This is a genomic window from Lysinibacillus sp. FJAT-14222 (genome assembly GCF_001278875.1).
GTDB lineage: Bacteria > Bacillota > Bacilli > Bacillales_A > Planococcaceae > Lysinibacillus > Lysinibacillus agricola.
In genome coordinates this window covers 1-115,343 of sequence record NZ_LIYL01000003.1, presented here as the reverse complement: position 1 = coordinate 115,343, position 115,343 = coordinate 1, and the positions used below count along the sequence as shown (strand labels likewise).

The following is a 115,343-nucleotide window of genomic DNA, read 5'->3' as shown; positions in this document are numbered from 1 at the left end:
AGTACGGGAAACGATTATCTTTGGCGTGACTGTACCTGAACAAAATGTAAAACATCCAATATTACGTAATATGAAAAAGCATTATGCTCAAATCGTAGGGATTTCTGGTGTAATGTTTTTAATCATTATGATTGTCAGCTACTATGTATTTGCGCAGTCAGGGTTCATGCAAGGTAATTTACTGCTTGGTTGCTTATTTGCAATGCTTGCAGTCAGTATGACACTATATTGGGTGAATCATCAAAAAGTTTTAAAACTTAAAAAGCAAGAGCAATGGGGTTTGAATATAAAACAGGTTCGTGCAATTGACTTAACGGCACGTAGTCGTGATGAAATGCTTCCGTGGCCATTTTATGTAGTCCCTTTCGGTGTTACGGCGTTTTTAATTATCTTTACATTCCTCCATTATGACCAAATACCGAACAATATTGCTGTACACTGGGGTCCTAGCGGTGAAGCGGATTCTTGGAGAAGAAAAACATATTTTACTGTGATTTCATTGCCGCTTATTATGCTAATGTTCCAATGTATGATGTGGGGGATTGTAGATTCCATTAAGCGGTCGGCTATCAAATTGGCTGTTAATCGTAAGGAAGAATCATTGGAAGATCAGCTAAAAAGTCGAAAATATATGAGCTGGAACATAATGTTATTAAGCTATGCCTTCACTATATTATTTACAGTATTACAGCTAAGCAATATCTATCCTTCGATGACTGCAGGAAATAAGCTATTACCAATATTTATTTTATTTTTATTACTCGTTCTTGGCTCAGTACTTGTTTACGCATGGAAAAAACGCAAGCTGAGGGTGAAATATGGAGATCATGTCGCTTCAGAAGTAATGGATGTTGATGAGGATCGCTATTGGAAGGGCGGATTAATTTATATGAACCGTCAAGATCCTTCTGTTTTTGTCGAGAAACGCTTTGGGGTCGGTTGGACAATGAATTTTGCAAATCCACGAGGCTATATCGTAATTGGTTTGCCACTACTAATATTGCTGTTGATTTCTTTCTTTTCGTTATAACTCCTGCGGATAACGACAAACGCAAGGCTTGCAGACCGTCCAGAGAATGGGAGCGGATTTTTTTGTTAAAACAGTGTACTGGAAACAGGTTGGATGGAGGTAGGTTTGAATGAAAATTCTCGTTGTAGATGATGATGTACATATTTTACAGCTAGTGAATATTTATCTGACACGAGAGGGCTATCAGGTGTTACAGGCGGAAAATGGACAACAGGCCCTTAAACTACTTGAGGGGAACTTGCCTGATTTGGCTGTTGTGGATGTCATGATGCCGGGAATGGATGGTTTTACATTAACGGAAACATTGAGCAAAGATTACGATATCCCTGTACTGCTATTAACGGCAAAGGGCGAGCTTGAGGACAAGGAACGAGGGTTTTTGGCAGGCTCAGATGACTATGTTGTCAAACCATTCGAGCCTAAAGAATTGCTGTTTCGCATTGCCGCCATATTGCGTAGGCTAGATAAGAAAAATCAAGTAACAATCCAGGTGGGCAGGCTAGTCATCGATCGTCGAAGCTTTGAAGTTGTCATTGGGGAAGATACACTTGTTCTGCCTTTAAAGGAATTTGAGCTACTGGCATTACTAGCATCGCGTCCGAATCAGGTGTTTACACGTAGTTTCATTATGGAGCAAGTATGGGGCTATGACTATGATGGAGATGAGCAGACTTTAAATACACATATGAAGCGGATTCGTGAGCGTCTGCATCGTTATGAATCAGGTGTTGAGATTACAACGGTGCGTGGTGTTGGCTATAAGCTTGAGGTTATTGCATGATGAAAACGTTATATAGTAAATTTGTTGTCACGACGATGCTTGTTATGATCGGCAGCTTGTGTATCGGCTTTTTAGCGACAAATACTTATTATCATCAAGTTGTGAAGGAAAAAAACGATGCTAAAAATGTGAAAATTGCGCAGGATATGGCAAAATACATTGAGTCTTCAAAGCCTGACGATTTAGATAATTATTTAACGACTCTTGGTGAAATAGGTTATCAAATTTATGCAACAACTGGTAGCGAAGGAGATTTCTTCGGCGGTGAGTATCGTGATAAAACACTACCGTCCAATACAGTCAAGCATGTTTTAAACGGGGAAATTTATCATGGTATGCGTGATTTTCCAAAAGAGACATTTGTAACAGGCTTTTTTGCGAATGAGTTAATTAATACGATAGGTGTGCCATTCACTTATGAAAATAAGCAGTATGCACTGTTCATTAGACCTGATATTCGCTTGTTGTTTTCTGAGGTGCATACGATACTTGGCGGACTAATTCTTGTGATGACAGTACTTAGTCTATTGGCGATGCTACTTTTTGCTAAGGCACTAATTCGTCCTATTACACAGCTAACAGAGGCAACGCATCAGCTTGCACATGAAAAATTCGATACGCTACTGGATATAAACCGAGCAGATGAGATTGGACAATTAGCGGTTAGCTTTAATGTCATGACAGAAAAATTACAGGAAAATGATCGAATGCGTAAAGAGTTTATCAGTAATGTATCCCATGATTTTCAGTCGCCATTGTTGAATATTCAAGGCTATGTAGATTTACTAAAGAATCCCTTGCTGGCCGACAAGGAAAGGCAGGAATATACAACGATTATTGAGCTAGAAACGAAGCGTATGTCGACATTAACTAAGCAATTACTTTTACTAACGTCACTCGACCAATCTACAAGGTTATTAAAGCGTGAACCTTATCGTCTAGATGAGCAATTAAAGGAAACAGTGAGAAAATATCGCTGGCAGCTTGAAGAGGCAAATGTACAATTATCATACCAGATTGAACCAGTAACATATGATGGTGATGCGGGGCTATTGCAAAATGTTTGGGATAATTTATTGACGAATGCCATTAAATATAATGTCGAAGGTGGAGAAATTCATGTTCACTTGCAAGAATCTCCAACTTCAGTTGAAGTACTCGTCAAGGATAGTGGTATAGGAATGACTACTAATCAATTACAAAAGGCATATGATCGCTTTTATCGCGTGGATGCCTCTAGAACAAAGCAAGGTACGGGGCTTGGACTGGCCATCGTAAAGCAAATTGCTGAGCTACATGGAGGAACGGTTCAAATGGAAAGTGTTATTGATTCGGGTACGAACGTTCGTATCAACTTACCCAAGTTGTAATGAGGAGTTCATGTAAAGTTCATGTTCACACGATAGACTGCTGAATAAGTTGAAAAAGCTTAGGAGGAGTAATCGTATGGAACAAAAATGGAGTTTACGCCTTATTCGTCTTGCTGCGATTTTTGCTTTATTTGGTACGTATCTAGGTTCACATATGTCTGGTTCAGGTAGTTATGAATATAGACCGATACATGCACATGTTTTATTAGTGGGCTGGTTAAGTATGTTTGCATGGGGTATCTTCTATCGTGCCTTCAAAGTGAAATCACAAAAATTGGTGACAGCACATGGTTGGACAGCTATTCTCGGTGTTTTTGGCTTAACAATAGGCATGTGGTTCTACAATTTAAATCCATTTAATTTTGGCAGAACATTTACAATGGTCTTTTTTATCGTAGGTGGAACAACACTATTAATTAGCTTTGCTTTATTCATCGTTGTAACATTTATGGTAAATCAAAAAGAAGAAATGAAAAACTAGAAAAAATACCGTGTCACTGTCTTTAATAAGAGGTGGCACGGTATTTCATGTTACTGAAAAACTAAAATGTCCTATTAAATAAAGTATGGCTTGGCAAAACGAGGGGGTGACTTCCGTTGTGACTGAGCACTTTGTTGCTGTCGCTACGCTTTCGCACAGAAAACATCCGCTTCGCTCGACGCTCACCCACAGGAAGTGAGTAGCCTAGAAGAAATCAACCTCACGCTATGGGGATGAGTCCTTTATTTTATATTTTCAAGTGACTTCTTAAGCCATTTTGTTGCCTCATTATAATCCTGTGCAACGCCTTGTCCTTTTTTGTAGAGCATACCAAGCTGGAATTGTGCTTTTTGATGCCCTTGATTGGCGGCCAGTCGATACAGTTGGGCAGCTTTCACAAAGTCCTTTGGTACCCCTTGTCCGTGACTGTGCATTTGAGCTAATTGGTATTGTGCTTTGGCATGGCCCTTAGCGGCAGCCTGCTCAATCCATTTTGCGGCTTCTGTATAATCCTGTTTGACACCTTTTCCCTTATCAAATAAATTACCAAGCTGATATTGAGCGCCTGAATGTCCTTGGATGGCTGCTAGTCGATAGCAGCGTCGTGCTTCTTCTAAGTCCTGCTCGAACCCCAATCCTTGCTCATATAATAATCCTAATTGATACTCAGCCTGAATATGGGACTGATCAGTTGCGGCTCTCCACCATTTTGCTGCTTCAACATAATTTAACGTGACCCCACTTCCAGCTGCATATAATAATCCGATCTCGTACTGAGCATCAGCATAGCCCTTTTCAGCAGCAGCTTTGAAGTATGGGAAAGCTTTCTCTGGTTGCTGAAGCTGATATACATAAAGACGTCCAAGCTCAAAGCCTGCACTTATATGTCCAGTGTTAGCGGCAAGCTGTAACCATTTTTCAGCTAGAGCTATATCATTTTCTTTGACGTAGAGCACACCGAGACAGTATTGAGCATTTAAGTGTCCTTTATGTGCAGCGAGCTTAAACCATTTTATAGCCTCTATGCGATCCTGAGGTATACCTTGACCAGTGTTATATAGCATCGCCAATTGAAATTCAGCATTTGTATGGTCTTGAAGTGCAGCTAAGTGAAGCCATTTCGCAGCTTCTTCAAAATTTTGCGAGATACCACGGCCTTTAAGATACATATAGCCAAGATTATACTGAGCACTTGCATCACCAGCTAATGCTGCCATTTCAAAATAAGCTATAGCCTCCTCATAGCTTTGCTCAACACCAGTCCCATTGTGATAAAGGAAGCCAAGGTTATTTTGGGCACTTGTATTCCCCTGATTGGCCGCTAACATGTACCATTTTGCTGCCTCGGCAAAGTTTAGTGGCATACCAAGTCCTTGATTGTATAAAACACCCAGGTTGTACTGAGCATCTGCGTTCTCTAAATCTGCAGCAGCTTTATAATATTGAGCGGCCTCTTCATAATTTTGTACAACACCATGACCCAAATGATAGAGTACGCCTAAGCTATAAAGTGCGTTTGCATCATTTTGCGCAGCGGCGCGTTCATACCACATTTTTGCAAGTGCATAATCTTTCTTGACACCACGGCCTTGATTATAAAGAGCACCTAAATTATATTGAGCACTTGCATTCCCTTGTTTTGCGGCAAGCTCAAACCAGTTTGCAGCACTTTTATAGGCCTCGGTTGATTGGTCATCTTGAAGTAGCGTATTTAAATCAAAAGCTGAAGTTATATCTTCAAAGTTGGAGCCTATGCGAATCAATTTTGCCTTCAAGCTACGGTCATAGCGTTCGATAAACCATTCTACAATATCACTTATATAATCAAGAACAATTTTTGCCGCCTTTGCCTCCGCGACTTCACTACTATTAATAGAAGTCATTTTGCTTACAAGATTCATTAATAAATAAATGCGACGTGGATGAATTTTTGCAACAAAGCTACGATTCTTGAGTAACGTTAGCTTATTTTTTAGTTTCGGTTCAGTATGCATTTCCAGCTTATAAAGCTCATATAAAATTTCCTCCAGTACAAGGAGGGATTTTTGTAGAGATATAGCAGGCTTTGCAATGGCGAGCGTGCTAGCATCGTGTAAATTTTTAGCCAATTTAATGAAGGATAAAGCTTTTAATTTCTTACATTGATCTTGGAGAATTTCATATTGTATGACGATAGCACTCACCTCTTTCATAAAAATGGCTCATCACCATAACGTGGGGTTGATTTCCGTTCCGGCTGAGCGCTTTGTTGTTGCTGTCGCTTCGCTTTCGCACAGATAAAACATTGCCGCTGACGTTTCGCTCCAGGGTCTCATCTGTGACGCTAATCCCCCAAGGAGTCGCCCAGTCGGAACGAAAATCAACTTATTTACATGGTATACGTCTTGACCAATACCATTCCTAACTTTTGGTGATGAGTCATAAAAACCCTCTTTTTTCATATATCGGGAAAATATCGATATTGTTGAATTGTCCTCGATACATGATACTATTTGTTATAAGGAGAATCGTTGAGATTCGAAGTAGCTACTTTAACTTCTTTCAGCAGGTGTCCAAACACCTGCTGAAAGAAGTTAAAGCCTACGGCGGATGTCAAGTACATCTGCCAAAGTTTCATTTGATAGTTATCCGGGGGATAGAAATGATGAAAAATATTGCAGCAATTATACCAGCCTATAATCCACAACATTCACTTATAACCTATGTCCATCAATTATTAGCCATCACCATTAGCCAAGTTATTATTGTCAATGATGGCAGCGATCAAAAATATGCAGGTGTTTTTGAGGAGTTGAAAAAGATTGACTGCTGTCGAGTGCTAGAGCATGACCACAATATTGGTAAGGGAGGCGCACTCAAAACAGCCTTTGCCTATGTAAGAGCGCAAAGGGGCATGTTTCAAGGTGTTATTACAGTAGGTGCTCATAACCAGCATACTTTACAAGATGTAAAGCTAGTTTTAACGATGACAAAGGTATTTTCTGAAGGAATTGTGTTAGGAGTGCGTAACTTCCATTCTTCGGACAGCACGTTTTTATCATATTGGGGTAATCGTGCTACAAGTTTGTTTTTTGAGGCCCTTTATCATAGAAGACTAATGGATACACAAACAGGTTTACGGTTTATTTCTATAAATGAGCTGCCATGGCTAATAAAAGTAAAAGGCGAACGATATGACTACGACACAAATATGTTAGTTGCTGCACTTAAAAGAAAGTGTCCAATTTTTGAGGTAGAGATAGGTCAGCTACGACTAAAGAAAAATACAGTGATACAATATGATGAAATAACAAATGCAGGGTCAATTATTGCTAAAATGCTTAAGAATTATCTAAAACCAAGGAAAACATAGCTACAGGCGTGGGAGTCTCAATCAAGAACGTAGCGAGTATGGAAAGAAGGAGTAATGATGATGGAATATTCAGATCAAGTGAAAAATCGTGTAAAACGGATGGAAGGTCAGCTACGTGGAATTTTGAAAATGATGGAGGAAGAGAAGGATTGCAAGGCAGTCATTACTCAATTATCGGCAGTACGTTCAGCAGTAGATCGTACAGTTGGTGTAATTGTCAGTACGAATCTTTTAGAATGTGTACAGAATGCTGAAGGTGACGGCGAGAAAATGAATGAAGTTATTCAAGAGGCAGTCAATTTAGTAGTAAAAAGTCGTTAAAATAAAGAGAAGCCTGTCCAATAGAAAAAGGCAATTGATATATTGAAAACTCACTATAATAAAGGTGAGTTTTTATTTTTTTGCAAAAAAATGGTTTATTTCGATACTTATATTTTATTTTTAGTAGTTTATACCTATCAATTGAATTTAATTTGATAGTTAAAAGTCTCGGTTAGTGAACTTGTACGATAGATTTATAGTTACATTCTCTGTTATTCTAATTATAAGAATATAATAAACGGGAAGGTGATTTATAATGAAAAAATGGTTGATAAGCGGAGCGGCATTACTGATGTTAAGTCCAACAGCAGCTTATGCTAAAAATGCAGATGCTCGTCCAGTACACACTTCCCCAGTGATTGCTTATAATGTAGTAGCGAATACCAAAGTAACAACTTGGGATCAATTCACAACAGAAATCGTAAAACAATTAAATAATTTCGCACCGGAAATTAAAATTACATATAGTGGACCAATGACTGATTTCAATAAAAAAATTATGGAAGCTTTTGAAAAAGCACAGGAGCAAGCAGTCTATGCGAGCGGTCATTTGGAAAGTACTACTATTTCTGCAGATTCAACAGGCAATGTGACATTTAAAGTGAAATATATTACAAACCAAAAACAGGAAGCTGCCGTACAAAAAAAGGTTGATCAAGTATTAAAAACGATTATTAAGCCTTCTATGACAGAATTCGAAAAAGTAAAAGCGATTAATGATTATATTGTGTCAAATACTGCATATGGTACTAAAACAAAGGCTAGTCCCCATAGTGCATATGCATTGTTAATGGAAGGACAAGCTGTATGTCAAGGCTACGCGTTAACGTCCTATAAAATGTTGGAGCAAGCAGGGTTCGACACAAAGTATGTTGTAGGCTATGTTAATGGTAACGAGGCACATGCATGGAATTTAGTGAAGGTAGATGGTAAATGGTATCATCTAGATACAACATGGAATGATCCGTTACCAAATCGCATTGGCGCCTCTTCGTACGATTATTTTTTAGTAACGGATGCGCAGCTTAAGAAAGACCATAAGTGGATAGCTTCAGATTATCCTGCTGCAACAAGTACAACATACAGCTATATGCAAAATGTTCACTTTGCCTATCAAGTTAATAACACACTATACTTCAGTAATACTGCGGATAACAATAAATTGTATAAGCTTGATTTAGCAAGCGGTAAGAAAACTAAAGTTATTGATAAACGTGCCTTGTATATTACAGGAGCGGATAACTATTTGTATTTCAGTGATTACAGTAACAGTGGTTACTTAACAAAATTAAATCTTAAAACATTAAAAGCTGAGGTGCTCGCGAAGCAAGTGGTTTCTGATTTAAGAATAAGTGATAATTATTTAATTTATAAAGTTAATGCAAAAGATCAAACGCTTAAAATTAAATAAGCTTCAAGGTACGCTATTATTTATTGCGTAAGTAGGGGAAATGGGTGACAAGGTCGTTCGCTTGCGAGATCCAATCACCATACACCTCAAATTACAAATATCTTTATCTATTGATAAAATGAAAGCACAAAAGGACTTCCGAGTGAGTTCTTTGTGCTTTTTTTGTATATAATGAAAACAGGAAAACGTTCGGAGGTGAGGATTTTGTGGAAAAAATTAGCCATTATCGTAATTATCGTTATTTTTATTGACCCTATCTATACAGCTGGTAAAGCAGTTGTACAACAAGTGATAACTTGGACAAATAATGATGAGATAGAAACGATGCTTCTCTCAACAAAGGAAAAAATCATAGATGTTACTGCTAAACTTTCAGAGAATGCCTCCATTGAAACGGCCACACCTATAGAAGAAGAACCAGAAGAGGGGGTAGCCGTTACAGCTCCTACTGCCCAAAAGCCTGAAGCCAAGTTAGTTGTAACGAATGCAAAGGAAATGGCTGATGCGATGTATGCGTACTACAGTAGTTTTTCACCTACGTTTGAGATTCAATATAAAGGCGATACACAACGAATTGAACAGCTAGTGGAAGAAGCCTATGAAAATGCTATAAAACGAGATGATTATGTATATGGACATATTAGTAAGCATTCAATTCGATTTGAATATGGAAGAAAAACGGCCACAATCTTTGGGGAGCAAAGTTATTTAATGACCCCAGAGCAGGCAGCATTTGTTGAAATGAATGTTCAAGAGATTGTAGCCTCTATCAATGAAAATTCATTAAGTGATGTAGAGAAGGTTAGGGCTGTCAATGATTATATCGTTGCCAACACCGCCTATACAGATCAAACGAATTCAAGTCCACATAGCGCATATACAGTGCTTGCAGAGCATGGTGGCGTTTGCCAAGGCTATGCATTGTTGGCTCATTCGATGTTACAACAGTTAGGTATAGAAACAAAATATATAGTAGGCTATGTCGGACAAGAAGGACATGCATGGAATTTAGTAAAGCTCGCTGGCAAATGGTATCACCTTGATACTACATGGAATGACCCAGTACCTAATCGTAAAGGGGTGGTACGCTATAAATACTTTTTAGTAGATGATCGTACGATGGCTAAAGATCATACGTGGATTGCTGAAGACTACCCGAAAGCAACGAGTACAACGTATAACTATTTTCATGATGTAGATTTCTCTGCACAGGTAGGACAGCAAATATTTTATAGCAATGTTTCTGATGATAATAAATTGTACGTGCTTGATTTAAAAACAGGTAAATCGAAACGCGTTTCCAATTCACGTGCACAATACATCGTTTATGCAGATGGCTGGCTATATTTTAGTAATTATTCTCACGGAGCGTATTTAACAAAGATTCGCCCGGATGGAAGCGGAGAACAAATATTAAATAGGGAAGATACGAAGGATTTATTTGTGAAGGACGGCTATTTATATTTCACGACAAATGAGCTTAAAAAAATGGCACTGTAACGTTATCAGCCAAAAATAAAGAGCCTATGATCAGATTGTCATAAGCTCTATATAGAGTTATGGCGAGATTGTAATCTGTGGTTATTTCAATTTTGTTTTATCACAACATATTAGTGTAACATGCCAGAAGATGCATGCTTTATGAAGTGGTTGATTGGAGTGGAGACTGAGCGACTCCTCGGGGATCAGCGTCACAGATGAGACCCTGGAGCGAGCAGAGCGAGTGAAGCGGCTCATCGGACGCCCCCAGGAAAGCGCTCAGTCGGAACGGAAATCAACTCCTCGTTTTGCAAAAGAGAAATGGATACCTTGAGTTCATTGAACATAATAATTTTCAACAACATGAAGAGCCTATGACATTACAAACTGTCATAGGCCTTTTTTGTTCGCTCCATAAGATAATAGATTGGTTGATGCTGACACAGAGAAACTTCAATTTTCGGATACGTCAATTCCATTTCCTGGGCAAAAGTTTTATAAATGATAGGATTATGCTTAATGGCACCACCATTACAATAAAGGCTAAATGCTTCGCCTTGATAGTCGACTTTTTTCAACACGGCGCATGCAAGGAGCGCTAATTCATGGGCAGCACGCATTGCTATTTGAAGAGCACATGAATCCTTTTTGGTCACGGCATCTGCTAAAAATGCACCCATTTTAGCAAGCTGCGCATTCGTGTAAGATGGACGGAACAGCCATGCAGCTAGCTCTGTAACATCTCGGATCCGTAAGTAATCATAGACAGCATTTTTTAAGATGGTCGGCTCACCACGCCCGTCTTCCATTCGGAAAATGGCGCGTATAACTTCTTGTCCTAACCAATAACCACTACCTTCATCTCCTGCACGATGTCCCCAACCACCTGCACGTACTATTTGCGTACCATCAAATGCGTACGCAATGGCTCCTGTTCCAGCAATGAGTAAAGCGCCTGCCTGTCCGGCAGTAACACCCAGTAAAGTGGCCTGTGCATCATTTTCTATAATAAGCATATCAATTTTAAATTGTAATGCCGATAAGGCGCTATGAACGATTGCTGATACGATTTCATGATCTTTGGGAGAATCAATTCCAGCCATTGCAAAGGTAGCTACTGCAATATTTGAGCAATCTTGCTTTTGTAAAAAGTCCTGCACATTTGCTAATAACGCTTGCAATATCTCTGTAGCCGATTCAGCGCCGATTGCTTGATAATTCGAGCCACTTGTTGATGTTGTATATTTTATTTCACCAGACTCGGCATGTACGACCGCACATGCCGTTTTTGTAGCACCACCGTCAATAATAAGTAGCCATTCCATCATTGATTCCATTCCTCTATAAATACTGTTAATTGCTTTTCTGCATCAACAATCATAGACTCCTTCAAACGAATCCACTCATAAAGGTTATGAGCATTTGCCTTGGAGCGTTCAAGAGATTCTTTCATCGTTACGGGCGCTGGACCGCCAGGTAATGTGCGGACAGCAACGAAAGTCTCTGGTTTTAATGCGTTATAAAAATCTTCCTCAGAAATTTTTAATGGTTTATCAGTAATTAATTTGGATTGTGTATTTGCTAGACCCCATGTAAGACTTGCTAGAGACTCTTCACCATGAGAGAGCAATACCTTTATACATTTACTAACAATACTGTGTGCTTGGCGGAATGAAATCCCTTCAGAGCGCACTAATGTATCAGCAAGCTCTGTGACATTGGCAAAGCTATTTTCTGCTCGATTTCTTAGTTTTTTCTTGTTTACATTCATCGTGACAACAAGCGAACCAAATAGCTTGTAAATACCTATTAAACGGTCGATCGCGCGCCATAAATATGGTTGCATATCATCTTCGGTGTCCACGATATCTCCAAACGGTGTATTATGTACCATTTGTAATACTGTACTAGCATCACCAACAACCGCTGATAGCAATGAACGTGTATGCTCTATCGAAACAGGGTTGCGCTTTTGTGGCATGATAGAACTAATTTGTACGTACGGGCTTGCCAGCGTAAATGCATTGAATTCCTGTGTAGCCCATAGTAAAAAATCCTGGGATGTGCGGCCAAGATTAAGTGCCGCAAGCTGAACAATACTCGCTGCCTCTGCAATATAATCCGCACCAGCAACAGCATCCCACGCATTTTCGATAATATCATCGAATGCCAATAACTCGCGCATACGCTCTCGACTAATTTTGAAGCCTGTTGTCGTTAATGCCGCTGCTCCCATACTGCTGCGATTCACCGTTTTGTAGACATGCTGCAAACGTTCAAAATCTCGTTCAAGTTGATCGATAACAGCTTTCAAATAATGAGCAAAGGTTGTTGGCTGTGCCTGCTGCGTATGTGTATAGCCAATCATAATCGTATCAACGTGCTCCATAGCAGCTGCGATTAAATCATCCCGTAAAGTCAGTAATTCTCGCATGAGCAATAACAATTTTTTTCTTAAAGTCATTCGATAGATGGCTATGCCCATATCATTACGACTTCTACCAATGTGAAGATTCCCAGCAACATCGCCAGCAAGCTCTATTAATTTATTTTCGATGCGGAAAAATAAGTCCTCATATCGCGGGCTGTAATCTTCTATACGATAATAGTTCAAGTCTAATTTTTTTAGTGCAATACCAATTTCTTTAGCTTCTTCTTTTTTTACAAGTCCCTGTTCTTCTAACATTTTTAAGTGTGCAATATTGATTTGTAGAATAATTGTTAAAAAGTTTTTCTTGGCTTCATCATAAGCTGGCTGTAAGACAATTTTACGATAAATATTGGAAGGGAAATTCATCCCATCTTCTTGCTGTGTTTTATTGCGGAAATCTTCAAACATATTAATTGCCTCCTAGTAGATTAGCAGTTATATGGCTGAACCAGCACTGCCTTTAGATAACTTCTCGGAAATAATAAGCACAATTAAAATTAAACAAATTTGTAAGACACCATATGCACAAGCAGTTCCAAATTTAAACGCATACAATTTTTGGAATATCGCCACTGATAATGGGATTGTTGATGAACTGTAAATAAGAATAGACGCTACGAATTCACCAAAGCTTTGAACAAGTGCTAGTAACGTACCTGCCAAAATGCCCGTAAATGTAAGTGGTAGTACAATACGTCTAAATGAATACCACCAATTTGCCCCTAAACTTCGTGATGCTTCTTCGATAGATTGATCTAATTGAACAAGAGATGCCGATGTAGATCGGAAAACAAGCGGTAAATGTCTAATAAAATAGGCTAACGGCAAAATCCAGAACGTTCCGATTAGTACTTGATTAAAGGCGAATATATTTTCTGTACTAAAGGCTGCGATTAAATTGACAGCTACAACCGTTCCCGGCAATGCCCAAGGAACCATGATTAAAATATCGAGTAATGTTTTACCTTTAAAGTTTAATCGCACCATAGCATAGGCTGCTGCAACACCGAAAATTATATTGCCAAATGTTGCGATGATCCCCATTTGAATGGAGTTCCAAATTGGTCGCCATGTCCGTTCATCTGTAAAAAGTGCTTGATAATGATCCAATGTATAGTCGGTTGGAAGAATTTGTGTTTTCCATGCACCGTCAACAGAAAATGAAATTAATATAAGCACTAAAATCGGCAAGATCAAAATTAATGTGCCTATGAAAGACGCAATAGTCGCTATAATTTTCATACGTTTTGAAGACACTTCAGATCGATGAACACTGATGCCCTTGCTTAGGTTTTGATAATTTCTGCGGTTCTGATACCAGCGCATAATAATTAAAAAAGTAATGGAAACAAAGGAGAGAATCATGGATTGTGTCGCTGCCATATCTAAATTCCCATTCGTACGTGATAAATAGATTTGCATTGTCATCGTGCGCTCAACACCGAACATTAAAGGTGCAGTGTAGGATGCCATAGATATCATAAATACGAGTAGGGATGAGGCAACAATCGAAGGTGTTAACATGGGCAAAATAACCTTTGTCCATACTCGAATACGCCCGGCACCTAAACTAGTTGCGGCTTCCTCTAAAGCTGGATCAAGACCTTTTATAGCTGCTGAGGCGGTTAAGTAGAAGTAAGTGTACATAGTGAATGTATGTACTACGATAACCCCCCATATGCCTTTTAATGAAAAAGGTACTTGCTCTAAACCGAATAGGTGCTGAAACGCACGTGGGAAAATACCACTGTCTCCATACAAAAATGAAAAGGAAAGTACACCAACTAATGGAGGAAGAGCCATAGGTACCAATACTAAAACAGAGAGTATCCGTCTTCCGGGGAAATCATAGCGTTCCAGTAGAAATGCCATGGTAACACCAACGATTGCACAGCAAATAACACTGATAACGGATATATATATACTAGTCCACAATGCCTCTATATTTGCTGGGCTAGCGATATTAAAAAATTTTTTATAAGTTGATAGCGCATCATCACCAGAGAAGCTTTCTATAAAAGTTTGATAGAACGGGTATACTACATAGGCGAACAACACTAAAAATAAAGGTGCAACTAAAATATAGACAAACCAATTTGAGCTAGTTAGTCGTGTCCATGCATTTCCTTCAGAAGGATTGAGGTGTGTTTTTTCCATGTTGTTACCCTCCTATTCCCCTAAAAAATACAGTGAATCTTGGGCTATATTTAAGGTGATTTCTTCACCAATTTTTTTTAACTCACCGTTCATATTAATAATCATTACTTTTAGTGAAAAATCTATACATTCCACAATGTAGTTCACACTAACCCCTGTAAATTCAACAAAAGTGATTTTACCTGTTAATGTGTTTTCACCAGTACCTTGATTGATAGATTCAGGACGAATAGAAATAAACGCTTTGTCTCCAATCATATGCGTTAAAGTGAGGGAGCTTTGTTGCTTTCGCCCAGTAAGAACAAGTCCATTTGCTGTTTTTACTTGTATATCGTCACCATTAACGGCATCGATTGTCGCTTCAATTAGGTTTGTCTCCCCAATAAAATCTGCTACGAAGCGGTTTGAAGGTCGATTATAAATCTCTTGCGGAGTACCGATTTGCTTAATGTTCCCATTTTCCATGACCATAATGCGATCTGACATGGACATAGCCTCCATTTGATCATGTGTAACATAAATGGTTGTGACACCGAGCTCAGATTGAATACGTTTTATCTCAATACGCGTTTCTTCGCGTAATTTAGCATCTAAATTTGATAATGGTTCATCGAGTAATAAAATATCAGGCTCAATCACGAGTGCTCGTGCCAATGCAACCCGTTGTTGCTGCCCACCAGATAATTCATTAATTTTCCGTTTACCATATTGCGATAAATGTACAAGCCCTCTAATACGGTCAACCTTTTGTTTGATCTCCGCCTTTGGCAATTTTCGTACTTGTAAGCCAAAGGCAATATTTTCGTCTACCGTCATATGTGGAAAGAGGGCATAATTTTGAAACACCATACCAATGTTCCGTTTATTGGGTTGAAGTTTTGTCACGTTTAGATCATCAAAAAGAATTTTTCCTTCCGTTGGGTAATAAAAGCCCGCTATCATCCGTAGTGTTGTCGTTTTCCCACAACCACTTGGACCAAGAAAAGTAAAAAATTCACCAGCTTTAATATGAAGATTTAAATCTTTTACGCCGTGAATTTGACCGAATTTCTTAGAGACATTTTCTATTTTGACACTTTTCAAATGAAATGCTCCTTTCTCGCAGAAAATTAGTTGCATGAAGCCTCGAGCAAAAATTTACCCGAGGCTTAAAAACATGAGCAATATTCATAGATGTTTTATGATATAAAAAGGCTCATCACCATAACGTGGGGTTGATTTCCGTTCCGACTGGGCGCTTTGTTGCTGACGCTACGCTTTCGCGCAGAGCAGAGCTTCCTGGGGGCGTCCGATGAGCCGCTTCGCTTCGCTGCAGGGTCTCGGGCCAACACGATGTTGGTCACGAAGGCGTTATCACAGGACGTGATGGTTTTAGCCTTCGTTCCTCTATTGCTGATCCCCATGGAGTCGCCCAGTCTCCACTCCAATCAACTTATTTACAAAGCAGACAATTTCACTAATGTCATTCCTAATTATTTTTGTGAAGAGCCTGTCAGCAACATAGGGCAAGTTCATAACTTTTTAGTCATCGGTCACTTTTTCCCTCGGCCTTTAATATTGTTATCCCAATGTTCCATCCATTCAGCTTCTTTTTCAGTCATGAGCTGCCAATCTATATCAAACGTTTTTAAATCTAATTCTTTATACCACTCAGGCATTGCCGCCTTATCGATATCTGAGCGAGTAGGAATTTGATAGTAATCGTTTGCTAGTTGAGTCACCATTCCTTTTTCAAATAAGAACTCTACGAAGAGCTTTGCATTTTCTAAGTTTTTAGCATTGTTCACAACAGCAACACCATCAACTAAAATCGGAGCACCACTCTTCGGATAAATGTAATCGAACGGATAATCAGTCGTATATTTCTTTAATAAAATATCTTGTAAATTCCATAAAGAAACGCTGCCTTCTTGTCGTGTCATCTTTAAATAAAGTGCATTTGGATCTTGTGTATATTCCTTCGTGTTGGCATCTAATTTTAATAACCAATCGTAGCCCTTCTCAGGTGAATCTGCGCCTTGACGTACAATCATGGATGAATAAATAGTACGCATCGTACCAGATGCTAACACACCACGAATTAATATTTGATCCTTCCATTTTGGATCTAATAACTCATCCCAATCCTGTGGGCCAGTTTCTTTCTTTAATACATCACTGTTAATCATAATAACTTCTGGTAGTAACATTTCGCCAAACCAACGACCATCTGCATCTTTATAAGCCGCATCAATGGAGTCGTTAAAGCTAGGCTTCCAAGCTTGAAGTAAATCTTCATTGGCGCCGACAGTTAGTGCAGACTGCGTACCGCCCCACCAAAAATCAGCCTGAGGATTAGCTTTTTCACCACGTAGGCGTTCTAAAATTTGCTGCGCACCCATCGTTAAAAATTCCACTTCAATGTCCGGGTACTTTTCATTAAACTGATCGATTACCTTTTGCACCATTTCTTCATCGCGCCCCGTATAGATCACAAGCTTTCCAGATGGTGTAGCCGCCACATCGGTCTTTTCAGAATCGGACGTTTTGCTAGTTGTTGCATCTTTTGTAGAAGTCTTATTATCACTACTACAAGCAGCTAATACAACAACCATCAGCACAAGTAAAAAACCGAGGATACGTGTTTTCTGCATAATCTTCCCCCTCTCTAATAGTGAAAAACTTACATATAGCAGTATAATCCGGAGACCTTGCATTAATGTTAGAATAATTAAAAAATTACAATTGGATTCATCATAGCTAAATAAATACTAGATAGCAATGGTATGTAACTAATGTCGAAAACTCTTTAAAGTAACCGAGAGCTGCAATTTTAGGAGTTTTTAAGAATAGATTATTAAAATATGTTCAAAAGTGAACAAATATTTATTTTGTGATTTTGAAATGTTGGCCACGATCTAAAAAAAGTTCGAATTGTTTATGTGCGTGCTGGGAGAGGTCTTGCAGGAAAACTGCTAGAGGTATCCTATACAAAAACTTTTAGATACCTATATTATTTCCTAATTAGGTATTCTACATTTGATTTCTGCTTTATATAAGGTTAAGGTAAATGTTGTTATTTTATTTAAACAATAACAATATTTGACTAAGTTCACTAACTTTAATATACGGATGAAAGAGGATAAAAATTATGAGTAACACTGTGACAGTTGATTTTTTTTATAGAAATGAACTGTGTGAAAAGCTAGAACTTTGGATGATTATGCCTCCTGCTATTCAACTAAACGAGAATAATGTAAAACCCGATCAAGTTACAAAGATTCCAACAGGAGAGAAACTAGCGTACTACATTTTAAACGAAGATCAGAGTTTTCATCTTAATTATGAAGTAGAATTATATAGTACAAAAAATGAAAAGAAGACATTGACGGATGCAGAAAGAAATTTTTATTTGAGAAATACTATTCTTTCACCAATAAATGCAGAAACTACAAGGTTAGCAAAAGAAATTACCAGTCAACAGGAAAGTAATTGTGAAAAAGCACGTGCTATTTTTCATTATATTGTAGATAATTATCGCTATATTTATCCCCCAAGTAGTAGGGGTGTTAACTCATTTCTCGAAATCAAAGAAGGCGATTGTGGGGAATTTTCATTTCTCTTTACTGCATTATGTAGAGTATTAAAAATACCAGCAAGGACAGTAGTTGGAAGCTGGGCATATGGGGAAATGAATGCCCATGTTTGGAACGAGTTTTTTATAGAAGATGAAGGTTGGATTTCAGTTGATACAAGTATGGCCTACATTCAAAAGAAACAACCATTTAGGTTTTTTGATAGCTCTTTAAAGACGTTATATTGGAAAAAATATTTTGGTAAAACCGAAGGACAACGAGTTGTTTTTTCTAAAGATACAGAAATAGAGTTACTACCAGAATATAAGAATAATGAAGAAGCCTTTACTTTAAATCCCATTCTCATTAATGGAGAGCCTTTTTGTTGGGGACAGCAATCCCTTAACGGAAGTGCTCCTTACTTACAACCTATATATGTGAAATATGAACAAAATGATGATTTATTTCCATTGATAGATACATCACATTTATTTGGAACTTGGAAAATACGAGAACATGGAATAAAGCATTTTTTAGAGCGCCCTAAAGTATATTTACTGTTTATCGGTATACTGATTATGGTATTAAATTTTATCTTTCAAAACTTCTATTTAGAGGTAACTTATAAAATGACGTTTATTCTATTCTTTTTATGTTTCATATTAAGAAGAGAGCGTATTATTATTTTTAGCGTTTTTTTATCGTTTATGATTTTATCTCTGTTATCAACTTTAAATTAAGGTGTACATAATATTATACTAGGCGATGAAAACGGTAATTTTAGACTGAATGAAAACTTAACACGCGCTCAATTTACGGCATTATGTATCGAGCGATTGGTTTATAAAAGTTAATAAAGAAATAAGGGAGATGTATCAAAAAAATGATACATCTCCCTTTTAAATTTAGATTAAAGTATTTACTTACTGATAGGCTCTAAAGATTTTTCCTTTTGTCGTCGCTGCGAAAGTATTGTCGGTAGCATCATACCTAAAATAACCAAAATAATACCCGCTATTTGTAAAGAAGTTAATGGTTCATGTAGAACAATAACTGAAACAGTTACGGCAACGGGTAACTCCATAGCACTTAAAATAGAGGCAAGAGCTCCTCCTACTTTCGGAACAGCTATAGAGAATAAGTAAATTGGCAAAATAATACCGAAGAGTCCTAATGCTAGTCCAAATTTCCATAAACCACCGGCAAATAATTTGCCGTTCCAAAGAACTTCAGGATTTAAGAAAATACTAATTATGATAAGGGCGACAAAGGAAACAATCAACACGCGTGATGTAGTTGTAATACCTTCCACGTGACGAGAGTTAAATTGAATAAAGCAAGCAAAGGTAAAGGCAGCAGCAAAACCAAACAGCCATCCTTGAATAGCAATACCGCTTAAATCTACATTTAGTACACCAGCAGCTAAAATCGTTCCAGCGAATAATACAATAATTGAAATCACTTCAGTTCGGCTTGGTAGGCGTTTATGAAGTGCGCAATCTATTAATAAGCCTATCCACGTGAATTGGAAGAGCATTACTACTGCAAGAGAGGCTGGTAGATACTTTAATGATTCGCCGTATATAATTCCTGTAGTCCCGGTAAATATCCCGGCGCACACCAAAATAAGCAGTCCCTTTTTAGAAAGCTTCGGTAATTGTCTTTGTGTCACTATAAAAATAGTTGCAACAAGCATAAAGCCAATAATATATTGACTCGATACTGCCTCTCCTGTTGTAAATCCATGCTGCATAGCTACTTTGACAATTGTCGATAGTACACCGTAGCTACTAGAAGCAATGACGATTAAAAGAGGATAAATTAAATTCTTTTTCATGTTTTTTATTTCACTTCCTAAAATTGCTTCACCATATGATGAAATGGTTCATCGATTATGGACCATGGCTCTGTAATGACAAAGCCCATACGTTCATAAAGACGACGAGCGCCCTCTTTTTGTGTTTCAACGTTTAATGATAATTTTGTATAGCCTCGTTTTTGTGTTTCCTCTATGGCAAATTGCAGTAATAATGTTCCTATTCCTTTACCACGAGCTTCAGGTGCTACACAAATAGTATCAATATAATATTCATCTTCATGAGCTTCTTTATCGATGATTACGGATGGCGCATTTTTTTCTTCAAGCCATTTTACGAGATTTTCATCCATGTGAATGGCTTCGACACCATTATAGTAAACAAGAATTCCTAATACATGCTCATTCTCAACGGCAACAAAAGTATTTAAATAGGAATGTCGATTATCCTCACGCTTGAATAGTACAGTAAGCTCTTGTTCCACTGCTTTAGCTGTCTGTTCTCCTGTTATACGGTTGGCAATATCACCAATCGCATCAATAATTAATGGTACAGCGGCATGGGCATCCTGTGGTTGCGCTTGTCGAATTGTAATACTCATTGTCAAAATCCCTACCTTTCTATAGGCAAGTATAACAAAGATAGAGGATGACTCAAGTTTTTGAATAAATGATGATATTCTGACGGCATCATTGATTATTTTTCCGAAAGTTTAAAACTTTATACGATATCTGATTTCGTGTTAATCTATAATGACTAGAGTTTCGGGAGGACAACAATGACAAAGGAAGATAAAGATTATATTTTAGTTTATGGAGATGCTTTTATTGACTATATCGCTGATGATGTAACAAATACATCTTTTACTAAATATATGGGTGGTGCGACGGTAAATGTTGCTGCGGGAATTAGCCGTATCGGTGCTCCATCTGCATTAATTACGATCACAGGAGACGACGAAGGCTCTCAGTTTGTTCGAGATGGCCTTGCACAAGAAGGGGTAAGCCTGGATTATGCAGTATTTAACCCTGCGAAGCGTGTTAGCGGTGTCTATGTACATTTAACAGAAGCATGTGAGCGAATTTTTAAAGATTATGTCGATGAGACGCCAGATTTACAAGTAGAAGCAACACAATTAAATGAAGCAGCTTTTAAATATGCATCTGCTTTAACAGTGTGCTCGGGTACAATGTTCCATCCTACAGCCCTTGAAACAACACGTGCTACTGTAGAGATGGCAAAGGAAAAAGGTGCGATTATCGCAATGGATGCGAATATTCGTCCTCTACGCTGGAGCAGTGAGCTGGTTTGCCGTGAAACCATCACGTCATTTTTTGAGCACGTAGATATTTTAAAGGTTACTGATGAAGAATTATTTTTCCTAACAGAAACAACTAGTTTGGAAGAGGGCATTGAGCAATTAAACAGTTATTTAGTGCCTATTATTTTAGTAACAGTGGGCGAAAATGGCACATATGCGGTATTAAATGGTGAGGTTATTCATGTGCCGACAGAAAAGGTTGTGCCAGTAGACACTACAGGTGCTGGAGATGCATTTATGGCTGGTGTATTACGCGATGTTCATTACAATGGCTTACCTACAACGGAGGAGGAGCTTATTCGTTGTGTAAGCTTTGGCAATAAGCTAGGTGCTATGGCAGCTACTAAAGCAGGAGCATTAACAGCCCTTCCATTTTATGATGATATTAAGCATTTACTTAAATAGTCGTTTGGAGCGTGCATACAATGGAGAAAAATTACGATGTATTAGTGAAGGATCGATTATTTTTTGGCGGTGCGAAAGATGCGGATATAGCTTTTGAACAAGAAACAGTGGATATCGTAATTGATGTTCGCGTAAACGGTTTATCTAATGAGGAGCAGGAAACGGCTTCATATGTGTACAAGCATATGCCGATTGCTGATGAAGACATAGAAGTAGCACCATCTATTCAAAAAGTTGCGAAAGAAATTGTTTCAGCCTATGAGAATGGGCAGAACGTGTACTTCCATTGTGGAAGCGGGGGAGGTCGCGCAGGAGTGGCTGCCACTGCAGTATTAATGGAGCTTGGCATGACCGATTCTCTAAATGAAGCGGAAGCGGCTGTAAAGAACGCGCGTCCACAAGTAACAATTCGTCCAAAAATGGCAGATGCTTTGCAGAAGTTATATAAATAGATGAGAAGATGTACCAAAAGTTTTTTTCAACTTTGGTACATCTTCTTTTTTAGTTAGTAAACATTAAAAGTTGGGTGATAAAACGTGAAAGTTGATCGACCTGAAAGTATTCCGATAAAATTAAAAAGTTGGATGACATTTTGTTAAAACGTATGTCATGTGCATAGGTTCATTGGAGCGAGCAACACGAGCGAAGCGGCTCATGTTTAACTTTGAATAATACAACGTTATTTTAAATAGTCCTCATAACCGTTATCAAAAAAGTAAACAATTCACATATAAAATTGTGCTATACATATTAGAACAGTTTTTGTTATAGTGATAATATAACAAAAATGAGGTGATCTGTATGATGGAGGACTTAGCAAAAGTTCCATGGGCAGTCATAGCACCACTAATTGTGGTTCAATTTATTTTAATGATTGTTGCTCTGGTCGACTTACGTAAAATCCATGCAACAAATGGGCCTAAAATTTTATGGGTGCTTCTTATTATTTTTACTAGTTATCTTGGATCGATTGCGTACTTTATAGTTGGGAGAAAACAATCATGACGATATTACTTCAGGTAACGGGACTTACAAAGCAATATGCAGAGAAAGTAGTTGTGGATGAAATCGAGTTCACGCTAGAAAAAAATACATCGACAGCATTAATTGGACCTAATGGCGCTGGTAAAACAACGACATTATCGATGCTAACAGGTTTATTAAAACCAACCTCTGGAAGTGTGAAAATGTTGGATGGTGATTTAAGAGCAAATATTGGCTTTTTACCACAATATCCGCAATTTCATCCTTGGTTAAGTGCGCTAGAGTTTACTGAAATGGCAGCAAAATTAAATGGTGTGCCCGCAAAAGAAGCAAAATTAGAAGCACAAAAAACACTTGAATTTGTAGGACTAGGCAATGATTTAAATAAGAAAATTGCTACATTTTCAGGGGGTATGAAGCAACGGTTAGGAATTTCTCAGGCAATTGTGCATAAGCCTAAATTACTGTTATTAGATGAGCCTGTGTCTGCTTTGGATCCGGTTGGCCGTAGGGAAGTTCTTGATTTATTGAAGGGCTTACAACAAGAAACAACGATTTTATATTCAACACATATTTTAAATGATGCAGAAGAAATGACAGATCAATTATTGTTTTTACGTGATGGAAAGCTAGTAGAGCAAGGGACATTGCGTGAGGTACGTCAACGTTTCGATGAACAAAATTATGTTGTAGAATTTAGCTCTGAAAAAGAGGCAAAACTTTTTGCCAATCAATCTGAACTAATAGGAGAAGCAAAGGGTAGCTATGTATATATAGAAATTATTGATGAAAAGCCGAGTATGCAGGAGCTACTTCAACATCTTAGTAGGTATACTTACAAAATACGAAAAGTGGAGCGACAAACAGCATCACTTGAAGAGATTTTCATGAAGGTGGCGAGAAAAATATGAGAGGACTTAATGTACTTCTGCAAAAGGAATTCAGAGAAGCTTGGCGAAGCTGGAAGTTTTTATGGATACCTCTTGTATTTGCATTGCTCGGTATGAGTGATCCACTGACAAACTATTATATGATGGATATTTTAAATGCGGTTGGTAACGTACCAGAAGGCTTTGAAATGTTGATGCCAGAATTAATGCCAGTTGACGTATTACAAGCTTCCATTGGGCAATTTCAGACGATAGGATTACTCGTATTAATGGCTAGTTTTGTAGGGGCCATTAGTAAAGAAAGAGCAAATGGGATGGCTACTTTATTGTATGTACGTCCTATATCGTTTGGCGCTTATTTTATGAGTAAGTTTATCGTCATGAGTACTGTTGGCTTTGTTAGTATTTTAGCTGGTTTTGCTGCGAGTGTATACTATACGGTCGTGCTTTATGGGACATTTGAGATAGGACCACTAGTGGCAAGTTTTTTCACGTATATTTCTTGGTTGCTCTTTGTGATAGCAGTGACATTGATGATGAGCGCGACTTTTAAAACAGTGGTAGCAACTACATGTGCATTCGCTGTCATATTTATTGGGCTAATATTGGATTCTTTAGTTGGGGCATTTTGGACAATATCACCGTGGAAATTACCGGTATATGGCGTTCAATTAATTAGGGGTACGATGGAGATGTCTGATTATTGGTGGAGTCTTATGCTAACACTATTACTTACAGTTATTTGTATTGGTATTGGAGCTTTTACTATGAAGAAAAATGCACCAATGACGAAAATTTAAAGGAAAAGGAAATATAAGGTGAAAATCTGCGTGAATTCTTATGGTAGGGTAAGAGCATATGAACTAAAAGCTAGTGTGCCCTGCCAATAGAAACTATAGCAGATTTTTACATATTATTGCTTAAATCATACCACCATTCATCAGCAAAATAAGACCGACGAAAAACATTACCCATGAAAGAGCTGAACTGGTGCTTTTATCATAAAGCGCTTGTATTTTTCTTAACGGCTTATTCATAAAGCTTTTGAACAGTATGTGTAAACCGAGTAATAGGATTGCGGGCGTAATCATTATTAGATTATATCCGGCTATGATGGGCAACCATTCATAATAGGCTAAATGATTGCTCGTTAAAATGCCTATTGCGGCGAAATAGGGTAAAGCTGTTGCCACTTCTAAAAGAGAAGTCGTAAACCCTAAAGCAATCATTGCGCCTATGCTAAACGATTTCGGCTTAGGAGATCCCGAAATTTTTTTCTTTGGTACTAACCAACTCCCGACAAATAATATCGCACCCACAATTGTCATTACTAATCTAGCAGAGTGGCTATTTAATGCAGTTGCAATTGGATCAAAAACAACATCTAAGCCGCATTTTGTAATCCAAGTATTGCGCTTTCCATCTGTTTTAATTTGTTTTGCTCCGCTTGAACAAAAGCAAGCTGATGATCTAAACTTGCCGCCCAATCCCAAGAGTCATTTAGCAATGTTTGAATGTCTTTTAATCGGAAACCTAATGTTTTTAAAAACACGATTTGTTGTAGTGTTTTAAGCTCTTCCTCACCATACAACCTGTGTCCACCTTCTGTTTTGGCTGTCGGAAATAATAAACCAATTTCTTCATAATACGAAGTGTCCGAACTGAAACCCCTGTTTGTTTTGAAACTTCATGAATGACAAGCAATCCAAATCCCCCTTTTTGACTGTTACCAATATTGTACAAAATGACGTTGCATAACTTTCAAGTAGTTTAGAGAAGATTTTTTTATCTTCATTCAGCAAATGTTTTTGTAGGCGAAGCGACNGAAAGCGAAGCGACAGCAACAATGTTTTATCTGTGCGAAAGCGAAGCGACAGCAACAATGTTTTATCTGTGCGAAAGCGAAGCGACAGCAACAACAAAGCACCCAGTCGGAACGGAAATCAACCTCACGTTATGGGGATGAGTCATAAAAATGTCTAAAAAAAATAGGAATAAAGGAGCTTAGGAAAGAAGATTATTTAGGACAATATTAACTATTCTTGGAATATCCATAACTTAGGAATATAATGTAGCTAATACTCATGATTTGTCAAATAACTCGGAAAATATGAAAATATACATAAGAGGAAGGTGGATAATATTGGCTACGGAAAATTCCGATCGCTTTCTCACAGCGTTTAATCGGATAGATCACAGGTTAAGAGATATTGTCGGTGCAAAGGATTTTATGCCTTTTTATCGTCTTATCGATCAAGCTAAGAAGAAGGATGTACTAGTTCGTAAATACGAAGACGATTTACGCTCTTATGCAGATTTACGAAATGCCATTGTTCATCATCGTACGTCCTTAGATTATGTCATTGCTGAACCACATATAGACGTGGTGGAAAGAATTGAATACATAGATGCAACACTTGCTAAGCCAACGCTTGTTGGACAAATGTTTCGCAAAAAAGTACTAGCTTTTCAGGAAAAAGATTCATTAAAACATGTATTAAAAGTCATACGCCATCGTAAATTTACACAGTTTCCTGTATACCATAAAGATCAATTTAAAGGACTTGTGACGACAGTAGGAATCACAAACTGGCTAGCTACGGTGATGGGAGGCAATCAAATACCTAAAAAGGTTCCCACCTTATATGATATTTTAATGCATGAAAAAAATAGAGTGAATTACAAATTTGTGAGTAGATACATAACGATTTACGAGGCTGAAGATATTTTTAAACAAGGCGTAGAGCGGGGACGCCGTTTTGAAGCCTTATTAATAACGGAGCATGGGAGGCCACATCAAAAACTAATCGGCATTGTTACACCGTTGGACATTGTAAAAATAGATTAAGCAAGACGAGACAAGCTGTTAAGGGCTTGATCGTCTTGCTTTATCCTTTAAGCTTACATATAGGGAGCCGTTTGCTTGAACCTGAGCAAAATAAACATCTTCAACTGATTGGACATTTTGCTTTTTCAGTTTTTTCATAAGCCAATCTTCAGTCAATTCAAGTTCAACTAAGTTTTCATAAATAACTTGCCCATCTGAAGCTACTTCTGTTGGTATATAGGTTGGTGGTGTAACATCGGCCTTTACATCTAGCTTTGTCGCTGGTTGCTCAGCGGGTTTTGGTAGCACACTTAGTTTACCCGTAGTTTCAAGTAACGCATATTGTACATCTTGTACAGAGAATATAGCTTGTTCCCGTAGCATCATTGCTAACTCATCCATATGCAAACGATTTTTCTTTAAGGCAGATTCTAAAATAAGTCCATTTTGAATAAGGATTGTTGGCTTGTCATCAACAATCACACGAGCTTTTTTAGATTTAATGGTAATGACGGTCATTAAATATGTTAAAACGCTCCACCAAATGAGGGCAATAAGTCCATCTAAAAAGGGTGTCTCAGCCTGTGCTGCTATTTCTGATGCAATAGAACCAAATGTGATACCTGTTGTATAGTGGAAAAATGTAAGTTGTCCAAGCTGTTTTTTTCCTAGTAGTCGAGTTACAATGAGTAACGCAAAGAAGGAAAGTGTGGACCTAAGTATCATTTCCCAAAAATCAGCTTTAAAAAATTCGTCTATATTCATACATAAATCAACTCCCTTAAAACTGCTATTTTCAATGAATAGCTTGTGCAAAAAGGTCAATAGTATGCGAAGATCTCTTATAATGAAAATTTACAAAGATTAGAAAGCGAGGTAGCAGCATGAATAAACAAATAGAAAATTTTAATAACCCGGTCTATCCAATTATGATTGCAATAGCTGTTGCCCATCTTATCAACGATACGATGCAAGCAGTTATTCCAGCGATGTTCCCAATATTGAAGAGTGATTTAGGATTAACCTTCACACAAATAGGTCTCATTTCGTTTGCATTAAATATGTTTGCTTCTGCTTTGCAGCCCGTTGTTGGTTTTCTTAGCGATAAAAAGCCAATGCCCTATGCTTTGCCAATTGGAATGATTAGTTCATTCATAGGCATTGCCATTATAGCGTTCACATCACAATATTGGATAATTATTATTGCGGTATTATTTTTAGGATTTGGTTCAGCTATTTTTCATCCTGAGGGCTCACGTGTTTCATTTATGGCAGCAGGCTCAAAAAGAGGACTTGCTCAATCGATTTATCAAGTTGGAGGTAACTCTGGGCAAGCACTCGCACCATTAATTAGTGCTTATATTTTCGCTATCTTTGGGCAACGTGGTGCAGCAATGGTCTTAGTAGTGGCTGCAATAGGTATTCTACTATTGAGTAAAATTGCAACGTGGTATAAAAAGCAGTTGGAGCAAGAACGTATTGCAAAGAAAAAACGAGTATTAGTTTCTAACTTGCCTCCATTAACAAAGAAACAAGTAGGCATTGCGTTGACGTTACTATTTACTATTATTTTTGCGAGATCATTTTATACAACTAATATTACAAGTTTTTATGTGTTTTATTTAATGGATCATTATGAAATTAGTCTTAAACTTGGTCAAATTTTAATATTCACCTTTATGGCATTTGGCGTCGTTGGCACATTTTTTGGAGGTTCATTATCAGATCGAATTGGTAGAAAAAACGTTATTTTACTATCCGTTGTTGTACCGATGCCATTTTGTTTAGCATTGCCTTATGTACCGTTATGGACAGCAATGATATTTTTAGTGATTATCGGTACGCTAATTATGATTAGCTTCTCGGTAACAGTGGTCTACGCACAGGAGCTTGTCCCGACAAAAATTGGTACAATGGCTGGTTTAACGACTGGCTTTGCTTTCGGAATGGGTGCAATTGGTGCGATGGTAATAGGTGTATTAATGGATCATAGGGGCATCGATTTTACGATGATGGTCGTCTCTTTGTTACCATTATTATTACTAGTAGCATTTTTCTTACCTAAGGATAAACCAGCATCTGCGGTGTAAGACTCAGGTAAGAGTGATAGATAAAAACGCGTTCCTAAGCTTGAGGAACGCGTTTTTATTGACGTAATGGTGATAGAAATTCAGCTGGTAGTTTGTCCTTATCTAATACATGACCCTCTGATATATGGACTTCATGCATTTTATCGTTGTAGGTGAATTTGAAAATGCCATTATCAAAATCAGTGCCAATTTCTTTGAAAAATATACCTTCAATGGATACGTATTTAGGACATGTAAATGCTACCTTAAAATCTTCATGTTGTTTGATTAAATAAGCACGTACACCTTTTTCATATGTATCGTTTGCATCATCATCGTCAGTTGGACGTTGGACAGCTACGATGTGAAAATCTACAAAAGGTACCTCTTTTAATAAGACGTTTAGGAATGAGCCTTTTGTAATTTCCTCCCAGCGACTCTGTGCACTTTGGCCTACGATGATTTGGGAAATTCCGTAATTTTTTGCCACTTCTGCAATAACTTTTTGTATTGGGCGCTTTTCATCATCTAGTAGTATGAACTTTTCAATTTCAAGTTCATCAGATAGCTTTTTCCATTGCTCGATGTAGCTAGATTTCTCTGCATCAAATGCATCAAGGGGTTGCGAATCGACCGAAAGAATATATAGTGGACAATCTAACATTGTAGCCATTTTATGACCACGTCGTATTAAACGCTCACCGTTAAGTCCATAGTAGACACAAACTAAAATACTTTCATCCAAACGCCCTTTCACATGCTTCATAAAAATTCACACCTCTTATCTTGTTGTTATTTTGTTATTTCGATTGTCGGTTTTGAAAAAAATATCCTAAAACAGCTAAAAATGATACTGATACAGTGCATTATGCTCATTTATATTGTATACTTAAAATTGTATAAAAGTTAATGACAATATATCGGGGAAACCTTGAGTAACTAGGTTTATCTCTATGCTTTTCAGTTATTTAATTTATGCATTTCGTGCATTTAAACCAATTGCTTCTATATGCCACACTATTATGCAGTTAGTTAAATAGATAGTCAAGTGTCTTGATACGTCTTAGTGAAATTGAGACTGATTTTGAAACGTGTGTACATATTATCTCTACAAAAGTCACGCCATTTTCCAAAGGCTTTAGGGCAGTACGCCACTGGTCACTTAGGCTTCACAGGATATGCAGCTCATAGCCTGAAAATTCCCCTGATTTTATGCAGTGCTATCACCAAAAGCTTCGATTAAATTCATTCACTGCATAAAATACATGCCGAATGAATTTAAACGTTGAAGAACTAGTTTGTCTTTTTCTATTAATCATATTGACACTTCAACACCACTTACTTTCCAATTCGAAGGAGCACGCACTTTAGGTACGTGATAAAAATCAACCTGATATGTTATTTAGCTTTATTCATCAAATATTTTTTGCCGTCTTTTGGATGGTGAGATGCAAAAAGGCTTTAGTATTTTTCAGTTAGCTGAAAAAAGTTAGAGTCTCCAGCAATTGTTATTGATTTTTTGTGCGTGAAGCAAAGGATAAACGTAGTAACTTCAGCAGATTTGGGAATACTTTATTATCGGCTATTGTCTCATATCTACAGTTTTTCGCATCATATCAAACAGCAAATTGTTGAACGAAATTGATAGTAGGAGGTTTTCATTTGGTTACAGTTCTCATTGCGATACTTTTACCATTTGTTTGTGCTGCGCTTATTCCACTACTTTATAGGCAACTAAGGCGTGTTGCACATCTTGGCTGGTTTGTTTTATCCGTTCCATTCATCTTGTTTCTTTTACTCGCGCGCTACATTCCTCAAATAGCCGGGGGTAAAACGTTTATTCATACATATGAGTGGATTCCCTCTTTTGATATAAATTTCACAACTTACCTCGACGGACTCAGTATGATTTTTGGTTTGCTGATTACGGGTGTAGGTAGTTTAGTCATTTTATATTCTATTTTTTATTTATCAACGAAAGAATCTCTTCATCATTTTTACTGCTATTTATTACTATTCATGGGCGCTATGCTTGGCGTCGTCTTTTCAGATAATTTAATGGTATTATACACATTTTGGGAGCTAACAAGTGTGTCATCATTCCTGTTAATTGCATTTTGGCATCATCGAAAAGCATCTCGCGCTGGTGCAAGAAAAGCCATGACCATTACCGTTTTCGGTGGCCTTTCAATGCTTGCAGGATTTCTAATGCTTCATGTGGCATCAGATACATTTAGTATTCGTGAAATCGTAGCCAATGTAGAGGTTATACGTGATCATACACTGTTTATCCCAGCGTTAATTCTTATTCTAATCGGTGCATTTACAAAATCTGCACAGTTTCCTTTCCATATTTGGTTACCAGATGCGATGGAGGCGCCAACACCAGTCAGTGCATATTTACACTCGGCAACAATGGTAAAGGCCGGTATATATTTAGTTGCACGTTTTTCCCCAATATTTGGAGGAGAGGCTGTCTGGTTCTGGCTGGTAAGTGTCGTTGGCCTTGTAACGTTGTTCTGGGGTTCGTTTAATGCTGTGCGTCAAACGGATTTAAAGGCGTTGCTGGCCTTTTCAACGGTTAGTCAGCTTGGTTTGATTATGAGTTTATTTGGGCTAGGGTCAGTCGGTCATTATTACGGTTATGCTGAAAATACCGTTTTTTATACGCAGGCAAGCTTTGCAGCGTTGTTTCATCTCATTAATCACTCCACGTTTAAAGGTGCCCTGTTCATGATGGTCGGTATTGTCGATCATGAAGTGGGAACACGAGATATTCGCCGTCTCGGAGGTTTAATGGCCTTGATGCCTGTAACTTTCACCATTGCAGTTATAGGCGGGTTTTCTATGGCTGGATTACCTCCGTTTAATGGCTTCTTAAGTAAAGAAATGTTTTTCACTGCGGTACTAGCTATTCGCGATGTAGAGGCGTTTTCAATTTCTGATGTGGGATTGCTATTTCCAATAGTGGCGTGGGTGGCAAGTATTTTTACATTTGTTTACAGTGTGATTTTAATAAGTCGAACGTTTTTCGGAAAACTACAGCCAGATAAGGTGGATAAAAAACCGCATGAAGCTCCTTTAGGCATGCTACTTTCGCCAATCATACTGTGCGTTTTCGTAGTTGGGATTTTCTTCTTCCCAAATGTGCTAGGACATTATATTTTAGAACCTGCTATGGCGAGTATTTATCCAACATTCCCATTAACTAGTGAATTAACACCACATATTCATGCGTGGCATGGCATTAATGCAGAAGTGTTAATGACTCTTGGAGTAATTATTATTGGAACGATCTTATTTAAAACGTTAAAAAGATGGAAGCCTTTGTATCGGATATTCCCTCAAAGATATACCTTTAATACGTATTACAATCGTATGATTGAGTTTAGTGAAAATAGTTCTGCAAAACTTACTAATCGCTATATGACAGGTAATTTAACACATTATTTCATCTATATATATGTATTCTTTGTTGCTTTAATTGCAGGATATTTTATTTGGTCGGATGCAATTGCATTTGATTTTGCGAAGGATTCCACAATTGAGTCCTATGAGCTCATTTTAGTATTTGTGATGATGTTCGCAGCTGTATGGATGATTTTCGCCAAAGGACGAGTAACGGCAATGCTGTTGAATGGCGTGCTTGGCTATTCAATTGCCTTTTTCTTTGTTATTTTCCGTGCTCCTGATTTAGCGTTGACCCAATTAGTTGTTGAATCTGTAACAACGGCTTTATTCCTTCTATGCTTTAAATATTTACCTGATTTAATGCCTGAAGCCTCCCATAAAAAAGTGCAATGGTCTAAGGCGGTTATATCCATTTTCGTTGGTGCCACAGTTACATTAATTGGCTTAGCGGTTGTCCATTTCGATCGCTTTGAGCCAGTGGCCACTTATTTTAATGATTCCTACGAACTAGCGGGTGGTTCAAATATTGTAAACACAATATTAGGCGATTTCCGTGCATTTGATACGATGCTAGAAGTTGTCGTTCTTCTGATTGCTGGCTTAGGGGTGTATGCACTAACGAAGCTGAAGCCGCGAAAGGAGGAGACGGACCATGAAAATTAATGACGTCATTTTACGTACTGTCACAAAGACAATCGTATTCATTATTTTAACCCTTGGTATTTATCTATTCTTTGCAGGGCATCATGCTCCAGGTGGAGGTTTTATAGGTGGTCTCGTGCTAGCCTCTGGCATTGTTCTACTGTATTTAGCGTATGACATTGAAACAGTGCATAAAGGGATACCATTTGATTTTAAAAAAGTTGCAGCGCTCGGAGTATTACTTGCAACAGGCACAGCTATCGGCTCATTATTTTTGGATGTACCGTTTTTAACGCAGGCACATAGTTATATAAATGTACCGATATTCGGGAAAATGGGTTTTTCGACTGTAACGATTTTTGAAGCTGGCGTAGCTTTAACTGTTGTAGGTGTTGTGGTCACAATTATTTTAAGTATAAGTGAGGATGAGTAGCCAATGGAGTCTTTAATACTAGTTTTAGTTGGTGTATTAGTAGCTGTTGGGACGTACTTAATCCTCTCGAAACAGTTATTACGTGTGATTCTAGGAACTGCGGTATTATCGCATGCGGCGCATTTACTGATTTTAACGATGGGTGGACTGAAAAAGGGGAACGTGCCACTCTTAGAAGAATCGGAAGGTCCTTACACAGATGCTCTACCGCAAGCATTAATTTTAACTGCGATCGTGATTAGCTTTGCAGTGACGGCGTTCGTGCTTGTTCTCGGTTACCGAGCTTATAAAACTAACGGTTCGGCTAATTTTGATGAATTGAGAGGTACGCCGGATGAGTAATTTGATTGTTTTACCATTAATAGTGCCGGTTATTACGGCGATTTTACTTGTGTTTTTACGTGAAAATGTTTTTTTGCAGCGCATCATTAGTTTATTGACATTAAGCTTTGTTGTCCTTATTAGTGTCATTTTATTGCTAGAGATTCAGGAACAAGGCGTGATGCGTATTGATTTTAGTGGCTGGGCACCGCCATTCGGCATTTTATTTGTTGCTGATTCATTCGCAGTCCTACTTGTGTTAACAGCAAATATTGTTGCAGTCATTTGTTTGTTATATGCCATTTTCACAATCGGTAAGAGCTTTGAAAAGATGTATTTTTACCCGTTTGTCCTACTTATGGTAGCGGGAGTTAACGGTTCATTTTTAACAGGGGATATTTTTAACCTGTTTGTGTGCTTTGAGGTTATGTTACTTGCTTCTTATGCACTTATTAGTTTAGGTGGCGAGAAAGTTCAGCTGCGCGAGGCGTTAAAATATGTACTCATCAATATTGTTGCATCTTGGATTTTCCTAGTGGCATTAGCTTTTTTATATGGAACCGTTGGAACGTTGAATATGGCACATATTTCTGTCCGCGTGATGGAGCTAGGAGCTGACCCACTGATCACGACTGTGGCTCTTATTTTCTTAATTGTCTTTAGCTTGAAGGCTGGCCTATTATTATTCTTCTGGCTTCCAGGCTCATACAGTGTACCTCCAACAGCTATAGCAGCACTTTTTGCAGCATTATTAACAAAGGTTGGAATTTATGCGCTCGTCCGCACCTTTACATTACTTTTCCCAAATAATACGGAAGTGACACATATGGCACTTGGAGTCATGGCAGGGCTTACGATTATTGCTGGATGTATGGGAGCACTGGCAGGACGGGATGTAAGAACAATTGCCTCTTATAACGTCCTTATTGGTGTTGGATTTATAGTAGCTGGTCTTGCCATCGGTACTGAGTCTGCCTTACAGGGCGTAACCTACTATTTGATGCATGATATGGTAGCTAAGGCCATGTTGTTTTTAGCAGTTGGGACGATGATTTATGTTACTGGTGAAACGGTTATCGATAAAATGAGTGGGCTTATTCGAAATTATCCTCTTTTTGGCTGGTTATTCTTTATTGTCATGTGTTCACTTGCAGGTATACCACCATTAAGTGGCTTTTTGGGTAAGGTTTTAATTGGACAAGGAGCTATAGAGGGCGGAAATTTTGTTCTACTAGGACTAGGGTTTTTATCTAGTTTAATTGTTTTGTATTCCCTATTACGAATATTTCTCTCGTCATTCTTTGGGGAAACAATTATTAGTCTAGAGGATGAAAAGCCGTTACCAAAGCGTATGGTATTGCCACTAGCATTGTTAGCAGCTTGTACAATTGGTTTAGGAATTGGAGCTGAATGGATGGCTCCATATGTAACAGACGCAGCAGAAACGCTCTACACACCATCGATCTATATTGATGCAGTGCTGGATGGCACAACATGGCAAGGTGAGGTGAATAAATAATGGCGATGCAATTTATCTTAAATTTATTTATCGCAACACTTTGGTTATTGTTACAGGATGAAGTTATTCCGCAGTTTTCGACATTTTTAATGGGTTTTATCGTCGGTATAGGGATTTTATATGCTATGCATCGCTTTTATGGCACACAATTTTATTTGCGACGTGTGTTTTCAATCATTAAATTATTATGGCTCTTTAATTGGGAGCTACTATTATCGAGTTACAGCGTGTTAAGACAAATTACTACTCCGAAGCTCAATATTACTCCTGGTATATTTACGTATAAAACAGCACTCAAGGGAGATTGGGAAGTAACAGTGCTTGCGTTGTTGCTCACACTTACTCCAGGTTCAGTAGTAATGGAGGTTTCTGAAGAGGGAGATGTGTTTTATATTCATGCGATGGATATTGAACAGTCGAAAGAAGCTGTCATTCGTTCAATAGGAAAATTTGAACAAGCGATCATGGAGGTGACACGTTAATGATTGAAAAAATTTTACTATTGGCTCTCGCATTATTCAGTGTATCTATTGCATTGTCGTTATTTCGTGTTATTCGGGGTCCTTCTTTGCCTGACCGTGCCATAGCACTTGATACAATAGGTATTAATTTACTTTCAGCAATCGCTATCGTTTCAATTATATTGAAGACTAAGGCGTATTTAGAAGCCATTTTAATATTAGGTATTTTAGCTTTTATCGGCACGATTGCGTTTACGAAATATATTGAAAGAGGTGTGATTGTTGAACGTAAATCAAATGATTGAATGGGCGGCAGTCATACTCATTTTGATTGGCTCCATTGTAAGTGTTATTAGTGCATTTGGAATGATTCGTTTACCTGACGTATACACGCGTTCACATGCTGCAACGAAAAGTTCAACATTGTCGGTCTTAACATGTCTATTAGGCGCATTTATTTACTTTTGGGTGCATGATGGCTATGTTAGTGTACGTTTAATTTTAGGAATTACCTTCGTCTTTGTAACGGCTCCTGTGGCAGGGCATTTAATATGTCGTGCAGCGTATCGCTCCCGCGTGCCTTTAGCAGAAGGATCAGGGGAAGATGAGCTGAAGGAAAAGCTATTTGCAGATGAAAAATAAGATATGAGGCAGACCTCCATTTTTGGGGGTCTTTTTTGTTGAATCGATTTCGCCTTGGCTGAAAAGAAAGGTGCATAAAAAAAGTCTAAGTTATTCAAAACGAAAGGGTAAGTATAAATTGTTCATGTATGCTATGTATAAAAGTTGATTGGAGTGGAGGCTGGGCGACGCCTAGGGGATAACGTCACAGATGGGATCATAGAGCGCAAGCGAAGCGGAAATTAACCCCACGTTATGGTGATAAGCTAAATTTCTATGGGAAAGTTTAAATAGATAGATTTATCAGAAAATTTCGTGTATAATATTTTGTTAAAAAAGTTTGAGTTTAGCTTGATTATTATTTCAAAAGAGTATATCTTATTAGCAGATAGAGTATTTATTCTCTAAAGTGAATAAATATCCATTTGACTATTTTCGAGAACTAGATTCTCATAGACAATAAAACATAAATAAAAGGAGATCATTGAATATGAAGAACAAGTTTTTCACGCTCATGCTCGTTCTAGTAATTGGTGTACTAGCAGCATGTGGCGCAAAAGATGATAAAGCAAGCGATAAAAATTCAAATGCTGACGAAGGCACTGAACAAAAGCAAGTATTAAAAGTAGGTACTTCAGCTGATTATGCACCATTCGAGTATGTTGATGCTGCAAAAGGTGAAGAAATTATTGGCTTTGATATTGATTTAATTAAATTAGTTGGTGAAAAAATTGATGTAGAAATGCAATTTCAAGATATGGACTTCAATAGCCTAGTGCCAGCTATACAAGCAGGTAAAGTTGATATTGTTATTTCTGGTATGTCACCGAACAAAGAACGCGAAGAAGTTGTAGACTTCTCTGATAAATATAATCAAACGGAGCAAGTGATTATTGTCAAAAAGGATAGCGGTATTAAAAAAGAGGCTGATTTAGATGGTAAAAAAATCGGTGTGCAAACAGCTTCTATCCAAGAAAATTTAGGTAATGATATTGCTAAAAAAGTAGATGCAAAGGTTGAAGGACGTACACGAATTCCTGAAATTATCCAAGACATGATGTCTAAACGTTTAGATGCTGGAATTTTAGAGGGTGGCGTGGCGAAAGGTTATCTGAAAACAAACGATAAATTAGTAGCGTTCCCAGTCGAAGAGCAACCTGAAGACTTCAAAGCAATCGCTATTCCAAAAGGTAGCGATCTTAAAGATAAAATTAACAAAGCATTAAAAGAATTAGCTGATGAAGGTAAAATTCAAGAGCTAGAAGAAAAATGGTTAGAAAAAGTTGAATAAGCCAATTGACTTGCGATAGCTCTATTTTGGGCTATCGCTTGCGCTTTTCGTTTCCTTAAAAGAGAACAAGAAAGGAGGGGGCGCTGTGAATTTAGATTTTACAGCTATCATTCCCTCTATTCCTTATATATTAAAAGGGATAGGTGTTACACTTCAAATTGCAATCGGTGCATCCATCATCGGTTTTATAGTTGGTATATTATTAGCATTATGTAAGATTGGTAAAGTGAATGTTTTGCGTTGGTTTGCAGATTTTTATACATCGATTTTCCGTGGTACACCGCTCGTACTACAATTATTGATTATTTACTATGCCGTCCCACAGTTATTAGATATTCAAATTGAACCAATTCCAACGGCTATCATTGCATTCGGGTTAAACTCAGGTGCTTATATTTCAGAAATCATTCGCGCTGGTATTAATGCGGTTGATAAAGGACAGATGGAAGCGGCACAAGCGCTAGGTATTCCATATGCAAAAATGATGAAAGATATTATTATTCCACAAGCCGTAAAAAATATTTTACCATCTTTAGTAAATGAGTTTATTACATTAAATAAAGAAACAGCTGTTGTCACGGTTATTAGTGCGCTTGATATTATGCGCCGTGCTTACATTGTAGGTGGTTCAACATATCGCTATCTTGAGCCTTTACTATTTGCAGGTGTGATCTACTACATTATGACGCTAGTATTAACGTTCCTTGGTAAACGAATTGAGAAAGGAATGAGAAAAAGTGATTAAAATTGAAGATTTACACAAATCATATGGACAAAATGAAGTACTCAAAGGTATTTCAACAGAAGTTAAAGAAAAAGAAGTAATCGCCATTATTGGACCATCAGGATCTGGTAAATCAACATTCCTGCGCTGCTTAAATTTATTAGAAGAGCCAACGAGCGGAAAGATTACAATTGCGGGCGACGTTCTAACGGACAAAGGGACAAATATTATGAAGATCCGTGAAGAAGTCGGCATGGTATTTCAGCATTTTCATCTTTTTCCTCATAAAACGGTACTTGAAAATTTAACATATGCACCGATTAATGTGAAAGGAGTGGATAAGTCAGCGGCTATCAAAAAGGCAGAAGATTTATTAACGAAAGTAGGCCTATTTGAAAAGCGCAATGAATATCCAAACCGTCTATCGGGAGGACAGAAACAACGTGTTGCTATTGCTCGAGCACTAGCAATGGATCCAAAAGTAATTTTATTTGACGAGCCTACTTCAGCTCTTGACCCTGAAATGGTAAAAGAGGTATTAGCCGTTATGAAAAATCTTGCTGACACTGGGATGACGATGTTAATCGTAACGCATGAGATGGGCTTTGCACGTGAAGTGGCTGACCGTATACTATTCCTTGATGGCGGAAAATTAATTGAGGATGCATCACCAGAGGAATTTTTTACAGCACCGTCAACACAACGTGCGAAAGATTTCTTAGAAAAAGTACTATAAAACGAGGAAACGCATTTTTTACGGTATCTATAAGGAGCGTTCGGGAACTAGGCATCTTGTTGAAACCAATGGAGGGGCGGTCATACGAAATCTTTTGGAGAGATTTAAGAAACACCAAAGCGTGAAATGAAGAGTGACTCGATGGGAATGATTTTGGGTTACTTTTTTGTGCAATCTATGGATTTTATGTGTATGTGCTTACAATCAGTCAGTTTTATGCTTATAATAGTAGAGTCAGAGTTGATTCTGAATAAGTAGCCATAAAGTGAGCGATTGCGATTGAAAAAATTATTATATGTAGCTTTTTTTGTTGTTTTTATAGTCATTTTTTTGTACGTAAACAATCATTGGCTGGTTGTAAGCAAGCATGAATTCGAGTCAGAAAAAGTGCCCGCCAGCTTTGATGGGCTACGCATTACGCAAATAACAGATTTACAGGATGCTCTCTTTGGCGAACATCAAGAGAAACTCATAGCAAAGGTGAAGACAACAAATCCTGACCTGATTTTTATTACAGGTGATTTAGTTGATAGTAATCGTTATAATTTGGAGCGAAGCTTGCAGGCTGTTAGAGGATTAGTTAAATTAGCGGATGTCTATTATGTACTAGGAAACCATGAAGTAGCGACGAATAAAGTGAATGTAATTTATGAGGAGCTATCATCGTTAGGTGTACATGTGTTGTCCAATGAATCGACCGTCATTGAGCGCGACGGGGAGCGCTTGGCGATTGTGGGCATAGAAGATCCGTTATCAGGTAGAACAACGAAAGAAATGCTAGAGATAGCAACAAAAAATGTTCCACCAAATGTATTAACGATTTTACTAGCACATCGACCAGAAGTGTTTAATACGTATGTGGAGTTTGGAATTGATTTAGTATTTGCAGGACATGCACATGGTGGACAAGTTCGAATTCCTGGTATCGGCGGTCTTTTCGCACGAGGACAGGGAGTATTCCCGAAATATACGGCTGGAGTTATTGAGGAAGGAACAACAACTATGGCCGTTAGTCGAGGATTAGGTAATAGTACAGTACCATTTCGAATTTTTAATCCACCAGAGATTCTTGTAATGGAATTAAAGAAAAAATAAGCACTGCGTCTTTGCTACGCAGTGCTTTCTATTTGTTTACGCTCTATACGTTTAACAAGATAGATGCTTATTTCATATAAAATAAGCATTGGAATTAATACGAGTAGCTGACTAATAAAGTCGGGTGGTGTAATCACAGCAGAACCAACACCCATCGCGATGTAGGACCAGCCTCGTATTTTTTTCATGGAGTCAGCAGTTAGTACACCAATGGACGATAAAAAGAGGGCTACGATTGGTAATTCAAAGAGTAGTCCTAGTGGTACAGTTGTCATCACTAAAAAATGCATATATTCACTTGCTGATACCATAACATCAAAATTAGTTGCCCCTACGCCCACTAAAAATGAGTAGCTAAGTGGATTAACAATAAAGTAACCAAAAGCTACACCTAATAAAAAGAGTACAAGCATAACAGGTGCATAAAGACCGAGGAAGCGGCTTTCTTCTTCTTTTAAACCTGGCTTTACGAAGCTCCACAAAAAATGAACTAAAAATGGCATAGCTAGTCCGAATGCTAGTGTTGTGGAAATTGTCATGTAAAACTTAACTACCTCTAACGGCCCTAAAATAATTAGAGAATGCCCTCGAGTGACATAAGGAAACCAAATATTAATGGTAGAGAGTACGATAATAAAAAATAAAATAAATACGATAAGCCCTTTAATAATTTGTTTTCGCAGTTCTGTAAGATGTTCAAGTAATGATGCCACTGGAAAAAGTGGTTCATCAGCTACCGTATCCTGTTCAATTGTTTCTATTGGAATTTCAACAAAAGCCTCCACAGGTGTGAGAGGCTCAGCTTCTTTCTTATCAAGTGGACTTAAATATTTTCTTTTTTCTTCTTCATATGGATCCATAGGAAAACCTCCTACGAAGCGTCAGATTTTTTTTCAACTTTTTTCGCTGGTTCATCCTCATCATCGATAAGCCCCTTCGTGGACTTTTTAAACTCTGCAAATGTTTTACCGACTGCACCGCCGATTTCAGGCAATTTTCTTGGACCAAACACGATTAAAACAATGACTAAAATGATGATTAACCCAGGTACTCCAATTGCTCCAAGACCTCCCATAGTCTTGCCTCCTTTTAATAAAATGTCTAGCTATACCGATTTACTTGTTAAACTAAGGAACCACCTGATTTACTATATTTCACAACACCCTCTGCACAGCGGTAAGCTAGTGCCCCTAAAGTACCTGTAGGATTATAACCACTATTGTGAGGAAAGTTTCCAGCACTCACAGCAAAAAGATTTTCTACATGCCAATGCTGCAGATAGTTATTTACAACGCCGTCCTCTGGTTTTAAGCTCATAACTGTTCCACCTGTATTATGGGTTGTTTGATACGGGACAATATTGTAATCAGTGATTTCAGCGTTTGGGACAACAATTTTGGCGCCCATTTCTTTCATAATTTCAGCTGCACGTGCCGAAATATATTTATGAAGCGCGCGATCCTGATCAGTAAAGTTGTACGTTAATTGCATTAGAGGTAAGCCGTAAGCATCCTTATACGTAGAATCAAGAGACAAATAATTTTCTTTATGTGGCATCGAAGCCCCTTGTGCACCAATCCCGAATGAACGTGTATAGTAATGAATCGATTGCTTTTTAAATTCTGGTCCCCATGTTGGTGTATCAGGAGGTGTTGGGTTTGAGCCGATAGGACGTGCACCTGTTTGCGTCAGAGCTATATTTCCACCGTGAATAAAATCTAAGTCACTATGATCGAAATTATCGCCATTATAGTCATCTAAACTCATACCGAGTGAGCCTGCACCCATAAATGTGTTGTACTGCTCATCAAAGAATCCTGCAGCTCCAGGGAGTATTTGATAGCAATAGTTTCTTCCAAGTGTTCCTTTTCCAGTAGCTGGATCATATCGTTCTCCGATGTTAGAAACCATTAATAGCTTGGCATTATTAAAGACATAACTCGTAAGTACAACAGCATTTGCTGGTTGAATAAATTCTTCACCAGATATCGTATCGATGTATCGGACACCAGTTACTTTATTGCCTTGCTTTAAGATTTCAACAACATTGGAATTATAGCGCAGGTCAAAATTACCCGTTTTTAATGCAGTAGGGACAACAGTAACCTCTGCAGATGATTTGGCGCCATATTCACAACCGAAGCGCTCACAGAAGCCGCAATATTGACAAGCATTAATCGTTTCACCGTCAGGGTTCTTATAAACTTCTGATACGTTTGCAGAAGGAACCATGTAGGGCGATAATTTTAATTTTTTTGTAGCTTCTTCAAATTGTGTAAGCATCGGGGTCATTTTCATAGGTCCCGTCGGATAAGGATTTGAACGCTTTCCGCTAAATGGATTTTTATCATCTCCGGAAATACCTGCCGTTTTTTCGAATTTGTCGAAATAGGGCTCAAGTTCATCGTATGTTAATCCCCAATCCTGTAATAAATAATCAGCTCCAAGCTTATTCGGACCATAACGTTTGTCTGTCAATGTTTTAATTTGAAAATCATACGGTAAGAAGCGATAGGTCATACCGTTCCAGTGTGTGCCAGAGCCACCAAGCCCTTCACCAAGTAAAAAGGAACCAAGCTGACGCATAGGCAAAGCCTTCATATTGCGATTATTACGGAAGCTTACAGTTTCCTTTGAAAGATTTTGCATTATATCATAACGAATTGCATAACGATACTCGTCATGGATAGTCAGAAAATCTTCTGTGCCACGCTTTTGTCCACGCTCCAGACCAACGACCTTCAAGCCAGCCTTTGTACACTCTGCAGCGATAATGCCGCCAGTCCAACCTACACCGACTGTTACAACGTCTACACCTGGTAATGTTGTTGCCATTTTCTAACCCCCTTATATTAGTGGCTGCCTAATGAATTAGGCTCAATTTTTTGGAATTTCGGATCTTCGATTTGAGTAATGTACGCCATTTGATGACCAGGGAAGCCCTTCATACGCCAGCCATCCATATTACGATTCCCGCCATATATTGGGTCAGAGTAAGCGCCTTCTATTGTCGCTGCACGTAATAAAGTAAAGAAGAAAGCAGATGTGACACCACTCATTTGCACTTCGCCTTTCTGGAAGGCAGTTAAAATCTCATCCATTTGCTTACCATCTATATCATTAAAGCTCTTTTTATAGCGATTCTGTGCTTCCGACTCCAATTTTTGAACACCTTGCTTAAAAATTTCTGCGCGGGTTAATCGACTCTGATAGCCCTGTGTTGGAGCACCTTCACCAAATGGTCCATGCATATATTCTTTGGAATTACTTCCATATTGCCCAGCTAGCTGCTGATCGATAAAATAAGGCACATCCAAGCCCTTTGCCCCTGCACCTAAATCATCCTCAGGGAAAATACGTTCAGTAGCATTTGCTAAAATATTAAAATCCCTTTGATTCATAAAAAACATTTTAGCTTTCGGCGAGCCAGTCTCTTCAGTAGCAGTTCCATGCTGACCATGCTCTAACGTGGTCGTTCCTTTTCCATGCATGTTATAGCCTACAAGACCCCCAATTAATCCACCGCCGACTAATGTACCTGCAGCGATTCCTGTTGTTTTTAAAAAATCACGACGTGAAACATCCTTTTCTGGACTCATAGAAATCCTCCCCTCAAAATGTATAGAAACTATCCTATTTTTTATAATCAGCAAAAAAAGTAAATTATAATCAGGTATACTTGGGAAATTTTTAAATTTAATCCAAATAGATAATTCATTTTGTTGTAATTTAGTTAAGTTGTGGGTAAGTTGTTGATAAATGTGAGTTGCGAAGGGGATGAACGCTTCAATGAGCAGGTATCTGCGAATAATGAGGAAGTTTAAGCATCGATGTAGGAGAAGGCAGTAAAAGAAGAACGTGAAAGTGTAGCAAGTGATAATGATTGTGAATGAATAAATAAAGGAGCTGGCCAAGTAAGGATAGCTCTTTATAGGGTTGAAAAACAAAATGGTTAAGGAAACATTTGTGAATGTTGTGGCGCTTTAAATGAGGGTGATTTCTGTTTCAGGCTATTCGTTTCCCTGTGGGCGAAAGTCGAGTCACTTTTTTCGCTTTCTCTGCAGGAAGCTCGAACAGAATAAACTTATATCAGTGACGCAATTGTACATCTACTGTTATTGCCGCTTCGCTTTCGCACAGCAACAAAAGCGCCTCAGTCGGAACGGAAATCAACCCCTCGTTTTGCCAAAGAGTCATATTTTATTTAAATAGGACATCTTGATCTCATTGACATAAATAGTTTTTAACAACAAAGGAGCTACCCTAGCAATGGGGCAGCTCCTATTTGGTAATTTATTATCGAAAAGGTCAGTTAAGTACTTCTTGCATAGCTTCCAATAGTTGTTCGGCAGAGATAATACGCTCGCCACCGCCTTGTACCATTTGATCACTGCCGCCGCCTTTTCCATTAATGAGTGGCAGTGCCTTTGCAGCAATATCCTTCATACTTTTCTCAACTTTTGCGCCACGTGCTGCTACAAACTGAAGCTTGTCTTCATTTTTTGAAACGAGTAATACGATAGATTCTGTCTGCTCAGCGACAATAGTTCTTGCTAATTTTTGAAGCTCCTGCATAGTACGCTGAGTAAAGGCTGCAGTAATAATACGTTTTTTACTAGAGACTAGCGCTTTTGCTTCATAATTTAGCAGCTCTTCTTTTGCTGCTAAGAGTGCTTTTTCTGTATATTTCTGTGCTGTTAAGATTTTTGTAAGTGCTGTAGCCGCTTCTGCTTCAGGTACACTTAATTGTCTTGCAACGTCAGCTAGTACTTTCTTTCGCATGGCAAGCTCTGCTAAAACTCGGTGACCACAGACAAAGGAGACACGAATATTGCCCTTCATTTTCTCTGTGCCAAGGATCTTTATCGCACTTACTTGTCCCGTTGATGTTGGATGGGTACCGCCACAGCCGTTGTAATCAAAGTTAGGAATAATAACAAGTCGAATATCTCCTGTGACGGCTACCTCTTTACGTAGGCTATAGTTTTCAAGTTCTTTTTCTGTAATCCATTTCGTTTCCATTGGACGATTCTCTAGAATCATTTCATTGGCACGGGCTTCCGCGGCTACAAGTTGTTCTTCTGTTAGGGCATCCACGGCAATATCAATTGTGACCTGCTCACTACCCAAATGGAAGCTAACAGTTGGTGCATCAAAAAGCTCGACAAAAGCCGCTGTTAAAATATGTTGACCTGCATGCTGCTGCATATGATCAAAACGTCGTTGCCAATTCAATTTACCATGCACTTCTCCCGCCAAAGTCGAAGAGTCGCCTTGAATATAATGAAGAATTTCATCATTAATTTTCTCAACATCAATGACCTCGATATCATTTAAAGTACCTGTATCATGAGGTTGTCCGCCTCCTGTTGGATAAAATGCAGTATTAGATAGCACCACGTAGTTACGGCCATCTTTATCAGTTCCATTGTTGATAACTGTTGCTTTAAATTCACGTAGCATAACATCTTGATAATATAGTAGTTCTTTCAAGAAAAAAGCCTCCTTTATGTAGAGTATTCTTAAGAGAAGCAGGTCTCTCAATTAGTTCCATTTTATTTTGGCATAATTACTTTCAAGTGTATACGAGTTTTCTAGTTGACCCATGCTGAATTTGATTTAATATATAAAAGAACAGGTTAACTTAAAGGAGATAATACAATGGAAATTACACAATTCTCAATGGAAGAAATTTTAGATCCAACAAACATTATTGAAGGCAAGCGTTATGAATTTATTTTAGATGTAGATATTGATGAGGAAGATGAACTTTATCACGAAGCAGGAATTGAAATTCGTGTATTAATTGCTGAAAAAGGTGAAGAGCCATTTATTTTAAATTACTTCATCCTGGAAAAAGCTAAAGGTGAGTATTTAGATTTTGCATTAGAGGATGAAGAGCTAGAAGAAATTTTAGCATTCTGCAAAGAGGAAATTACAAAAGCATAATATGCTCGTGTAAAAGTCCTCCAAACAAAAATTAATATTTTTATTTGGTAAAATTCCGCTTTTCTTTCAGTGGGCAGGCAAGAGTTACATTGGTGTACTCTTGTTTGTCTCCTGGGAGTCTACGTGGAATTTTAACTTTATGTCCAAAAATATCTTTTGACTGCCTTATTTTTAAATAAATTAAGGATTATTTAAGATTGGTGAAATAATCTTGTTGTGTTCATGAGCTAAACTATGTTTAAGATATAAAAAAACGGGGATTTTTAAATTTATCATTAAAAGTTAGGGATAATATTTTTTAAAACGTATGCTATGTATATAGTTGATTGGAGTGGAGGTTGGGCGACTCCTTGGGGATTAGCGATAGAGGAACGAAGGCTAAAAGCATCACATCCTGTGATAACGCCTTCGTGACCAACATCGTGTTGGCCCGAGACCCTACAGCGAAGCAAAGCGGCTCATCGGACGCCCCCAGGAAGCTTTGCGAAAGCGAAGCGTCAGCAACAAAGCGCCCAGCCGGAACGGAAATCAATCCCACGTTATGGTGAAGAGCCGATTTTTAAACGAAGAGGTGTTCTATGTCAGTTTATACAAATTCTATTATGGTGGCTTTTTTAATAACAATTTTCGCATCCTTTGTACTATTTGTACCTTGGCTAATTTATACGTATCGGAAATATGGCTACTTATCTGTATCCAAAACGATTATTACGTTCTCATTTATTTTTTACTTCTTATCGGCATTATGCTTAGTTTTATTGCCTTTCCCAGAAACACGTGATACTTGCTCTCTGCAAGCCCCAGATACAGTCCATTATAATTTACATCCTTTTCAATTTGTCACTGATATTTTAAAGGATAGTGGGATTGTTTTGACGAATCCATCAACATGGATTTATATCCCAAAGCAGCCTGCTTTTTATCAGGCATTTTATAATTTCTTACTGCTCATGCCGTTTGGCGTGTACTTGCGTTATTTTCTTAAAAAAAGAGAGTACTGGAAGCGTGCATTTCTATTTAGCTTTTTGCTAACATTGTTTTATGAGGTAACCCAATATACAGGGATTTATGGCATCTTTAATTGTGCGTATCGAATTTTTGATGTGGATGATTTAATACTTAACAGTGTTGGTGCACTATTAGGGTTCTTCTTAGCCCCTGTTGTGTGGGCGCTGTTTCCATCTCATGAAGAGGTGACGGCTAAAACAACAGAAATGGTCGAGAAAGATATTGTCAAACCATTATCTATTTTGTTGGCACTAGCAATAGATGTATTTATAGTACATGTCATTTTGTTCTTCGTTAGTGTCGTAACAGGCTATAGTGACATTTTCGAGTTTTTAGTAAAAATTGCTTTGTATATGTTGTTATTTGGTGTTGTTCCAAGCTTTACAAAAGGTGCAACATTAGGGATGAAGTTTATGCGATTTACAATGGTAAGTGAAAACGGCAAAAGCATTGTAAGTCAATCTTGGCGCCGTTGTGTTGCTATTCTCGTAGTAGTCTGTACTTCGGAGATTATAACAATTATAGGCCAGATAAAATTAGATATGGATTCACCATTTTATATACTACAAATTGTCATTACATTGTTAGCCTTTATAGCAAACTTTGTTCTAACAATGGTTATTGCTATTCATGTAATACGTGTCATTGTAAGTGGAGGTAAACGTCGTTTTTATATGGACTATTATGCAGGCTTACTAGCAACGAGAAAAAAATAAGGGGGATTGTTGGATGAAATACGTAATCATCGGGGGAGATGCTGCCGGAATGTCAGCAGCAATGGAAATATATCGAAATGTACCAGGAGCAGAGATTACATCTGTAGAACGTGGATTTATTTATTCATATGGGCAGTGTGGGTTGCCCTATGTTGTAGATGGACGTATTTCATCGACAAAGCGTCTCATTGCAAGAGATGTAGAAACGTTTCGTGATAAGTATGGTATTGATGCACGTGTTGGTCATGAGGTTAACGGAATTGATGTAGACAAGCAGCTTGTTTTTGGAACACAGTCATCTGGGGAATCATTTGAAATTCCCTATGATAAGCTACTTATTGCAACAGGCGCAGATCCTATTATGCCAGTGGAAAAGGGTTCGGATTTAGCAGGTATACACACAGTAAAAACAATACCTCAGCTAGAGGATTTACTAGCTGATTTAACGCCAGATATTGAAAATGTAACAATTATAGGTGCAGGCTATATTGGGCTAGAGATGGCTGAGACGATACATGCTTGCGGCAAAAAAGTAAGATTGATTCAACGAGGTAGTTATGTTGCAAGAATTTTAGATGAAGAGCTTGCGCAACATGTTCATGAGGAAGCAAAAAAGAACGATATCGAGCTTGTGCTAAATACAAACGTAGAGGCGTTTGAGGGGAATCAACGCGTTGAGCGTGTTATGACGGACAATGGCGCATTTGATACAGGTTTAGTCATTATGGCTGTGGGGATTAAACCGAATACACGATTTTTAGAGGGAACAGGCATAGCACTGACTAAAAATGGTGCAGTCATCGTTAATCGACATTTAGAGACCTCTGTTGAAAATATTTATGCTGCGGGTGATTGTGCAACGCATTTTCATATTGTGAAAGAACGTTTAGATTATATACCTCTCGGAACGACAGCTAATAAGCAAGGTCGTTTAGCGGGACTAAATATGTCGGGCAAGTTTGCGCCGTTTCGTGGGATTGTGGGTACTTCGATCTTAAAATTTTTCAATTTAACAATCGCCACGACAGGTATTAATGAGCGCAATGCTAAAGAGCTAGGTTTTGAATATGAGGCATTTAAATTGTCTGCGCGTCATATTGCAGGCTATTATCCAGGTGCCCAACGAATGTTTATTAAAATTGTTGTTCGTAAACGAGATCAACAGCTTTTAGGCGCACAAATTGTTGGTCCGGCAGGTGTTGATAAACGGATCGATGTGTTTGCAACAGCCTTATTCAATAAAATGACGTTACCAGATTTACTAGATTTAGATTTAGCCTACGCGCCTCCATTCAATGGTGTTTGGGATCCGCTACAGCAGGTTGCCAGAATAAATGCGCGTTTATAACGTAGGGGGTAATTAGAAATGAGCATTTACGACATTCAGGTTGCTTTAGAAGATGGGACTGCATATAGCTTAGATCGTTATAAGGGTAAGGCAATGTTAATTGTTAATACGGCTTCAAAATGTGGTTTTACACCGCAGTTTGAAGAATTAGAAGATCTATATAAAAAATATCAGGATGAAGGCCTTGTTGTTCTTGGCTTCCCTTCAAATCAGTTTAAGCAAGAGGTAGCGACTGCTGAGGAAGCGGCGTCACAATGTCGTTTGACATATGGCGTGACGTTCCCTATGCATGACATTGTGAAGGTCAATGGGAAGGATGCACACGCTATTTTTGAGCATCTAACATCGCATTCAAAAGGCTTTCTCGGCAACAGTGTAAAGTGGAATTTCACAAAATTCCTTGTGGATCGTAATGGTGAGGTTGTTGGACGCTATGGATCAGCCGATAAGCCAAGTAGCTTTGAGGATGATATAAAAAAAGTTTTAGCATAATAAAGTTGGAGGATTCACGCACAGTTTGTGTGTGAATCCTTTTTTGCTTTTTGAAAGGTGGAGATGTCGATAAAAATTAAAAGTTGGGCGATAAAACATGAAAATTTATCGATAAAATTCAAATGTTGGGCGATAAAACGTGAAAGTGTTTCGATAAAGTGCAAAAATTTCTCGATAAATTGCACGTGATTTAAGGTTCTTGTAAGCTTGCGACAAATTTGCTGTAAGTTTGAGGACGTATACTAAAGTCAGAAAGAAGAGGTGAGCGTTTATGACGCCATTATTAAAGGTACAAAATGTAGAAAAAACATACGGCAAAGGCGCAAATACATTTACAGCGCTATCGAATATATCATTTGAAGTAGAAAAAGGAGAGTTTGTTGGTGTAATGGGGCCTTCAGGGGCTGGGAAATCGACGCTACTTAATGTGTTAGCCACAATTGATACGCCAACGACTGGTGAAATTATTATTGGTGATACAAACTTAGCACGCATGAAGGATGCTGAGTTAGCAGATTTCCGCCGCGATAATTTAGGTTTTATCTTCCAAGACTATAACTTACTCGATTCTTTAACAGTTCGGGAAAATATCGTACTGCCTCTTGCGATTGCAAAAGTGCCAACAAAGGCAATTAACGCAAGGGTAGAACGTATAGCTACACTGTTCGGGATAAAAGAGTTACTCGATAAATATCCATATCAAATTTCAGGTGGGCAAAAACAACGTACAGCTTCATCACGTGCGTTAGTAACAGAGCCGAAAATAATCTTTGCGGATGAGCCAACAGGTGCTCTTGATTCAAAATCAGCAACAGACTTGCTTGAAAGTTTAAGTGATTTAAATAATTCACAAGCGTCCACGATTATGATGGTTACGCACGACGCATTCGCAGCAAGTTTCTGCCAGCGCATTTTATTCATTCAAGACGGACAGCTTTCTAAGGAAATTCATCGTGGTACTCAAACAAGAAAGCAGTTCTTCCAAGAGATTTTACAGGTGCTTGCTGGCATCGGGGGTGGAGTAAATGACGTTATTTAGTTTAGCGCGTAAAAATATTCAGCGCAATTTGGCGAATTACTTTTTGTATATCGCTTCGATGGTCTTTAGTATCGTCATCTACTTTACGTTTGTGACATTGAAATATAATGATGATCTTTCAGCCTTAAAACAATCATCGCAGCAAATTAAAGGATTGATGAGTGCAGCATCTGTTGTGCTATTATTCTTTATCATCATCTTTATGGCGTATTCCAATTCGTTTTTTATGAAAAGACGAAAAAAGGAAGTAGCACTTTACTCTCTACTAGGAGTGCGTAAGCAGAAAATCGGCTTAATGCTCTTTTTTGAGAATTTAGTGATCGGTTTTGTTTCCCTAGTACTAGGAATTGTTCTTGGATTCTTTATGTCACAAGGTTTATTAATGATCTTAGTACGTTTAATGGGCTTTGAGGTTGTAGGAAGTTTAACATTTTCCCCTGAGGCTCTAGTAAATACAACATGGATTTTTGCGCTACTATTTTTATTCACATCTTTACAAGGCTATCGTGTCATTTATCAATTTAAACTGATTGACCTGTTCCATGCGGAGAAGCAAGGAGAGAAAATTCCACGTGCATCATTCTTAGCAGCTATTCTTGGGACAGCGCTAATTGCATTTGGATATTATACAGCCTCTGAAGATATATTTACGAGCAATATTTGGCAATTTTTCACAGTGCTAGGTACTCCACTAATGGTTATAGGTGTAACGATTGCAGGGACATATCTATTATTCCATAGTGTTAGCGTATTTGTATTAACGGCGTTGAAAAAAGCAACTTCTTGGTCATGGAAAGGCTTGAATTTAATTGGTGTATCACAATTATTGTACCGTATTCGAGCAAATGCTAAATCGCTTTCGATCATCGCTATTTTAAGTGCGACAACGATCACAGCAGGTGGCGGCGTTTTCGGGATGTATTACAATGCGGAAGCAACTGTACGACATATGTTACCTAACACATTTATGTGGAAGGGCGATATGGTAAAATTTTCGCAAGAAGACGTCTTGTACAATGAATCACTTTCTGTGAAAAATTTACGTGTTGATAATGAATATTCGTTTTTTGAATATACATTATTAAAGGAATCCGACTATAATCGTTTAGCGAAATTGCAGGGGAAAGATGAAGAACTGCACATTGCAGATGGTTCAACAGTGTTACTTGATGCAACTTTCGACGAACGTTTCTCACATGATTTTACGGGTGAAGAGTTTAAATTGGAGAACGGGGAATCATTCCATGTTGATAAAATGTATACAGAGAGTGTATTAAACTTTATTCCAGCTGGAACAGTACTCGTTGTTAATGATAAAGTATTCGCTGCCACAAATGCAGAGAATGTTAAAATGCAAGTAGTTGGTATGGATAATGACTTGAAGCAACAGGAGATTTCAAAAGAGATTTCCAATCAACTAGCTACTGAACAGCAGGAAGGATTCTCAAGTGTTCCGCAAAGTTATGAGGCTAGTTTAGCTACTGTAGGATCACTATTGTTTGTAGGAAGCTTTTTAGGATTAGTATTTTTAGCAGCGACAGGAAGTATTATTTACTTCAAAATTTTAACTGAGGCAGAGGAAGATCAGTCTAAATATGCGATTTTAAATAAAATCGGTGTTAATAAAAAACAAATATTAAAAACAGTTGCAGGGCAGGTTGCTGTTATCTTTAGTGCACCACTCATTGTCGGCATCGCACATAGTGCATTTGCGCTGCTAGCCTTTTCACAACTATTTGGTATGGATATAACGAAACCAGTCATACTGTGGATGATTGCTTATTCTGCAATTTACGGCATCTATTATATCTTTACAGTTCGTTCATTCTATAAAATTGTTAGACAGGGGAATTAATATGAAAAAAGTTTTCTTAGGTATAGGAGCATTGTTTATATTGTTCGTAGCAGGTCTTGTTGTTCTAATGACCGTAGATTTTAACCGTTTAAATAAAGAAGCTTACTATGTTCATATCACTACTGACGGTGAAGTAGAGGAATTTAAGGTAAGCAACGGTGAAATATGGAAGTCATATTGGTATGAGGTACCTGCTTATGACAAAAACGGTGAAGAGCAAACATTAAAGTTTTCAGCTCAGAAAAATTTACGCCACGATGCATACTTGAAGCTTTATGTAAAAAAAGAAACAGAAGTTACATCATTTGATGAAATAAAATTCCATGAGCTGCCTGCAAAAGTACAGGAGCTAATGAAGAAATAAGAAGAAGGAGTAGCCTTTAGTTATAGGGCTACTCCTTTTTGTCTTCTTGTAATTGAATGCTGACAGTTGTACCTTGTTGTTCTTCAGAGGTAATCGTTACAGTTCCTCCGTGCGCTTCAATAATATCTCTAGCAATAGCAGTACCTAAACCAGTACCATATGTTTGCTCAGTATTTGTCCCTCGATAATAGCGCTCGAAAATATGTTCAAGATCTTCGGCAGAAATGCCTTTACCGTTATCAGAAATCGTAATGGAATGATCTTCAACAAGAATAGTAACGGATACGTCGGAAGGATTATGAAGCAAAGCATTGTGTAAAAAATTCATTACCGCTCGTCTCATAAAGTGCTCGTCAATGTGATGCTTGATAACATCTTTAGTTGCATTAAATTCAATATTGGCCTGCTCATATTGAGGTGTATTGAGTGTATCAATAACGATTTCACGAATAAATTGCACCATATTTACCTCCGTTAAGCTAAGTGGAAGCTGCTGATGTCTTAATCGCATAGTTAAGTTTAAATCATCCAGTAAATCTTGCATATGCAATGATTGTTTCTCGATAATGTGAGCGTATTCTGTTTGTTCATGAGAAGATAAATTTCCATCATTCAGTAGCTCTGCATAACCACGAATGGAGGCAAGCGGTGTTTTCATATCGTGTGAGACATTACTAATCCATTCCTCACGCATCATCTCTAATCTTTTGCGTTCCTCCTCATGCGCGGCAAGCTCTCTCGATACTTCATTTAAATTTTCAAAAACTGGTTTGTACACGCCACCGGGCATTTTATTAGGCATATGCTCACGATTCTTTAAATGACGAATACGTTCAATCATTGCATATAGAGGCTTGGTCAACGTTCGTCCGAAGAGCCAGCCGACGAGTGTAGCTACTAATAAATCAGCAATGACAATGAGCAAACCAAACTTGCCAATAAACTGTAAGACAGATGAGCCAGAAAAATGAGTGACATATCTAATAACGCCACTGCCCTTGATGCCGATAAGATAACTAATACTTTCTTTACTTCCCACATACACGGTTGTATCAACATCGAATTCTTTATATTTATAAACTTGAATTAAATCAATCGGTGCATAGTGTGAAGGCGCTTTATCCGGGGCAAAATGGGCATCAACGACTTGCCCATTATTATCAAGTAATTGAATCCAAGCATTTCGCTGATGCAATTGTTGAAGACCATCCTTGCTTACTGCTGGCGTTCCATTACTTATATCAATATACTGTTGGAACTCGCGCACGAAGTTTTCTTCTGAATACGAAGTTGTATTATCGTATTTATTTACCTGTTGGAAAATGAAAAAACCAATTAAAATGGCTGTATTCAAGAAAATAACAATAATAACAATAGACAGCACAGACAGAAGGAATCTAGCTGTTAATTTCCATTTCATACTTGTTCCTCTTTTGGAACGATAAATTTATAGCCAAGCCCTTTTACAGTTGTAATATACACAGGCTTCGATGCATCTTTTTCAACCTTTTCACGCAGACGTCGAATATGCACCATCACGGTATTGTCTGAGCCGAAAAAGTCCTCTCCCCATACACGTTCAAATAGCGTTTCTTTACTTAAAATTCGATTAGGATTATTCATAAAGCAAGCCATCAAGCCGATCTCTTTCGCTGTTAGCTCCAATAAAACGTCGTCCTTATGTACCTCCGTTTCATCACCATTAAGTAAGAATGGACCAACTTGAATCGACTTCTCGGAAGCTACTGGCACTGCTTCTTGCGTGTGATAGCCCGCTCTGCGAAGCTGTGCCTTCACACGATAGGCAACCTCTTTAGGACTAAAAGGTTTCGTAATATAATCGTCTCCTCCGATAGCGAGTCCTAAAATTTTATCAATTTCCTCATTTTTCGCTGACATGAAAAGCACTGGCACATGCGATACCTCTCGAATACGACGACATAAATCGTAGCCCTCGCCATCAGGAAGCATCACATCGAGTAGTACAATATCGGGTTGTGTTTGTTGAAAGCTCGTCCATGCTTCTTGAATGGAGCCAGCTGTATGAATTTCTTTATAACCTTCTTTTTGCAGGCTGACTTTTAGAAGGTTTGCTAAATCAGCCTCATCATCCACCACTAGAATAGTTGGCTCTTGCATCGTTCACACGCCCTTTCTTCTTTATTATTTTAAGAATAGCGTATAGCTAATATGTTTAGCAGTAGCTCGATAAACATTTCCTTATTATTTCAAAAATAAAATAACTGAAGCGCCTAAGATAAATGGGCGCATAGCTTAAAATCTGCCACCGATTGAAGTGTCTTATGTGACTTATTATAAATGAAACTTGCTTAAAAAAGGAATTGAGACATTACTTGAATCAATAAATATAGATCAGTTACTTATAAAGGAAAAATAATACTTTATATACTCGTTTGAAAAGTCTATATTCAAAGCAGTTTTATGAAGGACTTAAAAAATTATTGTCTAACTAATTGAAGTATATTAGTCGGTGATATCAAAATAATCAGAAGGGGATGAAAGTATTGAAATCGAAAGTATTGGACACCGCTGATTTTAGGACTCTTATCCTGGATATTGGTACTTCCTGGTATATTTAAATGGTTAGGAATACCAACTTTTGATAAATTACTTTACAGAGTTCTTGGCCCACCTAATACAATCAATATTGTTTTAGCTCTATTATTATCAACTATATTCATTTTCATAGTACTAAAACTGCCTACACCTAAAAAGAAATGAAAATGATCGTGGTAATTACAAAATAAAAGTACAGACTTTTACAATGCATTTGTATGAGTCTGTGCTTTTTTTATGTATAAACGGTTGAAAATATATAAAAAGAACGGCATAATTTTCCATGTGTTCTATAACAATTCTACTGGATGAAAATTATGCATTTATTCATATTAGAAAATGCACTAAGAAAAAAGGAATTCAACGCTACTTTGATTATTCAATACATACGATTATGACAACTTCCTCGAAATGGCAGGAAATATCAAACCTGATGTCGAAATTAAGTTTTAACAATCGACAATTCACTACAAAGATTTATATAAAGCGTTGAAATCGAATTTAACTTCTTTGTGCAAGCACAAAGCCGATTCCGGACCCAATTATGCCGAGGCATAATTGATCAAAAAAAATCTATATACATAAAATAAAAACTAGGAGCGTGACGAAAAAATGACAAACGAGTTGCATGTGTTAGAAAAAGAAGGAATGGAAAGTGAAGACCTTGTACAACAGCCGCAAGCCTTCGAAACATTATTCGTAAATGAATTCATAGATGGTATTTTAGATCCACAACAGAAAATGCTTGGCCCTGTTAAAGACGGTGGGACAATTATTGCTAATACGACGCCAGGATGCTGGGGCCCAATGCTAACACCAAAGATTCGAGGTGGCCATGAAGTAACAAAGCCTGTATTTGTAGAAGGAGCAGAGATAGGGGATGCCATTGTTATAAAGATTAAATCAATACAGGTAACATCAATAGCAACAGCATCTGGGCACGATGAGGCAATTACAGATCGATTTATTGGGGATCCGTTCGTATCAGTAAAATGTCCAGGCTGTGGTAAGCTTCATCCAAGTACAGTCGTCAAAGGGATAGGTCGGCAGTCCATTCGCTGTTCGACATGTGATACAGAAACATCACCTTTTAGCATGACAAATGGCTATACTATGGCACTAGATCATAAAGGTAATATTGGTGTGACTGTTGGGCGAGAAGGGGCTCGCCGTATTGCACTTGATGCGAAAAATTATATGCGTACACCTGAAAATTCTGTGCAAAATCCTGTGGTAGCATTAGCACCAAGTGATTTGATCGGTGTTATGGCAAGAATGCGTCCGTTTTTAGGGCAGCTTGGAACGACACCTTCAAAGGCGATGCCAGACTCTCATAATGCTGGTGATTTCGGTTCGTTTTTAATCGGAGCGCCACATGAATATGCATTTACGCAGACTGAATTAGATACACACCGTACAGATGGACATATGGATATAAGCCGTGTTCGTGAGGGTGCAACAATTATTTGTCCTGTAAAGGTTCCAGGTGGTGGTGTGTACATTGGAGATATGCATGCAATGCAAGGGGACGGTGAAATTGCGGGACATACAACGGATGTTGCTGGCATTGTTCAGCTGCAGGTGAGTGTATTGAAAAAAGTACCTTTGGATGGCCCTATTTTGCTGCCAAACACAGAGGATTTACCTTATACGGCTAAACCTTTTACAAAGGAAGAAAAACGTCGTGCACGTGAGCTTGCAGAGGAATTCGGCGTTAAACACGTGGAGGAAGCATTCCCTGTATCAGTTGTTGGCTCTGGAACGTCATTAAATGAAGCGACAACTAATGCTATCAGCCGTGCTGCGAAACTCTTTGAGATGAGCGAGCCAGAGATTATGAATAGAGCTACGATTACAGGCTCAATCGAAATTGGTCGTCATCCAGGAGTTGTCACAGCAACCTTCCAAGTACCTAAAACAGTATTGAAAAAAGCCCGAATTTATAAGCCAGTGAAAAAACAATATGATTAATAAAGAGAAACCTGATAAAAAAAGCAAACTCTAGTTTGCTTTTTTTTATGTTATAAGGCGAAAAACTACTACGCTTTCGGAGCAGAAATCCAAAGTGTTAAAAAACAAAATGGTCAAGGAAATCATGTGAATGTTGTAACGCTTTAAATGAAGGTGATTTCCGTTCCAGCTGTGGGGGGCGTCGAGCCACTTCCTCTGAACTACATTTTTACGCAGATAAACATTGTGGTTGTTGTCGCTTCGCTCGAAGGTGTGACTAAAACAGATTTTAAAAAAGAGGATAAACAATATATATTAAATTCTTTCACAGGCATAATGAGCATTCTATAATTTACAACTAAAAATATTGGTTGCCCATCCGATATAAAAAGGGGTTTATTGTAAATTGATGCTTACATTGGAAATGTCGAGGTGATTTAAAAGAGACCCTAATTACTTGTAATAGGAGGAGAATTGAAATGAAATTTACGAAATTATTTAGTTTTCTACTTGTGATGGTAATGATGTTTTCGTTCACAACATCTACAACACTTGCTGCATCATCTTCAAAAACGGTTACTTCTAGAGACACAATGAGTCTAAGTCTTGCTAAACAAGCAAGTGGAGATTCTAATGTAATTACATTTAATTTTTCTGGTTTACCATCTGATGCTGTAGTTACTAAAGTGGTAGTTGATGCCAATAGCGGTATCACATATGGAGGTAACGGAGCGATTGTTTCCAATAGAGTACATATCAAAAATGAATCTATGGACAATTATACTTTTGCGCCTTGGGGTTCGCTTAATAAAACTGAAATAACTACTGGAGTTATAGGAAAACCAGCTGCCGGTACATGGTCTATTTATTATAATGGGACAAATGTAAGTACTTTAGGTAGCGCATGGAAATCATATGCCTCCCCAAAACTAACTGTTTACTATAGCTATTAGTTAGTAAAAAATAATGTAACTAAATAGGAGGTACAAAAATGCGATTTCCAACTATTAGTAGTGATACATTAAAATTGTTAGGTGTTGAAAATAAACTAACACCTATTTCAATGCCAAGTTTTTCAGGAATAAATGCGATGTCGACAAAATCAGCTCCAGCGATGAGTGAGGAAAAATATAAGGAAGCGATTATCGCACAGGCTAAAAAAGACTTTGAAAATGACAAGTTTGGTGGTCATAAAAATCCTTCCTATAGGACACTGAAAAGGAGCTTCGTATCTGTAGTATCACCTGACCGTAAAGGCTTGATAGCACAAACAATAAGACAATTACCATTCATGCAGCGTGGAAATGTGAGCTATTTAGAGATCAAGGATGCGAGGGGAAATATTACTTCTACCTATTCGCCCCATAATGGTTGGCATGCAATTGGTACACGAGAAGAACGTATTCGGGAAAGTGAATTTGATGCGATTTATACAGAAGCGTGGCGCTCATTCAAAGCAGCAAGCCAAAATAATCAGAGTGATATCAGTACATCCAGTAGTTCCATAGATGTGTCAGTTTGATGAAGCTAAAATCAATTTCCATAATCATTATGCAAAATTTTATACATGCTATAGCTTGTACAACCCCTCGTATTACCGAAGAGCCATACTTTATTTAATATGACACCTTAATTTCATTAACATAATAGTTTCTCAACAACATGAAAAATAGGATAAATAAAATTTGCCCTCTTTGAAAATCTTTTGCCCCTGCGCTTTCGGGGCAGAGAAACATCCCTCAAAAATTTGGCGGATGTTTCTTGTAACTATTTTGTTGGTCGTCTGTCTACTGTTGTGAGAATGCTTTTTTCTCGATTGTATTGGTGAATGGTGCATAGCTTTCCTTAGTTGTGCGTACTATGGCGCTAGCTTTGATTAGCGTGGGCAATAAGGGCTATTTGTGACAATACGAATGGGCTACCGACTTATGAGTGATTGGCCAATGAGCTCATTTACCGTTCTTCCTTTATACCACACCCCATCTATGAGGTATTTGACCTTTATAGATGGCTTTTTTTATGCTGCGGTAGCTGAAGTTGTCGAATTTGCACGAATACTTTTGTTGTCACTTCTGATGCATATCGCTATTTTTTTAGCATATGTTGGATAAGATTTGTTATATTGAAGGAAGAGTAATCATTATGCCTCGGTATAATTGCGTACGGATTCGGCTTTGTGCTTGCACAAAGAACTTCTTTCCGATTTCGTGACATCTGCCGGACATTTAGGCACGTATTTTACATGATAGGGGAAGATCTTTGTTGGTTGAATTTGATGGGGGGCTCCAGTTACATGCTGTTGGATTGTGATGAGCAGTTATTCATGACATATAAACGTAGTGGTGAAAAGGGTGCTGAAAAATTACTTTCAAAATGGTCGGAGGAAGGGACTGACTCACAGGCAGACCCGAAAATACTAGGTACTTCACTTTCACCAAATTTATTTTTAGTGAATGAGGAAACGGCGATGAATATTGCGTTTTCAACTGCCCGAAAATATTGGGGTCGTGTAACTACAGATATGCAAACTTTTTTTAACAGGCATGGTTTGGATACTAAATTTATAAATGACCGTCTCAATGCTTTTTTTTATACGCAAAAAGGCAAGGAGACCTTTTTTGAGCAGCTTTTTGCACAGCATACGATGGACTTAGAGCGATTAATCTGGCTAATTTTTGGGAAGCGAATGCAAATTACAATGCCAGTCAACGAACTACAAACTATATTTTTATATAAATTTGAAAATGAATATTTTGTGCATATGATTTATAAAGAAGATGCCCAATTTTGGCATTGGCTTTTCATGAAAAAAGTTTATTCACTGTTTATCCACAAACCATTAGAACAATTCACATTTATCCATGAAATGATGGGTCATATTGAGCAATCCACAAGAAAAACTTGTGTACATGTGGATAACTTTGTGAATAATTACAGAGAGACTCTGGATAAGTGTATAACTTATGTGGATAACCGTAATTCTACTTGCTTGGCTAAAAAACAGTTACATCTTTACCAAATTGTAACGCACTATCGTTTATCGGAAGGGGATTATCGAAGTGTCAAAGCTTTAATTACTTCCTTTGAAGCGGATTGGCGTTATTCGATGTATGCATTGACAGAGAAAGAAAAGGTTCTAATTGCATATCTTCTGTTTCATATAGCACATCAGGAGAAGAATAATGAAACCGTTATTCAATACGGTGAGTATTTATTAGAAGATGAACGACTTAATAATTACGCAATAGAGATTTTGTTGGAATATAAGGAATTATTGCCGAATCGTAAACCAACACCTCCTGCCATTATCAAAAATTATGAACTAAATTTTTTAGAAAACTTGTATGCAATATTGCTTGATCATTATGTAAGAATGGAGCGTTATCAAGAGGGGCTCCTGCTTTTAAAGGAACATGTACTAGCATCCAATAAAAAAATACATGCCACTTTAGTACAAAAAAACTATAGTAATGAGCAATTTATCGCGATTGAGGCGTCAGTTCAGCAAGATATTGCTTTACATGTTAATAATTCATTACAGCATATTGGTTTGTCTGTTGAAGAATGGCGCCAACATTACCGTCAGCCAGATACGCCTTACTATTTGGTAGCACAGAGCGCGTCCCAGCATATGCTAAATATTTTAAAGGTTTTATTTGTGACGGAGCAGTACGAGCTTTTTGAAAAATTAATGGAAATCTATAAAAAATATTTACTTTTAGAGGACCATTTCGAAAAGCTAAGAGTATTTATAAGTGCGTATGTTTAATTGAAGTACAAAAGAGTGTCCAATGTGTTTTAAATAACAGCATTAGACACTCTTTTATATCTTGTCAGGTGTGTTGATTAACCATCTTTATTCACCCTAATTAATTAGAAGGCTCTGATTTCCGCTACAGGCTACTCGCTTTTCTGCGGGAGTCGAGTAGCCCTACGCTACAATCAGTTAAAAATGGGCATGCATTAGCAAAATATCAACAAAAAAATCCTTTTATCAGTCAATAATAAACCTATATTTTCCTAATCGACACGCTTGATATCTTGTAATGTTATTATTCTAAAACCCCTTTGTCCTTTAAGTCAGCAATTTGTTCGGCACTGTAGCCTAATGAAGATAACACTTCTTCATTATGCTCTCCAAGTTTGGCACCGACATGCTTGTACTCTGGCTTGACACCGTCAAACTTAAAAGCAGATGCAATTTGTTTTTGCATTGTACCGTCGTTTTTTGGAATATCGATAATCATGCCGCGAGCCTTTAGCTGTGGATGCTCACATGCTTCTGGAAAAGTTAAAACGGGTTCGACACATCCTTCGAAGTCCTCGTTAAACACTTCAAGCCATTCTTTGTAAGTCTTCGATAAGAACGCATCATGGACCGCTTCTTTAAAACGGATTTGTGTATAGTATGAATCATTAAAAGTATTATCAATGAGCTCAGGAATATCAAGAGCTTCACAGAGTAACTTGCGGAATTGAGGTTCAAGGCTTCCTACCGAGAAAAATCGGCCATCCTTTGTTTTGTAAAAGTCATAGTAGCTGCCGCCATTTAAAATTTCCTGTTCAGGCTGAGGGACACGATCACCACCAATATAGGCAGACCCATACATAGCGTTAAGCGAGAATACAGCATCCGTCATACTTATATCAATATATTGTCCTTCACCTGTTTTTTCACGATGTAAAGCAGCTGCGAGTACTCCGATTGCCGCATGCATCGAGCCCCCAGCAATATCGGCTAGCTGAACACCCATTGAGACAGGTTTTTTATCTTTATGGCGTGAGTAATCAAGTACGCCAGCTAATGATAAATAGTTATTGTCATGTCCTGGTCGATTGCTGTATGGCCCAGTTTGTCCATAGCCTGTAATAGCACAATAAATAACCTTTGGATTTACTTCTTTTAGAGCCTCATAGCCAATGCCAAGTCGTTGCATGACGCCTGGTCGAAATCCTTCGATAATGACGTCGTACTCATGAACAAGTGACTTAACAATTTCTACAGCTTCAGGCGATTTTAAATTTAATGTTAATGACTTTTTAGAGCGATTCAAATGTTGATGAATATACGCCTCATGATCATCGTCGTAAGGAGGCATAATACGCGTTAAATCTACGCGCTTTGATGATTCAACGTGAATAACCTCTGCGCCTAAATCAGCAAATATCATTGTCGCCATTGGCCCCGGTAGTAATGCAGAAAAATCGAGAATTTTTAACCCCTTTAAAATACCCAAATCTCCCAACCCCTTTTTGTGTAGGCTACAATGCCATCTATTTGAGAAGGCATTGTAGCGCTTTTCTCATAATCCCCATTTTGTGAAAAGCGTGCACTATATTCTGTATTAATACAGAAAAGATGTAAATGTATCAGTATTATAACAGAAGAAATGATGGCTTGACTATGTTAAATTTTATTATAAAATAATTAGTCAGAAAATTATATGTCAGAATAACAATAAAAGTAAAAAAATTTAGAATATAGACTTATCGCGTTGATTTCCGTTCCGACTGGGCGCTTTGTTGCTGTCGCTTCGCTTTCGCACAGATAAAACATTGTAGCTGCCGCTTTGCTTTCGCTACAGAAAACATTTGTTGTTGCTGTCGCTACGCTTTCGCACAGATAAAACATTGTTGCTGTCGCTACGCTTTCGCGCAGAGCAGAGCTTCCTGGGGCGTCTGATGAGCCGCTTCGCTCGTTTTTTTCGCTCTAGGGTCTCATCTGTGAGGCTGATCAAGGGCACTGAAAAACTAAAGAAATTCATTTTTTTATATTATAAATCTGTCTTTTGTTGGATTTAAAAATTCAAAAAAGTCGATTTGCATCACATTTTTCGTGGCAAATCGACTTTTTCAGTGCGCTTGAGGCTGATCCCCGAGGAGTCGCCCAGCCTCCACTCAACTGATATACATGGCATCCATTTTAACAAATGTCATCCCCAACTTTTGATGATGAGTCTACTATATTACTTTCGTTATAAGGGGTCTTAAAAGAACATTATTTTGACAAATACTTTTCTCTTAATATAAGAAATTATTCTTAATAAGGAATTTTATGTGCTTTAATAGACTAATAAAGAAAATGTTAAAAAGCAGTATCTTTGAAAAAGATCAAGCGTGTTGATTAGGAAAATATAGGTTTATTATTGAGTGATAAAAGGATTTTTTTGTTGATATTTTGCTAATGTATGTCCATTTTAACTGATTAAAGGCTACTCGACTCCCGCGGGAAAGCGAGTAGCCCGTAGCGGAAATCAGAGCTTTCAAATTAATTGAAATGGATAAAAATAGTTAAACAACACACCTGGAAAAAGATATTGATAAGAAATTATAAACTAGGGGTAAAAGGTAGAAAATGAAATCAAAACAGATAAAGTTAAAGCATTTAATCATGGGAGTAGTGTTGGCTGCATTTTTCTTAACAAGCATTGGTAGCATTTGGAGTGGTTACCGAATGAATGTTGACTCAATTAAAGAAAACACGCTTGAAACGAATCGAGTATACGCGCAAAAATTAGCAACAACCGCAAGTTCTTATCTGGAGGAAGCATTTCAGATCTTAGGATATAGTGCCAACCAGATTGAGTCGAAAATGAATGATGAGAATGCATTGAAATATGAAACAGAACGTTTAAAAATGCAAAATAATATGTTTAACTCAGTACTTATCACAAATGCAGAAGGTCTTGTATTATCTGTTTCACCGCCTTCAGTAGAGGTAAAGGGAGAAGTATTAACATCTGTTGGAGCGCGAGAAGCGTTAGCGAAAAGGGAGCCTCTTGTCTCAAAACCTTATGAGGGTATTACGGGACGTCTTCTAATTTTTATATCGTATCCTATTTTTTCAGAGAAAGATGAATATTTAGGAATGGTAGCTGGGACAATTTACTTAAAGGAACGAAATGTATTTAATGCGTTACTAGGAGAGCATTTTTATCATGATGGTTCGTATGTTTATGTTGTGGACTCGGATGGACGTGTTATCTATCATCAGGACCCAAGCCGTGTCAATGATGTCGCGATGGACAATAAGGTTGTCCAAGCAGTTGTTTCGGGAAAAAGCGGAGCGCAGTTAGTAGTGAATACAAGGGGAGTGGAAATGCTTGCTGGCTATAGTACGGTGCCTTTAGCGGATTGGGGAGTTGTAGCTCAGAGACCGTTAGAAGTAGCACTAGACCCTTCATTTGATCGCGTACAGGATGTAGTTATAAAATCCATTCCTCTTATGCTAATTTCAATTTTTATTGTACTTTGGGCCGCAGCACGTATTGCAAATCCTTTACAGCAATTAGCTACTTTAACAGAAGAGAGCATGGAAAAGAAAAATGTAGAAGGCTTGAAATCTGTACGTGGCTGGTATTTTGAAGTTCATTATTTGAAGAGTGCTCTTATACGTAGTTTAACTTTTTTACAGGGACAGGTGTCCTATTTTAAGGATCAATCTACAACAGATCCGTTAACAGGTGTAACGAATCGTCGCACGATGGATGCAATGTTAGCTGAGTGGCTTGAAAACAAGGTGCCGCATGCTCTCATTTTGCTTGATTTAGATCATTTTAAGAATGTTAATGATACGTATGGTCATGCAGTCGGCGACAGAGTATTGCAATTTTTAGCTCAAAATATGAAAGCAGTCGCTCGTGATGGAGATGTTTGTTGTCGTTATGGTGGCGAGGAGTTTGTTTTGTTATTGCCAAATACTACAGCTGAGGAAGCGGCACAGGTGGCGGAGCAACTGCGCGATATTTTGGCACATACTGAAAGTCCTTGTGGTCGTTCAGTTACATTATCTGCAGGAGTTGCTGTGTATCCACAAATGGCTGACACAGCAGAAAAGCTAATTGAAGCTGCGGATGGTGCGTTATATCTTGCAAAACAAGCTGGACGTAATCAAGTTATGGTAGCTGAGCAAGAAAATAAAATAAAAAATTTATTGAAATAAGCTTACATCTCTAATTTTTAGGGTACATGATTAATGCAACGTTCATTTGGGCAGGCTACTTTTAAGTCATCCGCCATATGACTTCTAAACCTTGTTCAAATGATACGTAAACTCGGGACACATCTCTTGATCGACTTGACAAGATGTAAGGTTATCCCCCTTTCCCTTATGACATCGCAAGTATGATTAGATGTATGCCTATATATCGTTAAAGCCAAGTGAGCACCGATGCTCCTTGGCTTTTTTATGTTGGATTAAGGGGGCATCAAAAATTGAAATTGTTCCGATAAAACGGGAAAATATTCCGATAAAAGCTAAAATTGTTCCGATAAAATGAGATTTTGTTCCGATAAATCTTCAAAACATTCCTATAAAATGAATTCATCACAATAACGTGGAGTTGATTTCCGTTCCTCTATCGCTAATCCCCAAGGAGTCGCCCAGTCGGAACGAAGATTCATAGCATACGGTTAAACAAATGCCATCTCTAACTTTTGATAATGAACTTTTTATGTTATTACCTAATTTTGCTAACGATTTTCTTCCATTATTTTAGAATTATCTATGAAGCTTCACTACCTACCTGTCGATATAAAGGGTATGATGAAAATGATATTTGTACGTATCAAAATACATAAGTGAAAGGAAGAGTGGGATGGATAAAACAAAAATCCAAAAAGTGAACAAAGCACTGATAGCAACTGTTTTTGCTACTAGTGGGATTGCTGTTGTAGTGCCACCACCACAAAAGGCAGCAGCGGCTACTTCACCATTTACGGATGTTGACCCATATTCAAGTCATTATGACGATATTTTAAAGTTATATACTCAAGGTGCTATTGATGGGTATGCAGACAAAACTTTTCGACCAAATCAAAGTGTAACACGTGGTCAGGCGGCAAAAATGCTGGCAACTGTTTTAAAATTAGATTTGAAGAATGTACAAGATCCATATTTAAAAGACGTTCCAAAAAGTAGTGAATATTACAAGTATATAGCTGCATTACAAAACGCAGGAATCATGTCTGGCTATTCAAACGGAACATTTATGCCGAATGAAGTGATGACACGTGGGGAATTAGCGAAAATTTTAGTGCTTGGCTTTAAATTTGAGGTAGCATCTAATTACAACAATAGTTTTAAAGATGTAACTAGCCAAACGAGCAACGCCATCTATATCCAAAGTTTAGTAGATTTAAAGATTACGGAAGGGACAACGCCTGTCACTTTCTCACCACATAATGCGGTTACACGTGGACAATTTGCGTCCTTTATTGTGCGTTCACAAGAGAAAAAAGGCAATGCCACATCTTTCAAAATTACAAATGTTGAAGACAATACTGTTTATATAAATGGTGATCCATACTCAGTACCAAGCAGTCTCTCGCATATTTTTAACAAAGATAATGCACCGGTATTAAAAGGCGCGCTTATGGAAGGGGATCTTTCAGGCAAAACCATTCGCTCTGTATCGAAGCTAACATTGAATGCAAGCGGGACAAGCTCAAGATTTCTAGAGTTTGATGGTGATCATAAGTCCTTCGGTGCGACAATCGTTGTCAATGGTAACTATATTGAATTTTCAAATGTTACATTGACTGGCACAATGCTTGTGAACGAAACGGTGCGTCCACCTTTACAATTAGGCGTTTCCTACTATAAGCCATTATCGCTAGGCCGTATAGCAAGTAACAATACGGCATTTATCAACTGGTCTAATCCAGATAATCCAAATGATGAAGGCTCGTCCTCGTCCAATAATGGTCCAACAACGGATCTTCAAAATTGGACAGATCAGAATTCCGACAAGAATCCTGATAAAAACAAGCCATTTGTGAACTGGTCTAAAGATAAAGTAACGATGAAAAATGTTGAAAAACATATTGAATTTTATAACAGCACTGTATCACGCCTAGTCGTATCTCAAAGCGGTACAAAAATCGAAACAAATATGAAGCTACCGCGTGTAGACATCATCGGGAATGTTCGTGAATTTGAGATTCAAGGAAATATCGGTACACTAAATCTTGATACAGAAACGAAGCTGACAATTTACGGAGATGGCAACATCGACTGGATTAACTACAATAGCTATACAGATTTAGAGCTATATCTAGATGGTCGTGTAGGTGTTCTGTATGTTGATAATGTATACGGTTGGGTTGATATTGGAGATTACACGTATATTGACAAAGTGATTATACCGAAGGGCGAGGGACCGAATAATATCTTCGACGATTTCTTAGAGGATAAAGATAATATCGGCAATATTGTAGATGAAGACGGTAAACCAGTCGATAAAGACGATATTGATAAACAAGACCCAGCTGATAAAACAAAACCGTTAATCGACATTACGAAAGTAACAGTTTTAAATGGTAGTGATATTCAGGTAGACTTCACTTCAGATAAAGTTGGGACTTACTACTATATTGTTCGTGAAAAAGGCGCCGATGCACCAACGAAAAAAGAAATGGTAAATCGCATTTCTACTGACAATGTGGCAAATGGAACAGGCGCAGCAGTGATTGACAAAAACACTATTAAAATCACTGATTTAGGTGAGAAAAAAGAATATGTTGTTTACGTGATGATCGTTGATGGAGCGAAGAATGTTTCGGATATTAAATCACAATCATTCCAAATGAAGGATGGAACACCGCCAGTTGTTAAGTCACTTGCAGTAACACCTCTACATGGTGGAAAGCGTGCAGAGTTTAAATTTACAGCGAGTGAACCAGGAGACTATTACTACTATGTCCGTAAAAAGACGACAGCAGCAGCTCCAACAACTGCAGACATTATTGCCAACCCAACAGGTAAGGGCAAGGCAGTTGCGGGTAAACTTGCAATTACTGAAATTCTAACAAAATTAGAGGCTGAAACAGAGTACCAACTTTATGTAGTAATGAAAGATGAATCGGGTAATAACTCGGTAGATCCAGCTGTAATGAAAGAATTTAAAACAAGTGAACTTGATAATATTCATCCATTTGTAGAGAAAACGAAACTTGAACCTGCTGCTGGAAAGGAAAATCAATTTTACATTTATTTAAATGAAGCATTAGATCCTGAAAGCGCACGAAATGTAAATAACTATGATTTATCAGGAACAGTTATCGTCAATATGACAGGTCAGAAAAAAATTAAACCTTCTGCTGTTGAATATAAAGAAGGCGATAAAAAGGTATTATTAACAATTCCATCTGAAACAGGTTTTGTCTATGGAGATACGTTACGTGTAACAATATTACCTGGTGTTAAGGATTTAGCAGACAATGAATTTGAAAATGCCAATACTGTTGAACCTGGTAAAAATGTTCGAAACTTTGCAGAATACGTGCATGAAAAATATGTTGAACCGAAGATTCTAGATTTAAAAGTTGTTGGGAAACCAGACCAAGATGACAAATATAAACGAGCTGAAGTAGAATTTAAGCCAAATAAAGCAGGGACGTACTATTACATGGTGTTACCTGATACAGTCGAAGACAATGGAGAAACAAAAACATTTGAGCAATATTTAAAAGATAAAGGTATTACGGAGAGAGATTTCTACAATGAATTTGCAACTGAATCATCATTAAAATCAGGCTACTTCCAAATAGGCGGAAAAGATATTTATATTGAAATTGGCTCTGGTCCGGCCGACTTAGAAGTTGATACAAAGAAATTCCCGATTGTTATTGATAAAGATAAACTAAATCCATTTATAAGCTATTCGGTTCATATGATATTAAAAGACCGTGGCGGCGAACTTTCTAAAATAGCTTCTAAAGAAATATTTGGGGACTCAAGAGCACCATTAGTTACCGAGATTGCAGTGAAGTCTGGTACTACTAAAGGTTATGATGATACGAAAGCCACTGTAAGTTTCAGTACAGATGAGACAACAAAGCTTCATTACTGGTTCGTACCAAAGAAAAATGCTGATGGAACAGATAATCCGGATGCAAAGCTAACTATTGACACGGCAGCAGAAAGAAAAACATTAGAAGACAAACTTAAAGCAAGTCCTTCAGTCACAAAAAGTGGAAAAGGCGCGTCTGGAGCTTTAGATATGACAGGAGTTACTTTAACGCCGCATACCGAATATGTTGTTTATTTAGGTGCACAGGATACGTATGGTAACTTTACTGTTTATCAAGCCAAAGATGGAATTCACGATGAATCAAATGATGGTTGGATGAAACAAGACTTCTATTCCGATGGCACACCACCACGTTTTGAAATGACAGTTGATAAAGAAAAGAAACGTAATATTGTATATCGTAATCCAGATAGTACATTTACTATTACTTTCAGTGAAGCCATCATGCGTGATGAAAAAGGCGATTCTTCAATTAAAGATCTAAGTTTATTAACAATTACTGACGAAGATAACAAAGATATTACCTCACAATATGAATTTGTTAAGTATACACAGGGCACAGCAACAACAGAGGAAAGTCAGTTAATTATTAAATCAACTGCCTCAGGCACAGCAGATAGAACATTTACCGTTAAGATGAAAGATGAAGCACGTGACTACATTATTTCAGATAATAAGGGTAATAAGTTTGATATAGCTGACTTCGGTAAGTATGTATATCAAGGTAAAGATGCATATAACACGATGAGTTATGCTAACTTAACAGGAAATATTGGCGGCGTACCATCAGAATATAATTCAACAACAATGGATGTTTCTGTAAATATTTTAACACTTCTTGAATTAAACCAAGAATACTTCTATGCGGTTACTGCTGCGAATAAAACAACATTAGATCCACAATTAATATTAGATAGTGTTAAAAATAATAAACCAGCTGATAACGGAATATTATCATTTGGTAAAGGATCAGTAAAAAAAGCAGCGGATGGAAGTGCAATTTTACCTCTTGTAGCTAATCCATCTACTGATCCAGGGATTAAAAATGTATTTAAAACGGGTCAAAGAGTATTCTTATTCACAAAAGATCAGTATGGAAATATTGTCTGGGCTTATCAAAAAGAGACGAATGGTACAGGCCATACCCCACAACAATATGTGGAAATTCAATATACACCAAAACCATAAAAAAGAAGCAAAGCTAGAGAATTCTTATGTCGAATTCTCTAGCTTCTTTTACATCAAATATTAAATAGCACGAGATCTTTTTACTTATTTGCTATTGCTGTATCTTATAGGAGGAGTTATTTTTTCAATTCATCAATACAACATACGAATTTTTTAAAGACATCGATTCCCTATAAATATGTCCTATAACCTACAACTACAATGCTGTATACCCACCATCCACAGTAAATACGCCACCTGTAACAAAAGAAGAAGCCTCTGAAGCTAGATATAACGCAATGCCACCTAATTCATCTGGTGTTCCAGGTCTGCCCATAGGGGTAAAGCTCATCCAAGTATCAATCATATCTCCGCCTTGTTCAAAATACGGCTTTGTCAGCTCTGTTTTCATGTATCCAGGAGCAATTGTATTCACTTTTATATTATGCTTTGCCCACTCCATTGCTAAACTCTTCGTAAGCATAATCACGCCTGCTTTTGATGCGTTATAGGAAGATTGACATTGCGGGGTATTCGCAATGATGCCAGACATTGAGGATATGTTCACGATAGACCCTCTTTTTTGGTCAATCATTACTTTTCCAACAGCCTTTGATACTAGAAAAACTCCGTTTAAATTGATATTGATGACTTTATTCCAATCTTCAAATGACATCTCTTCGGCTTTTTCATGAATTGTGATGCCAGCGTTATTAAATAAAACATCAACTTTACCGAAATGGTTCAACACCTTGGCTACCATATCATTGACTTGTTGTTCATTGGTTACGTCCATTTTGATCGCAAGAGTGTCTATTCCTTCATCACGCTTGAATTGATCAGCTGTTTTTTGGGCTTCCTCTTGATTCAAATCAGCTATGACGATATGAGAACCAGCCTGTGCTAAAGCTTGGGCCATTGCTTTTCCTAACCCCATAGCTCCTCCAGTCACAATAGAAACCTTATCTTTAAGACTAAATCTATTTAAAATACTCATATATTTACACTTCCTTTATTTGATGTTACCGCTTTCATTAATAGGGATACATCTAACTTTAATGTGCTATTTCGATTGATTGATTGTCATCTGTAGCTGATTTGCTGATGTTTTGATCGACTTTCATAAAGAATGTCAGTATAAAGCCAACTATATATAATATAGTAAGTGTCCATATAGCACCTTCCACACCAGCAATCGGCACAACAGCTGTTACAATTGCTGGGCCAACAAAGTTACTTAAACCTGCCGATAAATTGTGCATGGACACTGCTGCACCTTTATGAGAAGGTTCAAGTGTTGGGAAAATAGCTGACATTGGTACGAATGCGGCAATGGCAAAGCCGAAGAATATAGCTACAAATAAGCCAACCCAAATATTTGGTCCAAAGGATATTGGCAGGTAGTAAAACATTAATGTAGCGATGGCCATACCTATACAACCAAACCATCTTACCTGTCTAACCCATCCCAGTTTATCCCCAAGAATGCCCCACATTAGGTTTGTGAAAATAGTTGTTGCATAAACAGCTCCCCAAATACGTAGCCATTCAGACATCGTAAATCCGATTTGTTCTGTAAAAACAATCGGTAGTATAACGACAAAGCCAAAGAGTGAGATTTGGTTAATAATACGTACAGCTGAAGCGATAACGATTTGAGGGTTTTTCGCGATAGTAATCCCTCTTAGTAATTCTCGTAGTGGCCCTTCATTAGTCGTATTTTCTTTATAACTATTGAAGTCATCCTTTATTAAAAACATCGCCATCAAGCCGCCGATGGCAATAAAGAGAATTGCCGACCACAATGTACCCATAAATCCGATTGCAGGAATTGAAAAGCTTGGCAGGTATGTACCAAAGACTCCTACTCCCACTGAATACATACACCAAAACCAACCCATTGCAGAAGCTAATCTTTGTTTTGGAGCGGCATATGCAATCCAAACTACAAAGGCGTAAATAAACATCGGATAGGCAACTCCGCGAATCCCATACATGATCAGCATCATAGCATAGTTTTTTTGTTCAAGGCCAAATGTTAAAAAGCCAATATGGAAAATAATCCAAAGTACAAAACCAATGATCATCGTACGGCGTGGCCCAGTTATTTCTGCCAATACTCCTGAAAACCAAGATGCTACGGCAACAGTGAGTCCATATACTGTAAAGACTAATGAGGCTTGCTGAGTAGAAAACCCTAAATCAACTATATATTTTGATAAAAATGCTTGTTCAATTCCGTCTCCTGTCATAAAGAAAGCAATGGCAATATATCCCCAAATTAATGCTATTGGTAAACCAAAGACTAGCTTCTTTGATGGAGATGCAGTTAAGCTACTATTCATAATGTTTCCCTCCTTAATCCCTTTTATCATTACGCTTTGACATCATGCCTCACGGTATTGAATTGTGTTATAGACCTACACGATGCAGGGGAATTAACTATTGATCCTATCGATTTGCCTTCGTGACCATAGATGTGACGCTCTTTAATTCAGTTACCGTTTGCTCACTAAAAAACTCTACAATCGTTTTTATCCTGGCGCCAGTAGAAGGGGGAAGTGCCGCTTCGCTTTCGCGGCCGATGTTCTGCTACAATATCGCCCTTCGAAATATGTTAAGAGGGTTCCTATCCAAAAAATATTTAGTAGTTTATTAGGAACCCTTTTTTATCTACGGTATTAAAATAACTTTTAAAGAGCCGGCTCCGCTTTTCACCATTTCAAAACCATTCTGAAACTCTTCTAGAGGGAGTTTATGCGTAACTACCCCCTCAGTAGGGAGGGCACCAGATGCGATTCCATTAATAACATTTGGATAACAGTAAGGTCCTAAGTGCGCACCTAAAATATCAAGCTCTTTACGATCACCAATAATACTCCAATCGACAGTTACTGGACTTGAAAATACACTAAACTCCACAAAGCGCCCAAGCTTCCGGATGGCATGTAAGCCCTGAATAACACTAGCAGGTGCACCAGTTGCTTCTATATAAACATCACAGCCATAACCCTCTGTCATATTTTTAATTTCCTCTACTACATCGACCTTTGAAGGGTTGAGAACAATATCTGCCCCAAATTGTTTGGCAAGTTCCAATCGTTCGTCTCGTATATCTAAAACTACTAATGTACCAGGACTTCGTAGTTTTGCAGCTGCTACCATTCCTAGTCCAAGCGTTCCAGCACCTGAAATGACAACAAAATCTCCTATTTGAATATTAGCTCGATTTACTGCATGCATAGAACATGCATACGGTTCAATTAGAATAGCTTTTTCAATAGGTAAATCATGAGGAACTTTATGATTAATAGCATTTACTGGAAAATTCATATATTCGGCCATTCCGCCGTTGACGTTGTACTGAAAGCCGTATATATCATGCTTTTCACACATCCAGTATTGACCGCGCTTACAATATCGACAAGTATTACAAGGTACAATTTGTTCTGAAATAAGGCGGTCTCCAACAGAAAAATCTGTCACGCCCGTACCTACCTCGACAACCGTTCCTACAAATTCATGCCCCGGGATGACTGGAGTTTTTACATAACTAGGCTGACCATCCTCTCCGCCCCAAAACATCGGTGCTCCATCCCAAGCTTTTACATCACCTGCACAAATGCCACAGGCCTCTACCTTAATCAGGACTTCACCTGCTTCTGGAGAAGGTACATCCACAGATTCAAGTAAATATTCACCGGGACCATGGCATACAACCGCTTTCATTTTACTAGCTACATTTGACATGATTATCCTCCTTTGTTGTTATCTGCATTTTCTGAAAATTGAATATCTACTGTTATATTTAAAGATTACTTTGAAGATAGACAACATGGGTTTGCAAATATTCTTCTAGGCCATGTCGTCCATCGGCACCACCGATACCTGACTTTTTCCATCCTGCATGGAAACCTTGTATAGCTTCAAAGTTTTCACGATTAACATACGTTTCCCCAAACTCTAATTCTTTACTTGCACGCATTGTCACATCTAGATTTTGTGTGAAAATAGAGGATGTTAGGCCATACTGACAATCATTAGCTAATTCAAGTGCTTCATCTAAGTCATTGAAAGTAGCGATCGGAAGTACAGGACCGAAAATTTCTTGGCGCATAATTTCCATTTCGTTATTTACATTTACAAGTACGGTTGGTTCATAAAAATAACCCTTTTCTTGTGAAGAGCGCTTACCACCTGTTAAGATCGTAGCCCCATTAGCAACTGCTTCCTGTACCATGTCCTCTACCGATTCAAGTGCCTCTTCACTAGAAAGAGGTCCCATATCAATCTCTTTATTAATTAATGGATCTCCATATGTTACCTCGGACATTGCCTTTGTTATTTTTTTAATAAAATCATCTGCAATGTTTTTATGAACATAAACACGCTCTGTACAGTTACATACTTGTCCTGTATTAATGACACGAGAATCGACAATCGAACGTACTGCCAAATCTATATCCGCATCATCCATAACAATAGCAGGTGCTTTTCCTCCTAATTCTAAAGATACTTTTGTAATGTTTTCTGCCGCTGTACGCATAACAGCGGCACCAGCATTGTAGCTACCTGTTAAACTGATCATTCCTATCTTAGAATTTCCAGCTAACTCTTGTCCAAGGATCTTTCCACTACCAGTTACTATATTGATAACCCCTTTTGGCAAGCCCACCTTATCAATGATTTTTGCAAACTCTAACGCATTATTAGGGGATAAATCACTTGGTTTTAGAACAATCGTATTACCTGTGATTAAAGCTGGTGCTGCTTTACGTGCAATTAAGAAAAATGGGAAATTCCATGGTAAAATACCAGCTATAACGCCAATCGGTGCTTTATGAATAAAGATTTGCTCATTTGGTCGATCACTTTGTACAATTTCTCCTTCATAGCGTCTTGCCCAACCTGCCATATAATCTATATAGTCGGCAGTAAAGTTAACTTCTGTTTCAGCAAGAGAAAGAGTTTTCCCCATTTCCTCTGATATTGTGCGTGCTAAGACTTGAATATTCTCACGTATTTCTTTGGAAATTGCTTGCAAATATTTTCCTCTCTCAATAGATGGGAGTTTTGCCCAAGCCTTTTGCGCTTTCTCCGCAGCATCAATTGCCAGCTGTACGTCCTCCACAGTCCCTTTAGGAACCTCTGAAATAATTTCCTCCGTTGCTGGATTAATGACTTGTGTTTGCTCACCTGAGCTAGAACTAACAAATCGCCCATCAATGTACATTTGATATTTTTTCATTATCTTCACATCTCCCCACAAAATTTATTTTTTAGAATAACAAACTTGTTAATCGTGTATCCCTAGATCAGGAAAACGGCCAGGAACTTTGAATTTTTTCTCACGTAAATGAACTAATGTTGTAACTTGTTCGTTTGTTAACTCTTTCGGTTCTCCAATTACTGAAGTTAGATAAAGAAGCTTCGCATAAAATTCCATGGACTCCATTTTGAAATAAGCGCTCATTAAGTCAATACCACAAGTTAGCGCACCATGATTGGCTAATAAAATCGCATCATGATTTTGAAGGTAAGGAACTATTGAATTAGGCAACTCTTCTGTGGAGGGCGTCCCATATTCTGCTATAGGTACTTCTCCTAAGAAAATGGTTGATTCTGGCATTATTTGCTTATTAAGCGGAATACCACAAATAGCGAAAGCAGTAGCATACAAGGGGTGAGCATGCACAACTGCTGTTACATCGGGACGTTCCTGATAAACACGTAAATGCATCTTTATTTCTGAAGATGGTTTTGTGTTTAGTAGATTTTCCTCAATTACCTCTCCTTGACTATTAATCTTGCATATCATATCTGGGGTCATAAACCCTTTTGATACTCCTGTCGGGGTACATAAGAAAGAATTTTCTGAAATTTTAATAGAAATGTTTCCATCATTTGCAGCTCCCATATCTTTCATATACATTCTCTTACCTATGTCACATATTTGTTCTTTTAAAAATTGTTCTGAATTATTCATTAAAGTTCTCTCCTTACTAATTTCTAAATCTTAGCTTGATTCTATTTCTTTAATTCTTCTTTGTCAACATAAACAAAAATATTTTTCTTTATTTATGTTGGTTTATGTTGTTTTGAGGTGAGGTGTGGAGTAAAATAAAATAGGGATGGTGAGATTATTATGACTAAATACAAAAAATGCCTGGCCTTTGATTTTGGGGCATCAAGCGGAAGATTAATTGCGGGGGTTTATAATGGAGAAAAAGTCGTATTAGAAGAAGTTTACCGTTTTAACAATGAACCAGTTACTATAAATAATCATTTACATTGGAATCTTGAACTTTTGTATAAACACATATTAAATGGGTTAGAAGCTGCTTCAAAGGATGTAGCGGAATTTGATAGTATCGGAATTGATACTTGGGGAGTTGATTATTGTCTTTTAGATAAAGAAGAAAAGCCTGTTCACTGGCCATTCCATTATCGGGATGATAGGACAGAAGGTATCTCCTCAAAAATGCCAATTCATTTTGAAGAATTCTATTCTAAAACAGGTATACAATTTTTACCTTTTAATACGGTTTATCAATTATTTGCTGAATTTAAAAATAACCCAAAGTTGAATCAAAAGGCTGAATATTTATTATTCATACCAGATTTATTTAATCACTTCTTAACAGGAAATAACAAGACCGAATATACAATTGCTTCAACTAGTCAACTATTGAATGTAAATAGTAAACAATGGGATTTTGACATTATTGAGCGATTAGGATTTCCTAAACATCTTTTTCAGGAAATCATTTTCCCAGGCGAAATTTACGGAATGTTACATGAAAAACACATGAGAAAAATTGGTATAAGTAATTCAGTTCCAGTTATTTCAGTAGGAAGTCATGATACTGCCAGTGCTGTTGCTGGAATACCTTTAGAACATGAAGATAGTGCATATTTAATTTGTGGATCTTGGTCTTTATTGGGACTTGAAATCCAAAATCCTGTTGTTAATGAAATATCTTTTAAAGATTCTTTTAGCAATGAAGGTGGAGTATTTAATACGATTAGATTTCTTAAAAATATTAATGGCATGTTTTTATTGCAACAATTAAAAAAGCATTATAATGAAATATTTACAAGAAAAATAGATTTTGCTGATATTATTAACGCTGCTAAGTTATCGCATAAAAGTTTTTCAATTAATCCCAATCATTCTTTATTCTTATCACCGGATAATGTTATGGAAGCTATCAATTCCTATTGCATTGCTACAGGACAGGGAAAACCTGATAATCTAGGTGAATGGGCAATTGCTATCTATAACGGGTTAACACAAGAATTTGAAAATCAATTACTTAACATTGAGAGTATTACTGGTAAAAAGATAAAGCAGATTCATATGGTCGGAGGCGGTATTCAAGACGAATTATTATGCCAAATGACTGCCAATGTAACAAACAAGAAAGTGGTAGCTGGTCCTGTTGAATCTAGCGTTCTAGGAAATGTTATGATTCAATTATTTGCTTTAGGAGAGGTCTCAACTCTTTCAGAAATAAGACAGGTCATTAAAAGATCTGTATCCCTAAAAGTATACGAACCAAAATTAGAAGGTCTATCACTGTAATTTGAGGTGAATCAATCATGACGTCCGGGTTTTGAATTGATCTTAGTTCATTTCGATAAAGTCACATGGCGTCTTAGCCAGCGTTCCTTGCGCCCCTCTGCTCACTGAAAAAGAGCTACAACCGTGTTAACTATAAAGATACACTTTCGCTACAAAAAACATCTCCGGAATAAAGGGCTCTTCATCAATAGTTGAGGATGACATTTGTTAAAACGTATGCCATAAGTTGATTGAAGTGGAGGCTGGGCGACTCTAGGAAAGCGTCAGTCGGAACGGAAATCAACCCCACGTTATGGTGATGAGCAAAATAAAGATAACATTCAATAATTTAACAGAACACACTATAAAAAAAGCGGAAATTCACGTATCGTTATTGTTACCTGGGTAAAAACACGATAAGGAGTTTTCGCTTTGTCCTCTTCCTTTTTCTAATTGATATTACCGCTTACTAATTTTTGTAATTGTTTCCTTGCCCAAGTACAATGTTATACAAAGCGAAAAATTACCACGCGCGTTTATTTGAGCTTTGCCTTGCCTGCAGTTCGAACCATTGGAAAAATGGTGAAATATTGTACAATGATGGTAAGAAGATGTGCCTGTTCAGTTTTCAAACGGGGTAATATAATATCAACTTATCAAAAATGGGGATTTGGGTAGGAGTGATGCTCATTTTTTCCTACGCTCTTGATTGGAAATAGGGTTACTGACCTGACTTGAAGGGGAATGAAATAAAAGGAAGATGGGGATTTATTATGTTACCAAAAGAACGATTGCAAAAAATAGTAGATTTAGTCCAAATTGAAAAGAAAGTTTATGTCTCTGAATTAAGTCAAAAGTTTTCAGTTACAGAAGAAACCATTCGAAGAGATCTTGAAAAATTAGATAAAAAGGGAATTGTATCAAGAACTTACGGAGGGGCAGTAATAAACCGGAACGGCTCAGAGGATTTACCTTTTAATACAAGAACCACTCTTAATATAGAATTAAAAAAATCAATAGTTTCGAAAATACATCATCTGATTAAAGATGGAGATAAATTAATGGTTGACCCTAGCTCAACAGCGTTAGAATTGGTCAAAGCATTATATGATAAACAAGATTTAACGTTAATTACTAATTCCATAAAAATATTAAATGAGTTTAGCGATTCACACTTTCAAATTATTTCAACAGGGGGGGAGTTACGAAAAAAATCACTTTCTTTAGTTGGTCCTGCTGCAGAGGCTACCGTTAGTAGATATTACGCAGACATTCATGTATTTAGCTGCAAGGGGATATCACTTGAACATGGTATTACTGAATCTAATGAGCCCGAAGCGGAATTAAAAAAAATTATGCTTAAGAATTCCAAGGTAAACCTCTTACTAGTAGATCACACTAAATTCGATAAGGCGGCATTTTTAAAGCTATTTGATATTAGTGACATTGATGTTGTCGTAACAGACAAAAAACCATCTGCAGAGTGGATAGAGAGACTGAAAGCAAATAATGTCCAGCTAATTTATTGAATCACTAGTGTTGATTAATAAAACAAATTCGTCTAGATATGAGAAGAAAGGCTTAATAGAAATCATTACCACCAGAAGTTAATTTTCCATTCGGCATCTACTTAGTCGTTATAAATTTATAGTGCCTGCTCTGCTTTCCATTTTTCAATAAGAAGCAGGCCAGATGCTTTGTATAAAATTACCGATAGAATGAATATTTTCTAGAAAAGACATCTCAAAATCTATTGAGGTGTCTTTTTTATGTTTAAAATAAAATCCGTTAAACCGCATTATTATCCGTCTATTGGTAGAGAGGTAGGACTAAAAAAATTAAGATAACTATATTTCTAAATGAAAAAATTATCAAAAAATGAAAAGGAGATCTTAGATCAACATAGTGAAATAGTTTCTTTATTGAGTCATAGGCATTAATGAATGAAAGGGGAATGGAAATGAAAAATTTTTGGGCATTTGTTATAACAGGAATGCTATTAATTGTTACAACTACGGGATTTGCTCGTATGGCTTACGGTATTATATTACCTTTTATGCAGGAAGGGCTGTCATTAACTACATCAGAGTCAGGTTTATTAGGTACGATGCTTTTTTTAGGTTATTTACTTACAGTAGGTCTGTCTGGGATGCTTACGTTGCGTATTGGAGCGAAAAATGTGCTGTTGGTAGGCGGAAGCTTTGTTATTGCAGGTTTAGGAGGTCTTATATTTGTAACGAACTTTTGGTGGGCCGCTATAGCTTTATTTTTGGCTGGTGCTGGTAGTGCTCTTGTCTATACCCCACTATTATCAATAGCGGTTAGCACTTTCCCAAAGAAAAGGGGGACAGTGATGGGATTGCTAATGAGTGGTGCGGGAGTAGGAATGCTCTTGTCTGGAGTACTTGTACCCTTTATGCTTCGGCATTTTCCTGAGTTTGGCTGGCGAGGAGTATGGTTAGTATTTGCGGTAATCACAATTATAGTCGTGTTAGTTGCATTTTTTGTGATAAAGACACCACACTCAACAGCAGAAAATGGTACTGTACAAGAAAAAACTAAAGCCTGGAGAAGTAAAGAACTGTACCTCATAGCTGGAATTTATTTTGCCGTTGGACTCGTTTATCTTATTCCGAATTTATATCAAACAAGCTATATGAAGGACATCGGGATTTCGAATGCAGTGGCGGGCTCTATTTATGCTGTTGCAGGGATCGTTTCAATTGGCGGTGCGCCATTATGGGGAATGCTAGCGGATAAGATAGGCGTAAAAAAAGCATTAATGGCAGCGTTGCTTTTATCAATTATTGGAGATGTTTTTCCGATGTTATTTCCTAATGTAATTGGATTTATCGTGTCTGCTATTATATGGGGTTCGTCTCTTGGAGGTGTCCTTGTGCTCATTCAAATGAAGGCAAGCCAAGGGGTATCGCCAAAATATGTGGCATCAGCAATCGGCTTTATTTCTATCTTTTACGCTATCGGTCAAATGATTGGGCCTGGACTCGCAGGATGGCTTATAGAATATGGTGGGGGATATGCTACTGCTTATGGTTTTGGAGCTACTATTTTCTTTTTATGTTTACTACTATCAATGGTACTTACTACTAAAGAAGAAATAGCTTAATCGCTGTTCGTTTGCTATACTTTGGTTATTGTTGATAATCGTTCTCAATTAAAATCGAAGGATGGTGACGAACATGTTGAATACTAATTTCCATGAGAACTTTAGTGAATTTTTTCATGCATTGGAAATATCAAAAATACAAGAATGTCCGTTTGCATTCCAACCGAATGCGCAGGAAGGAGCTATACAGCGTTTTATTCCTCGGCCAGATTTAGAAGTGATTATATCTGATTACTCATTTTATCGAGAGTACCAAATGCAAGTAGTAACAAAGCAGCCTATGGTTGAACTTAGTTTCTGTTTACAAGGTAATAGAGGCGTTTACATCTCAGGTTCAGAATATGAAATTTCTTCAGGAACATGCTCGCTTCAATTTATAGAGCAAGTGGGGGCAAATTTTATGTTTCATAAAAATCAATCCTATCAAATGGTGGGGATTGGTATTCCAATTTCAACCTTCAATCATTTTATGAGTGAAATTGGTGAAACTAGTAAGGAATCCCTAAGTTTCTCTAAAATTCTTGATGGAAAACGATATAGACTATTTCAAGAGAGAATTAACGCATCTTCCCTAATTATTGTTCGGCAAATGTTAGATGCTATAGCAAGTAAGAAAATGACCAATTTAGAGCTAGAATGTCGAGCATTACAGCTATTATCTATGACATTTCGATCTCATCTATTTGTTAATTCTCTTAGCCCTGTTATGTTTTCAAAAAGTGATAGAACAAAAATACAGCAAGCCCAATCAATTATCATGGAGCATATGTCCAATCCTCCAACACTAATTGAGTTATCGCGTTTAATTGGTTTAAACGATTACAAATTAAAAAAGGGATTTAAAGAGATGTTCGGAACAACAGTGTTTGGATATTTACGAGAAAAAAGGCTAGAAAAAGCATTTTTTTTATTACAAGAGGGAACTATGAATGTAACTGACATTGCGAATGCAGTGGGATATTCTAATCCTAGCTATTTTGCGGAGATTTTTAAGGAGAGATTTGGAATTAATCCTAGGGAAATATTAAGAGATCTTAATCGATTGTAGAGGATAGATCTCTAACTCAAACACCTTAAATTGAGTGAATCATTTTAAGGTGTTTATGATGGGAATAACAAATGGTAGACCTTTTATGCAAGATTAATAGCATTCTTTAGATAGAAATTAAAAAAAGGGGGCCTTTTAAGACCACCCTTTTCATCATCAAACCCAACCAAACGCGCGAGCAACTGTCGCTGTTAGCCATGTTACACCAATGGCAATAACAGTTGGAATTAAAAATGACATAAATGTCCATTTTGGACTTTTTGTTTCTTTATAAATATTGACTAAAGTCGTTCCACAAGGGAAGTGTAGGAGCGAGAATAACATCATATTTAAAGCTGTCAGCCACGTCCAGCCTTGGTCGATAAACACTTGCTTTAGCTTCGATAAATCCTCAATTTCTAGCATAGCTCCTTGGGATAAATACGCCATAATCAGGATAGGGATAACAATTTCATTAGCCGGTAACCCAAGAATAAATGCAGCCATAATAAAGCCGTCCATACCAAGAGCCTGACCAAATGGCTCTAAAAAGTTAACAAAATGCATGAGAATACTCGTATCACCAATGTAAATATTGGCGAATACCCAAGTCAAAATAGAGGCAGGTGCTGCAACGATAACCGCTCTTTTTAATACATTCCATGCTTTATCAATACTTGCTCTTAAAATTGTATCCCAAAACTTTGGTCTTCGGAATGGCGGAAGCTCCAATGTGTAATGTGTTGGTACACCCTTTAAAGCTGTTTTAGAAAGAACCCAAGAAACGGATAATGTCACAACGACGCCTAACATAACAAATCCTATTAAAATGCCCGACGTTACAAGTGTACTTGTTGCACCTGAAAAGCCAGTTACCATAAATAAGGATGCTAATAAAATAAGTGTTGGCCATCTCCCATTACAAGGAACAAAATTATTCGTTAAAATGGCTAACATTCGTTCACGAGGAGATTCTATAATTCTCGTTGACATGATAGCAGCAGCATTACAGCCAAAACCCATTGCCATTGTTAATGATTGTTTTCCGTGTCCACCAGCTCGTTTGAATAAACGGTCCATATTAAATGCTACACGTGGTAAATAACCGTAGTTTTCTAATAGAGCGAACATAGGGAAGAATATAGCCATTGGTGGTAGCATAACACTAATAACCCAACCGGTACCTCTGAATAGCCCGAGAATTAAAACACCGTGTAGCCATTCTGGTGCGTGCATTGCTTCAAAAAGAATGGTTAGCTTCCCTTCTAGATAGCCAAATAAGTTTGCTAACATATCAGATGGTACGTTTGCGCCAGCGATAGTAATGTAAAAGACGGTCCCAAGCAAGATAAGCATAATAGGGAATCCCCAAATGCGGGATGTGAAAATTTCATCTAATTTATCAGATCTGTACATTGCAGGTTGCTGCGATACTACTTTTTTACATAAAGATTTGCTTTTAGTATAAATATCACTAACGATTTCATCTCGAATATCCTCATTCGAAACCTCGTTCACTTCAGCTAAAATCCCCTTAAGTGAATTATGATTTAACACTGACTGGGACTCCATTCGTTCTCACCTCGTGCTGTTTATTATTCTTATGATTTTGCAGTTTTAAGATCAATTCCTCATCACCGTCAAGTAAGCGAAGGGCAATCCATCTCGATGGATATTTTTCATCAAAATAACCTTCTAATTTCGATTCTATCTTTGTAATGGCTTCCTCTATTTCTTTCGAATATGTCATGCGATATGGAGCCGTAACAATTTGCCCATTCACTAGTTGACCTAATGTATCCAACATTTGATCAATACCTTTTTTATTTCTCGCTGATATTTTTACGACGGGGACTCCTAGCTCACGAGCTAATTTCTTTTCATCAATTCGGATACCCTTTTTCTCAGCTTCATCAATTAAATTAATACAAATGATGACATTATCAGTCATTTCTAATACTTGAAGTGCAAGATTTAAATTTCTCTCTAATGATGTTGCATCAAGCACAACAATCGTTGCATCCGGTTGGTCAAAAACAATATGGTCTCTTGCAACTTCTTCATCTGCCGAATTGGAAAATAGAGAATAGGTCCCGGGTAAATCCACGAGTACATATTGGTCTCCTTTGTGTTCAAAAGATCCTTCTGCATGAACAACCGTTTTCCCTGGCCAGTTCCCAGTATGTTGCTTCAATCCCGTTAATGTATTAAATAATGTGCTTTTACCGGTATTTGGGTTCCCTGCTAAAGCAATTCTATTTACTCTCACTTTGTATTCCCCCTAACAACTTCGCCCAAAATCATTGAGCTTTCATCATTCCGTAACGCAATCGTCGTATTGCTTACACGATAAGCGACAGGGTCTCCTAAAGGGCTTTTACGAAGAACAGTAATTTCTGCTTCTTTCACAAAGCCTAAATCTAATAATCTTCTTCTTAAAGGACCCTCAATATTTATTTCTTTTATTAAAAAGCAATCTCCAAATGAACATTCAGATAGTGGTTTTAACATTTTTGACATAGCCATTTTTTATTCCTTCCCTTAATAATTTTTCCCGAACCTCATATTGTTTCTTTTAGGAAACTTTATTAAAGAATATGCCTGTTTTATGACAATTGTCAATGGTTTTCTGAAAATTTTATGAAATAACGCGATAAGAGAGCGTACTAATGAAGGGAATAACGGCGCATTTTGTTAGACAAAGAAATGTTGAAAAAAGCGGAGTTGTTTAGCATAAGCGGGCAAAGTTTTTGATGTAATGATATGAAAAGGTCCTTATTATGATGTATTAATGAAAGTGGGTTTTCGTTACAGGTGCCTATAGAATTTTTAACATAAGAGGGAATCTGCTTTGAAAAAGCGATAGAGTAGCAAAAAAACTTAAAACCCTCTGCTAATATTGGCAGAGGGTCATGCTATTTTTCTTTACTTGGAAATCACTCTTGGATTAGGAATGAAGCAGAGGAACTTGTTTGAATGAAATGACGATTTCCTTCTACTGTATAATCAGCTGGTACTGGTTTGCCAAAGGTATTGGTACGAACGATGGAGGCATTCGGTGACAAATTATTGATAATGATCTCCATATTCGCCTCAAATTCAACTGGTTTGTTATTTAATGTTGCCTGGAATGTGATACGATTCGATTTTTTTGTAATGCTAATTTCCATAACACCAGTATCCTCATTAAGAAGAGTTCCTAGTGGTGGAATAATAACAGTCATATTGGATTTTGTTGTTAAAACGAAGCGATCTGCACTATTTTCCGTGTCGGCAACGTTTATTTTTGCTGTATAGGTATTTTTGTTTTTAGTCATAGCTGTAGTTTTACCTGGTACGGCTGCTGTATCCGATAAAATTGGCTTTTTTGTCCCCTTACCTTTATTCGGTGAATCATATTTTCCATTCACAAAGTCTACTAAAGTCCAGACATTTGGTACAAGCTGCTGCTGCACAGGTGTTAAAGCCTCGAAAGCTGTTTTCGCTGCCTGTACATCTTTAGCAGTAGACGTTTTAGGCGATAAAGCTGCGATGGCATTTTCTACTTCCTTAGCTGCTGCCTTATCCTTTGCTACAAGCTGTTCCGCATCTAATAAAATCTGCTCTATGCCAACGGGTAAATAGATGTATGAAAATCTGCGTAGTGCATTAAGCTCAGCTCTAGCATCAGCTACATCCTGATGGAAGGTAATGCGGGATGAGTTTAATAATTTGATTTTATTGACCACTTTATCGATAGATGTATTTGGCGTGATATAGGATGTCAGTATTCTTTGTGATTCCGGACTCACAAAGGACTTTTGGGCTGCGTTTAACGTATTGTACCAATCTTTCGTTTCCATAACGTTTTGATAGTAATTAACGGAAGTTGACTCCACTGAAGCTAATTTCTCTTCAATTTGATCAGCAAGCTTACGGTACGCAACTCTCGTCAGACGATGATTTGACAGCGTAGAATAATTCGTAACGTACTGTTTCTCCGTTTCAGTTAACTCATCGTAGGCTTTATTGGCTGCATCTAAAGCTGATTGGAATGAGGACGTTGTATCATTAATATTTGAAATAAGTCGAACAACATTCGAAACGTTAGCGTTGTAGTAATAAGTATAATCGTATATGTAAGCAGTTTTCGAATGTCCAGTAATATCAGCAGCTGATGCTGACGTAGTAGGTGCAGTATAGATTAGTGAAGGGACCGCAACTAGGGCCAGTAAGGCTAATTTTCTTTTGTTTTTCATAATACGGGAAACCTCCTGATTGGTTTTTGATAAGGGTGATGGTTAATCATAGGGATTTTTGGCCTAGGTGAAACCTTTACGTAAGGGATTGCCCTCAGAAGTGGATTATTGTTCACCTGCCGAAAAGAGTCTTGTGTAGACGGAAATATCCTAATATATGTTGATAAACCAATTTTATCATAGCTTAGGATTTTTTTATGTATATTTTAGGTGAATAGGTAGATAGGTTGTGTGATTTTTTTAACTCTGTGTGTCTTATGTACTTAGAGAGTCTGAAAGATTAACGAAAATTTAGTGATAAAAACAGGTGATATTGGCGAAAGTGGAAGCTGTGGTCATGATGAATCGCATGTTTGAACGCGGTCCATTAAACGGCGTGACAACACCAAGCTTCCCAGATGTGAAAGCTTTTTAAAGAAATTGAGGAAGCAGCGAAATCACACTCATACTTTATCGATGAAGATGAGAATGAGCAGCTTTCAAAATAAGATATAAAAAAGCAGGCTAGGGGAAATCTTAGCCTGCTTTTTTAAATGATCAAAGTGACGGATAGACTCCTCATACTAAGGGTAGAGTTTGTTATAATAATCCTAAGAAGGAGCGGAGGTGTTTAATTTGCAACAAAACTGGCAAAAGGTAGTTGTTGAAAAGTTAGCCTCAGCTGTTAAACCAGCTTTTGTTATTGTTTTTGGTTCTTATGCGCATGGCTCGGCACGTGAAGATAGTGATTTAGATATTGCGTATTTTGCAGATAAGCCTCTCTCAGGTTATGAACGTTTTTTAGTAGCGGGAGAAATTGCACAGTTTTGTAATGTTGATGTTGATTTAGTTGATATGAAAACTGTTGATACAGTGTTTGCAGCTCAAATTTTTTCAAGTGGTATGGTCATTGATTGCCAAGATGAAAACACCTTTATTAAAGAACGAATGAAGGCTCTATCAATGTATGTGACGTTAAATGAACAACGTGCGGGAATTCTGAAGGCAATTGAAGAGAGGGGTAGTGTCTATGGTGAATAATGATGTTGTTCTAAATAAGATTGCTACCATTGAACGCTGTGTGAAGCGCGTCAACGAGGTGTATGGTAGTAATCCTGAGAATTTGCAAGACATTACGAAGCAGGATAGTATTGTTTTGAATATTCAACGAGCGTGTGAAGCTAGTATTGATTTGGCAATGCATATTACTAGTGATTTAAAGCTTGGTTTACCTAAAACGAGCCGAGAAGCATTCAAGTTTCTTGAGGAAAAAGACATTATTGACCATGTATTAGCAAAATCATTAATGAATATGGTTGGGTTCCGAAACATTGCTGTGCATGATTATCAAGCTATTGATTTAGATATACTTCAAGCAATTATTGAGAATCATTTAAGTGATTTTAAAACCTATACAGAGGCAATATTGCTTATATAAAAGAAACAACAGGCTAAAAAAACTTTCTAGCCTGTTGTTATGTAGTATAAAACGGATAGAACCGTCAAAGCGTTGGAAAGAACCGCCGAAGTGACGGATAGAACTTAAAGCGATGGAAAGAACTGCCGAAGTGACGGATAGAAATCAAAGTGACGGAAAGACTCATTGTTATCGAAGCCGACGCCACGATTCCTGAGGCATAATTGATTTTTTGAGTTTGAAAAGGACTTGGCTTTGTGCCAAGTCCTTTCAATATTTATTGTTTACCTGAACGTTGAGCATCTTTATAGATGTCGATGGCCTTGTTTAATTTGTTAATAGCATCTGTCACTTCGTATGAAGAGGCATAGACGTTACTGGCAACGGATTGAGCGTGTTGAACTGCTTTTTCTAGACTGCGTTTTTCTCTTTCTGTTGTCCATAGTTCATAATAAGGGATATCAGATCCATCGCCATTCGCAGAAACTTTTACATACTGAACAGAGTTAATGAGTGATGTTAACCAAGATTTATCAACGTAATGCCAATGATTCACACCAGATTTATAATTACTCCTATATGTTGAAATAGCATTATATAAATAATGGTATGCAGACGAAATTTCTGACTGAGACGAGGAGCTATTGTTTGCAATACCTTGTGCGTATGAAACAGCAGAAACTAGAGCGTCTTTTTCACTTTGCGTCGTCCAAATTACATTGGAGGATAATTCAGATCCATTCACAGAAACGGTTACATACTGAACAGAGTTAATAAGTGAAAAAAGGCCAGATCGATCGGCATTATATAGATAAGTGCCATATTTTTGTGCATTCTTATAAATTGTGATAGCGTAGTTTAAATTGCTAATTGCATTGGTGATATCAGACTGTGTTGCATAGTAATTATTTACAACATATTGAGCAGATGAAACGGCAGAGGTTAGAGCATCTTTCTCACTTTGAGTCGTCCAAGGTTCATAAGAAGCTACATCATTACCATTGTTCAAAGAAACCTTTACATACTGAACAGAATAGATCATCGATTGTAGTGAAGACTTATCACCATAGACATATTTTGTTCCGTTTTTTTGCACAGCTCGATAAATGTTTAATGCATTTTTGTACTGTGTAATCGCATTGTTTACTTGTTCCTGAGAGGCGTAAGAATTATTAACTACTGCTCTTGCGCTGCTTACGGCAGATTCGAATGCTGTACGTTCAGCCTGCGGTGTCCATTTCTCAGTTGCTGAAACGTCATATCCATTAACAGATACTGCAACGTATGGAGGTGAAGCTACTAAATTACTAAGCTCCGTTTTATTCAAAACAGGTAATGTCACAGAGGCTTTTTTATCATCCACCTGCACTTTGTTAACTAGATGCCCAGAATTTAATGCCACCTTTGCCCCATGTTTGACAACCACTTGCTCAATTGTACCTTTTCCGTAAAGGGTGAAATCTTTCTCAACATCGATAGTTAGTTTATCAACATTGGCCGTTACTTCAAATGCAGTAACTTTACCAACTACGTCGACTTTCGAAATAGTTTTGTCAGAAGTCACACTTACTTTAGTGCGTTTTAAGTTAATGTTTGGAGATTTAATATCTTTTAGAGAAACATTTAACCAATTATTATTTTTAGTCAATAAAGGTCTAAAAGTAATTGTATCCCCAATAGCAACGTCATCAATTGTAATGGCCTTCTTCACACGATTAGTTACAATAAGCTCATCTTCAATAGTGACATTTTGAACTTTTACATAATCTGCATTTACAGTTAGGCTTCCAGCAATTTGTGCGTCGCCGCCATCAAAATCTAACGCTTTATTTTTTGTTCCACCTTTAGTTAGTGTTAGTGATGTAATGCTTGTAATTTCACCGTTCTTTACGATAATAGTTGCTTCAGCATTCGCCAATGCAGCATTATTGGATGTGTTTAAGAGGGGCTTCAATGATTTACTAATTTTAAATTGGCCATTGGATGTGCGTACTTTATCATTAGCGATGCTGGTAATAGTAACATTTTGTCCCTTTGTTTTGGCGGCAGCTACTTGCCCGTCGATTTGAACTGAGTGGTTTAAAGATACATCATTAGAAGTGGCATTCGCAGTTGATACAGGCACAATTAAGGTTGCTGTAATAGCGGTAGCCATAAAAGTAGAAAATACTTTATTCTTCATTTTTGTCGCCCCAATCATTGTATTTAATGGATAATATATCATACATTTCTTCAGTTTAGTGCGCAAATGGGTTATTTTACTATATTAATTTAATGCAATAATAGGCCTTTTTTCTTCTATTATTTTAATAACTCGTAACTTGAAAGGGTAAATCATCCTTCCAAGAGCGCTTTGCTATTGTTTGAACATGATGAAAAAGACAGGATGAGTGAACGCTGAAGTACATTGACCGAGTTTACAAACAGCAATACTATAGGAAAGGAAGGGGGGACTCGCTATGACGTATCTCGGTATGATTTTCTTCCAAATTGTAGCTCCTATTTTAATACTTCTAGTACTTGGTGCAGTTTTACAAAAGAAATTTCGCTTTAATTTAAAGGCGCTATCTCAGCTTATTACATACTGCTTCATGCCAGCAGCTGTTTTTGTGAATTTATATGAAACGAGCATAGAGCTGTCTGTACTTGGGGAAGTTGCGTTATTTATTTTACTCTTTATAGGAAGTCAAATGGTGCTTAGTCACTTTATAGCAAAGGGGCTCGGTTTAGTAAAAACAGAGGCTGCAGTGTTTAAAAATAGTGTTGTCCTTATTAATTCAGGCAACTATGGTATTCCGGTCGCGCAAATGATTTTCGTAACACAGCCGATTGGAGTAGCGATTCAGGTCATTCTCGTAATATTTCAAAATATGACGACCTATACATATGGCTTGTACAATTTAATTTCTTCAACAAAATCGGGCATGTCTATTGTAAAAGACTTTCTCAAAATGCCTATTATCCATGCGCTTATAATTGGTGTGGCAATGAACTATTTTAATATTACTATTCCGCAGTTTATAAAAATTCCGGTAGACCATGTGGCAGATGGCTTTATTGCTGTAGCCCTAATAACATTAGGAGCTCAACTATCACAGCTTGAAATTAAATCAATGTTCAATAAGACAGTATTCATTAGCTGTTTTACACGACTAATTATAGGACCAGCTGTAGCTTTACTTATCATTTTTGTACTTGGCTTAGATGGTGTCGTGGCACAATCACTTTTTATAGCTAGTGCTTTTCCGACATCACGAAATAGCTCTAGTCTGGCATTAGAATATGGTGTGGAATCGACAACCGCTGCACAAACGGTTTTATTTTCAACAATTGTAAGCTGTATTACAGTGACGATTGTAATTTATGTAGCGGAACTGTTGTTTACCTAACGGCTGGATGTTATTCGGAAGAAGTGACAGCCATCTGGAGTAAGCGGCTTTCCTTCTGATTTTTAAAAATAAGCTAATCACCAAAAGTTAGGGATTATATTTTTTAAAACGTATGCCAAGTGGAGGCTGGGCGACTCCTTGGGGATTAGCGTCACAGATGAGACCCTGGAGCGAGCAAGTAGGGGAACGAAGGCTAAAAGCATCACGTCCTGTGATAACGCCTTCGTGACCAACATCCTGTTGCCCCAAACGGCTCATCGGACGCCCCCAGGAAAGCGCTCAGCCGGAACGGAAATCAACCACACTTTATGATGATGAGCCGAAAATATTCAAATGAAGCTTCCATCTATTAGCAATATCTGCTACACTAGCATCAAACTTAATAGCACTAACTAGGGGAGTCTGATGAGTCAGGCTGAGAGGGAAACGCATAGAGGTTTCTTGACCCTTTGGACCTGATCTGGCTCATACCAGCGTGGGAAAGTTAATCATTATTGCACTCTCTGTTTTTTGCAATAACTATACCTTTACATTCTTAGCCGGATCCAAAATTTTCTTTGGATTCGGCTTTTTGTCTTCATTCAGCAGAAGACTCCTATCTTTGCGAGTGATGAGATGTATGCGGTTAAGATTCCTTATCAGTGGGTGCCCAAACACCTGCTGAATGAAGACAAGCCTCCGGCGGATGTCACGGATTTTAAAAGGAATGAATTGTGCGGGCACAATTCAAAATCCGGACGCAATTACGCCAAGGCGAAATTGATTTTTTGTTTGGGTGAGCTAGATTCGGTCCTTGTATAAATGGAAAAGGGAGCGAAGTAGTTTATGACAACAGTTAGCGATAAGAATATTACGATTATGTCAAGTTTTGATGGAAGTAAAAAAGTGTATGTAGAAGGATCTCGATCAGATATTTTAGTGCCAATGCGTGAAATTGCTTTAAGTCCGACGACAGGTAGCTTTGGTGAAGAGGAAAATGCGCCAGTACGTGTTTATGATACGAGTGGCCCGTACACAGATCCTGAGTATAAGGTGGATATTACGAAAGGATTGCCAGCTTTACGTAGTGCATGGATCAAAGAACGAGGTGACGTCGAAGAATACGAAGGTCGTACAATCAAGCCAGAAGATAATGGATTCCGCAAAGCTGATGATCCACGAATGAATGAAAATGTTTTTCCGGATTTATCTAGAAAGCCTTTACGTGCGAAGAAAGGTAAAAATGTAACACAGCTTCACTATGCACGAAAGGGAATTATTACTTCAGAGATGGAATTTGTAGCGATTCGCGAAAATATGGATCCTGAATTCGTGCGCTCAGAGATCGCGGCAGGGCGTGCAATTTTGCCCTCTAATATTAATCACCCTGAGGCCGAGCCAATGATTATTGGACGTAACTTCCACGTGAAAATTAACGCTAATATTGGAAATTCAGCAGTGTCATCCTCTATTGCGGAAGAGGTAGAAAAAATGACATGGGCGACACGTTGGGGTGCTGATAACATTATGGATTTGTCGACTGGTAAGCATATTCATACGACACGTGAATGGATTATTCGTAATGCCGCGGTGCCTGTAGGAACGGTGCCAATCTATCAAGCGCTAGAAAAAGTAAATGGTGTGGCAGAGGATTTAACGTGGGAGGTGTATCGTGATACGTTGATTGAGCAGGCCGAGCAAGGTGTTGATTACTTCACGATTCACGCAGGGGTTCTGCTACGCTATGTGCCATTAACGGCTAATCGTGTAACAGGCATAGTATCTCGAGGAGGCTCGATTATGGCACAGTGGTGTTTATATCACCATCAAGAAAGCTTCTTATATACACATTTTGAAGAAATCTGTGAAATTATGAAAACATATGATGTTGCCTTCTCTTTAGGTGATGGTTTACGTCCTGGTTCCATTGCAGATGCAAATGATGAGGCTCAGTTTGCGGAGCTGGAAACGCTAGGGGAATTAACGCAAATTGCCTGGAAGCATGATGTACAGGTGATGGTAGAAGGACCAGGGCATGTGCCAATGCATCTTATTAAAGAAAATATGGACAAGCAGTTAGAGGTGTGTAAGGAAGCTCCTTTCTATACTTTAGGGCCGCTAACAACAGATATCGCGCCTGGCTATGACCATATTACATCGGCTATTGGTGCTGCGATGATCGGTTGGTTTGGTACGGCAATGCTATGTTATGTGACGCCTAAAGAGCATCTCGGCTTACCAAATCGTGAGGATGTTCGTGTAGGGGTGATTACGTATAAAATTGCTGCACACGCGGCAGATTTAGCGAAAGGGCATCCTGGAGCACAGCAGCGTGACGATGCACTATCTAAGGCGCGCTTTGAATTCCGTTGGCGCGATCAATTCAACCTATCGCTAGATCCAGAGCGTGCAGTGGATTATCATGATGAAACATTGCCTGCAGAAGGGGCGAAAACTGCGCACTTTTGTTCAATGTGTGGACCTAAGTTTTGTAGTATGAGAATCTCACAGGATATTCGTAATTATGCAAAAGAAAAAGACTTAAATACGACTGAAGCGATCCACCAAGGTATGCAGGAAAAGGCAAAGGAATTTAAAAAGGCAGGCAGTCAAATTTATCAATAATTATTAAGCGGGCTTGTGTCTATCAAATTAGACACAAGCTTCATTTTGGTTCATCACCAAAAGTGGTGGCCCGACGCCCCGGGAAAGCGCCCAGTCGGAACGGAAATCAACCACACATTATGGTGATGAGCCCTCATTTTGTCATTAAAATAAAAAAAGCTCCATGCGAAGTTGCGCTTCACATGGAGAAAAAGTTGGATTTGGATATCAATAATAAGAATAAGTGGAAAATTAAACGTTAGTTGCTTGTTTTTCGTATGGGTTTGAAAGATCCATACCCTCTAATGAAAGACCCATAGCTTTCGCTACACCTTCACCATATGCTGGGTCAGCTAAATAACAGTGAAGGATATGACGACGTTTGATGAACTCTTCAACTGATGCCATATCATTAGCCGTATTTTCGAATAGGCGTTGTTGCTCTTCGGCAGTCATTAGGCGGAATAATTTACCCGGCTGCTCGAAGTAGTTGTTGTCATCTTCACGGAAGTCGTGGATGCCAGCGTTACCGTCAATACGTAATTCAGGCTCTTTATAGTCTAAATTATGCTCCCATTCACCATAGCTATTTGGTTCATAGCCTAAAGTTGAACCAAGATTGCCATCGAAACGCATAGCACCATCGCGGTGGAATGTACGGAATGGACATTTTGGTGCGTTTACTGGGAGCGCGTAGTGGTTCACACCTAAACGGTAGCGTTGTGCATCTGCATATGCAAAGATACGACCCTGTAACATTTTGTCTGGTGAGAAGCTAACACCAGGAATAATGTTAGATGGTGCAAATGCTGCTTGCTCAACTTCAGCAAAGTAGTTGTCCGGGTTTTTGTTTAACTCGAATTCGCCCACAGGAATTAATGGGAAGTCTTTTTTATACCATACCTTTGTTAAGTCGAATGGGTTATATGGTAATTCACGAGCTTGTTCCTCTGTCATTACTTGAATGTACGTTTTCCATTTAGGGAAATCGCCTTTTTCAATGGCCTCATATAGATCACGTTGTGAAGATTCACGGTCGTTACCGACTACCTCATTAGCCTCAGCACCTGTTAAGTTTTTAATGCCTTGATCTGTACGGAAGTGGAATTTCACCCATACGCGCTCGTTTTCAGCATTAATAAAACTATAAGCGTGAGAACCAAAACCATGCATATTGCGGTAACCAGACGGAATACCACGGTCAGACATAACAATTGTTACTTGGTGAAGTGCTTCTGGTAATGAAGTCCAAAAATCCCAGTTTGAATTAGCGTTCTTCATATTTGTACGTGGGTCACGTTTTACCACGTGGTTTAAATCTGTGAAGTGTAATGGATCACGGAAGAAGAATACAGGCGTGTTGTTACCAACTAAATCCCAGTTGCCATCTTCAGTATAGAACTTAAGGGCAAAGCCACGAATATCGCGCTCAGCGTCCGCTGCACCACGCTCACCCGCAACTGTGGAGAAGCGTGCAAACATTTCAGTTTTCTTCCCAATCTCTGAGAAGATTTTTGCTTTTGTATATTTAGTAATATCATGCGTTACAGTGAAAGTACCGAATGCACCTGAACCTTTGGCGTGCATACGACGTTCAGGAATAACTTCACGGTTGAAGTTTGCTAATTTTTCAACTAGCCATACATCCTGAAGTAATAGAGGGCCACGAGGACCTGCTGACATTGAATCGTGGTTGCTTACTACTGGAGCGCCACCTGCTGTTGTAAAACGACGGCTACGATCATTTTGGTTTGTCATATTAGTTTACCTCCTGAAGAAAAAATTGTGAGTCAAACTCTTCATCAATAACTATAACAAATATAAACTAGAATTTCTAGTAAATTATAATAATTATCGTTAAAGAATTTCTATATTTAGATACAGACTATAAATATATGCTAGATTTGAAGGGTTTATGAATAGTATTTGCCGCAAATTTAGCTTTTCAAAACATTTTCGAGAATTATTTAATAATAGCTTGTAGGGAATAGATGCTTAAATTAAAGTGAATTTCTTTGTTTATCTATTCTCATTGAAAATAAAATATGCTAATTGAAAAATCTTTACTACTTTTTAAGCTTTACGATAACGATTAGGAGTAATGCCGATGTGCTGTTTAAAAATTTTAATAAAATAATTCGGATCATCAAAACCATTTAAATAGGCAATTTCACTAATAACAAAATCCGTTTCTACAAGCATTTTTGTGGCATTTTGAATTCGCACTTGCTGTAGGTAACGTTTAAATGGCAAGCCTTGCTTCTTTGAAAAGATCGTACTTAAATAATTAGGGCTAATCCCCAATTTATGCGCAACGAAGGGTAAAGATAACTCGCTATCCTGAAATTGTTGATCGATAATTTCTATTGCTAGTTCTACATAGTCAGCTCGTTTCTCAGTACGTGCCTCCCGAGCTAATTCAATAAGTTTTTGTGTGAATGATATGATGCCATTTAGAATGGTATAAAATATAGGATGCTCAATAATCAAATGAAAAAGCTGACGATAATTTTGTTCAATGGCAGCTTTCTCATTTAATTTATACTTCAGCATAAAGCGTCGAATTTGCGCCAAAACACTCGTTAGATGAATACGTAAGTCATCTTGCTCGTAATAAATTCCTTCATTAGATAGTCGATATAAAAATGCTTTGACGGCTTCAAGATTCCCATCCTCTAAACTTCTTATAAGTAATTGCTGCTCCTCTGGTGTTAGCAAAGGATCAAGGGGCTGTGTCTCAAACTGTTTGCTCGCATAAAAAATGTGCCCATAGCCTTCGTAAAAGCTTTGATGCAGTGCACGCTTGGTTAAGGTATACATATTCTTCATGGTTGTAGGTTCCCTATCATAAATTCCAATATTTAAAGAGCTATTGTTTGTTAATCGCCATTCTTTCATTAGTGTACGAACATCCTTTTCTACGATTTTTAAATCTTCCGTTTGAAATAAGCAGACGATTCTATCTGATAAAGGATAAATCTTCATATGATAATAAATAGGCGTTTGCTGGAGCCAGTTGTACAGCTTATTAAATATTTCAGAATGCTCAGGCTCGATCATTGTGAAATGTATATTTGTCTCTAAGGAACTAGTTTTACTACCTAAAAATAGTTGGTAGTAAAAAGATTCATCTGTAGCTTCTTGGTACACTTCTTGTGCCTTTGGTGTATGAAGAGAAATGGCGGTGAGTTTTTGTTTTAATACTTCTAAATCAATGGGCTTAACAAAAAGATGTGCGACTTGTAAATCAATTGCTTTCAATGCATTTTTAAATAATGGCTCTGTCGTCGTAGCTAGAATAGTCCCTGAATATTTTTGTAAAACACGATAAAGTGTAGTTAAACGATTATTTGAGAATAAGTCGATATTCAGCAGTATTACCTCAGGCTCAAATTGCTGGATACATTGAGGAGCCTCATCAATAGTTGTACATATTTCAATCGTTACATCTCCGGGAAAATACGTATGTAAAAACCAACGAATACCTGAAAGCTCAGTGGAATCTCGGTCAATTAATAACAACCTCATGACAATCATCCTTCCTTAAAATTATCTAGTTTCGTAAAAAAATACTATTATATTATTAAAAATAACAAAAAATCTGAAATAATTCATGTTTCCTCTTTTAAAATTCTCTATTTTCTGAAAAAAAGAGTTTGTACAATGAGATTAGAGTAATTGTTATTTATCTTCATTCAGCTTTTTGTAGCGAAAGCAACAAATCCTTTCTGCGCGAAAGCGAAGCGACAGCGGCAAATCTTTTCTGCGCGAAAGCAAAGCGACAGCACAATTACGCCAAGGCGAAATTAATTAAAGCATTTTTACATAGCTATAAAGGGAACAGGGGGATGTCATTATGAAGTCTATCATCGAGCTCGATGGCAGTACATTAACGAGACAGCAAATAGAGGGAATTGTAAAAGGTCGTTCTACGGTAGCGCTATCAGCTGAAAGTGTGGAGCGTGTACGTTTAAGTAGAGAACGAATTGAAAAGCGTTTAGCTGAGGGGCAAACAATTTATGGTGTGAATACAGGCTTTGGGAAGCTAAGTAATATAAAGATTGAAGAGGAAGACATTGAGCTTTTACAGTTGAATTTATTGCGCTCAGATGCAACAGGTGTTGGTGAACCGTTCCCAACAGATGTTGTACGTGCAATGATGGTTTTGCGTGCCAATGCTTTAGCGCGTGGTTTTTCAGGGATTCGCCTAGAAACAGTGCAGCTACTATTGGCTTTTATAAATAAGGGAATACATCCAATTGTACCGTCTCAAGGCTCGGTTGGAGCAAGTGGAGATTTAGCGCCGTTATCACATTTGGCTTTAGTGCTAGTAGGTGAAGGCAAGGCAGAGTTTAATGGAGAGATTGTGAGTGGCAGTAAGGCGTTACAGCAAGCTGGACTAACGCCTGTCCGACTTCAGGCTAAGGAAGGGCTAGCGCTTGTAAATGGTACCCAAGCAATGACGGGTATCGGGGTTTTAACAGTGAACGAGGCAGAGCGTATTGGGCTAGCGGCAGATATGGCAGCAAGTTTAACGCTTGAGTCACTGAAGGGTATTACTTCCGCATTTGATCCAGCGCTTTTGGCGGTAAGGCCACACCCGGAATTAGAGCTTGTTGGAGGACGAATCCGTAAGTGGCTTGATGGAAGTAAACGTGTGACAAAGCAAGGTGAAATCCGTATGCAGGATGCTTATTCACTACGTTGCATTCCACAAGTGCATGGTGCTTCATGGCAGTCATTTTTCTATGCTGAGGATCGCGTGCAAACTGAAATGAATGCAACGACAGATAATCCGATTGTTTTAGAAAATGGTGACGTATTGTCTGGTGGGCATTTCCACGGCCAACCAATTGCATTAGCAATGGACTTTTTAAAAGTCGGTGTATGTGAATGGGCTAATATTTCGGAGCGACGTACAGAACGTATGGTTAATCCCCAGCTTAATGAAGGTTTGCCACCATTTTTAGCGACAAATCCTGGTATTGAATGTGGACTAATGATTGCTCAATATACAGCGGCCTCTATCGTATCCGAAAACAAAGTATTGGCACATCCTTCAAGTGTAGATTCTATACCGACATCAGGTAACCAAGAGGATCATGTGAGCATGGGTACGACATCAGCTCGCCAAGTACGCCAGATCGTCCATAATGCCGCTCGTGTCATTGCGATAGAAATGATTTGTGCATCACAGGCGATTCATTTAGATAAGGCAGAAGAGCAATTATCTCCAACAACGCGAAAGTATTTAGAAAAAGTGCGTGAATTTTGCCCGCCACTGTTAGCGGATCAACCAATCGGCGATGAAATTGAAGCGCTTGCAAAGTATTTATTAACGAGTGATGTTCTATTGAATGAGTATATGTAAGCTTTAAGGCGATAACTTCCTAGAGAAAATCCAAAAAATCTTTCAACTTGTTCGGATGAACTGGGGATTTCTTTCAGAAAGAGCATTTCCATGGGGGGAATAGGATGGAATTTCAACAACAAGAGCTGAGGCAAGACTCGAATTTTCGAGTCTCCTCCGCTTTCAAGATGATTGCCTGTAGTTTAGTCGGAATATTTAGTTTTTTCATCTCGTTTGAATGGCAAAGCAAGAATACAATTTTAATTGATCACATTGTGAACTTTATTCGCGCCGAAGCACCACTGCTTGTAACTGCATACGTACTCATAATGCTTGTAGGTGGAGCGATTCATCCATTCCTTACTAAGAAATGGAATAAGTCGATAGTCAATATCGTGATGTCAATCTTTAAAGTGGGCGGTATGATTGCGGGGACTATGTTAATTTTCAATATAGCTCCTGCATGGTTAGCGGATGAAAGTATCGGCCCGTATTTGCTGGAGAAGCTTGTTAAGCCAGTGGGAATTCTAATTCCAATCGGGTCTTTGTTTTTGGCACTTCTAGTTAGCTATGGGCTGCTTGAATACATCGGTGTTTTAACACAGCCGTTTATGAAGCCTATTTTTAAAACACCGGGACGTTCAGCAGTGGATGCAGTGGCCTCATTTGTCGGCAGTTATTCGGTTGGCTTACTTTTAACGAACCGTGTTTATATGGAAGGTCGCTACACAGCGAAGGAAGCTGCGATTATTGCAACAGGTTTTTCGACTGTATCTGCAACGTTTATGGTTGTCATTGCAAGTACGCTTGATATTATGCAGCATTGGAATGCGTTTTTCTGGGTGTCGCTCGTTGTAACATTCGTGGTCACTGCGTTAACGGCGCGCATTTATCCACTTCGTTCCATGAAGGATGAATACTACAAGGGTACGACGCCGATGCCAGAAAAGATTGTTAAGAAGGACCGTTTTAAAGAAGCATGGCGTCAAGCGATGGATGCGGTTGAGCAAAATCCACCTTTATCTAAAATTTTATGGATGAATTTAAAGGATGGCTTCATCATGGCGATGGGGGTTATTCCGTCGATTCTATCAATTGGTCTGTTAGGCCTTGTACTGGCAACATACACACCAATTTTTGATTGGCTTGCGTATATTTTTGTCCCATTCACATATGTGTTACAAGTTCCAGAACCATATTTAGCAGCGAAAGCGCTGTCATTATCGTTAGCAGAAGTATTTTTACCAGCGCTTGTTGTCACACAAGCAACACTTGTAACGAAATTTATTGTGGCAGTTGTATCAATATCGGCAATTTTGTTCTTTTCAGCCGTTATTCCACTTATTTTATCATCTGAAATTCCATTGACATTGCGCCAAATTTTACTCATTTGGTTTGAGCGTGTCGTATTAACTTTAATCATCGTAACACCAATAGCATTTTTACTATTTTAAAGGAGCGTGTTTTTTTATGGTAGTCAAAACAAATATTCGTGCACCACGTGGGAATGAATTATCTTGTAAAGGTTGGACGCAAGAAGCTGCAATGCGTATGTTAATGAACAATCTAGATCCTGAAGTAGCAGAAAATCCAGATGAGCTAATCGTCTATGGTGGAATCGGTAAAGCGGCGCGTAATTGGGAGAGCTATGAGCAAATTATTGCGTCGTTAAAAGAATTAGAGAATGATGAAACACTTCTGATTCAATCGGGGAAACCAGTAGCTGTATTCCGTACGCATGAACATGCACCACGTGTATTAATTGCGAATTCTAATTTAGTGCCAGCATGGGCAAATTGGGAGCATTTTTATGAGTTAGAGGACCGCGATTTAATGATGTACGGTCAAATGACGGCTGGTAGCTGGATTTATATTGGCGCACAAGGCATTTTACAAGGAACATATTTATCATTCGTAGAGGCAGGCAAAAAAGTATTTGGCACGGCAGATTTACGTGGCAAATTCATCCTTACAGGTGGTATGGGTGGCATGAGTGGTGCACAGCCTTTAGCTGGGAAAATGGCTGGCGCTGTCATTTTAGTAGTCGAAGTGGATCGTGCTCGAATTGAACGTAAAATTAAAGAGGGCTACTGTGATTATCTTGTGGAGACAGTAGATGAAGCGATTGAATTAGTCAATAAACTACGTGACCAAAAAGAGCCTGCGTCGATTGGTCTTGTTGGCAACTGTGCAGACGTTAATCGTGAGCTGTTGAACCGAGGAATTACCCCTGATTTTGTAACTGACCAAACATCTGCCCATGATCCGATAAATGGCTATGTTCCAAATGGCATGACGTTTGAGGAAGCACTTGAACTGCGTAAAAGTGATGTAAAGACGTATGAGCGAAGAGCAAAAGAGACGATGGCTGAGCATGTTCGTACAATGCTTGACTTCCAACAAGCAGGTGCAGAAGTATTTGATTACGGTAATAATATTCGTGCTTATGCCAAAGAGATGGGTGTAACAAATGCCTTTGATTTCCCAGGTTTTGTTCCAGCGTATATTCGTCCGTTATTCTGTGAGGGTAAGGGTCCATTCCGTTGGGCTGCACTGTCAGGTAATCCTGAGGATATTTATAAAACAGATGCACTTGCAAAAGAAATGTTTGCTGAAGATGAAGGTCTAGTAAATTGGATTGATATGGCGCAAGAAATGGTGAAATGGCAGGGGTTACCGGCACGAATTTGCTGGTTAGGCTATGGCGATCGTCATCGTTTTGCATTGAAGGTTAATGAAATGGTTGCCAATGGTGAGCTATCAGCACCGATTGTCTTTGGTCGAGATCATCTAGACTCAGGCTCTGTTGCATCGCCAAATCGTGAAACAGAGGGTATGCTTGATGGCTCTGACGCAGTATCAGATTGGCCAATTCTAAATGCACTTGTTAATACAGCAAGTGGTGCTAGTTGGGTAAGTGTGCATCACGGTGGTGGTGTAGGTATGGGTTATTCTCAACATGCTGGTCAAGTGCTAGTAGCGGATGGTTCTGAGCAAGCTGCAGAGAAGATTGCACGAGTGTTAATTTCCGATCCAGGAATGGGTGTTGTGCGTCACGCAGATGCTGGCTATGAAATTGCCATTAATACAGCAAAGAACAAAGGTGTGCATATACCGATGCTAAAGGATGATGCTAAGTGACGATTTTAATCAAAAATGCCAATGAAGTGATAACGTTAAAAAGTGCCGTAGAAGGTCCTCGTACAAAAGAACAGATGCGTGACATTGCAATAGTGGAAAATTGTAGTGTGTTAATGGAGGGAAATAGCATTATTGCAGTTGGGCCAATTGCACAACTAGAAGCGGATTTCCCTGATCTTGTAAAGGTGGCTGAAGTTATTGACGCCTCAGGTAAGATTGTTATGCCGGGTCTCGTCGATTGTCATACGCATTTAGTTCATGGAGGTACACGTGAGCAGGAGTTTAATATGCGACTCAATGGTGCCACATACATGGAAATTATGAATGCGGGTGGCGGGATTCATGCCACAACAAAGCGTACACGAGAAACTAGCTTTGATGATTTATATAAAAAAACGATGAATCATTTAGATGTGTTTTTAAAGCATGGTGTCACAACGGTTGAGGCAAAATCAGGCTATGGCTTGGATTGGGAAACCGAAAAGAAACAGCTTGAGGTAGCTGGGAAATTGCAAGCCACACACGATATTGATGTCGTTAGTACCTTTATGGGGGCGCATGCTGTGCCACGTGACTATAAAGGACGTGAGGATGAATTTGTGGATATAGTCATTCACGACATGCTACCGAAAGTGGCAGAGCTAAACCTTGCAGAATTCAATGATGTATTTTGTGAAAAAGGTGTATTTACGCCAGAGCAATCACAACGCATTTTAGAAGCTGGAAAAGCGTTGGGGTTAACACCGAAAATTCATGCAGATGAAATTGAGCCTTATAAGGGAGCGGAGCTAGCTGCGGAAGTAGGGGCGATTTCGGCGGAGCATTTACTAGTAGCTTCTGATGAGGGTATACAAAAAATGGCTGAAGCTGGCACGATTGCCGTGTTGCTACCTGGCACAGCGTTCTTCTTACGTGCACCATTTGCAAGAGGACGCCTAATGATTGATGAAGGGGTACCTGTAGCTATATCAACTGACTTTAACCCCGGCTCATCCCCAACGATGAGTCTGCCCTTTATTATGAATTTAGCTTGTATGCATATGGGTATGACACTAGAGGAAGTGTTAACGGCGACAACTATTAATGCAGCGTATGCACTTAACCGTGGACATCAAATTGGCTCTCTTGAAGCGGGCAAACAAGCTGACGTCATTATATTGGATGTTGCCAATTACAAGCAGTTGCAATATTTCTACGGCATGAATCATACAAATACTGTAATTAAAAATGGTCGAGTTGTCGTACAGGATGGTATTCTTTTGACAAATCAATTAGTAAATTAAATATTAACAAGGCATAGATAGGGCAGAAATGCTTTATCTATGCCCTTTTTTAATTAAGATGTACTCCAATATGTACCTTCTATTTCCTTAAAAAATAAAAAAGAGTTGAAAATGTGAACTGGAAAAGTTATTATGTTATTAAATAGTAATTCGTGAATTGTGAATTACTAAAGGCGATTGAACAAATTATATACTTGGATACCCGCGCGTCCCGGGAGAATACCCGCGGAAGCGAAGCAAATACCTGCGCGTCCAGGGAAAATACCCGTGGAAGCGAAGCAAATACCCGCGCCCAACGAGGAGTCATTACGTTTCATATGCATCTTCATCATCAATAGTTGAAAACATTGTATCAAAGGAGTTTTATTAAATGACAAAATTTCGTTCACAAGAAGAAGTTCTTGCGAATTATGATTCTTCTAAATATCTAACACCTGATGGCTATACGTCAGATATCGCAATTTTTACAATAACATCTGAAAAAGTAGAGGAAAAAGCACCACCAATGATGACGCTTAAAATCATGTTGATTAAACGTGCTGATCAAGATAATGAAGGAAATCCAAATATCGAAGGTGGAAAATGGGCGCTTCCTGGCGGATTTGTAGATGCGACAAAAAGGGAAACCGCCTATATGGCTGCTAAAAGAGAATTGAAGGAGGAAACGAATGTAGATGGTCTACACGTTAAACACTTTGGTGTCTACGATGACATAGATCGTGATCCTCGGGGTTGGATGATTTCAAATGCTTTTTATGCCATTGTTCCGGAAGTGCACATCGACCAGCGTCAAGCTAATGATGATGCGGCAGAAGTAGAGCTATACGATATAAGCGAAGTGTTCAAACTCGAATTAGCCTTTGATCATCGAAAAATCATTTCTGACGCTTTGGAATTTATTAAGAAAGATATGGTACAAACAACAGTTGCTAAAAACTTTTTACCAGAAGAATTTACGTTATCAGAATTGCAAAGGGTTTTATTAACAGTGGGAAATGATCCACGTGTTTCAAATGATTCTGTGTTCTTTACAAAAGCACCTAAGTTGCCTTTTATTGAAAAAGTATTAGACGGAGAAGGAAAACCAAAGAAAACAAAAAGAAATTCATTTAGACCGTCGCAATTATATACTTATAATGACTTTGAAATCGTAGAGTCAATTTATCATTAGGAAAGCATCTGTCTTTCCTAATAAATTTTGAATATAGTAATTTGTAATTCGTTAATTATTAATTAAAAAGAAAATGGAGTGATGGAAATGCAAAAACGTGCATTGATTAATATTGATTATACAGAGGATTTTGTAGCGCCAGATGGAGCTTTAACTTGTGGAAAACCAGGGCAAGTATTGGAAATGGCAAATACACAATTAACAAAGGAATTTATCTTAAACGTCGATTTTGTAGTTTTTGCCATTGATGTTCATGAAAAAGAAGATAGCTATCACCCAGAAACAAAGCTTTTTCCTCCGCATAATATTCGAGATACAAAGGGGAGGGAACTATATGGTTCCTTAAAAGAATTATATGAAGAAAATAAAGATCTAGATCATGTCTACTACTTGGATAAAACAAGATATTCTGCTTTTGCAGGCACGGACTTAGAGATTAAATTGCGTGAAAGAGGAATTACTGAATTGCATTTAATAGGTGTATGCACGGATATCTGTGTTCTTCATACAGCAGTAGATGCCTATAATAAAGGATTTAACATTGTTATTCATAAAAATGCGATGGCGTCTTTTAATCAAGCGGGGCATGAATGGGCGTTAGGACATTTCGAACATTCTCTCGGAGCTACTATTATTTAAATGGAGGAAAAGGAAATGAAATATGCAGACGATAGCTTAATGTTGCACACGGACTTATATCAAATTAATATGGTCGAAACATACTGGAACGATGGTACTCAAAATCGAACAGCAGTTTTTGAATTGTACTTTCGACAACTTCCGTTCGGTAATGGATATGCGATATTCGCAGGTTTAAAAAAGATTATGGAGTTTATTAAAAACTTTGGTTTTTCTACTAGTGATATTCAATATTTACGTGAGGAAGGAAAATATTCAGAGGAATTTCTGAAATATCTTCAAAGTCTAAAATTTACAGGCACTATTTCTGCTATGGAGGAAGGTGAATTGGTATTTGCAAATGAACCCATTTTACGAATTGAGGCTCCATTAGCGGAAGCTCAACTAATTGAAACGCCTATATTAAATATCGTTAATTACCAAACTCTAATTGCAACGAAGGCTTCACGCATTAAACAAGTGATTGGAAAGGATATGGCGATGGAATTTGGCACTCGTCGCGCCCATGAATTTGATGCGGCTATTTGGGGAACTCGTGCAGCTTATATTGGTGGTTTTTCAGCTACTAGTAATGTAAGAGCTGGAAAATTATTTGGCATCCCTGTGTCAGGTACTCACGCACATGCCATGATACAGGTATATCGCGATGAATACACTGCATTTACAAAGTATGCAAGTACACATAAAGATTGTGTTTTCTTAGTCGATACGTATGATACGTTGCGTTCGGGTGTTCCTAATGCGATCCGGGTCGCAAAGGAGTTTGGAGATAAAATCAATTTTGTAGGAATTCGTTTGGATAGTGGAGACTTAGCGTATCTTTCAAAAAAAGCAAGAAAAATGCTAGATGCAGCTGGCTTCACTGAAGCGAAAATTATAGCATCCAATGATTTAGATGAATACACGATTATAAATTTAAAGTCACAAGAAGCTAAAATTGATACATGGGGAATCGGAACCAAGCTCATTACAGCCTTCGATCAAGCCGCTCTTGGTGGGGTCTACAAATTAGTATCTATTGAAGATGAAAATGGAAAAATGGTCGATACCATTAAAATCTCTGGAAATCCCGAAAAAGTAACTACTCCAGGCCGCAAACGTATCTACCGAATTATTAACAAAGGGAATGGTCATGCTGAAGGAGATTATATTGCATTAGACTATGAAAATCCTCAAGAGGAAGAACGCTTGAAAATGTTTCACCCTGTTCATACTTATATCAGCAAATTTGTTACGAATTTTACAGCAAAAGAATTACATCAAGATATTGTAGTAAATGGCTCTATCCTTTACAAGGAACCAACGCTTCAGGAAATTCAAGCATATGTAGAGGGGAATTTACATCTACTATGGAATGAGTACAAACGAACAATGAACCCTGAAGAGTATCCTGTTGATTTAAGCCAAGCTTGTTGGGATAACAAAATGACAAGAATTAAGGAAATTAAAGATAAAGTCACGAAGATGGTGAATGAGATAAATTAATAGGGAAGTAAAATGGAGGGATAGATAATGGCAAAAATAGGAATTTACGGATCATCCTTTGATCCAATTACAAATGTGCATCTTTGGACCGCAAGCACAGTCGCACATCGCTGTAAATTAGATAAAGTGATTTTTTTACCTTGCTCAAATAAACGCAAGGATAAGGATATCAAAACAGAGAATACTCATCGATGGAATATGCTACAGCTTGCTATTGCAAAGGATGAGCGTTTTATTGCAGATTCATATGAAATGGAGCAAGAGGGTTGGAATATTTACACGTATGACACGATGAAATATTTTAGAGAACAGCACCCGAATGATGAAATTCATTTTATTATGGGTGCCGATTTATTAGTTGATATTGGGGCAGGGTTGTGGAAAAAAGGAGATGCATTAGTAGCTGAAAATAAATTTATTGTGATGGCAAGGCATGGAATTGATATGTTATCAACGATTAGTCGTTCTCCAATTTTAAGGAATCATGATGATGGAAGATTTCATTTGATCGACAAAGGCTTAGCAATGGAAATTAGTTCTACCTATATCCGAGAAGAATTCGCAATGGGCGGCGAACCAAAATATTTACTGCCTGACGTTTGTTATGACTACATTAAAGAGCATGACCTTTATCAAAAATAATCTAGTATGGCCTACATGATAAAAGAGTGTGGTTTAATACCGCACTTATTTTTATTTGGCTCATCATCAAAAGGTGGGGATGCCATTTGTTAAATCGTATCGGATGTCCCCAAGAAAGCGCCTAGCCGGAACGGAAATCAACCTCACGTTATGGTGATGAGTTTTTTATTTCGAAAAGATGGTGAACTTTCTCATATATAGTTTTGGGTAAGATATAATAACTCTAAGAGATATAGCAAACATGCAAGTTGCTGTAATTACAAAAGGTTTTGTGTATCACCTTCAGTAAAGTGCAAGGACTAATGTTAGAAAGGAATTCTTGAATGTGCAGCTTACATTAACATTTCTTATTTTAGGAGCGACAATTTTTGCATTTGTGACTAATAAAGTACGAGCCGATCTCGTTGCGATTGTGTCACTTCTTGCTTTTGTCATTACAGATATTTTAACGCCAACAGAGGCGCTCGCTGGTTTTTCGAACTCTGTAGTTTTAATGATTGCGGGGTTATTTGTTGTGGGCGCAGGAATTTTGCGCACCGGACTTGCAGGGATGGCAGGGCGATTATTATTGAAATGGTCAGGTGATAGTGAGCTGAAATTATTTATACTATTGCTCATTATTGTAGGGGCTGTAGGTGCCTTTATGAGTAATACAGGTACAGTAGCTTTAATGATGCCTATCGTTGTTAGTATTGCCATCAGTATGAAGGAAAGTCCATCAAAATTCTTGCTACCACTTTCTTATGTTGCGAGTCTTTCAGGGCTTATGACATTAATAGCTTCACCAACAAATTTAATTGTGAGCCAGTTGTTGGTCGATCGTGGCTATAATAAGCTAGGATTTTTCGAAGTGACACCCATTGGAATTGTAGGAATGGTTGTTGGTATTACTTATTTAGTACTCGTGCGCAATATTCTTTTGCCAAATGAAAAAAATCGTACACAAACAAAAGCTGGCTATAAACTATCTCCAAAGAAAATTATAAAGCAATATGATTTAAACAATCGTTTGTTTAAAGTGTTTGTGCCAGAAGATTCAACTATTATAGACGCAACATTGGCAGAATTAAAGCTTCCGGCCAAATATACGCTATGTATGATGAAAATTCACCGACGATCACAAGAGGGTATTAATTTATTACCGATGACATATCAGGAAATGGCGGGTCCAACAAGTGTGATACACGCCAAAGATGAATTGTATGTCCAAGGTGAGGAAGAGAATATTCGTCGCTTTGTTTCGGATTATAGTCTAGAGATGCAGGAACTAGCTGAAGGAGAGGCGGATGAATTGGTATCGAAGCATCTTGGTATTGCCGAGGTATTATTAACGCCAAATTCTAGCTTTATTAATGAGACTGTCAGCACCCTAGGCTTCCGAGAAAAATATAATCTTAATATTATCGGCATTAATCGTAGAGGTGGCTATAAACTTCAAGATATGGTGACGCATAAATTGAAATTCGGGGATGCCATTTTAGTGCAGGGAGCATGGGATGAAATTCTATTGCTTGCAAGGGAAACGCAGGATGTTGTTGTTGTGGGTCAGCCGAAGGAGCATGCGAGTGTTGCGGCAGCAACGGGTAAAGCAGGTGTTGCTGGTGTCATTATGCTTTTAATGATTGTGTTAATGGCTTTTGAAATTTTCCCTGCTGTCATTTCCGTTATGATTGGTGCCGTACTGATGATATTAACGGGCTGTTTGCGTAATATGGAAGATGCATACAGCAATATGAATTTTGAAAGTATTGTGCTTGTAGCTGCAATGCTTCCAATGGCAACTGCTTTGGAGAAAACAGGCGGTATGGTCATTTTATCAAATGGTATCATTAACGCACTAGGAGATTATGGACCATATGGGGTACTGATTGGTGTATATATTTTAACAGCTGTTTTTGGACAATTTATTAGTAATACGGCCACTGCTGTATTGTTTGCGCCGATCGCTATGAGTGCTGCGATTGCAATGGAAGCAAGTCCAACGACATTTATGATTTCTGTTGCTGTAGCAGCAAGTATGGCGTTTGTCACACCGATAGCTTCCCCAACAAATGCACTTGTGATGACAGCTGGTGGTTATAAATTTATGGACTTTGTGAAGATCGGAATTCCACTACAGATTATTATGTTCATCGTTATGATGCTAGCAATTCCATTTTTCTTCCCATTTTAAAAACTCGGTTACTCTGTAAAATTAAAGACAAGTGAATGTATTATAAAACAGTAATATCAAGAGGTTGTCTTTAATGTCACACATTATATTAAATTAATTAGTACATCACTCATATATAGTGGTGTACTATTTTTATTTTTTAGACCTCTAAATAAATTCATCTGCTACCACTACTAACCTTATAAAGGGAATATTCACAAATATTAAGTATCGCGATAAAGTAGAAACGTACATTCTGTTTTTAGGCAATGACTTGAAAGAATATAAAGTAAAAGAAGTGGCTGATTTATTAGATAAACACGAAGAAACTATTAAATGTTGGATACGGTCAGGAAAGTCCCCTAAAGCGTACAGAAATAGTGATAAAGAAGGTTGGAGAGTTATTGAATCTGGCGTATCAAGTAGTTACCCTTACTCTTCCTTCTGAAGAGATGTTATCAATCCTATCCGTCGTGGTAATAAAACGAACCTTAGAAATGTGAAGACTCCTGATGGGTTCATCAAAAAAGCAATACGTGAAAATTAAGTCCGATTTCAACTCCTTTCGAAGACATTAGGCAAAATGAGAGTATGACATATCACGAAAATGTTAGAAAACCCCGAATATAAACAACAAGCGAGAATCTACCATCCCTGTTAATAACGGGTTGAAAACAGATTAAATTCATAAAGTAAGGTGATTAAATATGTGTGCTAAATATTATTACCGATATTGTCCAGAAGGAACCGAAAGTCGTTATGAATTATTGGTTTTTTATAAAGACGGACCTTTTCTACCTTTAACAGACTATTACCACGATTGTATAGGGAGGAATGACAAAAGTACGGCTAATAGCTATTTGAACAACCTTATTCCATTTTTCAATTGGTTGGACGAATATAGCAACTATCAAGGAAAAAGGGTTCAATGGGATGACAAGCCGGAAGTCATATGAGTAGTTGTGGAAGATTATCTGATGAATGAAATGTATTGTAAAGTTAGAGAAAAAGATGCCTTTTGGTTCGTTAACAAAACAAACAAAAGCATTAAAACAGTAAGTCGTTTTCTTTCAGCATTAAGATCATTCTATAAATCTCTGATTAGATTAAAAAAATACAAGTTTGCTAATCCTATGATAGATTAGATTCTTATGCCATTTTAAATGAACATAAAAACGAAGGTGTAAGGAAGGACATGCCCCGTATGCCCTCTGGAGCAGGAACGGAAGAACCTAATTCAAGCAGAAGATTAACAGATTCTTATTTTAAGCTAATAAATGATGAATGGCAGCCTGAAATTATTGGCGATAAATTCCTCCCTTTCGAAGTTTATAAAGCAGGCAAAAAGGTGAATTGGTCGCTCACTGAAACGCATATGTATGAATATTTTAAGGGGACTATCTTTGTAAATCATTCAGATGACCAGAGAAGTAAGTTTTTAAGATATTATAAAAGCTGCTCTTACAATGCGGAGAAATGGATTAAAACAAAGTTGTCGGAAGAGAATCAAGAATATTTTGAACAATTCGCTTTGCCACTACCTACTTACGATTCAAGAGATTTCGGATTCACGAAAGCAGCGAGAGAGCAAGCTCGAAACACCCGTAAGAGTGAAACGGATGCCATCGTGGATTTCCTACCTCAAATTCGAGCCGAAGGACATTTTCGTTGGAATCAAATATGCCGATTACGAAAGAGGTATCTAAAGGCGTGTGAAGAAGTAAAAAATAATGATTTAGAACTTCCTTTCAATTTTGAATACAATGAGCCTGAAAGGATTGGAGAACGCTTCTTTTTTCGCCTTTGGGACAGACCATCTTTTTTATCGCATCATGAGGATCAATTTAGTCAGAGGGCTATCAAAATAGCGAATAGCCGTACTTTAACATATTCGCAACTCACCGATCTTTAAGTAAAGCACCCCGTTAGTGAAAATAATTATAATTTTACTGTCCAAATTTTATAGATGATTTGACCATTTATTTCTGTTTTTCCTGTACAGACACCGATTTGCAAATTGTTATAAACAGCCCATTGAGGAAAAAGGGATGCTAAATATTTAATTACCTTTTCATCAGGTGTTGCATATCCTACATTATTTTTATCACTTAAATAGGCAACAAAATCTGGATATAATGCTTCTGTCCATTCTTTAACTTCAAACTCCGAATCAAAAATACGGTTATCCTCTTTATAGCTTCCATTTATCCATTTAACATTCTCCATTGAATCCACCTCATTTCCAAGTTTCTCTACAATTATTGCTATACTATTATGCTAACCTGCACCTTTAGTTCAATAAGAAAAAAGGCTTCACTCCTTCTTGAAGTAAAGCACTCCGTTAGTTTAAGTACATAACTTCACAATCTGCTGGTCAAACGATGCCTAAATTATGTATTAAAAAGCAATCAACGTTGTTCGTGTATCGTTTTCATCTGTAATATACTCAATATTTGTGTAACCAGCAGTTACTGCCTTAGAGAATAAATGCTTAACGGTTACTTGGTCTTTGGAATAGATTGTTACATAGGAGGAATCGACCAATAGGAGTACAAATGTACATTCACTTTCAATAAATTCTTGATAAGTTGCAATCTCTCTCACATCTGACTTTTTCGGAAATCCTTTTAAATCAACAAATATAAGATAATAATCTTCTCTTGAAATTTCCTTATATAGTCCTTCCTCATTTAACACGCTGATATTTGGAAATAGGGGGTCCCCTAATGTATTATTTTCAATAAAATATGATTCTCCACCACCGATTTTCCAAGTTAATCCTTTTAAATTGATGCCATCTAATATCTCTAACAAATATTTCCCGTAAGCGTTTGGAATTTCAAAAGATATACCTCTCACTCGTAATCCCCATTTCTCTTTTTTTAATTAACCTGCCCCGTTAGTTGAAGAAGAAAAAGATGGATCGCTGTGGAATCCCATCTTTAAGTAAAGCACTCCGTTAGTTTAAGTGAAAACCTTCACAATTTTTTTTGCTTTAACAAAATCTAATCCCTTTATGTGTAGAGGCATATCAAAAAGACGCCTCCTTACTAAAGAAAAGCGCCCGTATTGAAGAAGCACCCCCTCTTTTATTACATATTATCCTTCGTTTAGTCCTTTTCATCCTTAACAAAGAAATTAATCTCCTTTAAGTGCTCATATATGTGCAGCGTATCTAATTTGGATAAAATATTCCGAGTTTTAATTCAACTATTTTTATGCTAATACCATTGACTCTTACCAGAGTCTAGTCTTATTATATTTATATTGACTCGATTTATTACAAATAGTCATCAAAGGAGAAGAACGTATGCCTAAGATCATAAGTGAGCAGGAGAAGGAGCATATCAAAAATGCAATGTATATCAAAGGAATAGAGCTCATTCGTAAGAAAGGCATGAAGCGAGTTACGGTTGACGATATTACAGCAGCTGTGCAAATAGCCAAAGGTTCCTTCTATACCTATTATCCTTCAAAGGAAGAATATCTCTACCACATTATGAAGCAAAATGAGCAAGCTTTACTTGACCGAGTTCTTGAAATCGGAGCTAGCTCGGGACATTTTAAGGACAAGATTACGCATGCACTTCATGAAATTTACTTGGCGCCAGATAGTCTTGCACTCTATGTTCAGCCATCGGACCTAGAATATTTGCTGCGCAAGCTTCCAGATCCTATTAACAAAAAGGAACAGGATAAATCCAAAACTAATTTTCAAAGTACAATGAGTGGCTTGGGAATAGAGGATGCTCAATGTGATTATAGCGTACTTGCGAATTTAATGGATGGCTTACATTTTATCGCCTCAAATCAAAACCAATACGGTGAACAAGGAAGGACACAAGCATTAAGCATTCTTGTAGAAGCAATTGCGGAATATCTAAGCAAGTGCAAGCAAAATTCAACCAAAAATAACTAGAGGAGGCATTCATATGAATCAATCTTTGATTATTTTCATAGCGGCTATTGCCTGCATCAGTATGGCGATTTATTGGTTTCTCTATACAAAGAAGCGTGCAACAGCTTGTCATATCCTTACACCAAACGGAATAGATGAGGGCGAGTATGTGACGATCGGTGGAATCCAGCAGTTTTTATATCATCGTGGTGAAAATAGGGATCACCCTGTCCTCTTATTCCTGCATGGAGGTCCTGGCAGTCCGATGCTTCCTTTTGCCCAAGACTTTCAGTTTCCTTGGGAAGATAAAGTAACCGTTGTCCACTGGGAACAACGAAACAGCGGTAAAACCTTCTTTGCGAATGATCCACAGAAAGTCACGCCGACAACAACGATTGAACAAGCGTTACAGGATACATATGAAGTTGTGAGCTATTTACAAAAGAAATATAACCAAGAGCGAATCCTTCTACTTGGTCATTCATGGGGTTCTATCTTAGGTAGTCTATTCACCATACAATATCCGCAGATGGTTCAAGCCTATATTGGAGTTGGACAAGTTGTAAATATGTTTGAAAACGAACGAATTGGCTATGAGAAAGCATTGGAATGCAGCAGACAAGTAAAAAATCAGAAAGATATTAGCACCTTACAGGCTTTAAGTCCGTATCCCGAGCGCCATTTTAGTGATGCCATGGTCAAGAAGCTTATGAAACTTCGTAAGTTGCAAGGTAAGTATAAGCTTGCGATGCAACCATCACTTCAACTAGTTATGAGCGTACTATGTTCTCCCTTTTATTCGCTCAAAGATATTAAATACATGTTAATGAGCGATGTACTAGAAATAAAACAGCGTGCTATTTTGGAATTTTTGTTTAAGTCCTATGATCTGAACATGGTAACTTCAGACTATCAAGTTCCAGTATTCTATATCCATGGCGAGGATGACTGGCAAACTCCTTATTCTCTCGCTCGCACATACTTTGATCAACTCAAGGCGCCAATGAAACAATTTTACTCCATACCAAATGCTGGACATGCGACGATGCTTGATCAGAAGGAGCTATTCAACGAAGCTTTATTCGACATTATCGATCAAATCAAACATTAATTACCAAAGCCATTCCATCATAGCACCATGATGGAATGGGACTCGAATATCTCAACCAAGTCAGTATGCACAGGCTCCACAATATATGTCAAATGCTCTTATACAACTAAATGACCCGATTGTTAAAAAAAGCCAATGACTATTGTTCAACTAGACTGCCCCGTTAGTTGAAAAGCAACAATCTTTTAGAAAACAACCTATATCTTTTATTGCTTAGAAGTTTAAGAAATAGGCTTTAATGGACAATTAATAATTGATATAAGCTCCTATTAAATTACTGCAACATTAGATTGATTTAATTGTTGTAGTAAATAGAATTATCTGTGGTAAAAAAGAGGATAGATAGAGCGAATTCATTTTAGCTCTCCTATCCTTTTAATTTCTATACATATAATGTGTGACATTAAATAAGAATTCACTATTTAAAATAGCTTCAGCTTATAACTTGACTTTTAATAAAATTCTATACCGAGTTTTTTGTTTGAATTTTTTTTGTGAAAAACAATTTTTTAATAGAGATTATGATAAGATTATATTTTAGATAACAATTAAACATTAAATTAGCTTCAGACTTGTGAGTCTAATATTAAATTATTTTCTTAATCATTATAATAGGAAGTTTCTCAATGAAGTAAAAAACTAAAAACTTTTTTCAGAAAAAATGTTGACCTTTTTAAAATAAGAGTGTAGTATTATACAAGTCGCTAAGACATCTACTGAAAAACAATTAAATTAAATAAAATTAGTTGTTGACATAGAATGTGCGACATGATATTATATAAGAGTTGCTGCTGAAAAAACAGCGACGAAATGAACCTTGAAAACTGAACAAGCAAAACGTAATCAATAAAGTTTTTAAGTAGCTAACCTTGAGTTGGTGAACGAAACAAAATTTTGGACATCAAACATGATGCCAGCAAAACAATTTGAGCTAA

The 115,343-nt window shown here is 37.8% G+C and carries 97 protein-coding genes, 1 pseudogene and 1 riboswitch (1 of these 99 running past the window's edge); of the genes and pseudogenes, 63 read left to right on the top strand and 35 right to left on the bottom strand.

Features of this window, described 5'->3' with window-relative positions; all coding sequences use genetic code 11:
- The 4 genes from AN161_RS01895 to AN161_RS01880 form a co-directional block, all read left to right on the top strand.
- A protein-coding gene (locus tag AN161_RS01895) for a DUF5808 domain-containing protein (RefSeq protein ID WP_053592683.1) crosses the window boundary here: on the top strand, window positions 1–1,030 show its 3' portion. 68 nt of this gene lie to the left of the window's left edge; the window shows 1,030 of its 1,098 coding nt (coding positions 69–1,098); its start codon lies beyond the left edge, outside the window; the stop codon is at window positions 1,028–1,030.
- Between the two features lie 109 nt (window positions 1,031–1,139).
- Window positions 1,140–1,811, top strand: a complete 672-nt coding sequence (locus AN161_RS01890; protein WP_053592682.1) for a response regulator transcription factor — start codon at window positions 1,140–1,142, stop codon at window positions 1,809–1,811.
- Window positions 1,811–3,181, top strand: coding sequence for a HAMP domain-containing sensor histidine kinase (locus tag AN161_RS01885; protein WP_053592695.1), 1,371 nt, complete (start codon window positions 1,811–1,813; stop codon window positions 3,179–3,181). The genes AN161_RS01890 and AN161_RS01885 overlap by 1 nt, the downstream gene beginning before the upstream one ends.
- 76 nt (window positions 3,182–3,257) lie before the next feature.
- The gene (locus tag AN161_RS01880; protein ID WP_053592681.1) at window positions 3,258–3,662 is read left to right on the top strand and encodes a hypothetical protein; all 405 of its coding nucleotides are present in this window, start codon (window positions 3,258–3,260) and stop codon (window positions 3,660–3,662) included.
- Between the two features lie 242 nt (window positions 3,663–3,904).
- On the opposite strand, the gene AN161_RS01875 is transcribed toward AN161_RS01880, so the two are convergent.
- Window positions 3,905–5,854, bottom strand: a complete 1,950-nt coding sequence (locus AN161_RS01875) for an SEL1-like repeat protein (protein WP_241774471.1) — start codon at window positions 5,852–5,854, stop codon at window positions 3,905–3,907.
- Between the two features lie 449 nt (window positions 5,855–6,303).
- Here AN161_RS01875 and AN161_RS01870 point away from each other — a divergent pair, with 449 nt between their 5' ends.
- The 4 genes from AN161_RS01870 to AN161_RS01855 all read left to right on the top strand — a co-directional run bounded on the left by AN161_RS01870 (window position 6,304) and on the right by AN161_RS01855 (window position 10,246).
- Window positions 6,304–7,014: a glycosyltransferase family 2 protein gene (locus AN161_RS01870; protein ID WP_241774470.1), complete on the top strand. Its 711-nt coding sequence runs from the start codon at window positions 6,304–6,306 to the stop codon at window positions 7,012–7,014.
- A gap of 60 nt (window positions 7,015–7,074) precedes the next feature.
- Window positions 7,075–7,335, top strand: coding sequence for a metal-sensitive transcriptional regulator (locus tag AN161_RS01865; RefSeq protein WP_010857552.1), 261 nt, complete (start codon window positions 7,075–7,077; stop codon window positions 7,333–7,335).
- A 256-nt stretch (window positions 7,336–7,591) separates the two neighbouring features.
- Window positions 7,592–8,746 (top strand): transglutaminase domain-containing protein, encoded by a 1,155-nt coding sequence (locus AN161_RS01860; protein WP_053592680.1) that lies wholly within the window; start codon window positions 7,592–7,594, stop codon window positions 8,744–8,746.
- Window positions 8,747–8,950: 204 nt separating this feature from the next.
- On the top strand, window positions 8,951–10,246 hold the full coding sequence (locus AN161_RS01855) for a transglutaminase domain-containing protein (RefSeq protein ID WP_053592679.1): 1,296 nt from the start codon (window positions 8,951–8,953) through the stop codon (window positions 10,244–10,246).
- 359 nt (window positions 10,247–10,605) lie between these two features.
- Here the strand turns inward: AN161_RS01855 and AN161_RS01850 are convergent, their stop codons facing one another.
- The 5 genes from AN161_RS01850 to AN161_RS01830 form a co-directional block, all read right to left on the bottom strand.
- Window positions 10,606–11,553, bottom strand: a complete 948-nt coding sequence (locus AN161_RS01850) for a BadF/BadG/BcrA/BcrD ATPase family protein (RefSeq protein WP_053592678.1) — start codon at window positions 11,551–11,553, stop codon at window positions 10,606–10,608.
- Complete coding sequence (gene argH, locus AN161_RS01845) at window positions 11,550–13,064, bottom strand: argininosuccinate lyase (RefSeq protein ID WP_053592677.1); 1,515 nt, start codon at window positions 13,062–13,064, stop codon at window positions 11,550–11,552. Before argH ends, AN161_RS01850 begins: the two co-directional genes overlap by 4 nt.
- Before the next feature lie 27 nt (window positions 13,065–13,091).
- Entirely contained in the window at window positions 13,092–14,813 is a 1,722-nt protein-coding gene (locus tag AN161_RS01840) for an iron ABC transporter permease (protein ID WP_053592676.1), read from the bottom strand.
- A gap of 12 nt (window positions 14,814–14,825) precedes the next feature.
- Complete coding sequence (locus AN161_RS01835; protein WP_053592675.1) at window positions 14,826–15,896, bottom strand: ABC transporter ATP-binding protein; 1,071 nt, start codon at window positions 15,894–15,896, stop codon at window positions 14,826–14,828.
- A gap of 449 nt (window positions 15,897–16,345) precedes the next feature.
- Window positions 16,346–17,446 carry an extracellular solute-binding protein gene (locus AN161_RS01830; protein ID WP_053592674.1) on the bottom strand — a complete coding sequence of 367 codons (1,101 nt, stop codon included), beginning with the start codon at window positions 17,444–17,446 and terminating at the stop codon, window positions 16,346–16,348.
- Window positions 17,447–17,943: 497 nt separating this feature from the next.
- On the opposite strand from AN161_RS01830, the gene AN161_RS01825 reads away from it, so the two are divergent.
- The gene (locus AN161_RS01825; protein ID WP_053592673.1) at window positions 17,944–19,107 is read left to right on the top strand and encodes a transglutaminase-like domain-containing protein; all 1,164 of its coding nucleotides are present in this window, start codon (window positions 17,944–17,946) and stop codon (window positions 19,105–19,107) included.
- Window positions 19,108–19,286: 179 nt separating this feature from the next.
- On the opposite strand, the gene AN161_RS01820 is transcribed toward AN161_RS01825, so the two are convergent.
- Window positions 19,287–20,204, bottom strand: coding sequence for a DMT family transporter (locus AN161_RS01820; RefSeq protein WP_053592672.1), 918 nt, complete (start codon window positions 20,202–20,204; stop codon window positions 19,287–19,289).
- 17 nt (window positions 20,205–20,221) lie between these two features.
- Complete coding sequence (locus tag AN161_RS01815; RefSeq protein WP_053592671.1) at window positions 20,222–20,785, bottom strand: GNAT family N-acetyltransferase; 564 nt, start codon at window positions 20,783–20,785, stop codon at window positions 20,222–20,224.
- A gap of 177 nt (window positions 20,786–20,962) precedes the next feature.
- Between AN161_RS01815 and AN161_RS01810 the strand changes: the two genes are divergently transcribed.
- The 5 genes from AN161_RS01810 (at window position 20,963) to AN161_RS01790 (ending at window position 24,584) form a co-directional block, all read left to right on the top strand.
- Window positions 20,963–21,910 (top strand): carbohydrate kinase, encoded by a 948-nt coding sequence (locus AN161_RS01810; RefSeq protein ID WP_053592670.1) that lies wholly within the window; start codon window positions 20,963–20,965, stop codon window positions 21,908–21,910.
- 20 nt (window positions 21,911–21,930) lie between these two features.
- Entirely contained in the window at window positions 21,931–22,362 is a 432-nt protein-coding gene (locus tag AN161_RS01805) for a dual specificity protein phosphatase family protein (RefSeq protein WP_053592669.1), read from the top strand.
- Window positions 22,363–22,711: 349 nt separating this feature from the next.
- Complete coding sequence (locus AN161_RS01800) at window positions 22,712–22,915, top strand: PLD nuclease N-terminal domain-containing protein (protein ID WP_053592668.1); 204 nt, start codon at window positions 22,712–22,714, stop codon at window positions 22,913–22,915.
- Window positions 22,912–23,805 (top strand): ABC transporter ATP-binding protein, encoded by an 894-nt coding sequence (locus AN161_RS01795; RefSeq protein ID WP_053592667.1) that lies wholly within the window; start codon window positions 22,912–22,914, stop codon window positions 23,803–23,805. Before AN161_RS01800 ends, AN161_RS01795 begins: the two co-directional genes overlap by 4 nt.
- The gene (locus AN161_RS01790; protein WP_053592666.1) at window positions 23,802–24,584 is read left to right on the top strand and encodes an ABC transporter permease subunit; all 783 of its coding nucleotides are present in this window, start codon (window positions 23,802–23,804) and stop codon (window positions 24,582–24,584) included. The genes AN161_RS01795 and AN161_RS01790 overlap by 4 nt, the downstream gene beginning before the upstream one ends.
- A gap of 120 nt (window positions 24,585–24,704) precedes the next feature.
- Here the strand turns inward: AN161_RS01790 and AN161_RS01785 are convergent, their stop codons facing one another.
- A complete protein-coding gene (locus AN161_RS01785; RefSeq protein ID WP_082339582.1) occupies window positions 24,705–25,112 on the bottom strand; it encodes a GAP family protein in 408 nt (135 codons plus the stop codon).
- Between the two features lie 56 nt (window positions 25,113–25,168).
- The gene (locus tag AN161_RS30425; protein WP_241774469.1) at window positions 25,169–25,375 is read right to left on the bottom strand and encodes a MerR family DNA-binding protein; all 207 of its coding nucleotides are present in this window, start codon (window positions 25,373–25,375) and stop codon (window positions 25,169–25,171) included.
- 552 nt (window positions 25,376–25,927) lie between these two features.
- Here AN161_RS30425 and AN161_RS01775 point away from each other — a divergent pair.
- Window positions 25,928–26,632, top strand: coding sequence for a CBS domain-containing protein (locus AN161_RS01775; protein ID WP_053592665.1), 705 nt, complete (start codon window positions 25,928–25,930; stop codon window positions 26,630–26,632).
- Between the two features lie 18 nt (window positions 26,633–26,650).
- On the opposite strand, the gene AN161_RS01770 is transcribed toward AN161_RS01775, so the two are convergent.
- Window positions 26,651–27,370, bottom strand: a complete 720-nt coding sequence (locus AN161_RS01770) for a DUF421 domain-containing protein (RefSeq protein WP_082339584.1) — start codon at window positions 27,368–27,370, stop codon at window positions 26,651–26,653.
- Between the two features lie 125 nt (window positions 27,371–27,495).
- On the opposite strand from AN161_RS01770, the gene AN161_RS01765 reads away from it, so the two are divergent.
- A complete protein-coding gene (locus AN161_RS01765) occupies window positions 27,496–28,701 on the top strand; it encodes an MFS transporter (RefSeq protein ID WP_053592664.1) in 1,206 nt (401 codons plus the stop codon).
- Between the two features lie 55 nt (window positions 28,702–28,756).
- Here the strand turns inward: AN161_RS01765 and AN161_RS01760 are convergent, their stop codons facing one another.
- Window positions 28,757–29,446, bottom strand: a complete 690-nt coding sequence (locus tag AN161_RS01760) for a histidine kinase (RefSeq protein WP_053592663.1) — start codon at window positions 29,444–29,446, stop codon at window positions 28,757–28,759.
- Between the two features lie 896 nt (window positions 29,447–30,342).
- On the opposite strand from AN161_RS01760, the gene AN161_RS01755 reads away from it, so the two are divergent.
- From AN161_RS01755 to AN161_RS01705, 11 genes are all read left to right on the top strand, one after another.
- Window positions 30,343–32,754, top strand: coding sequence for a Na+/H+ antiporter subunit A (locus tag AN161_RS01755; RefSeq protein WP_053592662.1), 2,412 nt, complete (start codon window positions 30,343–30,345; stop codon window positions 32,752–32,754).
- On the top strand, window positions 32,744–33,166 hold the full coding sequence (locus tag AN161_RS01750) for a Na(+)/H(+) antiporter subunit B (RefSeq protein WP_053592661.1): 423 nt from the start codon (window positions 32,744–32,746) through the stop codon (window positions 33,164–33,166). Before AN161_RS01755 ends, AN161_RS01750 begins: the two co-directional genes overlap by 11 nt.
- Before the next feature lie 3 nt (window positions 33,167–33,169).
- On the top strand, window positions 33,170–33,508 hold the full coding sequence (locus AN161_RS01745; protein WP_053592660.1) for a Na(+)/H(+) antiporter subunit C: 339 nt from the start codon (window positions 33,170–33,172) through the stop codon (window positions 33,506–33,508).
- Complete coding sequence (locus tag AN161_RS01740; protein ID WP_053592659.1) at window positions 33,501–35,006, top strand: Na+/H+ antiporter subunit D; 1,506 nt, start codon at window positions 33,501–33,503, stop codon at window positions 35,004–35,006. The genes AN161_RS01745 and AN161_RS01740 overlap by 8 nt, the downstream gene beginning before the upstream one ends.
- Window positions 35,006–35,488, top strand: coding sequence for a Na+/H+ antiporter subunit E (locus AN161_RS01735; protein ID WP_053592658.1), 483 nt, complete (start codon window positions 35,006–35,008; stop codon window positions 35,486–35,488). Before AN161_RS01740 ends, AN161_RS01735 begins: the two co-directional genes overlap by 1 nt.
- A complete protein-coding gene (locus tag AN161_RS01730) occupies window positions 35,488–35,772 on the top strand; it encodes a Na(+)/H(+) antiporter subunit F1 (protein WP_053592657.1) in 285 nt (94 codons plus the stop codon). Before AN161_RS01735 ends, AN161_RS01730 begins: the two co-directional genes overlap by 1 nt.
- Entirely contained in the window at window positions 35,750–36,109 is a 360-nt protein-coding gene (locus AN161_RS01725; RefSeq protein ID WP_053592656.1) for a Na+/H+ antiporter subunit G, read from the top strand. The genes AN161_RS01730 and AN161_RS01725 overlap by 23 nt, the downstream gene beginning before the upstream one ends.
- A gap of 469 nt (window positions 36,110–36,578) precedes the next feature.
- Complete coding sequence (locus AN161_RS01720; RefSeq protein ID WP_053592655.1) at window positions 36,579–37,379, top strand: transporter substrate-binding domain-containing protein; 801 nt, start codon at window positions 36,579–36,581, stop codon at window positions 37,377–37,379.
- 85 nt (window positions 37,380–37,464) lie between these two features.
- Window positions 37,465–38,124 (top strand): amino acid ABC transporter permease, encoded by a 660-nt coding sequence (locus tag AN161_RS01715; protein WP_053592654.1) that lies wholly within the window; start codon window positions 37,465–37,467, stop codon window positions 38,122–38,124.
- Window positions 38,117–38,839 (top strand): amino acid ABC transporter ATP-binding protein, encoded by a 723-nt coding sequence (locus AN161_RS01710; protein ID WP_053592653.1) that lies wholly within the window; start codon window positions 38,117–38,119, stop codon window positions 38,837–38,839. Before AN161_RS01715 ends, AN161_RS01710 begins: the two co-directional genes overlap by 8 nt.
- Before the next feature lie 279 nt (window positions 38,840–39,118).
- Window positions 39,119–39,934, top strand: coding sequence for a metallophosphoesterase (locus AN161_RS01705; protein WP_053592652.1), 816 nt, complete (start codon window positions 39,119–39,121; stop codon window positions 39,932–39,934).
- Window positions 39,935–39,948: 14 nt separating this feature from the next.
- Here AN161_RS01705 and tatC read toward each other — a convergent pair whose 3' ends face one another.
- The 5 genes from tatC to AN161_RS01680 form a co-directional block, all read right to left on the bottom strand.
- Window positions 39,949–40,794, bottom strand: coding sequence for a twin-arginine translocase subunit TatC (tatC, locus tag AN161_RS01700; protein ID WP_053592651.1), 846 nt, complete (start codon window positions 40,792–40,794; stop codon window positions 39,949–39,951).
- A gap of 11 nt (window positions 40,795–40,805) precedes the next feature.
- The gene (gene tatA / locus AN161_RS01695) at window positions 40,806–41,009 is read right to left on the bottom strand and encodes a twin-arginine translocase TatA/TatE family subunit (RefSeq protein ID WP_053592650.1); all 204 of its coding nucleotides are present in this window, start codon (window positions 41,007–41,009) and stop codon (window positions 40,806–40,808) included.
- A gap of 47 nt (window positions 41,010–41,056) precedes the next feature.
- Window positions 41,057–42,769, bottom strand: a complete 1,713-nt coding sequence (locus AN161_RS01690) for a GMC family oxidoreductase (RefSeq protein WP_053592649.1) — start codon at window positions 42,767–42,769, stop codon at window positions 41,057–41,059.
- A gap of 17 nt (window positions 42,770–42,786) precedes the next feature.
- Window positions 42,787–43,533, bottom strand: a complete 747-nt coding sequence (locus tag AN161_RS01685) for a gluconate 2-dehydrogenase subunit 3 family protein (protein ID WP_053592648.1) — start codon at window positions 43,531–43,533, stop codon at window positions 42,787–42,789.
- Between the two features lie 709 nt (window positions 43,534–44,242).
- Window positions 44,243–45,427 carry a serine-tRNA(Ala) deacylase AlaX gene (locus AN161_RS01680; protein WP_053592647.1) on the bottom strand — a complete coding sequence of 395 codons (1,185 nt, stop codon included), beginning with the start codon at window positions 45,425–45,427 and terminating at the stop codon, window positions 44,243–44,245.
- 168 nt (window positions 45,428–45,595) lie between these two features.
- Here AN161_RS01680 and AN161_RS01675 point away from each other — a divergent pair, with 168 nt between their 5' ends.
- From AN161_RS01675 to AN161_RS01640, 8 genes are all read left to right on the top strand, one after another.
- The gene (locus tag AN161_RS01675) at window positions 45,596–45,883 is read left to right on the top strand and encodes a DUF6509 family protein (RefSeq protein ID WP_053592646.1); all 288 of its coding nucleotides are present in this window, start codon (window positions 45,596–45,598) and stop codon (window positions 45,881–45,883) included.
- A 410-nt stretch (window positions 45,884–46,293) separates the two neighbouring features.
- On the top strand, window positions 46,294–46,431 hold the full coding sequence (locus AN161_RS01670; protein WP_206743134.1) for a hypothetical protein: 138 nt from the start codon (window positions 46,294–46,296) through the stop codon (window positions 46,429–46,431).
- Between the two features lie 30 nt (window positions 46,432–46,461).
- A complete protein-coding gene (locus tag AN161_RS01665; protein ID WP_053592644.1) occupies window positions 46,462–47,607 on the top strand; it encodes a VanZ family protein in 1,146 nt (381 codons plus the stop codon).
- Between the two features lie 13 nt (window positions 47,608–47,620).
- Window positions 47,621–48,955 (top strand): FAD-dependent oxidoreductase, encoded by a 1,335-nt coding sequence (locus AN161_RS01660; protein ID WP_053592643.1) that lies wholly within the window; start codon window positions 47,621–47,623, stop codon window positions 48,953–48,955.
- An 18-nt stretch (window positions 48,956–48,973) separates the two neighbouring features.
- Complete coding sequence (locus AN161_RS01655; RefSeq protein ID WP_053592642.1) at window positions 48,974–49,447, top strand: glutathione peroxidase; 474 nt, start codon at window positions 48,974–48,976, stop codon at window positions 49,445–49,447.
- Window positions 49,448–49,718: 271 nt separating this feature from the next.
- Entirely contained in the window at window positions 49,719–50,486 is a 768-nt protein-coding gene (locus tag AN161_RS01650; protein ID WP_053592641.1) for an ABC transporter ATP-binding protein, read from the top strand.
- Window positions 50,473–52,341, top strand: a complete 1,869-nt coding sequence (locus AN161_RS01645; protein WP_053592640.1) for an ABC transporter permease — start codon at window positions 50,473–50,475, stop codon at window positions 52,339–52,341. The genes AN161_RS01650 and AN161_RS01645 overlap by 14 nt, the downstream gene beginning before the upstream one ends.
- Window position 52,342: 1 nt before the next feature.
- Window positions 52,343–52,705 carry a YxeA family protein gene (locus AN161_RS01640; protein WP_053592639.1) on the top strand — a complete coding sequence of 121 codons (363 nt, stop codon included), beginning with the start codon at window positions 52,343–52,345 and terminating at the stop codon, window positions 52,703–52,705.
- A gap of 28 nt (window positions 52,706–52,733) precedes the next feature.
- On the opposite strand, the gene AN161_RS01635 is transcribed toward AN161_RS01640, so the two are convergent.
- Window positions 52,734–54,125, bottom strand: coding sequence for a HAMP domain-containing sensor histidine kinase (locus AN161_RS01635; protein ID WP_053592638.1), 1,392 nt, complete (start codon window positions 54,123–54,125; stop codon window positions 52,734–52,736).
- Window positions 54,122–54,844 (bottom strand): response regulator transcription factor, encoded by a 723-nt coding sequence (locus tag AN161_RS01630; RefSeq protein ID WP_053592637.1) that lies wholly within the window; start codon window positions 54,842–54,844, stop codon window positions 54,122–54,124. The genes AN161_RS01635 and AN161_RS01630 overlap by 4 nt, the downstream gene beginning before the upstream one ends.
- 1,050 nt (window positions 54,845–55,894) lie before the next feature.
- Here AN161_RS01630 and AN161_RS01625 point away from each other — a divergent pair.
- The 4 genes from AN161_RS01625 to AN161_RS01605 all read left to right on the top strand — a co-directional run bounded on the left by AN161_RS01625 (window position 55,895) and on the right by AN161_RS01605 (window position 61,001).
- Complete coding sequence (locus tag AN161_RS01625) at window positions 55,895–57,253, top strand: acetamidase/formamidase family protein (RefSeq protein ID WP_053592636.1); 1,359 nt, start codon at window positions 55,895–55,897, stop codon at window positions 57,251–57,253.
- A 458-nt stretch (window positions 57,254–57,711) separates the two neighbouring features.
- Window positions 57,712–58,185 (top strand): hypothetical protein, encoded by a 474-nt coding sequence (locus tag AN161_RS01615; protein ID WP_053592634.1) that lies wholly within the window; start codon window positions 57,712–57,714, stop codon window positions 58,183–58,185.
- Window positions 58,186–58,223: 38 nt separating this feature from the next.
- On the top strand, window positions 58,224–58,754 hold the full coding sequence (locus AN161_RS01610; protein ID WP_053592633.1) for a hypothetical protein: 531 nt from the start codon (window positions 58,224–58,226) through the stop codon (window positions 58,752–58,754).
- A gap of 771 nt (window positions 58,755–59,525) precedes the next feature.
- A complete protein-coding gene (locus tag AN161_RS01605; protein WP_053592632.1) occupies window positions 59,526–61,001 on the top strand; it encodes a hypothetical protein in 1,476 nt (491 codons plus the stop codon).
- A 283-nt stretch (window positions 61,002–61,284) separates the two neighbouring features.
- Here AN161_RS01605 and AN161_RS01600 read toward each other — a convergent pair whose 3' ends face one another.
- Both AN161_RS01600 and AN161_RS28440 read right to left on the bottom strand, forming a co-directional pair.
- Entirely contained in the window at window positions 61,285–62,469 is a 1,185-nt protein-coding gene (locus AN161_RS01600; protein WP_053592631.1) for a CaiB/BaiF CoA-transferase family protein, read from the bottom strand.
- Window positions 62,470–62,672: 203 nt separating this feature from the next.
- Window positions 62,673–62,864: a hypothetical protein gene (locus tag AN161_RS28440; RefSeq protein ID WP_143114550.1), complete on the bottom strand. Its 192-nt coding sequence runs from the start codon at window positions 62,862–62,864 to the stop codon at window positions 62,673–62,675.
- A gap of 723 nt (window positions 62,865–63,587) precedes the next feature.
- Between AN161_RS28440 and AN161_RS01595 the strand changes: the two genes are divergently transcribed.
- Together AN161_RS01595 and AN161_RS01590 are read left to right on the top strand one after the other, a co-directional pair.
- On the top strand, window positions 63,588–65,174 hold the full coding sequence (locus AN161_RS01595) for a sensor domain-containing diguanylate cyclase (protein ID WP_053592630.1): 1,587 nt from the start codon (window positions 63,588–63,590) through the stop codon (window positions 65,172–65,174).
- Between the two features lie 655 nt (window positions 65,175–65,829).
- A complete protein-coding gene (locus AN161_RS01590; RefSeq protein ID WP_053592629.1) occupies window positions 65,830–70,233 on the top strand; it encodes an S-layer homology domain-containing protein in 4,404 nt (1,467 codons plus the stop codon).
- Between the two features lie 196 nt (window positions 70,234–70,429).
- Here AN161_RS01590 and AN161_RS01585 read toward each other — a convergent pair whose 3' ends face one another.
- The 5 genes from AN161_RS01585 to AN161_RS01565 form a co-directional block, all read right to left on the bottom strand.
- Window positions 70,430–71,209, bottom strand: a complete 780-nt coding sequence (locus AN161_RS01585; RefSeq protein ID WP_053592628.1) for a glucose 1-dehydrogenase — start codon at window positions 71,207–71,209, stop codon at window positions 70,430–70,432.
- A 58-nt stretch (window positions 71,210–71,267) separates the two neighbouring features.
- Entirely contained in the window at window positions 71,268–72,557 is a 1,290-nt protein-coding gene (locus AN161_RS01580) for an MFS transporter (RefSeq protein WP_053592627.1), read from the bottom strand.
- Between the two features lie 328 nt (window positions 72,558–72,885).
- Window positions 72,886–73,962, bottom strand: a complete 1,077-nt coding sequence (locus AN161_RS01575) for an alcohol dehydrogenase catalytic domain-containing protein (RefSeq protein WP_053592626.1) — start codon at window positions 73,960–73,962, stop codon at window positions 72,886–72,888.
- Between the two features lie 58 nt (window positions 73,963–74,020).
- The gene (gene aldA / locus AN161_RS01570; RefSeq protein WP_053592625.1) at window positions 74,021–75,460 is read right to left on the bottom strand and encodes an aldehyde dehydrogenase; all 1,440 of its coding nucleotides are present in this window, start codon (window positions 75,458–75,460) and stop codon (window positions 74,021–74,023) included.
- A 48-nt stretch (window positions 75,461–75,508) separates the two neighbouring features.
- Window positions 75,509–76,198 carry a class II aldolase/adducin family protein gene (locus tag AN161_RS01565; RefSeq protein ID WP_053592624.1) on the bottom strand — a complete coding sequence of 230 codons (690 nt, stop codon included), beginning with the start codon at window positions 76,196–76,198 and terminating at the stop codon, window positions 75,509–75,511.
- A 159-nt stretch (window positions 76,199–76,357) separates the two neighbouring features.
- Between AN161_RS01565 and AN161_RS01560 the strand changes: the two genes are divergently transcribed.
- From AN161_RS01560 to AN161_RS01545, 4 genes are all read left to right on the top strand, one after another.
- Complete coding sequence (locus AN161_RS01560; protein ID WP_053592623.1) at window positions 76,358–77,797, top strand: rhamnulokinase family protein; 1,440 nt, start codon at window positions 76,358–76,360, stop codon at window positions 77,795–77,797.
- Window positions 77,798–78,549: 752 nt separating this feature from the next.
- On the top strand, window positions 78,550–79,305 hold the full coding sequence (locus AN161_RS01555; RefSeq protein WP_053592622.1) for a DeoR/GlpR family DNA-binding transcription regulator: 756 nt from the start codon (window positions 78,550–78,552) through the stop codon (window positions 79,303–79,305).
- Window positions 79,306–79,730: 425 nt separating this feature from the next.
- Window positions 79,731–80,903 (top strand): MFS transporter, encoded by a 1,173-nt coding sequence (locus tag AN161_RS01550; protein ID WP_343069236.1) that lies wholly within the window; start codon window positions 79,731–79,733, stop codon window positions 80,901–80,903.
- Between the two features lie 73 nt (window positions 80,904–80,976).
- Window positions 80,977–81,951 (top strand): AraC family transcriptional regulator, encoded by a 975-nt coding sequence (locus AN161_RS01545; protein WP_053592620.1) that lies wholly within the window; start codon window positions 80,977–80,979, stop codon window positions 81,949–81,951.
- 156 nt (window positions 81,952–82,107) lie between these two features.
- Here the strand turns inward: AN161_RS01545 and AN161_RS01540 are convergent, their stop codons facing one another.
- From AN161_RS01540 to AN161_RS01525, 4 genes are all read right to left on the bottom strand, one after another.
- On the bottom strand, window positions 82,108–83,487 hold the full coding sequence (locus AN161_RS01540) for a nucleoside recognition domain-containing protein (protein ID WP_241774467.1): 1,380 nt from the start codon (window positions 83,485–83,487) through the stop codon (window positions 82,108–82,110).
- The gene (locus AN161_RS01535; RefSeq protein WP_053592618.1) at window positions 83,474–84,199 is read right to left on the bottom strand and encodes a FeoB small GTPase domain-containing protein; all 726 of its coding nucleotides are present in this window, start codon (window positions 84,197–84,199) and stop codon (window positions 83,474–83,476) included. The genes AN161_RS01540 and AN161_RS01535 overlap by 14 nt, the downstream gene beginning before the upstream one ends.
- Entirely contained in the window at window positions 84,196–84,456 is a 261-nt protein-coding gene (locus AN161_RS01530) for a FeoA family protein (protein WP_053592617.1), read from the bottom strand. The genes AN161_RS01535 and AN161_RS01530 overlap by 4 nt, the downstream gene beginning before the upstream one ends.
- A gap of 410 nt (window positions 84,457–84,866) precedes the next feature.
- The gene (locus AN161_RS01525; RefSeq protein ID WP_053592616.1) at window positions 84,867–86,168 is read right to left on the bottom strand and encodes a hypothetical protein; all 1,302 of its coding nucleotides are present in this window, start codon (window positions 86,166–86,168) and stop codon (window positions 84,867–84,869) included.
- 615 nt (window positions 86,169–86,783) lie between these two features.
- On the opposite strand from AN161_RS01525, the gene AN161_RS01520 reads away from it, so the two are divergent.
- Window positions 86,784–87,188 (top strand): nucleotidyltransferase domain-containing protein, encoded by a 405-nt coding sequence (locus AN161_RS01520; RefSeq protein WP_053592615.1) that lies wholly within the window; start codon window positions 86,784–86,786, stop codon window positions 87,186–87,188.
- Window positions 87,181–87,585 carry a DUF86 domain-containing protein gene (locus tag AN161_RS01515; protein ID WP_053592691.1) on the top strand — a complete coding sequence of 135 codons (405 nt, stop codon included), beginning with the start codon at window positions 87,181–87,183 and terminating at the stop codon, window positions 87,583–87,585. The genes AN161_RS01520 and AN161_RS01515 overlap by 8 nt, the downstream gene beginning before the upstream one ends.
- Before the next feature lie 256 nt (window positions 87,586–87,841).
- Here the strand turns inward: AN161_RS01515 and AN161_RS01510 are convergent, their stop codons facing one another.
- Window positions 87,842–89,746, bottom strand: coding sequence for an FIVAR domain-containing protein (locus AN161_RS01510; RefSeq protein ID WP_158002947.1), 1,905 nt, complete (start codon window positions 89,744–89,746; stop codon window positions 87,842–87,844).
- A gap of 277 nt (window positions 89,747–90,023) precedes the next feature.
- On the opposite strand from AN161_RS01510, the gene AN161_RS01505 reads away from it, so the two are divergent.
- Both AN161_RS01505 and thiC read left to right on the top strand, forming a co-directional pair.
- Window positions 90,024–90,953: an AEC family transporter gene (locus AN161_RS01505; RefSeq protein WP_053592614.1), complete on the top strand. Its 930-nt coding sequence runs from the start codon at window positions 90,024–90,026 to the stop codon at window positions 90,951–90,953.
- Between the two features lie 384 nt (window positions 90,954–91,337).
- Window positions 91,338–91,452, top strand: a riboswitch (TPP riboswitch).
- A 326-nt stretch (window positions 91,453–91,778) separates the two neighbouring features.
- Window positions 91,779–93,557, top strand: coding sequence for a phosphomethylpyrimidine synthase ThiC (gene thiC / locus AN161_RS01500; protein ID WP_053592613.1), 1,779 nt, complete (start codon window positions 91,779–91,781; stop codon window positions 93,555–93,557).
- Window positions 93,558–93,788: 231 nt separating this feature from the next.
- Here the strand turns inward: thiC and AN161_RS01495 are convergent, their stop codons facing one another.
- Entirely contained in the window at window positions 93,789–95,294 is a 1,506-nt protein-coding gene (locus tag AN161_RS01495; RefSeq protein ID WP_053592612.1) for a catalase, read from the bottom strand.
- 315 nt (window positions 95,295–95,609) lie between these two features.
- Window positions 95,610–97,064, bottom strand: a complete 1,455-nt coding sequence (locus AN161_RS01490; RefSeq protein ID WP_053592611.1) for a helix-turn-helix domain-containing protein — start codon at window positions 97,062–97,064, stop codon at window positions 95,610–95,612.
- A 128-nt stretch (window positions 97,065–97,192) separates the two neighbouring features.
- On the opposite strand from AN161_RS01490, the gene AN161_RS28435 reads away from it, so the two are divergent.
- From AN161_RS28435 to AN161_RS01435, 12 genes and pseudogenes are all read left to right on the top strand, one after another.
- Entirely contained in the window at window positions 97,193–97,396 is a 204-nt protein-coding gene (locus AN161_RS28435) for a hypothetical protein (protein WP_143114548.1), read from the top strand.
- Window positions 97,393–98,907, top strand: a complete 1,515-nt coding sequence (gene hutH / locus AN161_RS01485; RefSeq protein WP_053592610.1) for a histidine ammonia-lyase — start codon at window positions 97,393–97,395, stop codon at window positions 98,905–98,907. The genes AN161_RS28435 and hutH overlap by 4 nt, the downstream gene beginning before the upstream one ends.
- 104 nt (window positions 98,908–99,011) lie before the next feature.
- Entirely contained in the window at window positions 99,012–100,340 is a 1,329-nt protein-coding gene (locus tag AN161_RS01480) for a YjiH family protein (RefSeq protein ID WP_053592609.1), read from the top strand.
- A 16-nt stretch (window positions 100,341–100,356) separates the two neighbouring features.
- Window positions 100,357–102,027: a urocanate hydratase gene (hutU, locus tag AN161_RS01475; protein ID WP_053592608.1), complete on the top strand. Its 1,671-nt coding sequence runs from the start codon at window positions 100,357–100,359 to the stop codon at window positions 102,025–102,027.
- Window positions 102,024–103,310, top strand: coding sequence for an imidazolonepropionase (gene hutI / locus AN161_RS01470; RefSeq protein WP_053592607.1), 1,287 nt, complete (start codon window positions 102,024–102,026; stop codon window positions 103,308–103,310). The genes hutU and hutI overlap by 4 nt, the downstream gene beginning before the upstream one ends.
- Window positions 103,311–103,680: 370 nt before the next feature.
- Window positions 103,681–104,481, top strand: coding sequence for an NUDIX domain-containing protein (locus AN161_RS01465; RefSeq protein ID WP_053592606.1), 801 nt, complete (start codon window positions 103,681–103,683; stop codon window positions 104,479–104,481).
- A gap of 87 nt (window positions 104,482–104,568) precedes the next feature.
- Window positions 104,569–105,120 carry an isochorismatase family cysteine hydrolase gene (locus tag AN161_RS01460; protein WP_053592605.1) on the top strand — a complete coding sequence of 184 codons (552 nt, stop codon included), beginning with the start codon at window positions 104,569–104,571 and terminating at the stop codon, window positions 105,118–105,120.
- A gap of 15 nt (window positions 105,121–105,135) precedes the next feature.
- Complete coding sequence (locus AN161_RS01455) at window positions 105,136–106,605, top strand: nicotinate phosphoribosyltransferase (RefSeq protein ID WP_053592604.1); 1,470 nt, start codon at window positions 105,136–105,138, stop codon at window positions 106,603–106,605.
- A 27-nt stretch (window positions 106,606–106,632) separates the two neighbouring features.
- Complete coding sequence (gene nadD / locus AN161_RS01450; protein ID WP_053592603.1) at window positions 106,633–107,247, top strand: nicotinate-nucleotide adenylyltransferase; 615 nt, start codon at window positions 106,633–106,635, stop codon at window positions 107,245–107,247.
- A 319-nt stretch (window positions 107,248–107,566) separates the two neighbouring features.
- Window positions 107,567–109,420 (top strand): SLC13 family permease, encoded by a 1,854-nt coding sequence (locus tag AN161_RS01445; protein ID WP_082339573.1) that lies wholly within the window; start codon window positions 107,567–107,569, stop codon window positions 109,418–109,420.
- Between the two features lie 253 nt (window positions 109,421–109,673).
- A pseudogene (locus tag AN161_RS30420) lies at window positions 109,674–109,943 on the top strand (DNA-binding protein); the annotation flags it as partial.
- 660 nt (window positions 109,944–110,603) lie between these two features.
- A complete protein-coding gene (locus tag AN161_RS01435; RefSeq protein ID WP_053592601.1) occupies window positions 110,604–111,311 on the top strand; it encodes a hypothetical protein in 708 nt (235 codons plus the stop codon).
- Window positions 111,312–111,337: 26 nt separating this feature from the next.
- Here the strand turns inward: AN161_RS01435 and AN161_RS01430 are convergent, their stop codons facing one another.
- Window positions 111,338–111,625, bottom strand: coding sequence for a hypothetical protein (locus tag AN161_RS01430; protein WP_053592600.1), 288 nt, complete (start codon window positions 111,623–111,625; stop codon window positions 111,338–111,340).
- Window positions 111,626–111,796: 171 nt separating this feature from the next.
- The gene (locus AN161_RS01425; RefSeq protein ID WP_053592599.1) at window positions 111,797–112,258 is read right to left on the bottom strand and encodes a DUF2691 family protein; all 462 of its coding nucleotides are present in this window, start codon (window positions 112,256–112,258) and stop codon (window positions 111,797–111,799) included.
- 451 nt (window positions 112,259–112,709) lie between these two features.
- Between AN161_RS01425 and AN161_RS01420 the strand changes: the two genes are divergently transcribed.
- Both AN161_RS01420 and AN161_RS01415 read left to right on the top strand, forming a co-directional pair.
- Window positions 112,710–113,318 (top strand): TetR/AcrR family transcriptional regulator, encoded by a 609-nt coding sequence (locus AN161_RS01420; protein WP_053592598.1) that lies wholly within the window; start codon window positions 112,710–112,712, stop codon window positions 113,316–113,318.
- 13 nt (window positions 113,319–113,331) lie between these two features.
- Window positions 113,332–114,408 carry an alpha/beta hydrolase gene (locus tag AN161_RS01415; protein WP_053592597.1) on the top strand — a complete coding sequence of 359 codons (1,077 nt, stop codon included), beginning with the start codon at window positions 113,332–113,334 and terminating at the stop codon, window positions 114,406–114,408.
- Window positions 114,409–115,343 lie beyond the last annotated feature (935 nt).

Bases quoted from the DNA above. Each gene is read 5' to 3' on its own strand.
- AN161_RS01890 (WP_053592682.1), top strand. From the start codon at position 1,140: ATGAAAATTCTCGTTGTAGATGATGATGTACATATTTTACAGCTAGTG.
- AN161_RS01885 (WP_053592695.1), top strand. From the start codon at position 1,811: ATGAAAACGTTATATAGTAAATTTGTTGTCACGACGATGCTTGTTATG.
- AN161_RS01880 (WP_053592681.1), top strand. From the start codon at position 3,258: ATGGAACAAAAATGGAGTTTACGCCTTATTCGTCTTGCTGCGATTTTT.
- AN161_RS01875 (WP_241774471.1), bottom strand. From the start codon at position 5,854: ATGAAAGAGGTGAGTGCTATCGTCATACAATATGAAATTCTCCAAGAT.
- AN161_RS01870 (WP_241774470.1), top strand. From the start codon at position 6,304: ATGATGAAAAATATTGCAGCAATTATACCAGCCTATAATCCACAACAT.
- AN161_RS01865 (WP_010857552.1), top strand. From the start codon at position 7,075: ATGGAATATTCAGATCAAGTGAAAAATCGTGTAAAACGGATGGAAGGT.
- AN161_RS01860 (WP_053592680.1), top strand. From the start codon at position 7,592: ATGAAAAAATGGTTGATAAGCGGAGCGGCATTACTGATGTTAAGTCCA.
- AN161_RS01850 (WP_053592678.1), bottom strand. From the start codon at position 11,553: ATGATGGAATGGCTACTTATTATTGACGGTGGTGCTACAAAAACGGCA.
- argH (WP_053592677.1), bottom strand. From the start codon at position 13,064: ATGTTTGAAGATTTCCGCAATAAAACACAGCAAGAAGATGGGATGAAT.
- AN161_RS01840 (WP_053592676.1), bottom strand. From the start codon at position 14,813: ATGGAAAAAACACACCTCAATCCTTCTGAAGGAAATGCATGGACACGA.
- AN161_RS01830 (WP_053592674.1), bottom strand. From the start codon at position 17,446: ATGCAGAAAACACGTATCCTCGGTTTTTTACTTGTGCTGATGGTTGTT.
- AN161_RS01825 (WP_053592673.1), top strand. From the start codon at position 17,944: ATGAGTAACACTGTGACAGTTGATTTTTTTTATAGAAATGAACTGTGT.
- AN161_RS01820 (WP_053592672.1), bottom strand. From the start codon at position 20,204: ATGAAAAAGAATTTAATTTATCCTCTTTTAATCGTCATTGCTTCTAGT.
- AN161_RS01815 (WP_053592671.1), bottom strand. From the start codon at position 20,785: ATGAGTATTACAATTCGACAAGCGCAACCACAGGATGCCCATGCCGCT.
- AN161_RS01810 (WP_053592670.1), top strand. From the start codon at position 20,963: ATGACAAAGGAAGATAAAGATTATATTTTAGTTTATGGAGATGCTTTT.
- AN161_RS01805 (WP_053592669.1), top strand. From the start codon at position 21,931: ATGGAGAAAAATTACGATGTATTAGTGAAGGATCGATTATTTTTTGGC.
- AN161_RS01800 (WP_053592668.1), top strand. From the start codon at position 22,712: ATGATGGAGGACTTAGCAAAAGTTCCATGGGCAGTCATAGCACCACTA.
- AN161_RS01795 (WP_053592667.1), top strand. From the start codon at position 22,912: ATGACGATATTACTTCAGGTAACGGGACTTACAAAGCAATATGCAGAG.
- AN161_RS01790 (WP_053592666.1), top strand. From the start codon at position 23,802: ATGAGAGGACTTAATGTACTTCTGCAAAAGGAATTCAGAGAAGCTTGG.
- AN161_RS01785 (WP_082339582.1), bottom strand. From the start codon at position 25,112: ATGACAATTGTGGGTGCGATATTATTTGTCGGGAGTTGGTTAGTACCA.
- AN161_RS01765 (WP_053592664.1), top strand. From the start codon at position 27,496: ATGAATAAACAAATAGAAAATTTTAATAACCCGGTCTATCCAATTATG.
- AN161_RS01760 (WP_053592663.1), bottom strand. From the start codon at position 29,446: ATGAAGCATGTGAAAGGGCGTTTGGATGAAAGTATTTTAGTTTGTGTC.
- AN161_RS01750 (WP_053592661.1), top strand. From the start codon at position 32,744: ATGAAAATTAATGACGTCATTTTACGTACTGTCACAAAGACAATCGTA.
- AN161_RS01745 (WP_053592660.1), top strand. From the start codon at position 33,170: ATGGAGTCTTTAATACTAGTTTTAGTTGGTGTATTAGTAGCTGTTGGG.
- AN161_RS01740 (WP_053592659.1), top strand. From the start codon at position 33,501: ATGAGTAATTTGATTGTTTTACCATTAATAGTGCCGGTTATTACGGCG.
- AN161_RS01735 (WP_053592658.1), top strand. From the start codon at position 35,006: ATGGCGATGCAATTTATCTTAAATTTATTTATCGCAACACTTTGGTTA.
- AN161_RS01730 (WP_053592657.1), top strand. From the start codon at position 35,488: ATGATTGAAAAAATTTTACTATTGGCTCTCGCATTATTCAGTGTATCT.
- AN161_RS01720 (WP_053592655.1), top strand. From the start codon at position 36,579: ATGAAGAACAAGTTTTTCACGCTCATGCTCGTTCTAGTAATTGGTGTA.
- tatC (WP_053592651.1), bottom strand. From the start codon at position 40,794: ATGGATCCATATGAAGAAGAAAAAAGAAAATATTTAAGTCCACTTGAT.
- tatA (WP_053592650.1), bottom strand. From the start codon at position 41,009: ATGGGAGGTCTTGGAGCAATTGGAGTACCTGGGTTAATCATCATTTTA.
- AN161_RS01690 (WP_053592649.1), bottom strand. From the start codon at position 42,769: ATGGCAACAACATTACCAGGTGTAGACGTTGTAACAGTCGGTGTAGGT.
- AN161_RS01685 (WP_053592648.1), bottom strand. From the start codon at position 43,533: ATGAGTCCAGAAAAGGATGTTTCACGTCGTGATTTTTTAAAAACAACA.
- AN161_RS01675 (WP_053592646.1), top strand. From the start codon at position 45,596: ATGGAAATTACACAATTCTCAATGGAAGAAATTTTAGATCCAACAAAC.
- AN161_RS01665 (WP_053592644.1), top strand. From the start codon at position 46,462: ATGTCAGTTTATACAAATTCTATTATGGTGGCTTTTTTAATAACAATT.
- AN161_RS01660 (WP_053592643.1), top strand. From the start codon at position 47,621: ATGAAATACGTAATCATCGGGGGAGATGCTGCCGGAATGTCAGCAGCA.
- AN161_RS01655 (WP_053592642.1), top strand. From the start codon at position 48,974: ATGAGCATTTACGACATTCAGGTTGCTTTAGAAGATGGGACTGCATAT.
- AN161_RS01650 (WP_053592641.1), top strand. From the start codon at position 49,719: ATGACGCCATTATTAAAGGTACAAAATGTAGAAAAAACATACGGCAAA.
- AN161_RS01645 (WP_053592640.1), top strand. From the start codon at position 50,473: ATGACGTTATTTAGTTTAGCGCGTAAAAATATTCAGCGCAATTTGGCG.
- AN161_RS01640 (WP_053592639.1), top strand. From the start codon at position 52,343: ATGAAAAAAGTTTTCTTAGGTATAGGAGCATTGTTTATATTGTTCGTA.
- AN161_RS01635 (WP_053592638.1), bottom strand. From the start codon at position 54,125: ATGAAATGGAAATTAACAGCTAGATTCCTTCTGTCTGTGCTGTCTATT.
- AN161_RS01630 (WP_053592637.1), bottom strand. From the start codon at position 54,844: ATGCAAGAGCCAACTATTCTAGTGGTGGATGATGAGGCTGATTTAGCA.
- AN161_RS01625 (WP_053592636.1), top strand. From the start codon at position 55,895: ATGACAAACGAGTTGCATGTGTTAGAAAAAGAAGGAATGGAAAGTGAA.
- AN161_RS01615 (WP_053592634.1), top strand. From the start codon at position 57,712: ATGAAATTTACGAAATTATTTAGTTTTCTACTTGTGATGGTAATGATG.
- AN161_RS01610 (WP_053592633.1), top strand. From the start codon at position 58,224: ATGCGATTTCCAACTATTAGTAGTGATACATTAAAATTGTTAGGTGTT.
- AN161_RS01605 (WP_053592632.1), top strand. From the start codon at position 59,526: ATGCTGTTGGATTGTGATGAGCAGTTATTCATGACATATAAACGTAGT.
- AN161_RS28440 (WP_143114550.1), bottom strand. From the start codon at position 62,864: ATGTTTTATCTGTGCGAAAGCGTAGCGACAGCAACAACAAATGTTTTC.
- AN161_RS01595 (WP_053592630.1), top strand. From the start codon at position 63,588: ATGAAATCAAAACAGATAAAGTTAAAGCATTTAATCATGGGAGTAGTG.
- AN161_RS01590 (WP_053592629.1), top strand. From the start codon at position 65,830: ATGGATAAAACAAAAATCCAAAAAGTGAACAAAGCACTGATAGCAACT.
- AN161_RS01585 (WP_053592628.1), bottom strand. From the start codon at position 71,209: ATGAGTATTTTAAATAGATTTAGTCTTAAAGATAAGGTTTCTATTGTG.
- AN161_RS01580 (WP_053592627.1), bottom strand. From the start codon at position 72,557: ATGAATAGTAGCTTAACTGCATCTCCATCAAAGAAGCTAGTCTTTGGT.
- AN161_RS01575 (WP_053592626.1), bottom strand. From the start codon at position 73,962: ATGTCAAATGTAGCTAGTAAAATGAAAGCGGTTGTATGCCATGGTCCC.
- aldA (WP_053592625.1), bottom strand. From the start codon at position 75,460: ATGAAAAAATATCAAATGTACATTGATGGGCGATTTGTTAGTTCTAGC.
- AN161_RS01565 (WP_053592624.1), bottom strand. From the start codon at position 76,198: ATGAATAATTCAGAACAATTTTTAAAAGAACAAATATGTGACATAGGT.
- AN161_RS01560 (WP_053592623.1), top strand. From the start codon at position 76,358: ATGACTAAATACAAAAAATGCCTGGCCTTTGATTTTGGGGCATCAAGC.
- AN161_RS01555 (WP_053592622.1), top strand. From the start codon at position 78,550: ATGTTACCAAAAGAACGATTGCAAAAAATAGTAGATTTAGTCCAAATT.
- AN161_RS01550 (WP_343069236.1), top strand. From the start codon at position 79,731: ATGGAAATGAAAAATTTTTGGGCATTTGTTATAACAGGAATGCTATTA.
- AN161_RS01545 (WP_053592620.1), top strand. From the start codon at position 80,977: ATGTTGAATACTAATTTCCATGAGAACTTTAGTGAATTTTTTCATGCA.
- AN161_RS01530 (WP_053592617.1), bottom strand. From the start codon at position 84,456: ATGGCTATGTCAAAAATGTTAAAACCACTATCTGAATGTTCATTTGGA.
- AN161_RS01525 (WP_053592616.1), bottom strand. From the start codon at position 86,168: ATGAAAAACAAAAGAAAATTAGCCTTACTGGCCCTAGTTGCGGTCCCT.
- AN161_RS01510 (WP_158002947.1), bottom strand. From the start codon at position 89,746: ATGAAGAATAAAGTATTTTCTACTTTTATGGCTACCGCTATTACAGCA.
- AN161_RS01505 (WP_053592614.1), top strand. From the start codon at position 90,024: ATGACGTATCTCGGTATGATTTTCTTCCAAATTGTAGCTCCTATTTTA.
- thiC (WP_053592613.1), top strand. From the start codon at position 91,779: ATGACAACAGTTAGCGATAAGAATATTACGATTATGTCAAGTTTTGAT.
- AN161_RS01495 (WP_053592612.1), bottom strand. From the start codon at position 95,294: ATGACAAACCAAAATGATCGTAGCCGTCGTTTTACAACAGCAGGTGGC.
- AN161_RS01490 (WP_053592611.1), bottom strand. From the start codon at position 97,064: ATGAGGTTGTTATTAATTGACCGAGATTCCACTGAGCTTTCAGGTATT.
- hutH (WP_053592610.1), top strand. From the start codon at position 97,393: ATGAAGTCTATCATCGAGCTCGATGGCAGTACATTAACGAGACAGCAA.
- AN161_RS01480 (WP_053592609.1), top strand. From the start codon at position 99,012: ATGGAATTTCAACAACAAGAGCTGAGGCAAGACTCGAATTTTCGAGTC.
- hutU (WP_053592608.1), top strand. From the start codon at position 100,357: ATGGTAGTCAAAACAAATATTCGTGCACCACGTGGGAATGAATTATCT.
- AN161_RS01465 (WP_053592606.1), top strand. From the start codon at position 103,681: ATGACAAAATTTCGTTCACAAGAAGAAGTTCTTGCGAATTATGATTCT.
- AN161_RS01460 (WP_053592605.1), top strand. From the start codon at position 104,569: ATGCAAAAACGTGCATTGATTAATATTGATTATACAGAGGATTTTGTA.
- AN161_RS01455 (WP_053592604.1), top strand. From the start codon at position 105,136: ATGAAATATGCAGACGATAGCTTAATGTTGCACACGGACTTATATCAA.
- nadD (WP_053592603.1), top strand. From the start codon at position 106,633: ATGGCAAAAATAGGAATTTACGGATCATCCTTTGATCCAATTACAAAT.
- AN161_RS01435 (WP_053592601.1), top strand. From the start codon at position 110,604: ATGCCCTCTGGAGCAGGAACGGAAGAACCTAATTCAAGCAGAAGATTA.
- AN161_RS01430 (WP_053592600.1), bottom strand. From the start codon at position 111,625: ATGGAGAATGTTAAATGGATAAATGGAAGCTATAAAGAGGATAACCGT.
- AN161_RS01420 (WP_053592598.1), top strand. From the start codon at position 112,710: ATGCCTAAGATCATAAGTGAGCAGGAGAAGGAGCATATCAAAAATGCA.
- AN161_RS01415 (WP_053592597.1), top strand. From the start codon at position 113,332: ATGAATCAATCTTTGATTATTTTCATAGCGGCTATTGCCTGCATCAGT.